Genomic DNA, 114,390 nt, shown 5'->3' with positions numbered 1-114,390 from the left:
CGTCCGGTAGAGCACCGCGATGTCCGCAAATGACAGGCCCGCCTCCACCGAGCCGTCCACCCCGGAGTCGAGCGCGTGGAAGGAGGTCCCGCCGAGTGCGGCGTCGATGGTGTCGACGACCGCGATGGCCTCCTCGGCCTCGCTGCGGTAGCGCCGCAGCAGCACCGGGCCGTCCCCCTNGGCGCCCCGTACCGCGGTCAGCGTCCGGCCCGGCACCAGGCTCGCCGGAGCGATCACGTCGAGGGCCGCCCGCACGATCGTGCGCGTCGACCGGTAGCCGCGGGTGAGCGCGACCGTGCCCGCGCCCGGGTAGTCCTGCTCGAACCGCAGGAAGAAGCCGACGTCGGCGCCGCGGAAGCTGTAGATCGCCTGGTCCGGGTCGCCGATGACGCACAGGTTCGCCGCCGGCGGGCACAGCAGCCCCAGCAGTCGGTACTGGAGCTCGTCGGTGTCCTGGTACTCGTCGACCCAGACATGGCGCCAGCGGGCGCGGTAGTGCTCGACCAGCTCCGGCNCCGAACGCAGCAGGGTCAGCGGCAGCGCGATCAGGTCGTCGAGGTCGACCATGTCCCGTTCCCGCAGCTCGGCGTCGTAGCGGGCGAGGACGCCGACCAGGTCGTGGTCGCGCTGGACCTGGCCGAGCGCCCGCAGCCGCTTGAGCTCGGCTATCCCGGCCGACACCCGCCGCCGGGCGCGGGAGTCGCCCTCGCCGTGCAGCGCGGCGTCGAGCAGCTCCACCCGCACGGCGTCGTCGGCGACCTGGACCTGCGCCCCGCGCGCCAGCCGCTCGTGCTGCTCGCGGACGATGGTCAGCCCCAGGCCGTGGAACGTCGTCGCGAGCACCCGGCGGGCCCGTGCGCCCAGCATGGCGTCGAGCCGCTCGGCGAGCTCCCCCGCTGCCCGGCGGGTGAACGTCACCGCCAGGCACTGCTCGGCGGGCACGTCGCGCTCGGCGACCCGGTGGGCGATCGCGTGTACCAGCGTGCGGGTCTTGCCGGTCCCGGGGCCGGCGAGGACGAGCAAGGGGCCGGCCGGATGCGCCGCCGCCCGCCGCTGGTCCGGATCCAGCCCGTCGAGCACGGACGGTTCCGCAGCCGCGACCCGACCCGCCGGCTCGGCCACACCCACCGGCTCGACCGAACCCGCCGGCTCGGCCACACCCACCGGCTCGACCGGACTCGACGGCCCGACCGAACCCGCCAGTTCGACCGGACTCGACGGTTCCGCGGAACCGATCGACTCGACCCCAGGCGCCCCCACGGTGTCGGCCCGATCATCAGCCCGTGGCCCCTCCCCCACCGCGGCGAGCGCCTCGTCGAGCGTCGGGCCGCCGTCGGCGACGTCCGTGCCACCCGCCGAGGCCGCCGCAGCGGCGAGTGCGCTGTGACGGGACCGCTGACCACGTCCCGCCTGCCGCGGGATCCGGCCGCCGCGCCCGGCCGCGTCCGGCTCGGCCGGCTCGGCGGGGGTGGCGGGGGCGGGGGCGAGGTCGAACAGGGTGGCACCGTCCCCGGCGAGCTCGCGCGGCTCGAACAGCCGGATGACGCCGTACTCGCCGTCGAAGCCGGCCTGACGGATCACCTCGCCGCGTCGCAGCCGGGAGATCGCCTCGACCAGTTCGGCCGAGCCCACCTCGGCGATCGCCGACACCGGGACGTCGCCGAGGATGCCGAGCTCCGGGCCGAGCCGGGACACCAGCGAGGTGACCTGGCTCGCGACCGCCTTGCTCTTCGACCCGACCCCGAGGATCTCCCCGACGACCTCCGGCAGCGGCACCAGCGAGGTGACCTCACCGGCCGTCGCGGGACGCACGCCGTCCCCGCGGTCGGACAGCGCCTCCACCCGGTTGAGCACGCCCACGGTCAGCAGGCCGCCGCAGGGTCGGGCAGCGTCCGCCGACCTCGCGGGTCTGCTCCGGGGTCAGGCACACCCCGCACTTGCGGTGACCGTCGAGGTGGTACTTGCCCTCCTCGGGGAAGAACTCGACCGTCCCGGCGAATCCGTCCCCACCGCGCAGCGCCGCCTCGATGGCGAAGTAGTCCAGCTCGCAGGTGAACGCCGTCGCCTCGCGGCCGAGCATGGGCGGCGAGTGGGCGTCGGAGTTGCTCACCAGGCGGTAGCGGTCGAGGCCGGAGATCCGCCAGAACATCTCCGGGTCGGCGGACAGCCCCGTCTCCAGGGCGAAGATCTCGTCGGCGAGGTCGACGTAGCAGTCCTCGACGGCGTCGAAGCCGGACTTGGAACCCAGGACGGCGAACCACGGCGTCCACACGTGCGCCGGCACGAGGTAGCAGCCCGGGCCGCCGGCCAGGGTGATCTCCAGCAGGTCGCGGGAGTCCAGGCCGAGGATGGGCCGCCCGTCCGCGGCCAGGTTGCCGATGCGGGCGAGGGCCGCGGTGATGGCTCCGGCGGCCTCCCGGGTCGGCGCGTAGAGCAGGTGATGGACCTTGCGGGTCCGATCGCCCCGCTTGTAGATCGTGGAGATCTCGCTGGAGATCATGAAACGGGTCACCGTCCGGCAGGAGGCCGGCAGCGTGCGCAGCACCTCCCGTTCCAGATCCGGCCGCAGTCGGAACAGGCCGGGCTCGGCCGGAACGAGCTTCTCGGCGAGCTCCTGCGACCACGCGGGATGGGTGAAGTCTCCGGTCCCGACGACGGCGATNCCCTTGCGCGCCGCCCACCAGGCCAGGTGCTCCAGGTCGCAGTCGCGGCTGCAGGCCCGGGAGTACCGGGAGTGAATGTGCAAATCAGCATAGAACCGTGACCTCACGGATGCGTATGTTGTCGCATCCGCGCACGGCGACCGGCGGCGGCACGCCGAAGAGGCGGCCCCGGGCGCCCGCCGGCCAACGGCAGGCATACACCGAGGCCACGGCCGATCCATGCCCGCCAGCCCCCGGCCGGCCACGGCGTGGCCCGCGCCGACGCACCACCCGGCCCGCCGCCCGTCGGGGACAACCGTCATTATTTCGTCGTGGCGGAGCCTCGATCATGGCGGCGCGGAGGGGTAAGGGAACGGGAGGGACGGCGGATGGCACCCTACGGCCGACGCCTGCGGCCCGCCGCGGGCGCGAGGCGGGCGCGGCAGGTGATCCGGTGACGGCGCGCCACGACGACGCCGTGCAGCGGGCGGCGCTGGCCGACCGCTGCCACCGGCTGGTGCGCTTCCTGCACGAGGTCGCGGTGGCCCGCTCCGCGCGGGTGCGGACCGTCGAGGAGCACCCGCTCGCCGTCTGGCTCGCCGACATCCCGGCCGGCGTCGCCCTGGCGGAGCACGCCGGCGCCGGCGAGGTCCTGCTGACCGCCCCCGCCGCCGCCACGCTGCCCCCGCCCCCGCCGCTCCCGCCGCTGCTTGCCGGCCGGATCCGCCTGCCCGACGCGGCCGCCGCCGACCCCGACCGCCCGCCGGCATGGCCGAACGCCGACGTTGGCGCCGACGTTGGCGCCGACGCGGACGCGGACGCCGACCCGGGCGCCGACGCCGCGACCGGTCCCGACCCGGCGAGCCCGGAGTACGGCCGGATCGAGGCCGCCTACCGCGAGTGGCTGCCCGGATGGCGGATCTGGGCGACGCGCGCCCGGGCCGACGCCGAACGCCGCGCCCTGCACAACACGCTGCACGCCGTCGCCGCCCGGGTGGCCCAGGAGGGCGACGCGCTGGAGCTGGTGCTGGCCACGGGCCTGCTCACCTGGGCGCCGCCCGGCGGCCCGCTCATCCGCGAGCACCTGCTGTCCACCCGCGTGAGCTGCGAGATCGACCCGGTCAGCTCGGACATCCGGGTGCGGGTCCCGGCGGGCGGGGCGACCCGACTGGGCGACGGCCCGCTGCTCGACGGCCTTCCCGGGTTCCGCCGGGAACGGACCAACCACCTGCACGAACGCCTGCAGAACCGGCCACCGGTCCCGCTCGGCGCCGACGACCCGCGGCTGCTGCGGGACTGGCTGGCCCTGGCGTTGGACGTGCCGGTGGACGGCTTCGACCCGCAGGACGCGCCGCCGCCGCCGTCACCGCCGGACGGCCCGGCCCACCCCCGGGTGACCTTCGCCCCCGCGCTCGTGCTGCGCGTGCGTGACCAGGCCTCGCTGCTGACCTACTACGAGCGGATGCTGGCGGCGTTGCGCGGCGACGGACCGCCGCCGCTGGGACTCGTCCAGCTCGTCGCCACCCTGGATGCCGACGAGCGGCTCGCCTGGCTCGACGCCGAGGGCGCGACGAGCGGCGCCGAGCTCGGCGCCGACCCGCTGCTGCCGCTGCCGGCCAGCCCCGAACAGGCCCGGGTGCTCGAACGGCTGCGCCACGACAACGGCGTCGTCGTCGAGGGTCCGCCCGGCACCGGCAAGACCCACACGATCGCGAACCTGATCTCCGCGCTGCTCGCCGAGGGTCAACGGGTCCTCGTCACCAGCCAGAAGGCGCAGGCCCTGCGGGTGCTGCGGGAGAAGCTGCCGCCCGAACTGCAGCGGCTGTGCGTGTCGCTCACCGACGTCGAGGAGGCCTCCGGCCCCGCCGGCGGTGCAGCCACGACGGTGGACGCCGGCGGGGTCGGTTCGCCCGAGCTCGCCGCGAGCGTCAGCGCACTGGCCGCGGAGAAGGCGGTCTACCACCCCGAGGCGCTCGACCGCCGGATCGAGCAGGCCGCGCGACGGCGGGCCGAGGCGCTGCGCGCCCGGGCCGAGCTCGCCGAGCGGGCCCGCGGCGCGCGGGCCGCCGAGCGCGCCGTGCATCCGGACGGCGAGGTCGGCGCCGCGGGCTGGGGTGGGACCCGGGCGGGCATCGCCGCCCGGGTCCGCGACGGTGGCGAGGCCCACGGCTGGTTGCCGCTGCCCGTGCCGCCCGCGGTCAGCGGCGACGAACGGCCGGCGCCGCTGACCGACACCGAGGCGGTCGAGCTGTACTCCCTGTTGCGTGCCTGCGCCGACGACCCGGTCTCGCCGGCGGCGACGGACGCCGGGCGCCCGGCGGATCCGGCGGACCCGACGGATGTCCCGACCGGCGCGGTACCACCGGTCCTGCCTGCGGCACGCTTCGCCGCGCTGGTGACCGCGGACCGTGCGGCCCGGCGGGCGGCCGAGGCGGCCCGGGCCGAGGTCACCGCCGCCGCCCGCGGCCTGCTGGACGCGATCGCTACGGCCGGCCCCGGATCGTCGCCGACCGGCCCGCTGCGGGCGGCGGTGACCGCGCTCGTCCGCGCCCTCGACGACCTGTCCGCGCACGGCGCCCGCGGGCCGGATCGGGAGTGGATCCCCGCCGCCCTCGACGACGCCCTCGCCGGCCGGGACCGGCTGCTGTGGGCCAAGGTGAGCGCCGCCGCGCCGCTCATCGCCGAGGCGGCCCGCCACGTCGACGACCTCGGCCTGCGCGCCGTCGTGCTGCCCTCCGCCGGCTCCGCCCCGATCGACCCGGCCCGGGTGGCGGACGGCGGCGCGGGCGTCCCCGGCGGCGCGGGCGAACCCGACCGCGCCGTCCCCGACCGTGCTGAACCCGACCGCGCTGAACCCGACGGCGCCGAACCCGACGGCGTCGGGCGGGGCACCGAGCTCGATCCCGCCGTCCTGCTCCCCCGCGCCGAGGCGCTGCGGGCACATCTGGACGAGGGCGCCGAGCTCCGGCGTCGCTTCCGGCCGAAGGTCCAGCGGGACGCCGACGCGCTGCTGCGCCACGTGACCGTCGACGGGGTCGCGCCGACCACCCCGGAACTGCTCGACGTCGTCCTGACCCGCCTGCGGGCGGAGCTCGCCGTCGAGGCCGCCGGTCGCGGCTGGACCCTGGTGGGCCGCCCGCCGCGGCCCGGTGATCCGCTGGAGGTCCGGCTGTCCCGGCTGGTCGAGGGGCAGCAGGCCGTCGAGGGGATCGACGCCGTCGTGGCGGCGCGAGACCGGGTCGTCGCCCTCGCCGCCGAGGCGGCGCCCGGGCAGCCGGTCACGATCGACTCCGCCGCGGACGGGCGGGATCTCGCCGCCGCGATGGCCGCGCTCGAGCCGATGGCCGCCGCGGTCGAGGCCGACCGGGCGCTCGCCGACCTCGCCGACGCCTACGACCGCCTCGCCGCCGACCCCGACGCCCCCACCGCACTGGCCGCCGAGCTCGGTGCCGTGGCCGCCGCCGCCCGGACCCGCGACGCCGACGCCTACGCCACCGCCCGCGCCGCGCTCGACGCCGCGGCGGCCCGCAGGCAGGCCGCCGCCCGGCAGGCCGTGCTGCTCCACCGGCTGCGTGCGGCGCATCCCGCGTTGGCGGATCTCCTGACCGCTGCCACCATCCACCGATCCGACCGCGGCCCCGGCGGCGAACGGGGGCGCGACGACGGCGGCGATGATCCCTGGCCGGCCCGGCTGGCGTCGTTCTCGGCCGCCTGGGCCTGGGCCGTCGCGGCCGACTGGCTGACCCGAGCCGCCCGCGACGCGGGCGTCCCCGGCGGTGCGGCCACGGCGTCGCCCGACCTGGACGCCCAGCTCGACGCGGCCGAGGACGTCCTCGCCGCGGCCACCGCGGAGCTGGCCGGGGCGAAGGCGTGGAAGCACTGCCTGGAACGGATGGGCGCCGAGCAGTCGGCCGCGCTGCGCGCCTACGCCGACACCGTCGCCGCCGGCGGCACGCTCGCCGGTCGGCATGCCGAGCGCTACCGCCAGGCCGCCCGGGAGGCGATGGAGATCGCCCAGACGGCGGTGCCGGCCTGGGTGATGCCGATCCGGGAGGTGCTGTCGACCATCCCCGCGGTCCGCGACAGCTTCGACGTCGTCATCGTCGACGAGGGCAGCCAGGCCGGGCTCGACAGCCTGTTCCTGCTGTGGCTGGCGCCCCGCGTGATCGTCGTCGGCGACGACCGCCAGTGCACCCCGCCGGTCGACCCGGCGCAGGAGCTCGACCCGGTCCTCGACCGGCTCGACGCCCTGCTGCCGGACGTGCCGGCGTGGCTGCGCGTCGGTTTCACCCCGCGGTCCAGCCTGTTCAGCCTGCTGCGGACCCGCTTCGGCGAGGTGATCCGGCTGCGCGAACACTTCCGCTGCATGCCCGAGATCATCGAGTGGTCGTCGGCGATGTTCTACCGGGACGCGCCGCTGCTGCCGCTGCGCCAGTTCGGCGCGGACCGGCTGACGCCGCTGGTCGCGCGGTTCGTCCCGCACGGGTTCACCACGGCCACTGCGGCGGGGCCGCGTAACCCGGCCGAGGCCGAGGCGCTCGTCGCGCAGGTCCTGGCCTGCGCCGAGGACCCGCGCTACGCCGGGCTCAGCTTCGGCGTCGTGGTCACCCAGGGCACCGCGCAGGCCACGCTGATCCGCGACCAGCTCGCCGAGCGGATGTCGGCCGCCGAGCACCTGCGCCGCCGGCTGCGGGTGGGCACGCCGGCCGACTTCCAGGGCGACGAGCGCGACGTCGTGTTCCTGTCGCTGGTCGTCGCGCCGGGCGACCGGCCGGTCCCGCTGACCCGGCTGGAGTACCAGCGGAGGTTCAACGTCGCGGCCTCCCGGGCGCGCGACCAGGTCTGGCTGTTCCACTCGGTGTCGCCGGCCGACCTCGACCACCAGGATCTCCGCCACAGCTACCTCAGCTACGTGCTGTCGGCGGCGCGCCCGGCCGCGCCGCTGCCCGGGGTGACGCCACCGCTCGCCGAGGTCGCCACGGACCGCCCCCATCCCGCCTTCGGTTCGCTGTTCGAGCAGCGGGTGTTCCGCCACCTCGCCGGGCGCGGCTACCTCGTCACGCCCCAGGTGGAGGTCAACGGCCGGCGGGTCGACCTGGTCGTCGCCGGCGGGCGGGCCCGGCTCGCCGTCGAGTGCGACGGGGACGTCGGCCCCGGGCCGGCGGAGATCGCCCGCGAGTTCGACCGGGAACGGGAGCTGCGCCGGGCGGGATGGCGGTTCTGGCGGGTCCGTCAGTCCGACTTCGAGCTCGACCCCGAGGCGGCGCTGGCCTCGCTGTGGCCGCGGCTGGCCGCCGCCGGAATCGCCCCGATGGCGGCCGAGCGGACGGACCCCGACGGGCGGGGGGCGCCGGGCCGCCCGCCCGCCCCGAGCGGGCCGGTCCGCGCCGGCGCGGACGAGCTGCTGCACCGCTGGCGTCCGATCACGCTCTCGGAGCTGGAGGGCCTCGACGACGCGCCGGCACCGGCCGGGCGCGGCGATCCGGCCGGTGCACGGCGCTCGCCGGGTACCGGCGCCTCGGCCGACTGACTCACCGGCCCGCCGGACGGCCCCGCCGGTCGGCCGGTCCCGAACGCGTCGTCCCGGCCCGGGGGGACCGGGGCGCACCTGCCGGGGGCGACCCGCCCCTGCCGGGCTCGGCGGCGGGCCGCTCACCGCCCGCCGGTCCCACGGGCTCGTCCGCCGCGCCCACAGGCTCGCGCTCGTGCCCGTCGCCGCCCGCGTCCGCGACACCGCCCGCGTCCGCCACGCCCGCCACGCCGCCCGCGTCCGCGACACCGCCCACGTGCGCCACGTCCGCCACGTCCGCCACGCCATCCAGGTCGTGCACGGTGTGCGTGCCATCCACGTCCGGCGCTCCGTCGGCGTCCGGCGCTCCGTCGGCGTCCTGCGCGCCGGCGGCACTGACGATGCGGGTGAACGGCGGCCGGTGCAGCCGGGGTTTCGCCGCCGTCGGCTCCGTGAAGTCCGCCCGGTGGATGCGGCAGAATGCGGTCTGCGTCCCGGGCCCGATCCGACACACCCCGACGTCCGCCGCCGCCGACAGGTAGGCCAGCGCCTCGGCGCGTTCGAGCCCGACACGGCTCTGCAGGAACACCACCGCCGAACGGGTCGCCCGGCGGATCGCCTCGGTCAGATCTGCGTCGACTCCCACGGTGACCCAGACGTTGTCGGTCTCGACGAACGGCTCGCGCAACGCCCCCAGGGCGGCGCGGGCGGCCGCCTCCCGCAGCGCCGTCAGGCGCAGCGTCGCGCGCAGCGGGCCCTCCAGGGCCGTCGCACCGATCTTGCCGTCGCCGACGGCGTAGTGCGGATCACCGACGGCGAACAGNGCGCCGGCGACCTGGACGGGCAGGTAGAGCCGGGCGCCGGTGCCCAGATCGCGGCAGTCCAGGGCGCCGCCGTGCGGGCCGACCGAGGTGGCGGAGATGACCTCGGTGGTACTGTCCACCGCGACCGCCATGACGCCCAGGAACGGGGCCAGCGGGAAGCGGGCTCGTCCGCCGCTCGTGCTGGTCAGCGCGCCGAAGAGACGTCCGCGGCGNCGTTCGACGGCGCAGAAGGTGGTGACGGTGCGAAAGCGCTGCCAGTGCCGCGCGTCGGCATCAGGCTCGGGCGGGTCGCCCTCTGGAAACTCCCCGGCGAGCAGGCCCGCGCCGTGACGGGAGGAGACGATCCCGTACCGGGCCCGCGGGTGCAGCGACAGGACGTCGACGCGCAGCACGTCACCGGGCTGGGCCCCGCGGACGAGCACCGGCCCGGTCACGATGTGCGGGGCGTCCACGCCGAAGCGGTGCGGCAGGCCGGAGGCGGCGATGGCCCGGGCGTCGGCGAGGACCTCGGACGGNGGCACGCCGAGGTCGGCGAGGAACGCGTCGGGATCACGGCCCTGGTCGCCGAGGATCCCCTCCGGGCTGACCGTGTCGAAGGTGACCGCGGCGCCGGAGTCGATGCTGAGCACGGGCCTGGTCAGTGCGTTGGGCAGCTCGCCCCATGTGACGGTCTCGGGGGTGGAGGGCAGGTAGTGCTTTCCCTCGATCTTGCCCCGGCCTGGCTGCAGCGCCACAGGCGGGCCTACCAGGCCCGGTGCCGGCCGGGCGGGTTCCCGCCGTGACGAGCCGCCCGGGCGCGCGGGCGACCGGCCCCCGGGGTCCCGGCGGGCCGGACTCGACATGCGAAACGACAGGACTGGTCATGCACGCGCGTCAGATTTTCAGTGGCATATGACGAAAAGGTGACGCGGATGTTGCGATCACGGTCATTCGCCCGAACGGGGGGTGCTGGGCCGGTGAGCGGGGGGTCGGTGGGCGTAGGGAGACGGTTCGGCGGACGGCACCGGCGCTTCGGTGCCAGCACCGGCACCGGCACCGGCACACCCTTCCGCGCCGGCATCGGCACCGGCGCGCCGTGACCGCGACGCTGCGGGATCTCGGCGAGTTCGAGCTGATCCGTGCGATCACCGCTCGTTTCGCCCTCGGCCAGGACGTGCTCGTCGGCCCGGGCGACGACGCCGCGGTGCTGTCCGCACCGGACGCCCGGGTGGTCGTCACCACCGACCTGCTGCTGGAGGGCCGCCACTTCCGGCGGGACTGGTCGTCGGGCGTGGACGTCGGGCACAAGGCCGCGGCGCAGAACCTCGCGGACGTGGCGGCGATGGGGGCCCGACCGACCGGATTGTTCGTCGGCTTCGCCGCACCCGGCGACCTCACCGTCGACTGGGCGCTGGCGCTGGCCGACGGGCTCGCCGCCGAGTGCGCCCGGGCCGGGGCCACCGTCGCCGGCGGTGACATCAGCTCCGCCGACTCCATCATGCTGGGGGTGACCGCTCTCGGCGATCTCGAGGGCCGGGCGCCGGTGCTGCGCTCGGGGGCCCGACCGGGTGACGTGGTCGTGCTCGCCGGTTCCCTCGGTCGGGCCGAGGCGGGCCTGGCCCTGCTCACCGCGGGCCTGGGCCACGACGCCGATGCCGACGCCGACGCCGATGCCGACGCCGGCTGGACGGGGCTGGTCACAGCGCACCGGCGCCCGCGGCCGCCCTACCCGCTCGGCCCGGCGCTCGCCGCGGCGGGCGCCCACGCGATGTGCGACGTCTCGGACGGTCTGGTCCAGGACCTCGGCCACATCGCCACCGCGTCGGGGGTGAGGATCGACCTCGACCTGGGCGGCCTGACCGCCCTGGCCGCCGCGGAGCCACTGCCCTCGGCCGCCGCAGAGCTGGGGGCGGACCCGCTGGACTGGGTGCTCACCGGCGGTGAGGACCACGCGCTCGTCGCCTGCCTGCCCCCGGCGGCGGCCATCCCCGGTGGCTGCGAACGGATCGGGCTGGTGCTGCCGGGAACGGGCGTCACCCTGGCCGGGCGGCCGACCGCCGGCCGCGGGGGCTGGAATCACTTCAGGTGACCGTGGGCCCAGCGGCGTAACCACCCGGCCGGCCGCGGCCGCGGCAGCACATCGCACCGCGGCGGGCGATCCCGCCGGGCGGGCGGCGGGCTCGGTGCGGCGGAACTCGGTGCGGGTGGACGGGCCCGAACAGCAGAAATCGCCCCGGCGATCCGCCGGGGCGAGCTGCGTTATTCGAACCAAGTAGACGCCGGCCCGCCAGGTCGCCTCACGGGCGTAGGTCGCTCGAAGCGACTTTTATTGGGTCCGGGGGCCATGATGCGGGCCGGCGACACCCAGTTTAACGGATGGACCGCCCCAGGTGTTCCCCACGCGGGAAGCCGGACGAACGACCCGCNTCGGGTGCTGGCCGCCAGGCCGGGGCGAGTCACCCTCCGCTTCCGACCCGGCACGCGAAGACCGACCAGGTGGACGGCAGGGCGGCNTCGACCCGGCACGCACCGTGCCTGTGACCCGACCGGGCGGGCCCGCCCCTGCCCTGGGTGTCCAGAGCGGGTAGCCTGAGCAGACGGTGGCAGAAGGGCCTTTCGGAGGCCGTGAAGTGAGACCGTGGATAGAGGCGAATGGCCCCGTGACAGCACCGACGGTTCCTGCGTCAGGACCTGACTTCGGACCTAATGAATGGCTGGTCTTCGAGATCTACCAGCAGTTTCTCGAAGATCCGCAAAGCGTGTCGCCGGAGTGGCGGGAGTTTCTCTCCGACTACCGGCCCACCGCGCCGCCGGCCGGCCCCGGTGCGGACGCGCCCGCCGCGGAGGTGGCACCAAGCGGGATCTCGCCCGACGGTGAGGTCGCGCACACGGCGCCGCCCGCGGCGAAGCCTACTCCGCCTGCGGCCCCGGCGTCCGTGCCCACTCCGGCCCCGCCCGCGAAGCCCGCCGCGGCGGCGCCCGCGAAGCCCGCCACGCCCGCACCCTCCGCGCCCGCGAAGCCGGCAGCCACCGCGCCCGCCGCGGCCGCCAGGCAGCCGGCACCCGCCCCCGCCGGCGCGCAGGGCTCGGCCACCACGCCGCTACGCGGCGCGGCCGCCCGCGTGGTCAGCAACATGGAGACGTCGCTGCACGTCCCGACCGCCACGTCGGTGCGGGCGTTCCCGGCGAAGCTGCTCGCGGACAACCGCATCGTCATCAACCGGCACCTGGCCCGCTCCAGCGGCGGCAAGGTGTCGTTCACCCACATCATCGGCTACGCGATGGTCAAGGCCCTGGCCGACCACCCCGCCATGAACGCCTCCTACGCCGAGGTCGGCGGCAAGCCGGCGCTCGTCCAGCCGGAGCACGTCAACCTCGGGCTGGCCATCGACCTGGTGACCCCGAAGGGCCGCCAGCTCGTCGTCGCCGCGGTGAAGAAGGCNGACACGCTGGACTTCAACCAGTTCTGGGCGGCCTACGAGGACCTGGTCCGCCGCGCCCGGTCGAACAAGCTGACCACCGACGACTTCACCGGCGTCACCATCAGCCTGACCAACCCGGGCGGCATCGGCNCGGTGCACTCGGTGCCCCGGCTGATGGAGGGCCAGGGCACGATCATCGGCGTCGGCGCGATGGAGTACCCGGCCGAGTTCTCCGGCGCCGCGGCCAACACGCTGGCCCGGCTCGCGATCTCCAAGACGATCACGCTGACCAGCACGTACGACCACCGCATCATCCAGGGCGCCCAGTCCGGCGAGTACCTGCGCCGGATGCACCAGCTCCTGCTGGGCGAGGACGGCTTCTACGACGAGATCTTCCAGTCGCTGCGGGTGCCGTACGAGCCCATCCGCTGGGTCTCGGACATGCCCGTGGTGCACGAGGGCGACCTCGACCACAACGCCCGGGTGCTGGAACTGATCCACGCCTACCGGGTGCGCGGCCACCTGATGGCCGACACCAACCCGCTCGAGTTCGCCATCCGCAGCCACCCCGACCTGGACATCATCAGTCACGGGCTGACGCTGTGGGACCTCGACCGCGAGTACGCCGTCGGCGGGTTCGCGGGCCAGCGGACGATGTCGCTGCGCGACGTGCTCGGCGTCCTGCGCGACTCGTACTGCCGCCGGGTCGGCATCGAGTACATGCACATCCAGGAGCCCGACGAGCGGGCCTGGATCCAGGCTCGGGTCGAGCGCTCCGCGGAGCGCCCGGACCCGGCCGAGCAGCTGCACGTGCTGGAGCGCCTCGGCGCCGCGGAGGCGTTCGAGTCCTTCCTGCAGACGAAGTACGTCGGCCAGCGCCGGTTCTCCCTCGAGGGCGCCGAGTCGACCATCCCGACGCTCGACGAGGTGCTGGAGCGCTCCGCCGACGCCGGCATCGACGAGGTCGTCATCGGCATGGCCCACCGCGGCCGGCTGAACGTGCTCGCCAACATCGTCGGCAAGTCCTACCGGCAGATCTTCGCCGAGTTCGAGGGCCACCTCGACCCGCAGACGGCGCACGGCTCCGGCGACGTGAAGTACCACCTGGGCGCGGAGGGCGTGTACACCGGCCGCGAGGGGCGCAAGGTGCCCGTCTCGGTCGTGGCGAACCCGTCGCACCTGGAGGCCGTCGATCCGGTCACCGAGGGCGTCGTCCGCGCCAAGCAGGACATCCTGGACAAGGGCACGGCCGGCTTCACCGTCCTGCCGATCCTCGTCCACGGCGACGCCGCGTTCGCCGGGCAGGGGGTCGTCGCCGAGACGCTGAACCTCTCCCAGCTGCGCGGCTACCNCACCGGCGGCACCATCCACCTGGTCATCAACAACCAGGTCGGGTTCACCACCTCGCCGGAGTCGAGCCGGTCGTCGGTGTACGCCACCGACGTCGCCCGGATGGTCCAGGCCCCGATCTTCCACGTCAACGGGGACGACCCGGAGGCGTGCGTGCGGGTGGCGGCGCTGGCCTTCCAGTACCGCCAGGCGTTCAACAAGGACGTCGTCATCGACCTGCTCTGCTACCGCCGCCGCGGCCACAACGAGATGGACGAGCCGTCGTTCACCCAGCCGCTGATGTACGACACCATCGCCAGCAAGCGCTCGGTGCGCAAGCTCTACACCGAGGCGCTGATCGGCCGCGGGGACATCACCCGCGACGAGGCCGAGCAGGCGATGAAGTCCTACCGCGCGGAGCTGGAGAAGGCGTTCGCGCAGACCCGGGACACCACCCCGTCGGGCACCGCGCCGCAGCCGCGGATCGTCACCACCCCGGAGGAGGCGGCCGCCGCCGCCGCGGTCAGCACCGCGGTCTCCGCCGAGGCCGTGAAGAAGGTCGTCGAGACGCAGGTCAACCTGCCCGACGGCTTCACCGTCCACCCGCGGCTGCGCCCCCAGATCGAGCGGCGCGCCCAGATGGTCGAGACCGACGCGATCGACTGGGCGCTCGCCGAGACGCTGGCGTTCGGCACGCTCATGCTCGACGGCCGCTCGGTCCGCCTGACCGGGCAGGACAGCCGCCGCGGCACCTTCGGTCAGCGGCACGCCGTGCTGGTCGACCGGCACAGCGCCGAGGACCACACCCCGCTGCGGACGCTGCGCTACGGCGTCGACGGGACCGAGCACAACGACGGCGTCGGCACCTTCTACGTCTACGACTCGCTGCTCAGCGAGTTCGCGGCGATGGGGTTCGAGTACGGCTACGCCGTCGCCCGGCCGGACATGCTGGTCCTCTGGGAGGCGCAGTTCGGCGACTTCGCCAACGGCGCCCAGTCGATCATCGACGAGTTCATCAGCGCGGGCGAGGCGAAGTGGGGCCAGCGCTCGGCGCTGGCGCTGCTGCTCCCGCACGGCTACGAGGGCCAGGGGCCGGACCACTCCTCCGCCCGCATCGAGCGGTTCCTGTCGCTGTGCGCGGACAACAACATGACGGTCTCGGCGCCGTCGTCGCCCGCCAGCTACTTCCACCTGCTGCGCCGGCAGACCCTCTCGCCGGTGCGGCGCCCGCTGGTCGTCTTCACACCCAAGTCGATGCTGCGGCTGAAGGCCGCCACCTCGACGGTGGCGGAGCTGACCGAAGGTGGCTGGCAGCCGGTGATTCCCGACGACTTCGTCACCGACCCGTCGACGGTCCGCCGGGTGCTGCTCTCGGCCGGCAAGGTCTACTACGACCTGGCCGCCGCCCGGGGCCGGCACGACGACGCCGAGCGGTTCGCGCTGCTGCGGGTCGAACAGCTCTACCCGACTCCCGGGCCGGAGCTGGCGAAGGCGCTCGAGCGCTACCCGAACCTCACCGACGTCGTCTGGGTGCAGGAGGAGCCGGCGAACCAGGGCGCCTACCCGCACATGGCGCTCAACCTCGGCGAGTTCCTGCCCGGCGGGATCCGCCTGCGCCGGATCTCCCGGCGGGCGGCGGCGGCACCGGCGTCGGGTTCGTCGCGGGTGCACGAGCGCGAGCAGCAGGCCCTCGTCGAGGCCGCGTTCGAGGACTGAGCAGTCACCGCCTGAGCGACACCTGGCGGCTACGTTACGGACGGCCGCCAGGTACGGCATCGACGAGGAGGACGGACGGTACCGGCACCACCGGTACCGTCCGTCCTCAATGCCGTCGGGCAGCAGGATGCCGTCGGGCAGCAGGGTGCGGCTGAACAGCGGGACGCGCGCGAGACGCCGCCGGGGACGACGGGAGCGGGATGTACTTCACCGACCGAGGCATCGAGGAGCTCGCCGACCNCCGCGGCGCGGAGACGGTGACCTACGAGGGGCTCGCCGACTCGCTGCGGGCGTTCGTCGACGTCCATCCGGAGTTCGAGGAGGCCGTCGAGCGCCTCGCCACCTGGCTCGCCCGCCCCGACGACGACGCCGACCTCTGAGCCCCGGCCGGGGCCGTCAGGGCGTCAGGGCGTCAGCACCAGCTTGCCGAAGACGTCCCCGCCGGCGAGCTGCTCGAACGCCGCGCGCGCCGCGGACAGCGGGCGCACCTGGTGCACGGGCGGGCGGACGCCGGTGCGCTCCAGGAAGGCGAGCAGATCGACGAGCTCGTCGCGGCTGCCCATCGTGGAGCCCACGACGGACAGCTGCAGGAAGAAGATCCGGGTGAGCTCGGCCGGCGGGTTCGGCCCGCTGGTCGCGCCGGAGACGACGATGCGCCCGCCCGGCCGCAGGGACTTCACCGAATGGCTCCAGGTGGCGGCGCCGACGGTTTCGATGACGGCGTCGACCCGCTTCGGCAGCCGGGCGCCGGACTCGAACGCGCCGTCGGCGCCAAGAGCCGTGGCCCGCGCCCGCTTGCCCTCGTCCCGCGAGGTGACGAACACGGTGTGCCCCGCGGCCTTGCCGATCAGCAGGGCGGCGGTCGCCACCCCGCCGCCGGCGCCCTGGACGAGCAGGGTCCCGCCGCCGTCCGCCGGCAGGCCCGCTCGGGACACCACCATCCGGTAGGCCGTGAGCCAGGCGGTCGGCAGGCACGCAGCCTCCTCCCACGTCAGCCCGGCGGGCTTCGGCACGAGGTTGCGCCGGGGCACCGCGACCCGCTCGGCGAGGGTGCCCGGATGCAGTTCGGACAGTAGGGTTCGCCGCGGGTCCAGCGTCTCGTCGCCGGCCCCCGCAGCCGGATCACCGATCACCGCGTGCACGACGACCTCCTCCCCCTCGGCGGTCACCCCGGCGGCGTCACAGCCGAGGATCATCGGGAGGCGGTCGGCCGGCAGGCCCACTCCGCGCAGACTGAAGAGGTCGTGATGGTTCAGCGAGGCGGCCCGCACCGTGACGGTGGCCCACCCGTCCGGNGGCGCGGGCTCAGGCTGCTCGCCGAGGGACAGACCGTCGAGAGGGGCATCGGGATGCAGGGAAACCGCGGCGGCTGCGAGCACCCCACGAACCTACGACCGCCCGGTCGCGGGCGCGAGCGACGCGAGGCGGCCGCAAGGGGGATGCCGGGGTCAATTCCGACGAACAGGGATCATCCGCCCCGGTCCGCGCGTCCCCGGGTCCGTTGTGCTGAACTCATCGCCGTGGGTACGACAAGCGTGGACGGTGCGGTGAACAAACCGTGGTGACCCGGGATGACCCGTCGGAGACGCCCCCGCGGCGCGGCGCGCACCGGCGGCTGAGCTTCCGCCGCCGGCACGTCGTCCCGATCCCGGAGGCACCCNCCACGGTCATGGTCGACGGCACACCGGTCATCACCGTCATGTCGGCGGACTTCGTCTGCTGCTCCTACAAGGGCTGCGGGACGCTCCGCCCGCTCGACGACGCCGTCGAGCACCGGCCCTGTCAGGGGTGCGGCCGCGTCTGAGGACGCGCCCGCTCGGGCCCTGCTCCGCTGTGGACGACGGGGACCCCGCAGGCGGCTGCCCGCGGGGTCCCCGACCGTCCGGGATCTTCCGTCAGCGCCGGGCGACCCCGTCGGCCCGGGCGGCCGCGGCGACCGCCGCGGAGACGGCCGGAGCCACCCGGGGGTCGAACACGCTCGGGATGATGAGGTCGTCGGCCAGCTCGTCGGCGATCACATCGGCGAGCGCCGTGGCGGCGGCGAGCTTCATGCCCTCCGTCACCCGGCTGGCCCGCACGTCGAGCGCACCGCGGAACACCCCGGGGAACGCCAGCACGTTGTTGATCTGGTTGGGGTAGTCGCTGCGCCCGGTGGCGACGATGCGGGCGTACTTGTGGGCGATCGCGGGCTCCACCTCGGGGTCCGGGTTCGCCATCGCGAAGATGATCGCCTCGGGCGCCATGGTGGCGACCGCCTCCTCCGGCACCTGCCCGGAGGACAGACCGAGGAACACGTCCGCGCCGCGCAGCGCGTCGGTGATCGAACCGGTCAGGCCGGCGGAGTTGGTCTCGGCGGCGAGCGCGGCCTTCACCGAGGTGAGGGCCTCGCGGCCGGGGTAGATGATGCCGCGGCTGTCCCCCACCGCGATGTCGCCGATGCCGGCGGCCAGCAGGATGCGGGTCACCGCCACTCCGGCCGCCCCCGCGCCGGACACCACGGCACGCAGGTCGCCGAGGGTGCGACCGGTCAGCTTGGCGGCGTTCTCCAACGCGGCCAGGGCGACGATCGCGGTGCCGTGCTGGTCGTCGTGGAAGACCGGGATGTCGACGCGCTCCTGCAGGAGGCGCTCGATCGCGAAGCACCGCGGCGCCGAGATGTCCTCGAGGTTGATTCCACCGAAGCTCGGCGCGAGCCGGACGACGGTCTCGACGATCTCCTCGACGTCGGTGCAGGCGAGCGCGAGCGGGACGGCGTCGACGCCGCCGAAGTGCTTGAACAGGGCCGCCTTGCCCTCCATGACCGGCAGGGAACCCAGAGGGCCGATGTCACCGAGGCCGAGCACGGCGGTCCCGTCGGTGACGACTGCGACGGTGTTGGACCGCCAGGTGTAGTCGTCGGCAAGCGCCGGCGTCTCGGCGATCGCCGTGCACACCCGCGCGACCCCGGGAGTGTAGGCCAGCGAGAGGTCCTCGCGGTTCTCCAGGGGGACGGTGAGCGCGATGCCGATCTTACCGCCGCGGTGCAGGGCGAAGGCGGGATCGTCGTCGGACGGGCGCGGGCTGACCCCGGCCAGTTCCGACGCGGCGGTGGAGTCGAGGGTCGAGTGGTCAGTGGTTGCGGTCACGGAGATTGCTCCTCGGACATGCCGCCGGTGGCCCCGTGGGCGATCGTGGTACCACCTGGGCGGCGCTACAAGACGCCCGCCCTCCGTGCGTGCCGTGTCCGCAGGAGGGCGGGCCTGAGCGGCCCCACTCCACGATGTTTGGTGATCGTGCAGCGGGACGAGCGCCCGGGGGTTGCCCGGGGTTACATCCAATATCGCACGCCGACCCGCTCCAGCTCTCGCCGAAGGTTCGCCCACGGTGAACCTCGGACGAACCTCACCGCAACGCAAACGAAACATGTCGACACGGAGCGGGTGTGCGAGCGTAGCGAAGACGTCACATGATCAGGGTTTGGTGCACTCGGACACCGCCCACATCACGTAACGCTCCGCCCGAATCCTGGAGGTCATCAGTGCACAGCGGCGTTTTTCGTCATGGTGCGAGGATATCTGCCCTGGTCATGAGCCTCGCGTTGCTGACGATCGCGGCGGGCTGTGGCGATGATGACTCCGACTCCACGGTCNCCCCGGCGACGGCCACCGCCGCTGACAGCGTCATCGCAGGTCAACTACCCCAAAGCAGTCGCGACAAGGGGACGCTCACGGTGGCCACCGACCCGTCCTACGCGCCGAACGAGTTCTTCGACACGGACGGAAAAACCATCATCGGAATGGATATCGACCTGGCCCGCNCACTCGGCGGTGTCCTGGGTCTCAAGGTCCAGCCCACGCAGGTGGTCTTCGACTCGATCCTGCCCGGTCTCGCCTCCGGCCGATATGACGTCGGCATGTCGTCGTTCACCGACACCAAAGAGCGGGAGAAGCAGGTCGACTTCGTGACCTACTACTCCGCGGGCACCTCCTTCATGACCCGCGGCGAGGACGGCGCGGAGATCGCCACGCTGGCCGACCTGTGCGGACACACGGTGGCGGTGGAGACCGGCACCACCCAGCAGGCCGACGCCGGCGACCAGAGCGGCNGGTGCACGGCCGCGGGCAAGCCCAAGGTCACCGTCCAGAACTACGACGACCAGAACGGCGCCAACCTGGCCCTCACCTCGGGCCGCGCCGAGGTGTCGATGGCGGACTCCCCGGTCGCCGACTACCAGGCGAAGNTGTCCGGCGGAAAGATCCGGATCGTGGGGAAGCCCTACGGGACCGCGCCCTACGGCATCGCCGTGCCGAAGAACTCCGGCCTGGCCGCCCCGCTGCGCGCCGCCATGGCGAAGCTGATCGACGACGGCTCCTACGCGAAGATCCTCGACCGATGGGGGGTCCGTGACGGGGCCATCAGCGACCCGCGGCTCAACGGCGCGGCCGGATGACGGCCGCGGACGCCCCGCCGCCCGGCGCCCCGCCGCCCCCGCCCGGCGCCGCGCCGACCACCGAGCCCGCCCTCGCCGCCGAACCCGCCCTCGCCGCCGAAGCCGCGCCCGCCGCCGAAGCCGCGCCCCCCGTGGCCGGGGGGGACGTCGACGCCGTGCCGCTGCGCCATCCCGGCCGGTGGGCCGCGGGTGTGGTCATCCTGGTCCTCGCCGCGATGGGGGTGCACTCCCTCGTCACCAACCCGCATTTCCAGTGGGGCACCGTCGGCGACTACCTGTTCGCCGAGCCGGTGCTGCGCGGCCTGTGGGCCACCGTCTACCTGACGGTGATCGCGATGGCGATCGGGATCGTCGGCGGAATCGTGCTGGCCATCCTGCGGATGTCGCCGAACCCGGTCGTGGCCGGCGCCGCCTGGCTGTACATCTGGTTCTTCCGGGGCACCCCGCTGCTGGTACAGATCCTGTTCTGGAGCTTCGTCGGCGCGCTGTACCCCCGGCTTTCGCTCGGAATACCGTTCGGGCCGAGCTTCGTCTCCGGCGACGCCAACCACATCGTGCCGCTGTTCGCCGCGGCGGTGCTCGGGCTCGGCCTCAACGAGGCCGCCTACATGGCCGAGATCGTGCGCGCCGGCATCAACGGCGTCGACGCGGGCCAGACCGAGGCGGCGTCCGCGCTCGGCATGTCCCGGGCGCTGGCCCTGCGGCGCATCGTGNTGCCGCAGGCCATGCGGACGATCATCCCACCCACCGGCAACGAGACCATCTCGATGNTCAAGACGACCTCCCTGGTGAGCGTGATCTCCTACAACGAACTGCTCAACGCCACGCGCATCGTCTACGCCCGCACCTTCCAGACGATCCCGCTGTTGATCGTGGCGGCGCTGTGGTATCTCGCCCTGACCTCGGTGCTCACGCTCGGCCAGCACCAGCTCGAGCGCCGTTTCGCCCGCGGCACCCTGCCCGGCGCCGGGGATCGCCGGTGAGCGGCAGCGCGGTGCCGATGGTCCGCGCCGAGCGGGTGCGCAAGTCCTTCGGCCAGCACGCCGCCCTTCGGGAGGTCTCCCTGACCGTGGTCCCCGGCGAGGTGACCTGCCTGATCGGGCCATCCGGATCCGGGAAGACCACGTTCCTGCGCTGCATCAACCACCTGGAGCGGATCAGTGGCGGCCGGCTGGAGGTCGACGGGGAGCTCGTCGGTTANCGCGAGCACCGTGGGCGGATCCGGGAGCTGCGGCCCCGGGACATCGCCCGCAAGCGCCAGGAGATCGGGATGGTGTTCCAGCGGTTCAACCTCTTCCCGCACCTGACCGCCCTGGAGAACATCATCGAGGCCCCGGTCCGGGTGCGCGCCGAGCGGNGATCCGAGGCGGTCGACCGGGGCCGGGCGTTGCTGGCCCGGGTGGGCCTCGCCGATCGGGCCGGCGCCTATCCCGCGGAGCTCTCCGGTGGGCAGCAGCAGCGGGTCGCGATCGCCCGGGCNCTGGCGATGCGTCCCAAGCTGATGCTGTTCGACGAGCCGACCTCCGCGCTCGACCCCGAGCTGGTCGGCGAGGTGCTGGAGATCATGCGCCAGCTCGCCACCGAGGGGATGACGATGATCGTGGTGACGCACGAGCTCGGGTTCGCCCGCCAGGCGGCCGACACCGTCGTCTTCATGGACGCCGGCACGGTCGTCGAGTCCGGGCCGCCGGCCACCCTGCTCACCGCGCCGGCGCACGAGCGCACCCGCGCCTTCCTGTCCAAGGTGCTCTAGCTTCACGACGGACTCCGGCCGCACCACCACCGGAGCCGGCGCTCCGCACGAGCCACACCTGAGCACCAACGCGCGNCGACCCGACGGTCCGGCCTGCTGGGAGGCAACCGGTCGAACCGGTACCTTCGCTGTCGTGGAGATCAGCGAACTATCGGTTCCGGACGCCTGGGTGTTCACCCCTCGTCAGCACTCCGACAGCCGCGGGACCTTCCTGGAGTGGTTCCGCTCCGACGCTCTTGCCGAGGTCGTGGGCCATCCGCTGACCCTGTCGCAGGCCAATCACAGCGTCAGCCGGGCCGGGACGCTTCGNGGCGTGCACTACGCTCAGGTGCCACCCAGTCAGGCGAAGTACGTGACCTGCGTACGCGGGCGGGTGCTCGACTGCGTCGTCGACATCCGCACCGGATCGCCAACGTTCGGCACCTTCGCCGCGGTCCTGCTCGACGACGTCGACCGGCGCGGCCTGTACGTCTCGGAAGGTCTGGGGCACGCCTTCATGGCGCTGACCGACGACGCGGCGATCTCCTACCTGTGCTCGACGCCCTACACCCCCGGCCGCGAACACGGCGTCGACCCGCTCGACCCCGATCTGGCCCTGCCCTGGCCCGACGACCTCACGCCGCTGCTGTCGGAGAAGGACGCCGCCGCCCCCTCCCTGAAGGAGGCCGAGTCGGCGGGCCTGCTGCCCACCTACCGCGACTGCCGGGCCTTCTACGACGAGCTACGCGCCGCCGGCGCCATGGCGGGCGGATCGCGATGATCCGGGTGGCCGGCCCCGGCGACGTCGAGGCCATCCTGGAACTCGTCCGGGCGCTGGCCGCCTACGAGCGCGAGGCGGACCAGGTCACCATGACCCCGGCCGAGCTGCAGGCCGCCCTGTTCGGCCCGATCCCGGCCGCCTACTGCCTCGTGGCCACGGCCGACCAGCCACCCGCGGGTGCTACCCCGACCGGGGGACCACCCCCGTCCGGGGGACCACCCGCAACCGATGGTGCGCCTCCGACCGGCGNCACGACGGCGACCGGCGGTGCGCCTGCGACGGGCGCGGACCGTCCGCCCCCGGTCGTGGGCTTCGCGATCTGGCATCCGACCTTCTCCACCTGGACTGGCCAGTCCGGCATGTACCTGATCGACCTGTTCGTGCAACCGGGGCACCGCCGCAGCGGCCACGGCCGGGCGCTGCTCGCCGCGCTCGCCACGGTCTGCGCCACCCGCGGCTACCGGCGGCTCGAATGGGCCGTGCTCGACTGGAACACCCCGGCGCAGGCGTTCTACCACTCGTTGGCGGCGCGGCCGCTGACCGGGTGGTCGACCTGGCGGGTGGACGGCGACGCCCTCACCGATCTCGCCGCTCTGGCCCGCCCGCGCCCGTGCACCGGGACCGGGACCGGCACCGGCGATCCGTCCTGATCTCGCCGGGTTGGCCCGGATCGGGCCCGGCTCGGCGGTTCGTCTCCGTTCTCGGCCCCGCGCACCCGGCCGGGACCGGCACCGGCCAGGCACGGAAAGAGGCCGCCGGTGCGGGCTTACGATCACCCGACCTGCGGGACCCACCGGCGGCTGGGTACGGTGGAGGCGGTGGCCGTCGCCGGCCGCCGACGGAGCGGATCGCGAGCGGCCATGAGGGACGTCACGGCCGCCGCGCAGATGCATGATGCCGTCGGTGGACGGGAAGGCAGTCATTCACAACATCATCGTTCGGCCGGCTCCGGCCGGCGGACCACCCGCGAGGGTTCCTCCTCGCACTACGCAGGCTCTTTGGGGGTAGGAACGTGGATCCGACGCCTTCGACCGGCGGCGCGGAGAACTCCGACACCATCGACAGCCAAACCGCCCATTCCGGCGGACTGCGCGACGTCGTCGCGCTCACCCTGCCCGCGGCCAGTGCCTACCTGACCGTGCTGCGCACGGCCACGGCCTCCCTCGCGGCTCGGCTCGACTTCACCCTCGACGACATCGAGGACCTGCGGATCGCCGTGGACGAGGCGTGCGCGCTGCTGCTCGTCTCCGCGGTGCCCGGGTCGTCGCTCGACTGCACGTTCACGCTCTCGCCCGGAGTGATGCACGTGCTGGTGACGGTCGAGAGCCTCGACGGCGAGNCGCCGTCCGAGGACACCTTCGCCTGGACGGTCCTCAAGGCCCTCGCGGGCGACGTCGACACCTCCACCGGCCCGGGCAACAAGGTGAGCATCACGCTGCAGAAGCGCCGGGGCGTGCGGGCGGATCTCGGCGAGCCGCCGGCGGGGCACGTCCGCGGATCGGGTGCCGCCGACCAGACACCACTGGGTGACGCGGTAGGTACACCGTGACGTCAACCGGCAGAACCCCGACTCCGCCCCGCACGGCAGCCGGCCAGGACGCCCCCGCGGTGGACCCGGTGGCCGCCCTGAGCCAGCGGGGGGCGGCCCTGGACGAACATCCCGCCGAGCGAGGCCAGGAGGCGGACCTCGGTGCCGAGGTCGCGGCCCAGCCGGTGCCGACCGCCGAGCCCGAGCGCGAGAGCACCGAGCGCACCCACTCTCCCGACCGGGCGATGGCCCGGGCGCTGTTCGTGCGCCTGGCCGAGNTGCCCGAGGGTGACGCGGAGCGCGCCGCCATCCGTGACCAGCTGGTCCGGATGCATCTGCCGCTGGTGGAGTACCTCGCCCGTCGCTTTCGCAACCGTGGCGAGCCGCTCGACGACCTCGTCCAGGTCGCCACGATCGGCCTGATCAAGTCGGTGGACCGGTTCGACCCGGAGCGCGGGGTGGAGTTCTCCACCTACGCCACCCCGACGATCGTCGGCGAGATCAAGCGGCACTTCCGCGACAAGGGCTGGGCGATCCGGGTTCCCCGCCGTCTGCAGGAGCTCAAGCTCTCCCTGACGAAGGCGACGTCCGAGCTGTCCCAGACACTCGGCCGCTCCCCCACCGTCAGCGAGATCGCCCGGCACCTGCAGATGAGCGAGGAGGACGTCCTCGAGGGCCTCGAATCGGCCAACGCCTACTCGGCGGTCTCCCTCGACGCGCCGGACTCCGGTGACGACGAGGCTCCCGCCGTGGCGGACACCCTCGGCGTCCAGGACGAGTCCCTGGAGGGCGTCGAGTACCGCGAGTCGCTCAAGCCGCTGCTGGAGAAGCTCCCGCCGCGGGAAAAGCGCATCCTGCTCCTGCGCTTCTTCGGCAACATGACCCAGTCGCAGATCGCCACCGAGCTCGGAATATCCCAGATGCACGTGTCCCGGCTGCTGGCCCGAACCCTGGCCCAGCTACGCCGCGGCCTGCTCGAGGACGGCTGACCCTCCCGCCTCCGGNCACCTGGCCACCACCGGCCGTCCGGCCGCCCCGCCGGGCCGTCCGGCCTTGCTCGGCGAACGTCCTGACCCGGCCACGCGCCGCCCCAGGACCGCCCTCATCACCCGAAGAACCCGCCACCCGCNCAAACCCGAACACCCGAACCCGAACACCCACCGGGCGCGGTCTCAGGGATGCCGCGGCCCGCGGGTGACCTGCCGGCCATCGCCGCGTCCGGCGTCCCCGCCCTCGTCCTGCCCCGCGTGGGTGGCGGGGCCGCGGGCGTNGGAGGCCGACGGACCGAACCCGACCGAGGCCAGCAGGGCCACGATGATCACGAGCGGGACGACGAACAGCGGAATGCCGTAGCCGTAGTCGCCGGCCTGCACCAGGCCCCAGGCGACCGGCAGGCAGAGGATCTGCACGACGAGCGTCGGCGACCGGTAGGACGCCCCTCGCCGCAGCACTCCGGCCNCGAGCACGGCCACGCCCACGGCGCCGAGGATCGCGAGCACCCCACCGGTCTCGGCGCGCCCCACGTCGTCGATGTCGGACCCGAACCCACGCAGCACCTGCAGGACGCCCAACGCCAGCAGGACGAGCGCCTCGGCGACGAGCAGGACGCTGGCCACCCAGGTCGTGACAGACGCGGTGCGCGCGGCCGCACGCAGTTCGTCGAACCGGCCGCCCGCCGGCTGCCCGGGACGGCTCGTGGATCCCATGCCTGCGACACTACGTCTCCAAGGCCTCAGACCGGTCCCCCAAGGGCCTCAGACCGTTCTCCCGGGGCCCCAGACCGTCCTCCCAGGGACCCTGCAGACCGATCCTCCGAGGGCCCCCGNCCCCCAGACCGGTCTCCCACGACCCCAGGCTGTTCTCCCCAGGGGCCCCGCCGGACCAGACTCTCCCGGGGAAGCCGGTCCAGTCCCGCGATCTCGAAGTGGCGCGCCCTCCGCCCAGCTGGGCGCGTATGGGGGTCGCCGTCACCGTCACACGACTCCCCCGGGCGCCCGTTGCGGGCGATTCCTACCGATTCGAGGCGGGCACGAGATCCGCGGAGCGCGACGGCGCCGACACCCGGGCCCCCCGGTTTCACCGATGTGAGAGTTTTCCCAGCCGCCGCCCGGGATGGGCGGGCGGACTACGGTAGAGGCATGCGAGGGCTGCTGGTCGTCAACCCCGTCGCCACCACCACAACGGAGCGTGTTCGTGACGTCCTCGCCAGCGCGCTCGCGGCGGACGTCGCGATGGAGACCGTNCTGACCAAAGGCCGCGGTCACGGGGTCGAGCTGGGGGCGCGAGCGGTCGAGCTCGGGGTCGATGTGGTGATCGCCCTGGGCGGGGACGNCACCGTCAACGAGATCACCAACGGGCTTCTGCAGAACGGCCCGGGCGACGACGGGCCGGCGCTCGCGGTGGTGCCGGGTGGTAGCACCAACGTGTTCGCTCGAGCGCTGGGTTATTCGGCGTCGCCGGTGGAGGCGACCGGTGAGCTGCTGAACGCGTTGCGCGAGGGGCGCAGCCGCCGGATCAGCATCGGTCGGGCCGAGTACGGCGACGTGAGTCGCTGGTTCACGTTCTGCTTCGGCATCGGGCTGGACGCGCGGGTGGTCGCGCGGGCCGAGGAGAAGCGGCACAAGGGGCGCCGCAACAGCGCCGGCCTGTTCCTGCGGACGGCGGCGGGTCAGGTGACCCGCGGCGCGGACCGGGGCGCCCCACCCATCGCCCTGGAGACGACCGCCGCCCACAGCCTTCCTACCGGCGACGGGCCCCTCACCGACGCCGCTCTCCCCACCGGCGCCGCTCCGCCTGCCGACGCCGGCCCCTTGACCGACGCCGGCCCGCCGAGCGACGCCGGCCCGCCGACCGACGCCGGCCTGCCGACCGACGCCGGGCAGGCCGCGGATGCGGCGGCGGCCGGGAGCACCGAGGAGCGCATCGCCCTCGGCATCGTCTGCAACACCCGCCCGTGGACCTACCTGAACTCCCGTCCCGTGCTGGCCTGCCCCGAGGCGTCGTTCGACACCGGGCTGGATCTGCTGGCGCTGCGCCGGGTGCGGCTGTCCAGCGTGCTGCGCACTGCCTCGCAGATCCTGGGAGACGGGCGCGGTCCGCGCGGGCGCAACGTCGTGCGCCGCCACGACGCGGCTGTGATCCGGTTCCTCGCGGATCACCCGCTGCCGCTACAGATGGACGGCGAGTACCTCGGCGAGTACCTCGACGTCACGCTCACCCACCACCCGCGGGCCCTGCGCGTCATCGCCTGATCCGGCAGGTGCCGCGAGACCGGATGGTCGAGGCCAACCGGACGGGTACGGCCGAGGCCCGCACCTACGTCCGAGGCCCGCACCGCCGGACGGTCCGCTGCCCACGGCTCGGATTCCGGGCAGCCCGCGGCCGCCCGCCCGCCGCTGTGATCGATCGTGCACGGAATCGTGCCGAGGCTTCGGTACGGTCCGCGCCCGGAATGCCGTCCTTATCCCTCGGCGTGATGTGGCCGCATTCTGGCCTTGACTCCCGCCACGACGATCCAGGGTAGGGACGCGCGTCGTCGCCGTCTCGGCTCAGTGGTCCGGGGAGGCGCCCGAGGCCGGAGAGGCGCCCGAGGCCGGGGAGGCGCCCGAGGCCGGGGAGGCGCCCGAGGCCGGGGAGGCGCCGGGGGTGGGCGAGGTGTCCGGGGCAGGCGGGGCGGCCAGGGCTCGGCGGATCTCGACCGGGTCGTCGCAGATCGCCCCGTCGACCCCGGCGTCCCGCAACCGGCGCGCGGCGTCGACGGCGGTGACCGTCCACGTCACCAGGCGCACGCCGGCCTGCCGGGCGCGGGCGCCCGCGTCCGGCGAGCCGAGCACGGCGCTGATGTGGGCGTGCAGCTCGGCGTGGCCCGCGGACCGCGCGTAGGCGAGGCCGCCGCTGACGGACATCCGCGGCATCGTCAGGAACGNCGTCGTGACCGCCAGTTCCGCATCGCNCAGGGCCTCGATGGCGAACCAGTCGAACGACGACACCGTGATGCCGCCGGCTCCTGCGTCGAGGTCGGCCACGGTGGGCCGTGGCCCCGTCCAGCCCCGGGCGCGCAGCCGCTCGGCGAGGGCCCGCGCCGTGCGCTCCCGGGGGGCGTCGAAGTCCGGCTGGCCGGGCTGGTTCTTGATCTCACAGATCAGCCGGCCGCGGCCGGCCCAGACGTCGAGGATCTCGTCGAGCAGCGGGATCCCCCGGGCGCGCAGCGCCTCGGTGGGCTGCCGGACGATCGCCCGCCCGGCCGGCCTGGACAGCCGGGCGTCGTGCACGCACACCAGGTCCCCGTCGGCGCTGCGGCGGACGTCGATCTCGACGCCGTCCGCGCCTGCTCGCAGCGCCGCATCCACCGCCTCGACCGTGTTCTCCGGGCCGGGGACCCTGCTACCGCGATGACCGAGAACCTCCATGGGCCAACCCTGCCATCTCCGGCGGGCCGCGCGTGTCACGGCAGGCGGGGAGGACGCCGCCCAGCCGCGGCCGGAGTAACCCGGATGCGCGCAGACGAACATCGATGCCCAGATGGCATGACGCCGGCCACTTGATCGGGAAGAACCCGCCCTGCGCCGCGCGCACCGGCCCGTCGGCAGCCGGGTCGTGCCACCGCATCCCCTGTCAACCAGGACTTCTGTGGCGCTTCAGCAACCGTCGGAGACGGTCGCACCCCGTGGCCCATCTGTGTCCCTGCCGGACAAGTGCAGGCCAGGCAGGGTGTGAAGACGGTTGCAGGTTCTTGCGCCCCTGCCCGTTCCGGTGGGAGGGTGGCGAATGTCCGAGGTGGATGCACGTGCACCCGGGCTCACCGACAGCCAGGAACCCGCTCCACGGCCCGCCGACGGGGCCGAGCAGACAACCTGCTCATTTAATTTTCATCCGCGGCACAACCGTAGCGGCTCGCAAAGCGTCTCATGTGCAGTGTGGCCCGAGACGAGAGAGGGAGTTGGACGCATGGACTGGCGCCACAGAGCGCTCTGCCGTGACGAGGATCCCGAGCTCTTCTTCCCGATCGGTACTACCGGTCCGGCGGAACGCCAGGTCGAAGAGGCAAAGGCCGTTTGCGCGCGGTGCGCAGTCACCAGTGACTGCCTCAACTGGGCACTGGACACCGGGCAGGACTCCGGTGTCTGGGGCGGGTTGAGCGAGGACGAACGCCGGGCGCTCAAGCGCCAGGTCCGTCTGCGGGTGCGAACCGCCTGAGTGCACGACCCCCGGTGGCCCAGCGCCGAGGACCGGGGTGCTCCAAGGACGTGCCACGTCCGCATCACCACAACCACCCGCGGTAGATCCTGCCCGCCGTACCTCGCACCATCGGCGGACCACAGCGGTCCCCGCACGACGCCACGCCATGACCCGTGCTCAGGCACGGGGGTGGCTGGCAGCAGCATCGGCCGTTCTGTCCGCGCGTCCGCCGCAGCGATGCGGCGCGACGCGGACGGGGCGGCCGTAATGTTTTCGACCCCCGCCGCGGCCCCCGCGCGCCCCGCCTGCGGGCGCGGAACATCGCCGCACCGGCCGCGAGCGAGGGACACATGATGGGGGATACCCCCGCGCGCGCACCCTAAACACTCAACTTTCAGAAAGTGGGATGGACAGGAGCGCCTCGGTGCCCCGCTCCGGGCCGGCCTGCAGCCGGATGGTGCCGTGCATCTCGCCGAGCACGAGCTGACGGACGATCTGCAGCCCCAGCCGGGGCGAGTGCTCGAGCTGGAAGTCCTCCGGCAGGCCGGCCCCGTCGTCGGCGACCACGACGTCCAGCCGGTCCACCGCACGCTGCACGCGGATCTCGATCGAGCCCGCCGAACCATCGAACGCATGTTCTACAGCATTCTGCAGAAGCTCCGAAAGCACAAGGGCCAGCGGGGTGGCGAGTTCGCCGGGCAGCCGCCCGAAGGAACCCGACCTGCGGGTGTTCGCCCGCGCGCCGGTGGACGCCAGGTCGACGGTCACCGACGTGATCTGGTCGGCGATCTCGTCGAACGGCACGCTCTCGCCCAGGCTCTGCGAGAGCGTCTCGTGCACAACCGCGATCGAGGTCACCCGCCGCACCGACTCCCGCAGGGCCGATCGCGCCTCGTCGACCTTGGTCCGACGCATCTGCAGCCGCAGCAGGGCGGCCACCGTCTGAAGATTGTTCTTGACCCTGTGATGGATCTCACGGATGGTGGCGTCCTTGCTCAGCAGCAGNGCCTCGCGCCGGCGCAGATCCGAGACGTCCCGGACGAGGACGAGCACCTCCCGGGTGGCCCCGGGAAACAGCGGGATCGCCCGCAGCATCACCACCGTGCTGCCGACCCCGGCCTCGACCTCCACCGGCCGGCGCCGACCGATCGCGTGCCAGACGGCGGGCGTGGTCGCGGGCAGGTTCAGCGCCCGGTGCACCGTGCGCAGGTCCTCGCCGGTGACGTTGCCGGTGTAGCCGAGGCGGCGGTACGCCGACAGCGCGTTCGGGCTGGCGAAGATGACCTTGCCGGCGCCGTCGAGCCGCATCATCCCGTCGCCGACCCGAGGTGACTCCGGCAGCTCGGCCGAGCTCCCGCGGAACGGGAAGGCGCCCTCGGCGATCATCAGGGCCAGGTTGTTGGCGCCCTGCAGGTAGGAGGACTCCAGATCGCTGGGGGTGCGGGGGTTGACGAGGTTGGTGTCGCGGGCGAGCACGGCGATCACCTCGTCCCCGTGGCGGACGGGGATCGCCTCCGTCCGCACCGGCACCCCGCCGTCCCACTCCGGCTCGCCCTCCCGGGCGATGCGGTGCTCCCGCCAGGCGTTCTGGACCACCCACCGGTTGATGACGACGCTGCCGACCTCGTCGTTGTGGTACGCGGTCGGGCCCGTCGTGGGTCGGACCTGGGCCACGACGAGGAACTCGGTCCCGCTGGTATGGCCGCGGCCCGACCCCGAACCNGAACGGACGGGTACGAGGAGCAGCAGATCAGCGAAGGACAGGTCGGCGAGCAGAGCCCAGTCCGCGACGAGCGCGTGCAGGTGGTCGATGTCGTCGTCGCTGAGATCCGTGCTCGCGCGCAGCATGTCGGCGAGGGTTCCCACGGGTCGCAGACTGCCAGACGGACCGGGGCTGCGAGCTGGCGGGCACCCCCGCGGGACCGTCCGGGCCCGTACGCTCGCCGTCGTGACCGTCGACAACGCCACCGCGGCCGTGGTCCCCGCCACGCGCACGAAGCCGCAAACCGCCACGAGCGTAGCGAATACTGCCACGGAGCCCACCGGCGGCCCGCCCACGGCCGATCCGCTGGCCTGGCTCGCAGATCATGCCCGCGGCCGGGAGGCGGCCGGCCTGCGCCGCCGGCTGCACCCGCGCCCGCGGACGCCCGCCGCGGACGGTTCCCGGGTGCGCGTCGACCTCGCCGGCAACGACTACCTCGGCCTCGGCCGCCATCCCGCGGTCGTCGAGGGGGCGGCGCGCGCCCTGCGGGAGTGGGGCACCGGATCCACCGGCAGCCGGCTGGTGACCGGGACGACCGCCCTGCACGGCGAGCTGGAGGCGGCACTCGCCGACCACGTCGGCTTCGCCGGAGCGCTCGTGTTCTCCTCCGGCTACACGGCGAACCTGGGCTGCCTGACCGGGCTCGCCGGCCCCGGGGATCTGATCGTCTCCGACGCGCTCAACCACGCCTCGATCGTCGACGCCTGTCGGTTGTCCCGGGCTCGGGTGGCCATCACCCCGCACGGCGACGTCGCCGCCGTGACCGCCGCCCTCGCCGCCGGCGGCTGGCGCCGCGCGCTCGTGGTGACCGAGTCGGTGTTCTCCGCCGACGGCGACGCCGCCCCCCTCGCCGAGCTGCACGCCACGGCCCGCGCGCACGGGGCGGTCCTCGTCGTCGACGAGGCGCACGGGCTCGGCGTGGTCGGCCCGGCCGGACGCGGCGCGCTGGCCGCCGCCGGGCTCGCCGGCGAGCCGGACGTGGTGGCCACGGTCACCCTGTCGAAGGCGCTCGGCGGCCAGGGCGGCGCGGTCCTGGGCACGGCGGCCGTGCGCGACCACCTCATCGACACGGCCCGCGCCTTCATCTTCGACACCGGCCTCGCCCCGGCAAGCGCCGGTGGGGCGCTGGCGGCGCTGACGCACCTGCGGGCCCATCCGGAGCTGCCCGCGGCGGTCCGGCGCCGCGCCGACGAGCTCGCCGCGCTCACCGGGGCGCCGCGCCCGGCCGGCGCGGTCGTCTCGGTCCTCCTCGGCGAGCCGGAACCGGCGGTGGCCGCGGCGGCGACCTGCCTGGCACACGGGGTGGCGGTCGGCTGCTTCCGGCCGCCGACGGTGCCCGCGGGCACGAGCCGGCTGCGCCTTGCCGCCCGCGCCGACCTCACCGACGCCGACCTGGCGCTCGCGACCGAGGCGTTCGCCGCCGCCGGCGTCCTCGCTTCCGAGCTTCTCACTTCCGAGGTGCTCGCCGCCGGGGTGCCCGTCACCGAGGCGGTCACCCGGTGACGCTGCTGGTGGTCACCGGGACCGGCACCGAGGTCGGCAAGACGGTGGTGACCGCGGCCCTGGCCGCGCTCGCCCACGACCGCGGCCACGCCGTCGCGGTGGTCAAGCCGGCACAGACCGGGGTCCGGCCCGACGAGTTGGGCGACGTCGACCTGGTCGCCGGCCTCGCGGGCATCCGCGACGTCCACGAGCTGGCCCGTTATCCCGACCCGCTCGCACCGGCGGCCGCCGCCCGCCGAGCCGGACGACCCGCCGTCGACCTCGGCGACGTGGCGACCCGGATCGGCAAGTTCGCCACCGACCACGACCTCGTCCTCGTCGAGGGGGCCGGCGGGCTGCTGGTGCGCTACGACGACAACGGCGCCACCCTGGCCGATCTCGCCCGGCTGCTCGCAGCGCCGGTGCTCGTCGTGACGACGGCGGGTCTCGGTGCGTTGAACGCCACCGCGCTGACCCTGGAGGCGCTCGCCCACCGCGGCCTCGACCTCGCCGGCGTCGTGATCGGATCCTGGCCGCGCGAGCCGGATCTGGCCTGCCGCAGCAACCTGGCCGACCTGGCCGACCTGGCCGGCCGGCCGCTGGCCGGCGCTCTGCCTGCGGGCGCCGCCCTGTTGAGCCGGCCCGAGTTCCTGGCGGCCGCCCGGCAGTCNCTCGAACCCGCCCTCGGCGGTACCTTCCGTGCACAGCAGTTCCGTGCACGCCACCCCCTATAGGGCGATTCCCTTGTCTTTCCGCGGCTCCGCCCGTCCGCGTTGTCCCGGTAGAAAGGCAAGGGAGCGCGGGAGGGCGGTGGCCGGCGACGGAGGCGGAGGCGGAACGCCGGCGGAGGCAGTGGGCCGGCGGCGGAGACAGTGGGCCGGCGGCGGAGGCAGTGGGCCGGCGGCCAAGGCGGGTGGCCGGCGGGCGCGGTGACAGCGAAGGCGGGTGGCCGGCGGGCGCGGTGCGGTACACGCGGGTGGCCGACCGTCGGCCTGTGCTCCTGCGCCGGAGGCGGGCGGGTGACGAACGTGCCCGATGTCGCGTGGGAAAACCGGGCGGCCGGGCGGGCCCGGGTTCGACAATGGAGGGCGCACTCCGACCGATCTGACGACAAGTCAACCCGAGAAACCCGACAAAGTCTGCTTAACCGCATGAAACCGGACAAGCCGGATCGGGAAACCGATTCGATCAGACCATCCGACGACGACCCCAGACCATCCGACGACGACCCGACCCGACCACCGAGCGCATCTCCTCTGCCGACGTCCCGCCTGGAGGCCCCCGTGACCGCACCCGTGACCGCGCACATCGCCCCGGCGACGGTGCCACCGTCGGCNCCGGCCGCCGCCGGGCAGGACCCGGCCGCCCTGCTCGCCCACGCCCGGCGCGAGGTGCTCGAGGCCGGGCGGGGGCTCGACGAGGCCGGCGTGCTCGCCGTCCTGNGGCTGCCCGACGAGTACCTGGGCGACGCCCTCGCGCTCGCCCACGAGGTCCGAATGCGCTGGTGCGGGCCGGAGGTCGAGGTCGAGGGCATCATCAGCCTGAAGACGGGCGGCTGCCCGGAGGACTGCCACTTCTGCTCGCAGTCGGGCAAGTTCGACTCGCCGGTGCGCTCGGCGTGGCTCGACGTGCCCTCGCTGGTCGAGGCGGCCCGCCAGACCGCGGCCACCGGCGCCACCGAGTTCTGCATCGTCGCGGCCGTTCGCGGACCCGACGCCCGGCTCATGTCCCAGGTCCGCGAGGGGGTCGCGGCCATCCGCGCGGCCGTCGACATCAACGTCGCCTGCTCGCTGGGCATGCTGACCCAGGACCAGGTCGACGAGCTCACCGCGATCGGCGTGCACCGTTACAACCACAACCTCGAGACGTCCCGCTCGCACTTCCCCAAGGTCGTCACCACCCACAGCTGGGAGGAGCGCTGGGAGACCTGCGAGATGGTGCGCGCGGCCGGAATGGAACTGTGCTGCGGCGCGATCCTGGGAGTCGGGGAGTCGCTGGAGCAGCGGGCCGAACTCGCCGCCCAGCTCGCCGTGCTGGAGCCCGACGAGGTGCCGCTGAACTTCCTCAACCCGCGGCCGGGTACGCCCTTCGGCGACTACCCCCCGGTGCAGCCGCGCGACGCGCTGCGCGCCATCGCCGCGTTCCGGCTGGCACTGCCCCGGACGATCCTGCGCTACTCGGGCGGCCGGGAGATCACCCTGGGCGACCTGGAGGCGCAGGGGATGCTCGGCGGTATCAACGCCGTGATCGTGGGCAATTACCTGACGACGCTGGGCCGGCCGGCCGAGTCCGATCTGAAGATGCTCGCCGACCTGAGCATGCCGATCAAGTCGCTGCAGGCCACGCTGTAGCACCGCGCCCGTCTCCGGCCGGCCGGCTCGCGCGCGGCGCGGGCCCCGGCCGGAGGTGCGGCGGGCGGAATCAGGCGTTGGTGGCCGTCTTGAGGCCGTGCTCGGTGCAGCGCGCCGACCAGCCCGCGGGGGTCACCTGCACCACCAGCCGCCGCCGGCAGACCCGGCAGTAACGCGGGGGTTCGAGCTCACGGGCCCGCGCGCACGCCTCATGACTGCCCACACTGGCCAACTGACCGCAACGGTCGCAGAACGAAGCGTCCACGAACGTCAGCTTAGGGCATGACGCGACCCAGCCCACGGCCGACGGCGGGGACGGCCTGCAGGCGGCCCGCCGCGGATCCGAGCGGGCCCGACAGTCACGCCGGGCGCCGAGCGGAACGCCACCCGCGGAACGCCACCGGCGGAACGGACCGGAACGAGCCGCGCCCGGTGGACCGGCCCGGCTGTTGCCATCCCGGGTGGACCGGGCGGAGGCCCGGGTGGGGCCGGGTGGGGCTCAGCCCGCGGCGACCGGCTCGACCACGGCGATCAGGTCGCCGTCCTGGACGACGTCGCCCTCCTGGACCGCGATCCGGGCGACAGTGCCGCCGTCCTCGCTGATCACCGGGATCTCCATCTTCATGGAGTCGAGGATGACGAGGGCGTCGCCGGCGGCCACCGGATCACCCACACCGNCGACGACCTTCCAGACGTTGGCCACCATCTCCGCNCGGACTTCCTCGGCCATCGGGCTCCCTTTCAGCGGCGGATCGAACCTGGCAAGAGCCTAGTGCCACCGGTCACCCGGACCAACTGCCCTCCGCCCACAGGTGTGTTCGCACCNCAGCACAGAGGCGACTCGACCGCCCGGTGTTGGGACTGTCCGCCATAACCACGCAGACTACGGATGTGCTCGTACTTCTCGTGCTGACCCTGGTGTGCGGGCTGGGCGTCGGCCTGGCCCGTGGCGGAACCCTCGGCGCCCTTGCCCGCGTCCACGTCCTGCGTCCGTGGTTGTTCGCCGCGGTGGTCCTGGTACTGGCGGTGGGCGGGCTCGTCCCGGCGCTGCACAGCCCCGCCTGGATCGTGGCGGCGGTGCTTGCCGCGTTGTTCGCCGGCATGAACAACCGGCTGCCCGGGCTCGGCCTGCTGGTGACCGGCATCATCGCCAACGCCGCCGTCATCACGGCGAACGGCGGGCAGATGCCGGTGTCGTTGTGGGGCGCGGACCGGGCCGGCGTCCCGATCGACGACATCCTCACCTCGGCCTTTCACACTCCCGCCGGGGACGGCACGAGCCTGCGCCTGCTCAGCGACATCATTCCGCTGCCCTTCCCGGGGGCGCCGGCGGTGGTGAGCATCGGCGACGTGGCGATGGCCGCGGCGCTCGGGCTGTTCGGCGCCGTGACTCCGGTGCGGGCCTGGCGCACACTGCGAGCCCGGCGTCAGGCGGCGCTGGCCGGCGCGACGCTGGCGGGGTACGGCGACGCGGCCGAGCTGATCGGCTCCGACGACCGCTTCGGTCCGGACGGCCGCTTCGGCCGCGACGAGCGCCTCGCCGACGACGACCAGCCAGGTCCCGATCGTCACAGCGACGAGCCCAGTCACCAGGGCGAGCCCAGTCACCAGGGCGAGCCAGGTCGCCGTGGCCGACCCGGTGACGACGACCGCGCCGACTGGGAGGAGCCCGACGCTCGTCCCTACGCGGACGACGTGCTCGCCGACGACTCACCCAGCGGCGCCGCGGTGGTCTCCGGGGACGGTGCCGTCGGGAACGTCCGCCTGGTCGGGCAGGCCGGCGGCGGGCGTGGTACGGAGGGCGACGCGGGCGGCGAGAGTGAGGGCCCCGCGGGCAGGTCGGTCACCACCCGCCGGCCCGGGCTGGCACGATGACTCCACATCCGATTGACGGAGGGGAGGACGCCATGGCGAAGAAGAAGCGCAAGCGGCGCGCGCGGGCCAAGAGCAAGGCCAACCACGGCAAGCGCCCGAACACCTGAGCCGCCCAGAACTGCTGGGAAGCCCAGAACAGCTGAGCAGCCCGGCGGGCCGTGCGCGCACGGCCCGCCGCCAGGCTCCGCTCAGGCCGCGGCGACGGTCTGCCGGCGCAGCCAGGCGACGGTCCGCGCCAGACCCTCGTCGAGGTCGACCCTGGGTCGCCAGCCCACCAGCCGCTCGGCCAGGTGCACGGCCAGGGCGATGCGGGCCAGCTCGCCGGGACGCGCCGGAGCCCGCAGGGGGGTGTCGGGCACGCCGACGATCGCGGCGATCCGGCTGTGCAGGTCCCGGACGCTGGTCTCGACGCCGGTGCCGATGTTGAGCCGGGCGCCGGCGGCGGCGTCCACCGGCAGCACCCGGACGAACGCCTCGGCCACGTCGCCGACGAACACGTAGTCCCGGCTCGCGGTGCCGTCGCCGAAGATCTTCGCCTGCCGCCCGGCCAGCATGGCCGTCCCGAAGATGGCGACGACGCCCGCCTCTCCGTGCGGGTCCTGCCGCGGCCCGTAGACGTTGGCCAGCGCCAGGGCCGTCGAGGCCAGGCCGTGGGTGGCCCGGTAGACGTTCAGGTACAGCTCGCCGGCGGCCTTGCCGGCCGCGTACGGGGACTCGGGCGCCACCGGCGCGGTCTCGTCCACCGGCAGCCGCGCGGGCGAACCGTAGATCGACCCGCCGGACGAGGTGTGGATGACCTTGGACGCGCCGGCGAGCCGGCCGGCCTCGAGAACGTTGATCGTGCCGAGCACGTTCTGCCTGGCGTCGCGCAGCGGGTCGGCGACGCTGACCCGGACGTCGATCTGGGCCGCCAGGTGGGCGACCACGTCGGGCCGCACCCGGTCGGCGAGGGCGTGCAGCTCGGGCGAGGTGACGTCGAGCTGCTCGAAGGAAAAGCGCGGGTCGGCCGCCGCCGCGGTGAGGTTGGCCAGGCGGCCGGCGGACAGGTCGTCGACGCCGACGACGCTGTGACCGTCGGCCAGCAGCCGGTCGGTGACGGTGGAACCGATGAAGCCGGCCGCGCCGGTGACGAGGATGCGCACAACGCAGGACGGTAGCCCGCGATCCTGTGCAAGCCCTGTACGCCGCGTGGCCGTCAACGCCGTGACGGACAGGCGTTCGTCACGGTCGGTCTCGCAGGCGGCGGACGAGGTCAGGCGCAGGGCAGCCCGCGGTCGGGGCTGCCGGCGCCCTACTCGGCCCGGAACTCGGTGGCGTCCGCCTCCACCCGGGCCGACCGCAGCCGGGCCAGGACGCTGGTCCGCAGCGAGTCCGGCGCCCGTTCCCCGCCGCACTTGCGGGCGACGAGCATCTTCACCTCGTGTTCCACGCCGAACTCGCGCAGGCACGGGGAGCACTCGTCGAGATGGGACCGGATCAGGTTCTGCTGCCCGCCGTCGCACTCGCCGTCGAGATACAGGAAGACCGCGTCCAGCACCTTCCGGCAGTCGATCTCGTGCTCACCACCGCAGCTCACGACGCACCACCCTCGCCGTCCGCGGACCCCGCGCCCACCAGCCCACGACCCGCCGCGTACTGCTCCAGGGACTTGCGCAGACCGCGTCGGCCACGGTGCAGCCGGGACATCACGGTCCCGATCGGCGTTCCCATGATCTCCGCGATCTCCTTGTAGGCGAAGCCCTCGACGTCGGCGAGGTACACCGCCATCCGGAAGTCCTCCGGCAACGCCTGCAACGCGTCCTTGATGTCGCTGTCGGGCAGGTGCTCCAGCGCCTCGGTCTCGGNGCTCTTCAGGCCNCTGGACGTGTGCGACTCGGCCTCGGCGAGCTGCCAGTCCTCGACCTGCTCGGTCGGGCTCTGCAACGGCTGCCGCTGCCGCTTGCGGTAGGTGTTGATGAAGGTGTTGGTGAGGATCCGGTAGAGCCACGCCTTGAGGTTCGTGCCCTCCTGGAACTGGTGGAAGGCCGCAAACGCCTTGACGAAGGTCTCCTGGACGAGGTCCTCCGCGTCGGCCGGGTTGCGGGTCATCCGCAGGGCGGCGGCATACAGCTGGTCGAGGTACGGGAGGGCGTCGCGCTCGAACCGCGCGCCCCGCTCCTCGGTGGTCTCGTCGACCAGGATCACTCCCTCACCGCTACGCTGTGCAACGGCCCGCTCCATGTTTCGGGTTTCGGACCGGACGGAACCGGACCGTCTCTCCGGAGCGGACGATACCCCGACCACGGCTCCGGCGCGCATCGGCACGATGGCCACAGGGGGCCATTGTGGGACATGTCGCGGCTGCGCCGGCGGCTGCCGGTGGGTGGCGTTCGCAGGAGTCATGGGACCTCCGTGACCTCGTGAGACAACGACGTCAACGCCGATCACCCCACAGCTGATTCCCGCGCCGCAGCCAACGGGCCCAACCGGTCGAGCAGGAATGCGGCGCCGACCCGGGCGGCCTCCGCGACGGCGTCGCCGGCCGGCCGGCCGTCCCGCACCCGCGTCCGGAAGGAGTGGTCGCCGCCCGCGACGAGGTGCACCCGCCGGTCAAGCGCCGGATCCGGCTCCGGTCGGCCGAAGGCGTCCCGGTCACCCTGGACGACGAGGACGGGCACGCCGGCGCCGTCGAGCTCCCCCTGCCGCGACGGCTTCGGACCGCCCGCCGCGGTGGTGCCCGGCGGCCGCAGCGGGAAGCCGAGGGCGAGCACCCCGCGCGCGCCGGATCCGACGGCGACCCGCATGGCCACCCGCGAGCCCATCGACACCCCCGCCAGGACCAGCGGGCGCGGCGTCCCGAGCGCCTCGATCGCGGCGGTGGCCACCGCGTCGAGGCGGGCCGGCCGGTCCGGCGCACGGCGCCCGGCCACCCGGTAGGGCATCTCCAGCCGGGCGACCCGCACCCCGGCGGCGCCCAAACGGACGGCCAGCGCCTCGAACAGCGGCGTGTCGACGCCGCTGCCGGCCCCGTGCAGGAACACGACGGTCGACGCGCCGATCCCGGGAACCACCGACAGTCGCCCACCGTCCACAGCTAGGAAGGCACCGTCGGCCACGCCGACACCGTCGACCTTGTCGACGCCGTCGGCCTTGTCGACGCCGTCGGGGGGTGGCGGAACCGGCGTGCATCGATCCGACACAGCAGGGAAGGACTCAGCGTGGTCGAGCGTGGAATCTGTCAGACTTCCACCTTGAGTGTGTGACTTGCCTCGCATCATCGCCTCCCGAAGGGTAGGAAAGCTTCATGCTGCCTGGCCCCGACGCCGATCCGGGNCCGCCTCGTGGACGAGCAAACACCCTGGTCTGCGAGGCTCCGGCCGACAGTGACGATCCGTACTGGGCCTTCTATGAGGAGGTCGCGTCGGCGCAGCTGCGGGAGTGGCTGCCGGCGCAGCCGGCGCGGGTACTTGACGTCTCCGGCCCACGGGCCCGCTTCGCCCGCCAGATGGTGACCGCGGGTCACCAGGTCGTGCGGGTCGTGGCCCAGGCCGAGTCGGCCGACCCGGCCGTCGGCCCGGGCGCGCTGCTGCCGGTGGTGGGCGACGCCCGCTCGCTGGACTGGTTCTCCCCCGCCTCGTTCGACGCGGTGCTCGCCGAGGCACGGGCACTGTCGTTCTGCCTGGCCACGGAGACGACCCTCGACGAGATCCACAGCATGCTGCGCCCGGGCGGGAGGCTGCTGCTCTGCGTCGACTCACTGCTGCTCGGCCTCGCCCGCCTCGCCGAGCAGCATCGCTGGGCGGAGCTGTCCGACGTCCCCCGCGCCGACGTCGTGCTCGTTCCCGCCGAGGACGGCACCATCACCCGCTGCTTCTGGCCGGAGGAGCTGCGGGCACTGCTGACCAGCGCCGGCTTCGTCGTCGACTGGATCCGGCCGCGCACGGTGCTGTCCGCCGAGGCGGTCAAGCGGGCCGTGGCCGAGGATGTCTCCTGCTTCCCCACCCTCGTGCGCACGGAGGTGGAGCTCTCCGCCGAGCGCGAGGGCGAGTCCATCGGCATCCACCTGATCGCCTCCGCTCGCCGACCCGCCTAACCCGCCTCACCGGTCCACCGGTCCGGCTCCGGCGACGGCCAGGGGGCGAGGCGTTCGAGGGCGGCGACGAGGCGTAGCAGTCGGTCCTCCTCGCCGTGACGGCCGACGATCTGCAACCCGACCGGGAAGCCGTCGGCGGTGAAACCCGCGGGCACACTCACCGCCGGCTGCCCACTGAGGTTGAAGGTCCAGGTCAGGCTCACGCTGCGGACCTCGCCCGGGCCCGCGTGCGGATGCGGCCGGTTGGGCGTGGTCGGCGTGAGCAGCACGTCCGCCTGAGCGAACACGCCGGCGAGGCAACGGTCGTTGTGCGCGCGCACCGCCGCGACGTTCGATGCGGCAGCGGTTCCAGCGGATGTCCACCCAGCGGACGCCGGCCCAGCGGACGCCGGCCCAGCGGACGTCGGCGCCGGGGCCGCCGGCGCCGCTCTCAGCGCGGTCCAGGCCGCCTCCGGGTCAAGCAGCTCGACGGGCATGTCCGTCCAGGTCAGCACACCCGCGGCGGCAAGCCGGTCGGCGGCGGCCCGGCTCACGGCGACCACCTCGGGCTCCGGGTCGGCAAAGCCGAGCGTCGCCGACCAGACTCCGGTCCCCAGCGAGCGGTCCGCGGGCGGGTCTGGCGGACTGCGGTGCGGTTCGTACGGATTCGGAGCGCCGACCGCACCCGATGCACCGCAATCCTCACCCGGCAGGCCGAGCGGCGCGTACAGGCCGGGAGTCGGCTCCCCGCCGACCGAGTGCCCGCGGGCCGGCGCATCGCGTTCGGGCGACAGCGTCGGCGGCTCGCGGGCTCCGGCGACGACCGCCCACCAGGCGGCCGCGTCGGCGGCGTGGCGGACGATCGGGCCGGGCACGGTCAGGCCGGCGGGGTCGGAGCCGGGGAATCGGCCGTTGGTCGGCTTGAGCCCGACCACGCCGCACCAGGCCGCCGGGATGCGGGTGGAGCCGGCGCCGTCGGCGGCGGTCGCGAGGGGGACGACCCCGCTGGCCACGGCGACCGCCGAACCCGCCGACGAGCCGCCGGGCACCCGATCGGGCCGCCACGGGTTCACCGTCGGGCCGCGGCTGGTGTGCCCCCAGGTCTGCCAGGGATGCGCGGCCCGGATCGGCACCGCCGTCGCCCCGATCACGATGGCCCCCGCGGCGATCAGCCGGCGAGTCGTGGGCGCCGTCACGCCGCCGCCCGCCTTGACCGCGATCGGCACACCGGCCAGCGGCAGCTCGGCGCCGCGGGCGAGCGCCCGGCCGACCAGGCCGGCCCGATGCGTGGCCAGGTCCGGCCAGCAGGCGGTGAAGGCCCGCAGCGCGCCGTCGGTCTCCCGCAGCCGGGCCAGGGCCGCCTCGACCGGGGCCTGTGGGGAGATCAGCCCGGTGCGGACCAGCGCGGCCAGCTCGATGGCGCCGAGCGCCGGGTAGTCACGGCGCACACGATTCACCGACTCGTACGGTACGGACGCGTCGGGGGCGGCCGACCATCCGGCATGCTGTCATGGTGAGCATCCTGACCGGCATCGAGGCCACGGGCACGCAGTCCGACCCGTGGCCGGCCCCGACCGCGCAGCGTCCCGTGACGGCCGTCGTCCCGGTGCCGGGGGCGAAGTCCGGCACGAACCGGGCGCTTGTTCTGGCCACCCTGGCGAACGGGACGTCCCGGCTGCGTGGGGCCCTGCGCTCGCGCGACACCCTGCTGATGGCGGGAGTGCTGCGCGCGCTGGGTGCCGAGATCAGCACCGACGGGCCGGACTGGATCGTGCGACCCGCGCCGACCACCCGCCTCGCCGCCGGGGCACGGGCCGAGTGCGGCAACGCGGGCACCGTCGCCCGGTTCACCCCGGCCCTGGCCACCCTGCGCGAGGGCGACGTCGCGTTCGACGGCGACGCCCGCATGCGTGACCGGCCGCTCACCCCGCTGCTCGGCGCGCTGCGCCGGCTCGGCGCCGACATCGACGGCGACCGGATGCCCTTCACCGTGCGCGGCCGCGGCCGGCTGCCCGGCGGCGAGGTCACCGTGGACGCCTCCGACTCCAGCCAGCTCGTCTCCGGCCTGCTGCTCGCCGCCCCCCGCTACGACGCCGGGGTCACGGTCGTGCACCGCGGGACGCGCCTGCCGTCGGGCCCCTACCTCGACATGACGGTCGCCGATCTGCGGGCGGCGGGCGCNGTGGTCGACGTCGCGCCGCCCGGCGCCGACGGCAGCCGGCGCTGGCGGGTCGAGCCGGGCGAGCTCACCGCCGCCGACCGGGCCATCGAGCCGGACATGAACAGCGCCGCGGCCTTCCTCGCGGCCGCGCTCGCCACCGGGGGGCGGGTGGTGGTGCCGGACTGGCCCGAGGCGACCGAGCAGCCCGGCCGGATGCTCCCCACACTGCTGGCGGCGATGGGCGCCACGACCGAGCGCACCGCGGCGGGCCTGGCGGTCAGCGGCGGCGGCGGGATCCACGGGATCGACGTCGACCTCGGCGACTTCGGGGAGGCCGCGCCCGTCCTGACCGCGCTCGCCGTCCTCGCCGACTCGCCGTCCCGGCTGCGCGGCATCGGGCACCTGCGCCTGCAGGAGACCGACCGGCTCGTCGCCCTCGCCCAGGAGCTCGGCAGTCTCGGCGCGCGGATCACGGTGACCGACGACGGGCTGGCCATCGAGCCGGCGCCCCTGCGCGGCGCGCGCCTCGACCCGCGGGCCGACCACCGGCTGGCGATGGCGTACGCGGTGGTCGGCCTGGTCGTGCCGGGGATCGTCATCGACGACATCGCGACGACCGGCAAGACGGTGCCCGACTTCCCCCGCATGTGGACGGCGATGCTGGCCGGATGAGCGCTGGCCGGATGAGCACCGAGCTGATCACCACCGAGCGGATGAGCGGCGCGGCGAACCGGGCCGTGGGCTAGCCGATGGCGCGCGAGCTGGACGAGGACGATGTCCGGGTGCGACCGGGGCGCAGCTCGCGTCCCCGAACCCGGGAGCGGCCCGACCACGCCGAGGCGGTGCCGGCGGTGGTGGTCGGGGTCGACCGCGGCCGCTACACCTGCCGGCCGGGCCCGACGCCGCAGCGGCTGGTCGCCGCGGTGCGCGGCGGCTCGATGCGCCGCACGTCGGTGGTCGTCGGGGACCGGGTCGCGCTCGTCGGCGACGTCTCGGGGACGTCCGGGGCGCTGGCCCGGCTGGTGCGCCGCGAGGAGCGCACGAGTGTCCTGCGGCGCACGCCCGACGACACCGACCCGGCGGAGCGGCCGATCGTCGCGAACGCCGACATCCTGGTCATCGTCTGCTCGGTGACGGATCCCGCGCCGCGGCCGGGCCTGATCGACCGCTGCCTGGTCGCCGCCTACGACGGCGGGCTGTCCCCGGTGCTGTGCCTGACCAAGACCGACCTGGCCGAACCCGCGCCGCTGATCGAGCTGTACCGGCCGCTGGGATTCCCGGTGCTGACGACCCGGCCGGACTGCGACCTCGACCCGCTGCTGGCGCTGCTGACCGACCGGGTCAGCGTGTTCTTCGGCCACAGCGGGGTCGGGAAGTCCAGCCTGGTCAACCGGCTGGTGCCGGCCGCGGACCGGGCGATCGGCGAGGTCAACGCCGTGACGGGCCGCGGGCGGCACACGTCGTCGGCGGCCGTGGCGCTGCTGCTCCCGGCGGGTGGCACAGTGATCGACACGCCCGGGGTGCGGTCGTTCGGCCTCGGTGCGGTGGCGCCGAACCGGGTGCTGCGGGCCTTCTCCGACCTCGCCGCCGCGGCCGAGCACTGCCAGCCCGGCTGCGAGCATCTCGCCCCGTCGCCCGACTGCGCGCTGGACTCGGCGGTCCGGGACGGGGCGGCCGACGCCGCGCGGCTCGCGAGCCTTCGCCGCCTGCTGGCGGCCCGCGGAACGCCCCTGTGAGAGTGCGGTCGCGAGATTCGTCACACTCTTCCCGCCACGCGGGGCCCGCCGTCCGCGTGACCGACGCGTGAGTGGGCTCGACTCGTAGTCTCGCAGGCGTGACCCCGCCTAACCCCACCTCCGTGGGCACCGCATCGACCGAGGACAGCGACGCCGTCGCCGTCGCCGACGATCTCGCGCTCGCGCTGAGTCTCGCGGACGCCGCCGATCGGATAACTCTCTCCCGCTTCCAAGCCGTTGATCTGCACGTCGAATCCAAGCCGGACAACACGCCGGTCTCCGATGCCGACACCGCCGTCGAATCCATGATCCGCGAGCGGCTCGCCGTCGCCCGGCCGGGGGACGCCGTCCTCGGTGAGGAGGAGGGGCTCGTCGGCGCGGGCGCCCGGCGACGCTGGATCCTCGACCCGGTCGACGGCACGAAGAACTTCGTGCGCGGCGTGCCGGTCTGGGGCACTCTGCTCGGCCTGGAGGTGGACGGCCAGATGGTCGTCGGCGTGGCGAGCGCACCCGCGATGAGCCGGCGCTGGTGGGGGGCCCGGGGCACCGGCGCGTTCACCCGGGACGCCACCGGCGACACCCGGGCGCTCAAGGTCTCCTCGGTCAGCCGNCTGGGGGATGCGTTCCTGTCCTTCGCCTCGGTGGAGGGCTGGCGGACCGCGGACCGCCTCGACCAGTTCCTGCACCTGGCCGACCAGGTCTGGCGGACCCGCGGCTACGGCGACTTCTGGTCGCACATGATGGTCNCCGAGGGCGCGGTGGACCTCGCCTGCGAGCCCGAGGTGTCCCTGTGGGACATGGCGGCGCTGCAGGTCATCGTCGAGGAGGCCGGCGGCCGGTTCACCGACCTGGCCGGTCGTCGCGGCCCGGGCCACGGCACCGTGCTGACGACCAACGGCTACCTGCACGACGTCGCGCTGCGTTCCTTCAACGACTGAGCCCCCAGCAGAACCACGGGCCCACACGCAACCCCCAGGAGATGAGTGGCGGCCGGTGATCGGCTTCGCGCACCGCGGGGCACCGGCCCCGCACCAACGGGAGAACACCCTGCCCGCGTTCCGGCGGGCGCTGGCCGGCGGGGCCAGCGGGCTGGAGTCGGACGCCTGGCTGACCGCCGACGGGGTGCCGGTGCTCCACCACGACGGGGTGCTCGGGCCGCCCGGCCGGCGGCGGCGGATCAGTGATCTGACCGCCGACCGGCTGCCCGCCTGGGTGCCGTCGCTGACCGCGTTCTACGCCGAACTCGGCACGTCGTTCGAGTTCAGCCTCGATCTGAAGGGTCCGCCCGATGGCTGGGCGCCCGCGGCGGACGCCGTGGTCGCCGTGGCCCGAAGCGCGGGCGGAAGCTCGGCGGTCCGGCGGCTGTGGCTGTGCGGGACCCTCCCGGAACTCGCCGCCTTCCGGGATCGTGACCCGGACGTGCGTCTGGTGAACTCCACCTCGATGCGCACCGTGATGGATGGTGGGGGGGTCGGCGCCTACGGCGGGCGACTGCGCGCCGCCGGTGTGGCCGCGCTGAACCTACGGACACGGGAATGGACACCACCACGGGCCGGGATCGTCGGCGTTCTGCTCGACCTCGGTATCGCCGCGTTCGGCTGGGATGCGCAGAGCACAGGCACCCTGACACGCCTGGCCGGATACGGGCTGGAGGCGGTCTACAGCGACCATCTCGCGCGGCTGGTGCGCGTCACCGGTTCCGCGCGGCATAGCGCCGGACCAGCGGCATAGGGCCGGGTCAGCGGCATAGCACCGGGCCAGCGGCATAGCACCGGGCCAGCGGATGAGTCGGAAGCGCGGGCGGCACACTGGACGAATTGGTTGACGAAGCCGACGAAGCCGCCCATTGCGTTGTGCGCAGCGTGACCCGGCTCCGGCGCACTGTCATATCGTCGACTGTTAGGTTAGCTTGAGGTAGCTATAGGGACCACCGACGGAGAGTGGCCACGAAAGATCCGCCGACCGGCCCGATGGATTGGCCCGCAGAAGCGATTACCGCGCGGCCGACGACGGTGGGCGACCATGGCTCACCGTGGCACTTTCCTGACACCGGGATGACGGGCGACTCCGCTCAGTCCTCCTCGGCGACTTTCAGCATCTGCTCCGGAAACCCGGTGCGTTCCGCCACATGCTCGACGGAGTAACCCTGTCGCACCAGGTCACGGGCCTGCTCCAGCGTCCAGCCCCGCCCGGGGTCAACCCGGCTGACAACCACTTCACTCGCCTGGTGCCGTTCCTGCGGCCAGCTGAGTCGTGCACGGCGTGCCAAGGGTGGACCTCCGAGATTTGAGGACTTTGGTGTTACGCCACCAAGGATAGGCCATATTGACGCCGGCCTGCCCGTTGAACTCCACGATAGCGGGTGGCGACCTGTTAATGCAGACCCGCGCCGAAGACTGTGCATCATCCGAACGCCGGGTGGCCCGAACAGGTGGGCCATGCACAAGGTACGAGTGGGCAGGATCTCCGTCGACCCCGGGAACTTCCCGGTCGCGAAGAGCGTCGAGGAGAGCGGTTCAAGCCGAGAAGGCATGACCGCATCTGTCCGGGGCCTTCCGGCCCACCCATCGCTTAGCCGTCCATCCGCGGCCGCGAGGGCATAGACCCGACCGCGGCGGGGGAGGCCGGCCAGGCCGAACCCGTTTCGGCCCGATACCGGCCCGCGGGCCTCAGCCGACGGCTGCGCCCGGATCGCGCGGCCCGCCCCGGCCGTTCCCCCCCGCCTGCCGCCTCCCCGATCCCGACCGCCCCACCCGCGCCTTCCCCGCCCCCGACATCCCCGAACGGGGGGACTCGGCGGTGGTGGCGTTCTCGACGCCGGTGCTCGTCTCGACGCCGGTGCTCCGCTCGCCGGCGGCTCCCGACCCGCCGGCGCCCGACCCGCCGGCGCCCGACCCGGCGGCGCCCGACCCGGCGGCGGCTCCCACCCCGGCGGCGGTGTGCTCGGCGACAGCCCTGGCAGCCGCCGCAGGTGGGGGCGCGGCGCCGGGGTCGCCCGCCGGCCGGGTGGTGCGCGGCTCCCGCCCGTGTTCGCGCAGCATCGTCCGCCACTGGCGCGGCGAGTGGCTCGCCGGCCTGGTCGTGGCCAGGAAATCCTCAAGAACCCGCCGGAAGCGCGCGGGATCGCTGTGATGCGGGAAATGCCCGGCACCGGGGAAGATCTCCAGTCGGCTTCCGGGCATGGCCGCATGCGCGATCCGGGCGTGCTCGACCGGGATCACCGCGTCCCGGTCCCCCCAGACGATCAGCGACGGCATCCCGGCGGCGAGATAGCAGCGGTCGAGCATCGTGATGGCCTGCCCGTGGGCGTCGACGACGCTTCGCAGTGTCCGCAGGAAGGCCGCCCGCGCCGTCGGCACCCCGAGCGAGTCGCAGACGTGCAGGATGTCCTCGGCATCGCGGCCCAGGGCGGTGTGCAGCAGCCGCAGCGCCCGCAGCCCGGCCCAGCCGACGAGCCGCACCGGCGGGACGCCCATCAGCGATATCACCGCGCCGGCGCCCGGCAGCGCCGCGGCCCGAAGAGCCGGGTGCAGATCGGGCCCGACCCCGCCGGTGGCCACCAGGACGAGCCGCTCGCAGCGCTCCGGGAACTGGTAGGCGAACTGCATCGCGACCCCGCCGCCCAGCGAATGCCCGACGACCGTCGCCCNCTCGATGCCGAGCACGGTGAGCAGGTCACGCATACCGCAGGCATAGCCGGCCACCGAGTAGTCGCCGCGCGGCTTGTCCGACTCCCCGTGCCCGAGCAGGTCGGGGGCTATCACCGTGTGGCGCCGCGCGAGCTCGCCGATGATCGGCGCCCAGGTGCGGGCGTTGTCCCCGATGCCGTGGATCAGCAGCAGCACCGGCCCGCGGCCGGCGCGCAGGTAGCAGCGCCGATACCCGTGGACCGTGACGAATCGCGAGGTCAGCTCCCCAGGCCCCACACTCGGCGCACCGACGGTCATGGCCACCCCAGATCAGAACTCGATGTTGCTCATCACGTGCTTGATCCTGGTGTAGTCCTCCAGGCCGTACACGGACAGATCCTTGCCGTAGCCGCTCTTCTTGAATCCGCCGTGCGGCATCTCCGCGACGATCGNGATGTGAGTGTTGATCCATACGCAGCCGAAGTCCAGGCGGCGCGCGACCCGCATGGCCCGGCCGTGATCGCGCGTCCAGACGCTGGAGGCCAGGCCGTACTCCACGCCGTTGGCCCACTCCACCGCCGTGTCCTCCGAGTCGAACCGCTGCACGGTGATGACCGGGCCGAAGACCTCCGACTGGATGAGTTCGTCGTCCTGGCGCAGGCCGGCGACGACCGTCGCGGGATAGAAGTAGCCGGGCCGGTCGAGGGCCGCACCGCCGGCGAGCACCGCGGCGTGTCCCGGCGCCCGCCGGACGAACCCGCCGACCCGGTCGAGTTGACCGGCGCTGTTCAGCGGGCCGTAGTCGACGTCGGTCTCGTCCGGTGAGCCCGTCGCGGTGCCCCGGGCCGCCTCGGCCAGCGCCGCGGCGAGATCGTCGTGGATCCCCGGCGCGGCCAGCACCCGGGTCGCCGCGGTGCAGTCCTGGCCGGCGTTGAAGTAGGCGGCGCCGGCGATCTCCGCGGCGACGGCGGCCGGGTCCACGTCGTCGAAGACGATGACCGGCGCCTTGCCGCCGAGCTCGAGATGAACCCGCTTGAGCGAGTCCGCCGCCGCCCGTGCCACCTCCATGCCGGCGCGCACGCTGCCGGTCACCGACACCATCGCCGGCCCCGGGTGCGCGACCAGCGCCCGCCCGGTGTCCCGGTCTCCGCAGACGACGTTGAGCACGCCCGGCGGAAGGAACTCGGCGGCGATCTCGGCGAGCAGCAGNCTGGACGCCGGGGTCGTGTCCGACGGCTTGAGGATGACCGTGTTGCCGGCCGCGATCGCCGGGGCGATCTTCCACACCGCCATCATCAACGGGTAGTTCCACGGCGTGACCTGCGCGCAGACCCCGACGGGCTCCCGGCGGACGTAGCTGGTGTGCCCGGCGAGGTACTCCCCGGCGGCCCGGCCCTCCAGCAGGCGCGCGGCCCCGGCGAAGAAGCGAATCTGGTCGGCGGACGGCCCGACCTCCTCGTCGACGGTGAGCTGCAGCGGCTTGCCGGTGTTGGCGCTCTCCACGGCGGCGACCTCGTCGGCACGCTCCTCCAGCGCGTCCGCGAGGCGCAGCAGCGCCCGGGCACGTTCGGACGGGGTGGTGTCGCGCCAGGTCTCGAACGCCGTGGACGCGGCGCGGACGGCGGCGTCGACGTCGGGGGGACCGGACCGCGGGGCCTCGGCGAACAGCTCGCCGGTCGACGGGTTCAGAATCGACATCGTCTCGCCGTCGGCGCTCTGACGGGAGACGCCGCCGACGAAGTTGGCGAGGATCGCGTCCATACGTTGCTCCTAACGCTGATGGTCCCCCGACCGTCCGGCCGCCCGACATGTCGACACAACGATTACGATGGTTACACGAACCTCGTGCCACGGATAGCGTGAACAAAGGACCGTGACGCCACGGAAACACGCTACCCGGGCCCGGTCCAGCGCAGGGCGCACGGCCCCGAGAAAGGCAGGTCGAAACGATGCCGGGCCGCCGACGTCCCGCCGCAACCCCAGCCGCCACAACCCCAGCCGCCACAACCTCAGCCGCCGCAGCCGCCGTCCCGTCCCTGTGGCACGACACCGCCGGCCCCGCCCCGGCACCCCGGCCGCGCCTGGTGGGCCGGCTCACCGCCGACGTCGCCATCGTGGGCGCCGGCTTCACCGGCCTGTGGACCGCCTACCACCTGCGCCGCGACGACCCGACGCTGCGGGTGGCCGTCGTCGAGCGGGAGACCGCCGGCTTCGGCGCGTCCGGGCGCAACGGCGGCTGGTGCTCGGCGCTGTTCCCCGTCCAGTCGATGGCGCCGGCGATGCGCGGCCCGCTCGCGGCCACCATCGACGACATCGACGCCGTCTGTCGCGCCGAGGGCATCGACTGCGACCTCGTCAAGGACGGCTTCCTCGAACTCGCCACCACCCCCGCCCAGCTCACCTGCCTGCGCGCGAGCCTGCTCGCAGCCTTGCCCGCCGTCGCGTCCTCCCCGCCCTCCCCGTCATTGCCGTCATCCCCGCCATCGCCGACCTCCCCGTCATTGCCGACCTCCCCGTCATTGCCGTCATCGCCGACCTGGCTGGACGCCGACCAGGCCGCGCGCCTCGTCCGGGTACCCGGCGCGCTCGGCGGGATCCTCGACCCACAGTGCGCCGCGCTGCATCCGCTCAAGCTGGTCCGGGGCCTCGCGGCGGCGGCGCAGCGCCACGGCGTCGAGCTGTTCGAACACTCCCCCGCCGAGAGCATCGACCCTGGCCGGGTCGTACTGGCCGACGGCGAGATCCAGGCGGGCGTCGTCGTGCGGGCCACCGAGGGCTACACCCCCGCCCTGCCCGGCCTACGCCGCGAGCTCGCCCCCGTCTACTCGCTCGTCATCGCCACCGAGCCACTACCGGAGTCGGTCTGGGCGGAGATCGGCTGGGACCGCCGGGTCACCCTGTCCGACGGGCGCCGGCTGCTCATCTACGCCCAGCGCAGCGCGGACGGCCGGATCGTCCTCGGCGGCCGCGGCGCGCCGTACCACTTCGGCTCGCGCACCAGCCCGGCCTTCNACTCCTCCCCCGCCGTCTTCGAGCATCTCCGCCGCGCCCTGGCCACCCTGTTCCCCGCCGCCGCGAACGCCCGGATCACCCACCGCTGGGGCGGCCCCCTCGGCGTCCCGCGCGACTGGACCCCCGGCGTCTGCTTCGATCCCGACACCGGCCTGGCGTGGGCCGGTGGCTACGTCGGCGACGGCGTCGCGGCGGCGGCCCTGGCCGGCCGCACCCTCGCCGACCTCATCCGCGGCCGGCACTCCCCCCGCACGAAGCTCCCCTGGGTCGTCGACCACCGCCGCCCCTGGGAACCCGAACCGGCCCGCTGGCTCGGCATCAACGCCGGCCGCCTGCTCGCCGCCGCCGCCGACACCCGCGAGAACCGCACCGGCCGCCCCTCCCGCCTCGGCCCCGCCCTCGACCACCTCACCGGTCACTGACCCCCCGCTCCGGCCCGCCGGTTCTCCTCCGCCCCGCTGGCTCTCCTCCGCCCCGCTGGCGCGGCCGGCTGTCCCGGGCCAGCCAAGCGATCAGGCAGCGGCGGAGCGCTCGCCTTACAAGCGAGTGGTCGCACGATCGCAATCTCGCGGACGATCATCGACTGCGCAGGAAAGCCCTGCTCACCTGGAGAGCAGACTCACCCTTCTTGCCAGGCGCGCCGGTGCGCGGCGTCCGGAGCAGGCGAAGGCTNGATCGGCGGAACGGCTGCGGGACTGACCTGGCAGGCCGGAAGTCCGGGNGGGCTCTCGTCAGGCGGTGAGGTCTCGGGCGAGGTAGTCGAGGCTGTCGAGGTAGCGGTCGACGTCGGCGTCGGTGTGCTGGACCGAGAGGGTCCACTCCTCCTCGCGGCCGGGGGCCATCAGGACGCCGCGATTGGCGTTGTAGAGCCAGGCCAGCTCGGGCAGGGCGGCGTTCTGGTGGGCCATGAAGGACGTGTAGTCGCGGATGGGGGCGTCGGTGAAGTGGACGCAGCCCTTGGAGCTGATCCCGACCGTGTAGCCGGGGATGCCGTGGCGGGCCAGGATCTCGTCGCAGCCGGCGATCAGGCGGTCGTTGAGGNGGTCGAGGNGGGCGTAGGCCTCGGGGGNGAGCACCTCCAGCAGGCTCGCGCGGGCGGCGGCCATGGTCAGCGGGTTGCCGTTGAACGTGCCGACCTGCTTGACCCGGTCCGAGGCGACGACCTCCATGATCTCCGCGGTCGCGCCGATGGCGCCCGACGGCAGGCCGCCGCCGAGGGCCTTGGCCAGGGTGATCATGTCGGGTCGCACGCCGAAGCGCTCGGTGGCGCCGCCGGCAGCCACGCACAGGCCGGTCTTGACCTCGTCGAAGATCAGGATGATGCCGTGCCGGGCGGTGATCTCCCGGACCGCCTCGAGGTAGCCGGGCTCGGGCAGGACGACGCCCAGGTTCATCATCGCCGCCTCCATGATGACGCAGGCGGGCAGGCGGCCCTCGGCGGCGAGGGCCTCGATACGGTGTTCCATCGCGGGGGCGTCGTTGAACGGGACGGGCACGGTGAGGTCGATGACGGCCTGCGGGATGCCCGCGCCGTAGCCGAGGGAGTTCATGTTGTCGGCCGGGCCNATGTCGTCGTAGGGCGCGCCGATCGACACCATCACGTAGTCGTGGTGGCCATGGTACGAGCCGAAGATCTTGATGATCGTGTCGCGGCCNGTGACGCCGCGGGCGATGCGGATGGCGTCCATGGTCGCCTCGGAGCCCGAGTTGACGTNGCGCCACTGCGGCAGGCCGAACCGGCGGGNGAGCTCCTCGCTGACGACGACCGAGTCCTCGGTCGGCATGGCAAAGTGGGTGCCGAGGGCGACCCGCTCGGTCACCGCCCGCACGATCGCGGGGTGGGCGTGGCCCTGGATCATCGAGCCGAAGCCGTTGTGGAAGTCGGCGTACTCGTTGCCGTCGACGTCCCAGACGAGCGAACCGCGCCCGTGGGTCAGGTAGATCGGCCACGGGTCACGGATCTGGTAGGACGAGGGCACCCCCGACGTCATCGACCGCGCCGCCCGCGCGTGCAGCTGTTCGGAACCACGGGTCCGGCTCTGCAGGNGGGCCTCCTCCCGATCGGTGAGTTCCGCCGCCCGGGCGTGAAGTGCGGCCTGGGTCACACTTGCCTCGGTAACGATCAGATTCGACACCGTCCACGCATCCCTTCAGCCGAGCGCCTACCGAAAGCGTAGCTCGACTGGCCACTCGGCGAGTGAATCCGCAGACAAAAGTGGATTCGGGTATCGCTTCCCCGTTCGTTCGCTCGTAGCCATACGATGACAGCGGGACGCCCTCCGAGCGGCCGGGCCGGTGCGGCCCGACGCCTCGGCCGGCGATCGGACCGGCGCAGCGCCGGGNGAGACGAGGAGGATGCCGGGTGCAGTCTCGACGGACGCCCGGCCAGCGCTCCGCCTCAGACGGGCTGCTGGACGACATCAACAAGGCCATCATCGAGCACTCCAGCAGGACGGCCGGCGCTCGTACGCGGCGATGGCGGCCGCGGTGGGGCTGTCCGAGGCCGCGGTGCGCCAGCGGGTCCAACGGCTGNTCGACGCCGGCGTCATGCAGATCGTCGCCGTCACCGATCCGCTGCGCGTCGGCTTCCATCGGGAGGCGATGATCGGCGTCCGAGTCACCGGCGACACCCGGGTGGTCGCCGCCACCATCGCCGATCTTCCCGAGGTCGACTACGTCGTGCTTACCGCCGGCTCGTTCGACCTCATCGTCGAGATCGTGGCGGAGGATGACGAGCACCTGCTGGAACTGATCAACGACCGGATCCGCGCCCTTCCCCAGGTTCTCGCGACGGAGACCTTCGTCTACCTGCGTCTGGTGAAGCAGACCTACGCCTGGGGAGCGCGCTGACGCACCACCGCGACGGGGACGGGCGGGNAGGGATGACGCGGGCTTCAGGGGCACGAACGGGACGGCGGNCGGTGGCGGCAAAGCGCGACGACGACGGCAAAAAGCCGTGGTCACGGGCGCANCCGAGCCGGAGTCGGCGGATGGGCGCCCGTCGCCGNGGGTGAGGCGCCTCGCGTGGGGAACGGACGCGGAGTCACGCCGCCGACACCGTTCCCCGAACAACCAAGCAGCACCAACAAGAGTCCAACACATGCAATGACACAACAACTCGGCCCAGACACGATGGGGGTGAGCATGGCGCTTGTCCACCATGACCCGCAGGACGGCATACTCGTTACTCGCATTGGCCAGGCCGAGATCACCGTACGGCCCGAGCCGCCGGCGAGCGCCGGCAAGGCTCCGGTGATCCTTCTCCGCCTGGACGCGCCCATGCTGGATACGCTCGCCGCCGCCTATCTCGACCCCGACGAGGCGCGCAGCCTCGCCCAGTCCCTGCTCCGCGCCGCCGAGGCAGCGCGCCCCAGCAGCCCCTGGCGCACGCCCCGCCCCCGCTGACCCGCCCCAGGCAGGATCGAGGCCGGCAGGCGGTCCCGGCGTCCGGGCGGGCCGGGCCGGGGCGTCAGGGCGCCCATCTGCTCGCTCCGTGTCACCGGTCGGCTGCGGAGCCGAGCCGAGGTCCGGGTACGATTTTCCGGTCTGAAACCGTACCCAGACCTCGGCATGATGTGGTGGCGATCTGGCTGGGACGACGAGTGCTTGCCCGCCGGCGGAGGTGCTGAGCCGCAGCGCCCGGCGGTCTCGGTCTCGGTCTCGGTCGGCGAGGAAGGCTGCGGCCGGCGACGGCGCGACAGAATGCGAAAAGGCTCCCGGAGAATCTCCGGGAGCCTTTTCGTTTGGTAGCGGGGACAGGATTTGAACCTGTGACCTCTGGGTTATGAGCCCAGCGAGCTACCGAGCTGCTCCACCCCGCGTCGGTGTGCCTTTACTATACAGGGCCGCCACCGGCAGATGTCAAACCGATGGCGGCCCCAATTTTGGGCGCTTCCCGGCGAAGATCGCAAAGGGTGCGGATCGTCGCGATTCGCCCGGTGTCAGCCGGGCGGGGGTGCCGCCCGTGGCTGCTGCGGCGGACCGGCGGTGGCGCCCGCCGGGCTCGGGGGACCCGAGGGGCCCGCGGGAGCAGCGACGGCGGGCGTGGTTCCCGGCGGCGCCGAGCCGGCGGCGGTGCCGCGGGTCGTGGGCGCGGCCGAGCGGCTCGGCGTGGGACTCGCCGCAGGTGGGGTCGTCGGTGGGCTGGCGAGAGTCCGCAGCCGGCTCAGCGCGTCGGCCAGGTCGGTCTGCGCCTGACCGTAGGCGTTGAAGTCCGGCGGATTCTTACGCAGGGCGTCCTGGCCGGCCTTGTAGGCGCTGTCGGCGTCGTTGACGGCGTCCTGCAGCCCGGAGGTCCCGCCCGGTGGCGCGGCCCCGGTGCCACCGCCCTGTGTCGTGGCCTGACCGCCACCGCCGGTGGTCGTGGTTGCGCCGGTGCNGGCTCCGGCCGCCGCGGCCCCGGCTCCGGAACCGAAGACCTTGTCGAGCGCCTCCCCCAGGGAGGTGCCGAAGCCGATGCGCTCCCCGAAGGCGGTGGCGATGCCCTGCAGCGTGGGATAGCCCGAGCCGCCGCGGGCCTGGACGTAGTAGGGCTCGACGTAGAGCAGCCCACCCGCGACCGGCAGCGTCAGCAGGTTGCCCTCGATGGTCTGGGAGCCGGCGCCGCGCCACAGCGTCAGCTTGTTCGCGACGTCACCGTTGGACTCGATCGCGTTCTGCACCTGCACGGGGCCGTTGATCGTGCCCCCTGGCGGGAGTTTGAGCAGGGTGAACTGCCCGTAGTTCGACGGGTCGCTCGAGACCGCCATGTAGGCCGCGAGCTTCGACGACCGGGCCGAGATCAGCGGAGACGTCAGGTTGTACGACGGACCGGACCGGTCGGGCAGCTTGCTGTACACGTAGAACGGCGGCTGTGGCTGCCCGCTGCCGTCGGGCGACTCCGACACCTGCCAGAAGTCCTCCTGCGAGTAGAAGTCCCGCGGGTCGGACACGTGGTACTGGCCGATCAGGTCGCGCTGGACCTTGAACAGGTCCTCGGGGTAGCGCAGGTGCGCCATGAGCGACGGGGAGATGTCCTTCTTCGGCTTCACCGTGTCCGGGAAGGCCTTCATCCAGGTCCGNAGCACCGGGTCGGACTCGTCCCAGGCGTAGAGGGTCACCGTTCCGTCGTAGGCGTCGACGGTCGCCTTCACCGAGTTTCGGATGTAGTTGACCTGGTTCGCGGCCTGNCGGGCCCGGTTGCCNCTCTGCGCGGTGACCGAGTCGGCGGTGACGTCGCCCAGGGTCCGCCGGGCGGAGTANGGGTAGCCGTCGGACGTGGTGTAGCCGTCGAGGATCCAGGTGATGCGGCCGTTCACGACCGCGGGGTACGGGTCGCCGTCGAGGGTGAGCCAGGGCGCGGCCTTGCTGACCCGGTCCCGCGGGTTGCGTTCGTAGAGGATCCGCGAGTTCTTGGTGATGTCGCCGGACAGCAGCAGGTTCTTCTCGCCGAAGCGCAGCGCGAACAGGGCCTGNCGGAAGGTGGAGCCGATCGAGACGCCGCCGTCGCCGGTGTAGGTGGTCGTGACCTGCGTGTCGGCACCGGGGCCGGGGCCGTCGATCTCCACCTGGCGGGTGCCNACGACGGAGTAGTTCGGCGACATCTCACCGAAGTAGACCCGGTTCTCCCTGACGTCGAAGTCACCCTTCTGCGGCAGGTTCTGCTCGCCCTCGTCGAACGCGGGCTGGCCCTCGTCGACGGTGTTCGACGGGGCGGCGACGAAACCCTTGCCGTGGGTGTAGGTGAGGTGCTCGTTGATCCAGTTGCGCTGGTCGGCGCCGAGCCCAGCCTGGTTGAGCTCCCGCACGGACACGACGTAGTCGCGGGTGGTCTGCTTCTTGTCGGCGCCCGTGACGGTGTACCGGTCGACGTCGAGGGTCTTCGGGAACGTGTAGTAGCCGCGGATCTGCTGGAGCTGCTGGAACGTGCGCGACAGCTTGCTCGGGTCGAGCAGGCGGGTGTTGGGCACCGTGCCGGTGTCCGCGGCGACCTGCGCGGCGGTGACGTCGGTGCGCGCGGCGTACGACTGCGGCTTGACGTTCTGGATGCCGTAGGCCGCACGGGTCGCCGCGATGTTGCGTTCGATGTACGGCTGCTCGCGGGTCGCCTCGTTCGGCCGCACCTGGAACTGCTGGATGAACGCCGGGTAGATGCCGCCGATGACCACCGACGACAACACCAGGATCCCGGCGCCGAGCAGCGGCAGCGTCCAGCCACGCTGGAAGATGTTGTAGATGAACAACACCGCACAGGCCAGCGAGATGAACAGCAGGATCAGCTTCGCGGGCAGCACGGCGTGAACGTCGGTGTAGGACGCGCCGNTGGCGACGCCGCGCGAGGAGAACACCGAGCCGAACCGGTCGAGGTAGTAGGCCCAGGCCTTCAGCAGCGCGAGCAGTCCGAGCAGCACGGAGATGTGCGCCTTCGCGGCGGGTGTCACCCGCTCCCCCGGCGTCTGCAGCCGGATGCCGCCGAACAGGTAGTGGGTCAGCACGGTGACCAGCAGGGACAGCAGCACGGCGGTCAGCAGGAAGCCGAGCAGGAAGCGCTGGAACGGGTACGTGAAGGCGTAGTAGCTGATGTCCCGGTGGAACTGGGGGTCCTTGGTCCCGAACGACTCGCCGTTCACCCACAGCAGCCAGGTCCNCCACCGGCCGGACGCCGACAGCCCCGCCGCCAGGCCGAACACCGCCGCGACGGCGACGAGGACCAGCTTCATGTACGGCTCGATGGCCGACCGGTAGCGTTCGAGGTTCTGCTGCTCGGTGGACAGCGGCCGCAACTGCGGGCGAAACCGGTAACCAAGTACGATGTTGGTCCCGATGACGACGGNCATCACCGCGCCGAAGATGAGGAACAACAGGATCCGGGTGTAGATGACGGTCGTGAAGACCTTGCTGAAATCGACCGAGCGGTAGAACAGCAGGTCCGTGTAGAGCCGCGTGAAGATGGCGACGAACGCGATCACGAGGGCGACGGCCAGCAGCACCGGGACGATCACCTTGGCGCGGGTCAGCACCGGGCGGCGACTGGTCGTTGCCACAGTTCCTCCGTGCGGTCAGGACGGTCGGGTGTTCATCGGAAGGGCGGATCCGGGGTTTCCGGATCCATCAGCCGGGTGGTGCCGACGCGAGGGGCGCGTACCGCCCCAGTACGGCAACCTACGCCAGGCACTCAGGGGAGATCGGAGAGGATGGGTCGGTGAGCAGCCCGAACATCACGGAGTTGACCTCCGTCGTACTCGAGGTCGAGCGGCACGTCGCGGACTCCGGCTGGGATCAGCCCAGCCAGGTCTACGCCCTCGCCGACACCGCCGACCTGCTGGCGCGGGAACCCGCGTTGGCCCCCCACATCGGGGATTCGCCGCCCGGTTCGCTGACCCCGGTCGAGCAGGAGCCNCTGCCGGTGGGCCGGCTCGACGAAGTGCTCGCCGGGATCGGGTGGCCCCCTGAGGTGCTGGGCTGCGTGCTGGTGACCGAGCTCGTCGTCCTCCCGCCGAGCGCGGAGGAGGAGGCGCCGTACTCCGACCACGAGATCGAGTACTGGGCCGCGAACCACCCGGAGCGCCAGGACGTCCGGCTCGCCGTCGGGGTCACCCGCAGCGGCCTGCACGCGTCCTGCCTGCGGGTCCGCGGGGACGACGAGCTCGTCGTCGATCCCGACCTGGCCGACAACCTCGTCGACGGGCTGCTCGCGACGTTCCAGTGACCTGGGCCGCCGGGTGGGGCGGCCGGCAACCCGCGTGGCCCGGGGGCCGTCCGCACGCCCCACCCGGCCGGCCCGGACCACCCGGCCGGCCCAGGCGACTCGGCCGGCCCGGATCACTCGGCCGGCCCGGGCCAGCCGGCCGGCCCGGACGGCCGGAGCGCTCAGCAGGACGGCACGCTCGCCGCCGGATTCGTCCGCAGCGCGTCGACCGCCTTCAGGGCGTCGGTAAGGGTGTCGACCTTCACCAGGCGGGGGGCGCGGCCGGAGTCCACCGACGTGGCGTCGGCGCAGTTCGCCGCCGGCACGAGGAAGATCGACGCCCCGGACGCCTTCGCGCCGAGGATCTTCTGCTGGATGCCGCCGATCGGCCCGACCTCGCCGGCCGCCGTGATCGTCCCGGTACCGGCGATGGTCTTCCCCCCGGTGAGTGCCCCGGGCGTCAGCAGATCCACGATGCCCATCGCGAACATCAGGCCGGCGCTCGGCCCGCCGACGTCCGACAGCCGGATGCGGACGGTGAACGGGTAGGTCCGCTTCTCGGTCGTGGTGACGCCGATCATGGCCCGGGTCGGGTCGTCGGTTGCCGGGCGGGTGGNGATGGTGACGGTGGCCGGCTTGCCACCCCGCTTGTAGGCGATGGTGACGGCCGCGCCGGGGCGGACCTTGCCGACCTGGGCGCGTAGCTGGTCCTGGGTCGCCACGGCGACCCCGCCGACCTGGGTGATGACGTCGCCGGCCGCGAGTCTGCCCGCGGCGGGCGAGCCGTCCGGAATGGTGTAGACAGCGACCGATCGGCCCGTCGCCTTGATGCCGAGCTGGGCGAGCGCGGCCGCCGTGGCCTGGTCCTGCGAGTCCAGCATGGCCTGGGCGTTCTCCTNCTGAACCTGCTCCTGACTGGAGCCGCGGGGCCGGATGAGCTCGGTGGGGACGACCGCCCGGTCATCGTCGATCCAGTCCTGCAGGGCGCTGACCAGGTTGAGCTTCGGGGTCTCCTCGACCGTGGTCAGCTCGAGNCGACCGGAGGTCGGGTAGGTGCGGTGCCCCTCGATCGTGATCAGCCGGGTGCCGTCGACGGCGCCGAGCGTGTCGGTGACCGGCCCGGGGGCCAGAGTGACGAACGGTACCGGCATCCACAGGCCCACGACCAGGAGCACCAACGCCAGTACCGACGCCACCACGAGAGACTGGGTGCGCCGGGCCATGAACGCAGTCTATGTACCGGCCCTCACCCGGTCGGGCCGGCGTCCGGGGCAGTCGACCTCAGCCCCGGACGCCGGATGTCCGACGCACGGTCAGGGTGTCTCGGGCGGACGACCCCTGGCCTGGCGCCGCAGCGACGACACGTCGATGGGCACCGTGTCGGCGTAGGGCGACACCTGGGCACCGGTGGCGACGCCGAGGTCGTCCAACTCGCCCAGACCGACCATGTTGGCTAGGTCGTCCAGGTCGTTCGTGGAGAGCGGGCCGTTCGGGGAGAGCGGGTCATCGTCCGGTGGCGGTTCGGGGTAGCCGGATTCGTCGAGGTCGGCGCCGGTCCGCGTGGCGGACTGGGCGGGGATCGGGCGGGCCAGCGCGGCCATGCTGCGCCGGTAGCCCGCGATGGTGATCATGGCTTCGGAGGTGCGGTCCGGCCGGCCGCGCAGGGCGACCCACACGGCCGTCAGGAGCAGGGCGACAGGGGGGATCAACAGGAACCACATGGGAGCCTCGACGTCGAGACGAGTAAGAAGATGACTTATTTCTATCGTAGGTGCCCCGCTCAGCAGGCGCCTACCCATTCAGCCGCGCCGTCCTCAAAAACCTGGTGTTTCCAAATCGGAACCTGTGCCTTGATGTCATCGATCAGACGACGACAGGCGGCAAATGCCTCCGCACGGTGGGCCGCTCCCACGGCCACCACGACCGCGGTCTCACCCACCCGTAGGTGCCCCGTGCGGTGGGCCACCGCGATCGCCCGCACCGGCGCACCGGCCGCCACCTCGGCGGCGACGCGCTCGATCTCGGCGGCGGCCCGCGGATGCGCCTCGTAAGCGAGGTCCGTCACCGCCCGACCGCCGTCATGGTCGCGAACGGTGCCCACGAACAGCGCAATCCCGCCCACGTCCGGGAGCAGGACGGCGGCCATGCACTCGTCCACCGACAACGGGGTGTCACGAATGTCCGCGAGAACGACGCGGGCCGGAGCCGCGGTCCCGAGCTCGGCGCCGGCGCCGGAGCCGGGACCGGGACCGGAGCCGGCGGCCGCGGCCGGCTCCCCCGACGCCGGGGACGGCCCACCCGCCCCGACGGTCGCGCGCGCCGGGGCATCGGCCGGTGGGACGGGTGCGGGAGAACGCGTCGAGTCCACGTCCACGACCGTAACCGGCCGTGGCGGCCTCCGTTTCGCCCGGCGGGCAGAAAACGCATTACCGTGGGTTCATGCCCCAACCGCGCGTGCGACGTCCCGCTCCCCGATCAGGCCACGTCCGATGAGTGGCGACTTCCCGTTCGGCTTCGCGTCCTCCGGAGGCGGCGGCGAGGAGCCCAGGTCCCCCTTCGGCGGCGGGGGTCCCTTCGGCGGCGGCGCCCCGTTCTTCGCCGAGCTGGAGCGGCTGCTGTCCTGGCAGGGCGGTCCGGTCAACTGGGAGCTGGCCCGGCAGGTGGCGGTGCGCTCCCTGGGCGACGGCGAGTCGAGCGTCCCCATGGGGCAGCAGCACATGGTCGCCGAGGCACTGCGGATCGCCGACGTCTGGCTCGACCCGCTGACGACCCTGCCCGCCGGCGCGACGACCGCCGGCGCCTGGTCGCGGGTCGAGTGGATCGAGAGGACGCTGCCGGTCTGGAAGACGCTGTGCGACCCGATCGCGGCCAAGGTCGTCGAGGCGATGCGCACGGGGATCTCCAGCGGGCTGAGNCAGCTCGGCGGGGGTGGCATCGAGCTGCCCAGCGAGCTGCGCGACGCCCTGCCGGCCGGAGTCGATCTCGGTGCCCTGATGGGCGCCGGTGGACCGATCATGCAGATGATGAACCAGGTCGGCGGCATGCTCTTCGGCGCCCAGGTGGGCCAGGCGATCGGCACCCTGGCCGCGGAGGTCGTCTCGTCGACCGAGGTCGGCCTGCCCCTGGGTCCGGCCGGGACGGCCGCGCTGGTCCCGGCAGGGGTCGCCGCGTTCGGGTCCGGTCTGGAGATCCCCGAGGACGAGGTGCGCATCTACCTCGCGCTGCGGGAGGCCGCCTCCACCCGGCTGTTCGCGCACGTGCCCTGGCTGCGCGCCCACGTGCTCGGCGCGGTCGAGGAGTACGCCCGGGGCATCGCGGTGGACACCGAGGCCGTCGGCCGGGTGATGCGGATGGTCGACCCGACCGCCCTGATGAACCCGGAGCGGCTGGCCGAGGCGCTCGGCGAGGACGTGTTCAACGACGCGACCACCCCCGAGCAGAAGGCGGCACTGGCCCGCCTCGAGCTGATCCTCGCCCTCATCGAGGGCTGGGTGGACCACGTGACCGACGCCGCGGCCACCGGTCATCTGCCCGCCGCCGGCCGGCTGCGCGAGATGGTCCGGCGCCGCCGTGCCGAGGGCGGGCCCGGTGAGCAGACCTTCGCCACGCTGGTCGGGCTCTCCCTGCGCCCGCGCAAGCTGCGCGAGGCCGCCGCGCTGTGGGCCGCGCTCGCCGAGGCCCGCGGGCGGGAGGGGCGCGACGCGGTCTGGGCTCATCCCGACCTGCTGCCCACGGCGGCCGACCTGGCCGCCCCGGACGGCTTCGTCACCGGTGCGTCGGCCAGCGTCCTGGACGACCCGATCGGCGAGATCGAGAAGCTGCGCGACACGCCGCCCGCCGAGGGCGGCGGGAAGTCCCCCGGCGGCCCCACGGACAAGCCGGACACCCCCGGCGACTCGGACACCGGCACCACGAGCTGACCGATCAGTACGCTCCGTCGCGGTACTGATCAGTACGCTCCGTCGCGATACTGACGCACGCCGGTCCCGGCCGGGCCCCGCCGGCCTTGGCCAGGCACGCCCGGACCCGGCAGATCGGACCCGGCAGATCGGACCCGGCAGATCGGACCCGGCACGATCCACAGGGTGGTCCACAGCCTCTCCACAGCGGCCGGCGCGGTCTCGCGTTCTGTCGGACCCGCGTGACACGGTGGGGATCAACCGGCCGGCCGGCCGGTCGTCCTGATCCGCGTCCGGTGGCTTCGGCCGTCGGCGGACCTGCGGGGGATCCATGCGCCCGATCCTCAAGCCCGGCCTTCGTCGGCTCTGGCACAACAGCTCCACCCTGCAACTCGGCATCGACCCGGCTCGTGCCGTCCTCGTCACCGACCTCGGCCCGCCGCACGCGGCCCTGCTGGAGGCCCTCGACGGCCGGCGCACGCTGCAACAGCTCCGTCACGACGGCGGCGCGGCCGCCCGCGATCTGCTCGACCTGCTCGGTCGCGCCGGTCTACTCGACGACGCGGCACCGCCCCCGGGTGCGGCGCCGCTGCCTCCGGCCGAGCGCGACCGCCTGCTGCCCGACCTCGCGGCACTGTCGGTCCGCTCCGCCGATCCGGCCCGCCCCCGCCGGGTGCTCGCCGCGCGCCGCGCCGCCCGGGTGCTCGTGCGGGGCGCCGGGCGGGTCGGCGCACAGATCTCGACCCTGCTCGCCGCGGCCGGGATCGGCCGGGTCGTGGTCGACGACGCCGCGGTGACGACCGCCGCCGACGTCTCTCCCGGCGGGCTGCGCCTGGAGGACATCGGCCGGCCCCGGGCCCTCGCCGCGGGGACGGCGATGACCCGGGTGCGCCGGCAGGCCGATCGCCGCCCCGGTCTCGGCACGGCCGGCTCGACGCCTCTGCCGCCCTCGGGGCACGCGGAGGGACCGGGGGTCGACGGCTTCGAGGCGGATCTGATCGTGCTGGCCCCGGTGGGCCCGCCGACCGTCGCGCCCGGCGCCTGCCTCGATCTCGAACGCCGCGGGACCGCTCATCTGCTGGCCGGGGTGCGCGAGACGACGGGGATCGTCGGTCCGCTCGTGGTGCCGGCCGCGACGGCCTGCCTGCACTGTCAGCACCTGCATCGGCACGCCCGCGACCCGGTGTGGCCGATGCTGGCGATGCAGCTTGTCCGTCCGCGCACGGCCGGCCACGACCCGTGCGAGATCACCCTCGCCAGTCTTGTCGCCGCCATCGCCGCGATGCAGGCGCTGGCCTTCCTGGACCTCGCCGTCCCACCGTCGCCCGACCCGGGCCCGAGGGTTCACCAGTCCGACAACCCGGACTTGCTCCACGCAATCGCAAGCACCAAAGATGAGATGTTCGACACGCCGGACTCCTCTCTGAAGATCTTTCCGGTAACCGCGGACGGGGCGCTGGAGCTCGCCCTGCCGGACTGGCGCATCCGCCGGCGAAGCTGGCCGGTGCACCCCAACTGTCCCTGCCGCACCGCCCGATCCATGGTGGGGCGGGCCGACGGGGATGCCTGAGATCCGAGGGTCGCAGGCTCGCGCGCCGGCCGTGGCGCCCGGGCTCGGCGGCGGCAACATCGCCGCGACCGTTACCCACAGTCCGCGCCCCCCACGCCTCGGAACAGGGCACGATGGAGCGGTGTCCGACATCCCACGGCGGGCCGTCGTCCGCACTGCCAAACTGGNCACCCTCCCGATCGGAATCGCCGGCCGAGCCACGCTCGGTGTCGGCAAGCGGATCGGCGGCCGTCCCGCGGAAGTCGTCGCCTCCGAACTCCAGCAGCGCACCGCCGCCCAGATCTTCCGCGTCCTCGGGGAGCTCAAGGGCGGCGCGATGAAACTCGGCCAGGCCCTGTCCGTGTTCGAGGCGGCCCTGCCCGACGAGGTCGCCGCGCCCTACCGGGCCGCGCTGACCAAGCTCCAGGAGGCGGCGCCCCCGCTGCCGGCCTCCGTGGTCCACCGCGTCCTGGCCGAGGAGCTCGGGGCGGACTGGCGGTCGTTGTTCGTCGAGTTCGACGACGCGCCGGCCGCGGCGGCGAGCATCGGCCAGGTCCACCGGGCGGTCTGGTCGGACGGCCGGCCCGTCGCGGTCAAGGTCCAGTACCCGGGGGCCGGGCCAGCCCTGGTCGCCGACCTCACCCAACTCGGGCGGGCGGCCCGGCTGTTCAGCGCGGTGACCCCGGGGCTGGATATCAAGCCGTTGGTCGAGGAGCTCAAGGCCAGGATCACCGAGGAGCTCGACTACCGGCTGGAGGCGGCGTGGCAGTCGGCCTTCGCGCAGGCCTACGCCGACGACCCGGACATCGTCGTCCCGCGCCCGCTCGCCGGTTCGGACCNGGTGCTCGTCAGCGAGTGGATCGACGGGGTTCCCCTGTCCGCCATCATCGCCGACGGCTCCACCGAGCAGCGCGACGCCGCCGGCCTGCTGCTCGTGCGGTTCCTCTACTCGTGTCCCGGACGGGCCGGCCTGCTGCATGCCGATCCGCATCCGNGGAACTTCCGCCTGCTGCCCGACGGCCGGCTCGGCGTGTTGGACTTCGGTGCCGTGAACCGGCTGCCCGGCGGGCTGCCCGCGCCGATCGGCCGGCTGGCCCGCCAGACCCTGGCCGGCGACGCGCAGGCCGTCGCCGCCGGCCTGCGCGACGAGGGGTTCATCCCGCCGTCCGCCGAGATCGACGCCGACGACCTGCTCGACTACCTCGCGCCGATGCTCGAGCCGATCGCCGAGGAGGAGTTCACCTTCTCCCGCGCCTGGCTGCGCAAGGAGGCGGCGCGCCTGAGCGACTGGCGCTCCGCCGCGGCGCAGCTCGGCCGCCAGCTCAACCTCCCGCCGTCGTACCTGCTCATCCATCGGGTCACCCTCGGCGCGATCGGGATCCTCTGCCAGCTCGGCAGCACCGGCCACTTCCGCGCCGAGATGGAGCGCTGGCAGCCGGGATTCGCCGAGCCCGGTTCCGCGGCCGCCCTGGCCGCCGAGGAGGCCAACCGCCCGGATCGTCCGCTGCCCGTCCTGGCGGTCAGGGACGAGGCCGGGGTCATCCGGCCGATGCCCGGCCCGGTCGTGCTGCCCGGAGCCCCGACCGCCGGCCGTACCCGCCGGACCACCAAGGCCACCAGGACCTCGAAGCCGGCGCGAGCCGCCAAGCCCGCGCGGACGACCACGCCGGAGCCGAGCGCACAGCCGGAGCCGAGCGCACAGCCGGAGCGAGCCACAGGGGCACCGGCCGATCAACGACCTGACCGGTCGACCGGCGAGACGGCGACGAACCGCAGCGCGCCGCGACGCGCTCCGGCGGCCACGCGCGCCAGGAAGCCTGCCGGTGATCCGGCGCCCCAGCCCGCTCCCGCCACAGACGCGGTACCCACGCAGGCCGAACCCGCCGAGACGAGCCGGCCCGCGCGGTCATCACGGCGCACCGCCAGGACCGCCGTCACCCCCACGACCGACCCCCCAGCCGCACCCGCGGCCCCCGGCCCCCGACGCGCCGCGGGCCGGGCACGGGCGGCTCCCCCGCGCCAGACTTCCCGGGAGGACACGCCCTCCGACCCGATCACCGCCGAGGACTGACCGCGACTGCGACTCCTCCGACGCAGCCCTCGGCTACTACCACGGTCACCAGATCCCAGCCCGGTACCCGCCCGGAGGGGCCCAGGCATCGCGGTCCTGCGCGCGGGTCCCGTCAGGAGGAGGCGACCCCGACGGCCGAGTCGTCCAGGCTGAGACCGTCGAGGACGGACTCGCCGAGGTAGAGAAAGCCGTAGCCCTCGTCGCGGAACCGAACCCCGGCGGCGCGCAGGGCGTCACCCCAGTCGCCGCGGCAGGCCGGGTCCGCCGCCTCCGAGCCGTGGTCGGCGGTCAACAGGATCGCGGTCTCGGCCAGCAGGCCGCGCTCGGCGAGCAGATCGAGGAAGCTGCCGAGGCGGGCGTCCGCGTCCCGCAGCGCGGCGCGGGACTGGTCCGAGTAGGGGCCGCCGCCGTGATGGCCCGTGTCGGTGACCGTGGTGTTCCACCACATGACGTCGGGTGGGGTCGTGCCCGGCGCCCAGAGCTGGACGACCTGGGCGAGGCCCAGTGCGTCCACCCGGGTGGACCAGGCGTAGTCGGCGCTCTGCTGGACCCAGCGCGCGCTGGNGTGCGGGTCGCCCTCGGCCGCCGGCAGGTNGTCGCCCATGTCACCGGCGCCACCGGCGTTGCCGGCCGCCCGGACCAGGCCGAACGTCGAGTAGTGCGCGCCCCGGTCGACGGGCTCGTTCACGCAGGCACTGACCGCGCCGGGGCGCTGGCGGGCGACGGCCTCGAAGAGCGTCTCGACGCCGTCGCGGAGCTGCTCGCAGGCGGCGTGCCAGGTCTTCACGTCGTTGACGATCACCTGGCGGCCGGTGGCCCGGTCGAAGTAGACGTTGTGCAGGATCCCGTGGCGACCGGGCCCGACCCCGGTCAGCGCGGAGGTGTGGTTGGTCAGCGTCACGCTGGGAAACTCGGCGATCGCTCCGCCGGTCAGCGCGGTCCCCTCGGCCAGCAGGCGGGCGACGTTCGGCAGGGCACCGGTCTGGGCGAGGTGCAGCAGGTCGTTGCAGTTCGCGCCGTCCCACAGCAGGNCGACGACGTGGCGCGCGCCCGGACCGGCGAGCTCGGTCAGCGCCGTCCCCTCGGCGCCCGGCAGGGTGACGCCGGCCAGCGCGGCGAGGGTGGGCGCGACGTCGATGATCCGCGCCGCACCGGGCCGCAGCCCCCGGCCGCGCACGCCGGGGCCGGACAGCACCAGCGGGGCACGGGACTGGCCGGCGTTGAGCGAACCGTGCTCGCCGAGGTGCCCGCCGCGTTCGGGCCAGTAGTGCCGCGGGGTGTGCACGACGATCAGGTCGGGCGAGNGGGTGGCGTCCCCGAACGCGGACAGCAGCCGGCGGCCGGCGAAGGGGTAGGCGTCGCGTTCGTTCGGCGGTGACGGATCCGCCAGCGCCGCGGCCAGGGGCACCCCGTGCATCGGGTCCTGGCTGGCCAGCGGATGCCGCCCGAAGCGGACCTCCCAGGGGCCGTCCGGATCGCTCACCGGCAGCCGGGCCGAGCCGCCGGCGTTGGCCACGTAGAGCCAGCCGGCGTCCACCCAGGCGGTGAGATCCACGATCTCGGCCAGTGCGGGGCTGGTGAGGGCGGCGACGGCGAGGGACAGGTCGTCGGACCCGACCGGTTGCGGCGCCACGCCCGGCGCCGTTCCCGTTCCGGTCGACATCGGATAGACACGCTCGCTGCTGGGCACGCCGGAACAGTACCGGTGCCGACCGGAGCACCGAAAGAAATCCACGGCCAACGGCGGCGGGCGGGACGCCGACGAACCGGTGTCCCGCCCGCCGCGGCCGTCAGGCCGCGACCTCCTCCGGGCGGACCTTGCGCGGCCGACCGCGGGGCCGCTTGCGGGGCACGACGGTGCCGGTCACGACCAGCTCGCCACCCCACACCCCCCACGGCTCGGCCCGGTCGAGGGCCGCGGCCAGGCACGCCACCCGGACCGGGCAGGTACGGCAGACCGCCTTGGCGGTCTCCACATCCGCCGGGGACTCAGCGAAGAACATCTCAGGATCGACGTCCCAGCAGGGCAGGACGAGCCGATCCCGCTCGATCCGGGAGACGATCGAGTGATCGAACACCGGTGTCACCTCCGACACGGGTAGGTCTTCGAGCGGATAGAAGGAGCGAAACGACAAAGGCCGCGATCCCCATGGGGATCGCGGCCTCGGCGTCGGCTCCGCGGAGCTAGTCCGGGAGCGGATCGCGAGCGGATCCCGAGATGAGGTGACGGTCTGCGTGCTGGGCCGCCTGGGCCACGGCGGAGCGCGGGTTCCCGGACACGGCGAACCGACGCGTCGGCTCGCCGGCCGGACCCTCGACGATCGCGGTGGACGTGACCAGGCCGAGCACCGTGCCCGAGACTCCGGNGGCGGGCGCACCCGTCCCCTGGGCCTCGGTGCGACGGCAAGCCGCCAGCACACGGACATCCGCCATCAAGGAAGCGCCAAGGGCAGGGCTGCCGAGGGCGGCTTTGCCGAGAACGACGGACGCCTCGACGGCGGCCGCCACGAGGACGACCGCACCCATGGCCGACGGGCCGGGCCGATATCCCCGGGGACGGGCGATCTCGGTGCCAGCTTGGTCCATCACAATGTTCAGCACGGCGAGATCACCTCCTTCTCGGGAAGCCCTGGGGCGCAGCCGATTCCGGGCCTGCGTCGGGCGTCGTGGGTAACGGTAGAAGGTCGGCCCGCGATCCTCAACGTATTTTCTGTGTCGCGTGTCGGACACCCGCAGTCACGAAGGCTCGCGGGCGGACGGCGCCGGCGGGGTGCGCCCGGCGACGAGGCCGAGCACCGCCTGGCCGTAGCGGTCGAGCTTGGCCTGGCCGATCCCGGGGATCCGGACAAGCTCCGCGACCGAGCTCGGCCGGCATTCGGCGATCGCCTGCAGAGTCGCGTCGGTAAGGACCACGAAGACGGGCATGTGCAGCTCGCGCGCGGTGGCCGCCCGCCAAGCCCGCAGCCGCTCGTACAGCCCGGCGTCGACGTCGCCGGGGCAGCCGTCGCAGCGCCCGATCCTGGCCTGGGCGCCGGTCAGGGCCCGCCCGCAGACCCGGCAGCGCACCGCCGATCGCCCCCGGCCCGACCCCCCGCCGTCGGCGCCGATCTCCTCCCCCGCCCGCCGACGCCCCGCCGCACCGCCAGACCCCCCGGTGCTGCCAGACCCCCCGGTGCCGCCAGACCCCGCTCCACCGCCGGGGCCGCCCCGCCCGCCCGCGGCCGGGCCGAGGCCGCGGCGCACCGGGCGCAGATCGTCGAGGAAGCGGGACGGCCGCCGCGAGCGCCGTCCGTCCGCGCGGGCCAACGCCCAGGACAGGACGAGGTGGGTCCGGGCCCGCGTCACGCCCACGTAGAGCAGGCGGCGTTCCTCGGCGATCTGCTCGGCGGTCTTCGCGTGAACGAGCGGCAGCGTGCCGTCGGTCAGCCCCACGAGGAACACCGCGTCCCATTCCAGGCCCTTCGCGGCGTGCAGCGTGGACAGCGTCACCCCCTCCACGGTGGGCTGGTGTTCGTGGGTGACGCGATCGCCGAGCTCGGCGACGAACTCGGCGAGGCCGGCCTGCGGGGCTCGGGCGGCGAGGTCGGCGGCGAGGCGGTGCAGGGCGGCGAGGTTCTCCCACTGCTCCCGCTCCGCGCCGGAGCCGGCCGACGGCCGGTCCGCCCGCCAGTGCAGTGCGCCGAGCACGTCCGCGACGGTGTCGGCGAGCCCGGCGGGCCGGTCGGTGTCGGCCGAGCGCAGGGCGGCCCGCAGCAGCCGCAGCGCCGCGACCACCTCGGTCCGGGCGAAGAACTTCTCGCCGCCGCGGACGAGGTAGGCGATGCCCGCCGCGCCGATCGCGGCCTCGTAGGCCTCGGACTGGGCGTTGATCCGGTACAGCACGGCGATGCGGCTGGCCGGCGTCCCGCGGGCGATCAGCGTGCGGATGCGACTGGCGACGGCGGCGGCCTCGTCCGCCTCGCTGTCGCACTCCAGCCAGACCGGCGGCGGGCCGTCGGGCGCCGCGGCGACGAGCCTCGTGCCGGGCGCGGCCTGGACGAGCCGGTTCGCCAGCCCGACGACCTGCGGGGTCGACCGGTAGTCGCGCACGAGTCGGACGACCGCCGCGTCCGGATGGCGGCGCGGGAAGTCGAGCAGGTAGCGGGGCGAGGCGCCGGCGAACGAGTAGATGGTCTGGTGCGGGTCACCGACGACGCAGAGGCTGTCGCGATCGCCGAGCCAGGCCTCGAGCACGCGCTGCTGCAACGCGTTGACGTCCTGGTACTCGTCGACGACGAGGTGGCGGTAGCGGGACCGGACCTCGGTGGCGACCCAGTCGTGTTCCTCGATCATGGCCGCGGTGAGCAGCAGCAGATCCTCCATGTCGACGACGCCGGCCTCCCGCTTGACCTCCTCGTACGCGGCGTAGAGCCGGGCGACGGTCGGCGCCGGGGTGGCGGTCTCCCGGCCGCCGGCCGCCGCCATCCGGGCGTAGTCGGCGGGCGCGACGAGGCTGGCCTTGGCCCACTCGACCTCGGCGGTCAGGTCCCGCAGCTCGGCGCGGTCCGGGCTCAGCCGCAGGCGCCCCGCGGCGCGCGCCATGTTGGGGATCTTGCTGGACTCGGGCCGGGGCAGCGGTCCGCCGGCCACGGCCGGCCAGAAGTGCTGCAACTGCCGCAGCGCCGCCGAATGGAACGTACGCGCCTGCACGCCGGGGACACCCATGGCCCGCAGCCGGCCGCGCAACTCCCCCGCCGCCCTGGTCGTGAAGCTCACGGCGAGGATCTGACCGGAGCCAACCCCCCGGTCCACGACCATGTGGGCGATTCTGTGCGTGATGGTGCGTGTCTTGCCCGTACCGGCACCGGCGAGGATGCAGACCGGTCCCAGGGGGGCGTCGGCCGCGGCCCGCTGCTCGGGATCGAGCCCGGCGAGCAGGTCCGCGGCGGCCGGTGACGCCGGGGAGGCCCCGGTGGAGGCGGCCCGCGCGGCGGGGGCAGGCGATCCGGACATCCCCCGACACGGTAGTCCCCACCCGTGCCGGGAAGCGTCGCAGGCACGACGCTGTTGAACCAACCGTTGCGTCCCAGTGGCTTGGAGGCCCTTTCGTGCTCACGATCTACACGACTTCCTGGTGCGGCTACTGCGTTCGGCTGAAGAGCCAACTCGACCGCGCCGGGCTGGANTACAAGACCGTTGATATCGAGAACGACCCGACAGCAGAGCAACTTGTCCGCGATGCGAACAACGGGAACGCGACCGTACCGACCGTGCTCTTTCCCGATGGCACTGTGATGACGAACCCGAGCGTCCGCCAGGTCACCGAGAAGGTCACTTCTGCCGCATAACGGATACGTAGAGCAACGACATCCCGGGAGTTCTTACCTTCCCACCGCACACGCGGCCGNCTCGTGGGACGGTGTCCGTCACTGCCCGTGAAGTTTGTGGGAGAGTTCGGCCTGTGTCGTCAGCACCTTCAGAACAGGCGTGGAGCACCGTCGATGCCGCGCTGCGGGCCGTTCGCGCCCTGGACCGGATGGAGACAGCCTGTTTCGTCGTGGTATCTGCGACGACTGCGAGCTATCTCCGTGTGACCGGAACCTTCGCCGATCTCGGCGAGGGAACCCACTATCCCCGGGCGGACAGCGTCATCGCCCGCATGATCGACGGTGCGCCCGCGGCGGCGGCCGGAGTCGGTCCGGGGCATCCCGCGGCCGACACGGCCGAGCATCGCCAACTGGGGGTGCACAGCTATCTCGCGATGCCGGTGATCCCCACGGACGGCCGACTACTCGGCTTCCTCGTCGGCCTGGACCACGGTGAGGTGAGCGTGTCCGCCGACACGCTGGCCCTGGTCCGGGCCATCGCGGACGCCCTCGCGGCCACGGGCGACATCCCCGCGCCGCCCCCGCCGGCCGTCTCGCCCAACGGCCCGCGGCCCGGCGATCGTTCACGGGAGGCCGGCGGCTCGGCCGGTCAGGCCTCGGTGGGCGGGGGTGGCGCGGTCGGCGAGGGTGGCGCGGTCGGCGAGGGTGGCGCGGTCGGCGAGGGTGGCGCGGTCGGCGCAACGGACGAGGAGCGCCCGGCCCCGGCGGCACGTGCGGCACGGGAGCAGACCGCGACTCGGGAGGAGACGCCGGCCCAGCCCGGCCCGACGCCGGGCGGCGAGCAGCGATCGACTCCCGCGGCCCTGTCGCCGGGCGCCGCCCCCATCCCGGGCGGGGGTGACTCACGGCACGGTGACGCGTCACCCGACTCTGACACCTCCCCGAGCACGGACACGCCACGCAGCAGCGACGAAGGGTCGCGAGGCGGCGAGGCGTCACCAGGCAACGGGGGACCGACCCGCGATGAGCGGCCGGCGGGCGGCGAGAGGCCGGCGAGCGGGCCGGTGGCACACGGTGCTGCCGCGGAGTCCCCGCCGCCGGCCGGCCCGTCCCGGCCGCCCAGGAGCGCCACGCCGGGCATCGGGGAAAGGGCGGAGCCGGCTGCGGCCCCCCCGACTCCCCCGCGGCCACCGGGCCGGGTGCCGACGCCCCAGGCCCTCGCGCGGGCGGTTCGCCCCGGACCACCCGGCCGGGCCGGGCCGCCGCGACCGACACCGCCGCCCGCGACCGGCACCGGCCCGGCGGGGACCGGCGCCCAGGTGACCGGCGCAGCCAGGCCGGCTCCGGCCGTCTCGCGACGTTCCACCGCGGACATGCGGCTGCGGCGGACGCCCGCCGGCTGGGTCGTGGAAGGTCCGGGAGCGGAGATCCGCCCGGTCGGTGACCTTCTCTCCGCGATGGTTCTCGCCGACCTGCTGGCCGAGGACCTCGCACCGCCCGGCCGCCCGCGCCGGGCAGAACGTGACCTTGGCGAGATCGAGCAGCTGCGGCTGTCCGTCGTCCAGCTCGAGCACGCCCTGGCGTCCCGGGTGATCGTCGAACAGGCCATCGGTGTGNTGGCGGAACGCCATCAGATCCGGCCGCGGGAGGCGTTCGAGCGGTTGCGCCGCACGGCGCGAGGGATGGGCCGTCGCGTCCATGACCTGGCCCGACAGGTCGTGGATTCGGTCGGGGACCCCCGAGCGGTTCTCCCGGGGGAGCTCGGTGGCCGGGGCGGCCCGGCCGGCGGCGGTCCCTCCGGCGCGACGCCGGGGCCCGGCCCGGGACCGGGTGGCGCGCCCCGCCCGGCACCACCGCGGTCCACCTCCGGCCGGCACTGACCCGCTGGCCTTAACCCGCTGGCCCCGACCCGCCGGTCCTGACCGGCCTGCACTGACCAGGCGGCACCGCTCGGCCGGGGCTGGAGCGCATGCAGGAGGTTGTCGGCGGTTTCCGACACCGAAGGCGCGGACGACCTCCTGCGCTCGGCCCGCCGAGCCCGAACGGTGCCAGCGGGGCGAGGCGACNTGGTCCTGGCGGGCGAAGGGGGTCGTTCCGGGCCGCGGGTTCCTCCGTGGATCTCGGCCGGAGCCCGGGTCACACCCCGGCGGGTGGCGTCAGGACTCGATCAGTCCGAGGGCCCCCACCGCCCGGACGATCTTGGATTTGTCGCCGACGAGGACCGTGATCAGCCCGGTGGGCGCCAGCAGGTCGGCCGCGACGGCCTGGACGTCGGCGGTCGTCACCTCGGCCAGCGCGCGCGGGTGGTCGCGCAGGTACTCCACGCCGACGCCGACGCCGGCCAGCGCGGACAGCGTCGAGGCGAGCCCCGCGGCGGTGGCGCTGCCGATGGCGAGCGTGCCGACGGCGTACTGGCGGGCCGCGTCGAGCTCGTCCTGGGTCGGCGGGAGTACCGCCAGTCGCCCGAGCTCGTAGAGGATCTCCAGCAGGGCCGGGCCGGTCACGTCGGTGGCGACGTCCGCGGCCACGGTGAAGCGCGAGCCGACCTGGTAGTGGTCGATCGAGCTGCGCGGCGAGTACGTGTAGCCCTTGTCCTCGCGGATGTTGTTGACCAGGCGGGAGCTGAAGTACCCGCCGAAGATCGTACTGGCCAGCCGCTGCGCCGGGTAGCCGGGAGCGGACCGGTCCAGGGCCGCCCCGCCGAGGCGGATGTTCGTCTGCACGGCGCCGGGGCGGTCCACGATGACGATCGGGCCCGTACGCAGCGCGGGCAGGGGCGGCGCGCTCGCCGCGGGCTGCCCCGACCAGTCCCCGAGCGCCGTGGAGACCGCCGCCAGCGCCCGTTCGGGCGACACGTCGCCGACGAGGGTGAGGATGGCCCCGGCCGGCGAGACGCGCTCAGCGTGCAGGCCGCGCACCTCCGCCGGGCCGACCTGCCCGACCACGTCCGGGTCGGGGATGGCGGTGGCGTAGGGGTGGTCGCCGAACAGCCGCTCGAGCAGGGCCTCGCGGGCGATCACGGCGGGCTGGCTACGGGCGACCGCGGTGTCCTCGACGATCCGCTCGCGCTCGCCGGCGACCTCGTCGTCGGGATAGGTGGCGCCGAGCAGCACGTCGGCCAGGATCTCCAGCAATGGTTCGAGGTTCGCCGCGAGCGCGGAGCCGCCGATGGAGAGCCGGTCGCTGTCGACTCCCGTCGACAGCGAGCCACCGAGGCGCTGCACCTCCGTGGCGAGCCCCACCCGGTCGAGCCGCCGGGATCCGGTGAACAGGGTCTCCGCCAGCACCTCGGCGCGGGCCTGGTACACGGGCCCGAGCCCGGCGAAGGGGATGCGCAGCCGCACCTCGACGATCGGCACGCTGCCCCGCTGCACCACCAGCACCCGCAGGCCGTTGGGGAGGGTGCGGTCGGTGACGGCTGGCAGCGCCGCCGGCTCGGTCGGCCGGACGGCGGGGATCACGCCCGCCGGGGCAGCCGCGGTGGCGGTGGCCGGGGTGGCGGTGGCCGCCGGCGGAGTCGAGCGCGCGGAGTTCGTCGAGGTCGAGGTCACAGCACTCTCGATCATGAGGCGGCGCCGGCATGCAGCTCCAGCACCGAACGGCCCTGGTCGAGCAGGGAACCGGCGGCGGCGGCGACCGCCTCGCCGGTGACGGCCGACAGCTCCGCCGGCAGTTCGTTCACCAGCTCGGGTCGGCCGTGGTGCAGCTCGTGCACGGCCATGGCCAGCCCGCGGCCGAGGGCGTCGTCGGCCTCCCGCAGCAGCGAGGAGGCCACCCGGGCCTGCACCCGCTCCAGCTCACCGGCGTCCAGGCCGTCCCCCGCGAGCCGGGCGAGCTCCTCGTCGACGGCCGCGAGGACCGCGTCGGCGCTGGACTCCTCGGACTGGCGGGCCTCCAGGGTGAGCAGCAGCGGGTCGCGCTGGTCGAACGGGTTGCCGAACGCGCCCAGGTAGGTGCTGACCCCGATGACCGAGCGGTCCTTCTGGACCAGGCGGCGCTCCAGGCGGCTGGCGTCGCCGTCGCTGAGCACCTCGGTCAGCAGGTAGTAGGCGAGGTAGGCGGGCAGGTCGGCGATCGGGTCGGGGACGCGGTAGCCGACCGCGAGCGCCGCGCGGGGGGCGAGCGGATCGGTGAGGACCGCCCGGCGCTCCGCCGCGGGCACCGGCTCCGCGAAACTCGCCCGCGGCGGCACCGCGCGGGCGGGGATGTCGCCGAAGTACCGGTGGACGAAGGTCAGCGCCTCGTCGGAGTCGAAGTCGCCGACGATGGTGAGCACGGCGTTACCGGGCGCGTAGTACTTGTCGAAGAAGTCCTCCGCGTCGTCGAGGCCGGCCGCCGCCAACTCCGAGAAATCCCCGTAGCCGTTGTGCGCGTTGGGAAAGGTGTCGAACGCCACCGGCGGCAGTTTNATCCAGGGAAATCCGCCGTACGGCCGGTTGAGGACGTTGACCCGGATCTCCTCCTGCACCACGGCGATCTGGTTGTCGAGGTTCTGCCGGGTGATCTTGGGCGCCCGCATCCGGTCCGCCTCGAGGAACAGGGCCAGTTCGAGNGCGCCGGCCGGCAGCAGCTCGAAATAGTCCGTGTAGTCGGGGTGCGTGGAGCCGTTGAAGATTCCACCGGCGGCCTGGACGTGCTTGGGATGTTCCGCCTTCCCCACGTTCGCGCTGCCCTGGAACATCAGGTGCTCGAACAGGTGGGCGAAACCGGTGCGGCCTTCGGGCTCGGACCGGAAGCCCACGTCGTAGTGCACGGAGACGGCCACCACCGGAGCCGTGCGGTCGGGAGCGAGCAGGACCCGCAGGCCGTTGTCGAGCCGGGTCCGCTCGATCGGATAGGAGGATGCCGGCAGGGCCGACCTCACCGCGGCGGTGCCGACCGGACCGGGTTCTCTAGGCGAGGACACAGTCGCCAACGCTACTGCCCGTCGGCCCGGCCCGGTGGCGAAGAAGGCCGCCGGCCGGTCCTGCGCCGTCCGACGCGGCGTTGCGGGGCGCCTGCTGCGGTGTGACGCAGTCGTCCGAGCCCTCGCCGGCCCGGGGTACGCCGCGGGTGCCGGGCGGTCCCACCCATGGACGCCCGCATCCGGGCACCCGGCCCGCGGCCCGGAATCACCACACAGCCGCGCCGGGCGCCGACCGGTACGCCCGCGACCCTGCGCTCACCATCCTCGCGCCGCACCCCGACGATCGCGCGCGCGGCGCCGACCGCCCGAGCGCGCGGCCCCCCGCTCGCGGCCCGGGGCGCCGCGGCGCCNCACTGCGGAGCCCGTCGCCCGGCCGGGCGCGCCAGCCGCGGAGACCAGAAAGACCAGCGTGGCGGCGATCGCGACCTGCAGAAGTAGGGTCACGGGGGCGCCTGCGTCGATCNCCGCGGCGACCACCAGCCCGAGGGCCGCGCCGAGCAGACCCAGCAGGATGGTCATCACGCAGCCGATGGGGGCTCGCCGGGACCGGGGAACGAGGGCCCGTCCCAGCAACCCTATGATCACGCCAGTAATCAGAGCGCTGATGATGCCGGTCAGAGCGTTCACGGGCCGATTCTGCCGGCTGGGGACGATCGACGACCACGAGCGACCCGGCTCGGGTGACGAGGTGCGGGAAATGGCGACCACCAATCGGCAAACTGTCCCCATGGGACAGTTTCCGGCCGGTCTACCCGAGAGCCTCGCCGTGGAAGTTGACTCGCTGGGCGAGGAGATCATCGCGGCGATCGCCCGCGAGGTGCCCGCCTACGCCCGCCCGTTGGAGGGCCGGTTCGGCCGCGGGGTGCGCCGCGGGGTCGCCGAGGCCCTGCACCGCTTCCTCACCGTGGTCGAGGCCGGCCCCCACTGCGCACCGGATCTTGCCGCCAGCCGTGAGGTGTACGTCCGGCTCGGCCGCGGCGAGGTCCACTCCGGCCGGTCGCTGGACAACCTTCTCAGCGCCTACCGGGTCGGCGCCCGCGTGTCCTGGCGGCGCTTCGGGGAGGCCGCGGTGCGCCACGGCGGCGTCGACGCCGCGGGCCTGGTCTCCCTGGCCGAGATGATGTTCGCCTACATCGACGGGATCTCCGCGGCCTCCGCCGAGGGCTACGCCGCCGAGCAGTTCGCGGCGGGCGGCGAGCGGGAGCGCCTGCTCGACCGCATCGGCGAGATGCTGCTCACCGGCGCCCCCGCGGACGCCGTCGCCCAGGTCGCCGACGCGGCCAGCGTGCGGCTGCCCCGCCGGCTCGCCGCGGTCCTCATCCCGGCCCGGCCCGATCCGCAGCCGGCGGCCGGACGCGAATCGGCCGCGTCCGTCCCCGCGGGGCTCCTCCTGACGGGTCCCGTCCCGGCGGAGTTCGTCCCGGCCGGATCCGCCCCGAGCGGACTCGTCGCGGGCGGATCCGTTCCGGGCGCGCCCGTCCCTGGCGGATCCGTGCCGGGCGGGCTCGTCCCCGGCGGATCCGTGCCGGGCGGGCTCGTCATCGGCGGATCCGTTCCTGGTGGATCTGGCCCGGGTGGCGTCGGCCCGGGTGGGTTCGGCCTCGCCGAGTCCGCGCCGGCAGCGCCCGGCCGCTTCGAGCCGTTCATGCTGCCAGCGGACTGCCCGCGGGCCGTGCAGGGCCAGGACACCTGGCTGTTCGTGGGCTCGGCGGAACGCGGCCCGGCGCGGGCGGCGCTGGCGAAGCGGCTGGCGGGCCTCGCCGCGGTGGTGGGACCGGCGGTGCCCTGGGGCCAGGCCAAGGCGAGCGCCGCCCGGGCCCGGTTCGCCCGCGACGCGCGCAGCGCCGGCCGGCTCGCCGCCGCGGGCGCCGCCGACCCGCTGTTCACCGACGAGCACCTCAGCGCGCTGGTGCTCGCCCGCGACCCGGGTCTCGTGACGGATCTGGCGACCCGGCTGCTCGCTCCCCTCGACGGCCTGCCGAGTCGCACCCGCGAACGGCTGGCCGAGACCCTGCTGCACTGGCTGTCGCTGCGGGGGCAGCGCGGCCTGATCGCCGAACGGCTGCACATCCACCCGCAGACCGTCCGGTACCGGGTCAACCAGCTCCGCGAGCTGTTCGGGCCGTGCCTGGAGGATCCCGACGTCCGCTTCGACCTCGAGCTGGTGCTGCGCGCCGGCGCCACCGCTCCCCGCGCCGAACCGGCGCTCGGCCCGAGTGGCGCGCTCGGTGCGGGCGGTGTGGCCAGTTCGGGCGGTGTGGCCGCGGCCAGCGGGTCTGACCCGACGGCGGGCGCCGCGACCAGGCGCTGACACCCGGGCAACGCGCAGCCGGCAGCGAGGCCCGGCGCCCCTGCGTCGCCGAGGAGTCCGGGACCGTCCGATCCGGTACGGTCCAGGCGTGCGGCTGGGCTCCTTCAACGTGATGCACGGCCTGTCCCTCGCCGACGGGCGGGTCGAGCCGCATCGTTTCGCCGCCGCCGTCGCCGGGCTGGGCGCGGATGTGCTCGGCCTGCAGGAGGTCGATCTCGACCAGCCACGATCCGGCGGAGTCGATCTGGCTGCCGAGGCCGCGGCGGCGCTCGGGGCCGCCGACGGGAACTGGCGGTTCGTCCCGACCGTGTTCGGCACGCCGGGGGCCGGCTGGCGGCCTGCCGAGGGCGCCCGCAGGCCCGGTGAGCCGGCGTACGGCATCGCGCTGATCAGCCTGCTGCCGGTCCGCGAGTGGCGGGTGATCGACCTCGGCCGGGCCCCGGTCCGCTCCCCCATCGCGATTCCGGGTGGCCCGAACGGACCGGGACGCCTGATCCTGCTGGACGACGAGCCGCGGGTCGCGGTCGCCGCCCGGATCGACACGCCCGGCGGGCCGCTCACCGTCGTCACGACGCACCTGTCGTTCGTCCCCGGGTGGAACGCNCTGCAGTTGCTGCGGCTGTCCCGTCGCCTCGCCGACGTCGACGGTCCGCTGATCGTGCTCGGGGACCTCAACCTGCCGGGCCGCCTGCCGGCGGCACTGACCCGCTGGCGACGGCTGGCGGTCACCCCGACCTATCCCGCGCACGCTCCCCGCGTCCAGCTCGATCACGTGCTGGCCCGCGGGCCGGTGGGCGACGTCACCGCCGTCCTGTGNCAGCGGTCCGAGATCTCCGACCACCGGGCCCTGCTCGTCGATCTGGCCAACCAGCCGATCTGACCGGGCCGACCCGCCCGAGCGCGCCGGCGGTTGACCTTGCCCCATGGGCAGGCCGAAGCATGGCCGCAGCCGGGCGCCGTGNCTGGCACGAGGAAGGCCCTGGGCCGAAGAAGGCCCCGGGCCGAGGAGGCGGTGGCGATGGCGATGGCGCTGCTGACGATCGGGGAGTTCGCCCGGTTGAGCCGGCTGTCCCCGAAGGCGCTTCGGCTCTACGACGAGCTCGGGTTGCTCCGTCCGCGGCAGGTCGACCCGCTGACGGGCTACCGCCGCTACGCGCCGGAGCAGCTCGAAGAGGCCCGGCTGGTGGCCTGGCTGCGCCGGCTGGGGATGCCGCTCGCGCGCATCCGGCGGATCCGCGAACTCGACGGGCCCGCCACGGCCCGCGAGGTAGCCGCGTTCCTCGCCGACGCGGTCGCGCGGGCGAACCGGGCCGTCCGGGACCTTGTCGACCTCGATCCCGATCCCGGCGCCGGCGCCGAGGTCGACCCTGCCGGCGCATCGCGGGCGGTCGGCACGACGCTGACCGCCCTGCTGTGGACCGGCTCCGCCCTGGCGCTCGTCCACATCGGCGATTCGCGGGCCTACCTGCTGCGCGGCGGCGAGCTGCGGCAGATCACCCACGACCACACGTTCGTCCGATCGATGGTCGAGGACGGGCGCCTTCGCCCGGAGGAGGCGGCGACCCACCCGCAGCGGCTGCTCCTGCTGCGCGCGCTGGACGGCGGCGCGGCGACCTTTCCCGACATCGGGCTGCGCGAGGTGCGCCGGGGCGACCGCTACCTGCTGTGCTCCGACGGGCTGTCCGGCGCGGTGCCGGCGGCGGAGCTGCACCGGGTACTGGTGACGACGACCGAACCGGAACAGGCGGTCCGCGCGCTCGTCGCCCTCGCGAACGGCTCCGGTGGCGCGGACAACGTCACGTGCGTGGTGGCCGACGTCGTCCCGGCCGTGACCTGACGGCGGGCGGCGGCGGGCGACTGCGGTGCGTTCTGCCCGGTCTGCCTGTCAGAACCGTGCAGAACGCGCACCGCAACAGGCCGAGCTTCGGGGCGCGGCGGTGTCAGTCTGCGGCGCGGGCAGCTGGCGGGGGCTGTGCGCGTGTTTCCGGGGCTGGCGGGTGGTCGGGGGCGGCGAGCAGCGCGGCGAGTTCGTCCTCGGTCACCAGGGGCGGGCGGACGACGGCCCCGGTGCGGACGTAGAGGAAGGCGGCGTCGACGGCGCTCGGGTCGACGCCGCGCAACCGGGCCCAGGCCAGCCGGTACACGGCGAGCTGGAGCTCGTCCGCGGACGACTGGCCGGTCTTCCAGTCGATCACCTCCCACCGGCCGCCACCGAGGTCGTAGACGGCGTCGATGCGGCCGCGCACGATCCGCCCGGCGAGGGGGAGCTCGAAGGCCTCCTCGATCGCGGCGGGCCGGCGCGATCCGTACGGGGTCCGCAGGAACGCCTCCTGCAACGAGCGCAGGTCGTCGTCGGTGAGCTCGGCGTCCTGGGCGCCGGGCAGGTCCTCGGCGTCGATCAGCGCCCGATGGTCGAACAGTTCCTCCACCCAGGCGTGGAAGCGGCTGCCGCGGCGGGCCGCCGCGACCGGCTGACGCGGCAGCGGGCGGACGAGCTCGCGGGCGAACGCCGCCGGATCGGCCTGCAGCCGGACGATCTCGGACGCGGTCAGGTTCGCCGGCATCGGCACGTCGAGCTGCGGGACGCGGGCGGCCCGCTCCTCGACGACAAGCAGCTCCGCCTCGCGGTCGAGCTCGGCCAGCAGCGCCCGCTCGGCCACGGTCAGCCCCGACGGGTCACCGCCGCCCAGAACCGCCGACGCACCCTCGCGAGAGGGCGTCGGCGTGGCGTGTGGCGTCGGCGATGTCGACGTTGTCGGTGGCGTCGGCGTGCCCGGTGGCGTCGGCGTGCCCGGTGGCGTCGGCGTGCCCGGTGGCGATGTCGATGTCGAGGTCGGTGGCGTCGGCGTGCCCGATGTCGATGGCGATGGCGATGGCGTCGGGGGCGGTGGAGCGGTGGGGGACGGCGGGACGTCGGCGCCGAGCGGGGGCGGGGTGAGCGCCGCTTCGAGTCGGGCGAGGACGTCGCGGGCCGCCTCGACCCGGCGGGCGTACGGCTCGGGTTCGTAGGGGATCGGCCAGGCGAAACGGCGGGGGGTGGCCAGCGCCGGATTCGACTTCTCCGCGGGCCGCGGGGCCCAGAGGTCGACCCGTCCGCCGCCGCCGCGGGCGTGCTCGGCGAGTTCCGTCAGGAAGACCGACGCGCCTCGCGGGCGCTTCTGCGCCGGCCCCCACCAGTGCCCGCTGGCGAACAGCAGCGACTTCGCCCGGGTCACCGCGACGTAGGCGAGCCGGCGCTCCTCCCGCTCGGCGTAGGCGCGGACCTCGGCCGCGAACGCGTCGAGGTCCGCCTTCTGGTCGGAGACCTCGAAGGCGGGCAGGTCCGCGGCGTCGCCGCGCAGCGGCACCGGCAGCACGCCGGGCGAGGTCGTCCACTGGTCCCGGACGGTGACGTCGGGGAAGACCCGCTCGCTGAGGTTCGGCACGGCCACGACCTCCCATTCCAGCCCCTTGGAGCGGTGCATCGTCATCAGGGCGATCGCGTCCGCCCCGGAGGGGCCGCTGACGTCGAGGCCCCGCTCGTGCTCCCGGGCGGCGCGCAGGAAGCCGAGGAAAGCGTGCAGGGAGGTCGTCCCGTCCGGGTCGGTGAAGTCGGCGGCGACGTCGAGGAAGGCCGCGACGTTCTCCTGGCGGCGGGCGCGCACGGCCGCCTCGGTGGCGGTGAGCTCGACGTCCAGCCCGATCGTGGCGACGACGCGGTGCAGCAGGTCGAGCAGGCCCTCGCCGATATGGGCGCGCAGCTCGGCGATCTCGGCGGCGAGCCGTCGCACCCGCAGTCGGCCCTCGGCGGACATCTCGGGGCCGGGGTCGTCGAGGACGTCGGAGAGGGCGACGACGTCCGCCGGGTCGACGTCGGCCACCGCCGCGGCAAGCGGATCCGCACGCCCCGGCAGGTCGGGCTCCGCGTCGGCGACGGGCGGGGGGCTGCGGACGACCTCGCGGGCGTGGCGGCCCAGCGCGGCGAGGTCGCGGGCGCCCAGGCGCACCCGCGGGCCGGTGAGCAGGCGGACGAGCGCGGCGTTCGCCGTCGGCGCGTCGAGGACCTCCAACACCGCGACGATCTCGGCGACCTCCGGCACGGTGAGCAGGCCGGTCAGCCCGACGACCTCGACCGGCAGCCCGACCGCCTGCAACGCGGTCAGCAGCGGCGGGATGTCCCCGCGGGCCCGGACGAGGACGGCGATGTCGCCGGGGTCGGTGCCCGCGTCGACCACCGCGCGCAGCCGGTCGGCGATCCAGGCCACCTCGTCGGCCCAGCTCGCGTGCAGGGCCACGACCGTCTCGCCGCGGTCGGCGACGTCGGCCCGTGGGCGCAGCTCGACGACCCGGTGGCGCGCGCGCAGCTGGGCCGCCACGGCGTTGGCGAGATCGAGCAGCCGGCCACCGCTGCGCTGGTTCACCGACAGCTCGTAGACGTCGGCCGGGCGACCGTCGGCGCGCGCGAAGTGGGTCGGGAAGTGGTCGAGGTTCGCCACCGACGCCCCACGCCAGCCGTAGATCGCCTGACACGGGTCGCCGACGGCGGTGACCGGGTGGCCGCCGCCGAACAGGCCGGTGAGCATGCGGCGCTGGGCGACCGAGGTGTCCTGGTACTCGTCGAGCAGGACGACGGCGGCCCGGGCCCGCTCGGCGCGGCCGACCTCCGGCATCGTCTCGGCGAGACGGGCCGCGTAGGTGACCTGGTCGCCGAAGTCGAGCACGTCCCGCTCGCGGCGGGCGGCGCGGTAGTCGGCGACGAGCGCGGCGAGCTCCGAGCGCCCTCGGGCGGCGGCCGCGAACCGGCGCAGCCGCTCCTGCACACCCTTCGTGCCCCGCCGATCTCCGGCGGCGGCCAGGGCAGCCAGTACCTCCTCGCCGAAGGCGGTGTCGAAGGCGACGAGCGTCGCCGGGTCGACGAGGTGCTCGCTCATCTCCGCGTCGAGCGCGACCAGCTCGCCGACGACGGCCCCCAGCGAGCGGGTCAGCGCCTGCACCGGGCCGTCGTAGGCGCGGGCGACCCGCGCGGCGAGCTGGTAGCGCGCCGCCCCGGACAGCAGCTGGACGTCCGGTTCCAGGCCGAGGCGCAGCGCGTTGTCGACGACGAGCCGCCCGGCGAAGGCGTGGTAGGTGGCGACGGTGGGTTCGCCGTCCACCTCGGCATCCGCGGCCGATCCGGGCGCGCCCGGCCAGCCGCCGGCATCGGCGGCCCCCGCCTTGCGCAGCGCGAGGCGCACCCGGCCGGCCAGCTCCCCGGCCGCCTTCGTGGTGAAGGTCAGCCCGAGCACCTGCTCCGCGCGCACCTGACGGGTCGCGACGAGCCAGACCACCCGGGCCGCCATCACCGAGGTCTTCCCGGAGCCGGCGCCGGCGACGATCACCCCCGGTTCCAACGGGGCGGTCGCGGCGGCGATCTGCTCGTCGGTGTAGGGGACCTCGAGCAGGTCGCGCAGGTCCTCCGGGTCGAGCCGCGGACCGGCGGACGCGCCGTCGGCGTCGCCGCTCGGATCGCCGCCGAACCCGGGCAGGAACGGCTGGCGGGACGCCGACCCGCCGGCGCCCAGGTGGCCCCGGCCAGCCGGCGGACGAGGATGACCGGATCCGGCCGCGTTCACTCGATCACCTGCCGTCCCTCGGGGCGGGCGGGGCAGCTCATCTGGAACGTGCACATCGTGCAGTGCTCGCCCGGCGTCGGCCGGAACGCCTCCGCGTCGATGGTGCGCACCGCCTCGCCGAGGACATCGTCCATCCAGGTGGGTCCCTCGGCGGGCAGGGCCTCCTGCGCCTGGACCTCGGGCGGGCCGGGTGCCTCGCCGGGCAGGCGGGGCCCGGCGCCGGCGCCACCGGCATCGCGGCGAAGCTGGACGAGCTCGGCGCCGCCGGGCACCGCGGAAGTCGCCACGGCGGGACCGCCAGCAGCCGGGTCGCCAGCAGCCGGATCCACAGCGGCCGGGTCGACAGCGGCGGGGCGACCGGCGGCGGGAGTGGCCGCGGCGATCGCCGCGTCGAGGGCGCCGGTCCGCACGGCGAGCTGGTAGCTGCCGAGCTGGGGGTGGGTGGCGAGCTCGGCGCGGCCGGGCGCGCTGCGGCCGGTCTTGAAGTCGATGACATGCACCCGGCCGGCGTCGTCGAGCTCCAGCCGGTCGATGAACCCGCGCAGCATCACCTCCCGGCCCGCGACGTGGAGCCGGCAGGTGAACCGGACCTCCGCGTCGACGACCCGGCGCCCGCGCTCGCCGGCGTGCCAGGCCAGGAAGCGGGCCAGCGCCTCCCGGGCGGCGGCCCGCTCCTGGTCGCTGCGCCAGCGGGCCTCGTAGTCGAGATGCCGCCAGACGGTGTCGAGCCGGGCGTCGAGAGCGGCCAGATCCGCCGGGGTGCGCCCGGTGGTCACCTCGTCGGCGAGGGCGTGCACCACCTTGCCGAAACCCTGCGCGGTCGAGGCGACGGTGACCGCGTGCGCCTCGTGCTCCAGGAACCACCGCAGTGAGCAGGTGCCGATGCTCGACAACGACGAGCCGGACAGCCGCAGCGGCGCGCCCGGCGCGACGACCGGCACGTCGGAGTCGGTCACGTCGAGCAGCCCCCACCAGGTGGTCGGGTGCGCGGCGGGGACGAGCGGGCGGTGGGCGTCGTCGCGGGCGGCGGCGAGGGCGGCGAGGCGGCGGCGGGCGGCGGCGCGCAGGGCCGGACTCGACGTCGGCTCGGTCGCCAGCCGGCGCAGCGTCGCGACGAGGCCGACGAGGGTCAGCGGCCGGGCCGGGCGACCGGAGATGTTCTCGACGGCGACGCCGAGCTCGTCGAGCAGCCGGCTGGGCAGGCTGCCGTCGTCGTCCGGGCTGTTGACGGCGGTGACCAGCAGACGCCGCCGGGCCCGGGTGAGCGCGACGTAGAACAGCCGGCGCTCGTCGGCGAGCAGGTCCTGGCGGGTCAGCGGCGGGCGCAGGCCGCCGCGGGCGGGTGCGTCGAGCTGCTCGGCGCCGAGCAGCGAATGCCGCTCCCGCAGGTCCGGCCAGATCCCGTCCTGCACCCCGCAGACGGCGACGACGTCCCATTCCAGGCCCTTGGCGCGGTGCGCGGTCAGCAGCCGCACGCCGCGGCGGCGGGCGTCCTCCCCCACCGGCGCGATGGCGTCGGCGGCGATCTGCTGACGGCCCAGCTCGTCGACCAGCGACGCGGCGCCGGTGCCGGGCCCGCGCCGCTGGGCGAGGCGGGCGACGGCGTCGAACAGCGCCACCACCGCGTCGAGGTCGCGGTCGGCTGCGCGCCCCGCCGCCCCGCCGGCCGCCGACGCCGCCACCAGCGCCTGCTGCCATCCGCTGGCCGACCACAGCGCCCACAGCGCCTGCTCGGGCGAGCCGGCCGGCTCCCGCAGCGCCCGGCGGGCCACGACGAGCAGGTCGCCGACCCGGCGGGCGGGCCGGGCGACCGGATCGGCGACGCGCACCAGCCAGCGGTCCGGATCGGCGACAGCCTGGCGGACCAGCTCGGCCGACGCGGCGGGCTGCCGGGCACCGGCGTCACGATCGCCGCCACCCGCGTCACGATCGCCGGCACCCGCGTCGCGATCGAAGGCACGCAGCGCGCGGCCCAACTCGCGCAGGCCCGCCGGGTCCGCCCCGCCGAGCGGGGAGGTGAGCAGGGTGCGGGCGGCATCGGCGGTGAGCGCGCCGGCGGGGTTGTCCGCGCAACGCAACGCCAGCAGCAGCAGCGCCGCGGCGGGTTCCTGCGCGACGGGCAGGTCGTCGCCGTCGACGCTGACCGGCACGCCCGCGGCGGTCAGCACCCGGCGCAGCCGGGCGATGCGGTCCGCGGTGCGGACGAGGACCGCCATCGCGGGCCAGGGGGTGGCGTTCTCCAGGTGCTCGCGGCGCAGCAGGTCGGCGACGGCCTCCGCCTCCGCCCCGGCACTCGGGTAGGTCCGGACCTGGACCCGGCCCGCGCCGAGGTCGGTGCGCCCGATCAGGTCGCGGTGCGCCCGGATCTCGGCCACCGGGAGCCCGGCCGCCGGGATTCGCCTGGCCACGTGCCGGCTCGCCAGCAGCGGGGCGGGCGCCATCCGTCGGCCGGTGCGCAGCGCGACGATCGGCGCCCCGCCACCGCGCCCCGGCGTGCCGAAACGCTGCGGGAAGTCGAGCAGGCCGGCGACCTCCGCCCCGCGGAAGGCGTAGATGGACTGGTCGGGATCGCCGAAGACGACCAGGTCGCGCCCGCCGCCGGCGACCGCGCGCAGCAGCCGCTCCTGAGCGGGGTCGGTGTCCTGGTACTCGTCGACGAAGACGTGGCGATAGCGGGCGCGCAGCGCCTCGCCCGCCTCGGCGCCCTCGGCGACGACGACGGCCCGGTGCACCAGGTCGGCGTAGTCGAGCGCGCCCTCGAAGCCGAACACGTCGAGGTACATCTCGTAGAACTCGGCGAGGGCGGCCCAGTCCGGCCGGTCGGTGCGCCGGGCCAGCTGGGCCAGGCCCACGGGCTCCAGGCCGACCTCGCGGGCCCGCGCCAGCAGCGCCCGCACCTCCTCGGTGAAGCCGCGGGTACCCAGGGCGCGGGCGAGCTGCGGGGGCCAGACGGGACGGCCGTCCTCGCGCGAGCCCTCGATGAGCTCCCGCAGCCGGCTGTCCCGCTCCGGGCCCGACAGCAGCCGGAACCCGCCGTGGGGCGCCGGCCGATCGTGCGCCCGCAGCAGCGCCAGGCACCAGGCGTGAAAGGTCCACGCCCCCGGCCCGCCCCCGCTACCGGGGCCGCCCCTGGAGGCGGAGCCGCCGGGACCCAACCGGGCGGTGATCCGCTCCCGCAGTTCGCCCGCGGCCCGGCGGCTGAAGGTGAGGACCAGGATCGACCGTGGGTCCGCTCCGGCCTCGATCCGGGCGGCGACCGCCTCGACCAGGGTCGCCGTCTTACCCGTGCCCGGGCCGGCGAGCACCAGCAGCGGGCCCCCCGGGTGCTCGATGACCCGGCGCTGCGCCGGGTCGGCGACGAACCGGCGCAGCGGCGTGAGCGGCGTCGGGACGAGCCGGTGGCCGGCGGGCGCGGCGGGGGCAGGTGCGGCAACCACCCCGACAGCACACCACGCGGGTCCGACAGCCTCGCGACGGCTCCCGACCATGCCGCGCCACGCGGGGATGCGCCGGGGTCGGGGTCGCGTGCACGCGCCGGCCGCGACATGGCACTGTCATGGCCCATGACCGAATGCAGCGGCAAAGTTGCGCTGGTGACCGGGGCGGGATCGGGCATAGGCGCCGCCTGCGCCCACCGCCTGGCGAGCGCTGGCGCCCAGGTTGTCGTCACGGATCGCCATCCGGACGGCGTCAAGGAGGTGGCGGCGCAGATCGAGCGGGACGGCGGGGCCGCGATCGCGCTGGAGGCCGACGTCACCGATCNCGACGCGCTCGAACGGGCGGTGCAGGCCGCGGTCGGCACCTTCGGGCGGCTCGATCTGGCGGTGAACAACGCCGGCGTCACGGCCGGGCGTGAGCCGGTCGGGACCACTCCCGCCGAGGACTGGCAGCGGGTGCTCGACGTGAACCTGTCCGGGGTCTTCTACAGCATGCGGGCCGAGATCACGGCGATGCTGCACGGCGGCGGCGGCGGCTCGATCGTCAACATGGCCTCGGTGTTCGGCACGGTCGGCTTCGCCGGGTCCGCGCCGTACGTCGCCGCCAAGCACGGCGTGATCGGGCTGACCAGGACCGCGGCACTGGAGTACGCGACGCGGCGGATCCGGGTCAACGCGGTCGCGCCCGGCTTCGTCGACACCCCGCTGCTGCACGTCGACGGCCGCCGCCAGCGCGGCGCAGCGCTGCTGGCACCGATCCAGCGGCTCGGCACCGCCGAGGAGGTCGCCGAGGTGGCCGTGTTCCTGCTCTCCGACCGGGCGTCGCTGGTCACCGGCAGCGTCTACCTCGCCGACGGCGGCCTGTCCGCCCGTTGATCAGCAGCCGGGCGGCCGTCCCAGCGGGCGGCGGCGAGGTCTACTCGTTCGCCGTTCGCCGACAGCGGGGTGCGGTCGACGGCGAGCCGGCGCAGTGCCTCGGCCGGCGCGGCCGGATTCGGCTCGCCGCTCGCCCGGATGACCCGGTGCCACGGCAGGTCGTCGTCCGCGTAGCGGGACAGCGCCGCACCGACGGTCCGGCCGGTGCCCGCGCCGACGTACTCGGCGACGTCGCCGTAGGTCATCACCTTGCCCGCCGGGATCCGGGCCACCGCGTCGAGCACCTCGGCCGCGTGCGGGCTCGGCTCGGCCCCGCCGAGGCGGATCCGGGTGCCGAGCCCGGCGGACACGCTCGCCGGCGGCGCGTCGCGCCGGCCGCGTGGCCGGCTCACCGCGACCCCGCGGACCGGCGCACGCCGGTGACGGACCCGCCCACGCTCAGTAGACCGGCAGGGACTTGTCGACCTGGGTGGCCCAGGCCGTCACGCCGCCCTGGACGTGCACGGCCGAGGAGAACCCCGCGCCCTTGAGCGTCGCGAGCGCCTCGGCGGAGCGCACCCCGGACTTGCAGTAGACGACCACCCGCCGGTCCTGGGGCAGCTCGGCCAGGTGGGCCGGCAGGTCGCCCTTCGGGATCAGCCGGGCGCCGGGGATCCGGACGATCTCCCACTCCGCCGGCTCGCGCACGTCGACCAGCTCGATCGGCTCGCCGGCGTCCAGCCAGCCCTTGAGCTCGCTCGCGGTGATCGTCGAACCGGCGGCCGCGAGCTGGGCCTCCTCGGAGACGACGCCNCAGAACGCCTCGTAGTCGATCAGCTCGGTGATCGTCGGGTTCTTCCCGCAGAGCGGGCACTCCGGGTCCTTGCGGACCTTGATCGCCCGGTAGGTCATCTCGAGGGCGTCGTAGACCATCAGCCGGCCGACCAGCGGGTCGCCGATCCCGGTCAGCAGCTTGATCGCCTCGGTGGTCTGGATGGACGCGATCGACGCGCACAGCACGCCGAGCACGCCGCCCTCGGCGCAGGACGGGACCATCCCGGGGGGCGGGGGCTCCGGGTAGAGGCAGCGGTAGCACGGACCGTGGTCCGCCCAGAAGACGCTGGCCTGGCCGTCGAACCGGTAGATCGAGCCCCAGACGTACGGCTTGCCGAGCAGGACGGCCGCGTCGTTGACCAGGTACCGGGTGGCGAAGTTGTCGGTCCCGTCGACGATGAGGTCGTACTGGCTGAAGATCTCCATCACGTTGGAGGTATCCAGCCGGGTCTCGTGCAGGACCACGTTGACGTACGGGTTGATGTTGAGGACCGAGTCCCGCGCCGATTCGGCCTTCGACCGGCCGACGTCGGACTGGCCATGGATGATCTGGCGCTGCAGGTTCGACTCGTCGACGGTGTCGAACTCGACGATGCCGAGCGTTCCGACGCCCGCGGCCGCCAGGTACATCAGGGTCGGTGAGCCGAGCCCGCCGGCGCCGACCNCCAGCACCCTGGCGTTCTTCAGCCGCTTCTGGCCGTCCATGGCGACATCCGGGATGATCAGATGCCTGGAGTACCGGCGAACCTCGTCGACGGTCAGGCCCTCGGCGGGGTCGACCAGGGGCGGAAGGGACACGCTTGCTCCTCGCGTTCGGTGTCGTTCTTCGACGATGCCACACCCGCGCGCGGCCTCGTCGGGAATGAGCCATCCCGCGCCCGATCCGCGTGCGTCCGCTGCCGCTTCGGCTCGCGGACCTCGCCCGGAACGACTCCCGTCGGTGCAGCGCCTGGCACCCCCGGCGTGTTCCCCGGACCCCGCTGGGTACACCGACGATGACCTGATGACCACACCCCGTGGGGAGTTGAGTGCGGTGTCCTTCGTTGACAAGGTCAGGAACAAGGTGGACGAGCTGCGAGGACGGGGCAAGGAGACGGCCGGGAAGGCCACCGGCAACCGGGACCTGCGGGCCGAGGGCCGGGGCGAACGCGGCGTCGCCGACCTGCGCGACGCCGGCGAGAAGGCCAAGGACGCCTTCCGCCGCTAGCTCCCTCCCGCGGCGGCCGGCCCCGGCCGGCCCCGCGGTCGCCCCCCGGCAGCCCCGGTTCTGGCCTGCGGGAAGCCGGTTGCGGTGCGGTGCGCACGGCCTGCGAACCAGGACCAGGCAAAACGTACCNCAACCGGCGTCGGGGGCAGGGCCGGCAACCTCGGCTGACAGCGCTACCGCTCCGGTGAGATCAGGCTGAGCGTCGGGTGGGCGCAGCGGTGTGTGCAGGCGCGGCCTTCGATTTCGCGGCTCCCCGGGCAGTCTCGCCTTTGGCGGCCGCGTCCTTGGCTGCAGTGCCCCTGGCGCCGGTGCCCTTGGCCGCCGTGGTTCTGGCAGGCGCGGACTTGGCCGCCGTCGTTCTGGCGGCCTTGGCCGCCGTCGTTCTGGCAGGCGCGGCCTTGGCAGGCGCGGCCTTGGCTGGGGCGGTCTTCGACGCCGTGCCTCTCACTTCTGGTGGGCTGGCCTTCTCGTCGGCGGGCTCGGCGGCAGCGACGGGTTCGGCGGGCTCGGCGGCGCCGGCACCGTCGGGGTGGTCCCGCCGGGCGGCGGCGATGCTCGCGCGCAGCGCGGCCATCAGGTCCCCGACCGGCTCCTGCTCCGGGCTGGCCGGCGGGCTGACCACCTCACGGCCGGCGATCTTGGCGTCGATGACCGACTGCAGAGCCTCCCGGTACTCGTCGGTGAACCGGGTGGGGTCGAAGTCGGCGGCGAGGGTGTCGATCAGCGAGGCGGCCATCGCCAGCTCCTGCGGACGCACCTCGACGTCCTCGTCCAGGAACGGGAAGTCCGGCTCGCGCACCTCGTCCGGCCAGATCATCGTCTCCAGGACGAAGACGCCGTCGCGCACCCGGAGCGTCGCGAGCTGCTCGCGCTGNCGCAGAGCTATCTTCACCAGCGCGACGCGGCCCGATTCGGCGAGCGCGTCGCGCAACAGGACGTAGGGCTTCGCGCCGGTGCGGTCCGGTTCGATGTAGTAGCTCTTGGCGAAGTAGATCGGGTCGACCTGCTCCAGCGGGACGAACTCGAGCACATCGATCGCCCGGGAGGTGGACAACGGCAGGTTCNCGAAGTCCTCGTCGGTGAGCACGACGGTCTGGCCGTCCGGCAGCTCGTAACCCTTGGCGATGTCGGCGTAGTTGACCTCGTCCCCGTCGGCCTCCGCCACTCGGCGATACCGCACGCGGGACCCATCCGAGCGCCTGACCTGGTGAAATGCGACATCCCGTTCCTGCGTCGCGGAGTAGAGCCGGACCGGGATCGACACCAGGCCGAAGGAGATCACACCCTTCCAGATCGAACGCATGTTCGCCCCTCACGTCGATTACCCACCATGGTGACCCACCGGACGCCCACGAGTAANCCAGATGAGGGAAACGCCCAAAGTTATCAGCAGACGCGACCCTGGGCAGGGCGGTTCGCGAGCGGGACACCGCTCGGATGACGCCGGGTTGCCACCGTCGGCACCGGCCGGAAGGGGTGAGGACGTGCCCGGCACATCGGCGGGAGCGGCGGGCACGGCGGGAACGGGGCCGGGATGAGCGACGCGGCGCACCAGACGACGGTCGAGGTCGATGGCCGCCAGCTCCGGCTGTCCAACCTGGACAAGGTCCTCTATCCGGCCACCGGCTTCACGAAGGCCCAGGTCATCGACTACTACCACCGGATCAGCGAGGTCGCCGTGCCGCACCTGGCGGACCGGCCGCTGACCGTCGTCCGCTTCCCGAACGGCGTCGCGGAGTCGAGCTTCTTCACCAAGAACGCGCCCTCGCACCGGCCCGACTGGACCACCACCGCACGGCTGCCCTCGCCCGGGTCCACGAAGGACCGCTCGACGATCGACTACCTCGTCGCCACCGACCGCGCCACCCTGGTGTGGCTGGCCAACCTCGCGGCGCTCGAACTGCACACCCCGATGTGGCGGATCTCGACCGGGCTGCCCGACCTCGTCGTCGCCGATCTGGACCCGGGCGCGCCGGCCACGGTGGTCGACTGCGCCCGGGTGGCCCTGCTGCTGCGCGAGGTGCTGCCCGAGCCCCTGTGCGTGAAGACCAGCGGGTCCAAGGGCCTGCAGGTCTACGGACGGGTGTCCGACGGGCGAACCGCCATGCAGGTCCGGGCGGACATGCGCGCGGTGGCCACCCGGCTGGAACGTGACCATCCCGACCTCGTCGTCGCGAACATGCGCAAGGATCNGCGTGGCGGTCGGGTGCTGCTCGACTGGTCGCAGAACAACCCGGCCAAGACGACGGTGAGCGTCTACTCGCTGCGCGGGCGGGAACGCCCCACCGTCTCCACGCCGGTGACCTGGGCGGAGGTGCGCGGCTGCCGGCGCCCCGAGGATCTGGTCTTCACCGCGGACGAGGTGCTGCGGCGGGTCGACGACCACGGGGACCTGTTCGCCCCCCTGCGCACGGACCCGTCCACCGGCGGGCGATCGGCCCGACCGGGTGGGTCGGATGGTTCCGCGTGAGACGGCCCGATTCCGGGCACACCGCGATCCGGACCCGGCCCGGGCCCCGGACCGCATCCGGCACCCGCCGCGGCGGGCCGCCACCCCGACGAGCGCAGGAGGACGTCCCCATGGGAGTTCCCACCGATCTGCCAGCCTCCGGCCTTCCTCTGGAGACGCCGGACGCCGACGCGGCCGAGCAGGCCCGGGAGGTGCGCCCACCGGCGGGCGCCCCGCCGGTGCCCCCCGCGCGGCCGAGTGAGGCCGACGAGTTCGACGTCGTCGAGCAGAGCATCGTCGTCGAGACCGACGAGGACGACTACGACCGCTGACCCACCACCGCCGACGCCGCCCCACCTTCGCCCTACCGCGGACGCCGCCCCGACCTTCGGCCCACCGCTGACGCCGCCCCGACCTTCGGCCTACGGATGATGCCGCCGCCCGACGTTCGCCACCCCCGGACGTCCGGCCGGCCCGCTGTGCGACAGTGAGCCGGCCGGCGGGGTCCGGTGATCGCGATCCGGTGCCCGCGCCCTGTCGGAGTCCGCGGGTAGTGTTGACCACATCGACCAGGAGGTGCGCCGGTGACCGCCGAGCCAGCCTCGCCCGGCACGCGCCCGGGGCGGACTCCCCGGCTCCCTCGCACCGCCCGCCGCTTTCAGCTCCTCGGAGCCGCGCGCGAGGTGTTCGTCGCCCAGGGCTACCACGCCGCCGCGATGGACGAGATCGCCGAGCGGGCGGGCGTCAGCAAGCCGGTCCTCTACCAGCACTTCCCGGGCAAGCTGGAGCTGTACCTCGCGCTGCTCGACGAGCACGCCACCCAGCTCGTCACGAGCGTGCAGGAGGCGCTCGCGTCGACCACCGACAACCACGCGCGCATCGCGCGCTCGGTGCGCGCCTACTTCGACTTCGTCAACGACCCGTCGGGCGCCCACCAGCTCGTGCTGGAGTCGGACCTGCGCAGCGTGCCCGCGGTGCGCCAGCGCATCGAGACCGCGTTCGCCCAGTGCGTGCGTTCCATCGCGGCGACCATCGTCGCCGACACCGGGCTGACCCAGGACGAGGCCGACCTGCTCGCCGTCGGGCTGGTGGGGCTCGCCGAGACGGCCTCCCGGTGGTGGCTGGTCCGCGGTGGCACCGTGGCGAAGGAGCGGGCCATCGAGTCGATGGTGGAGCTGGCCTGGCGCGGCATCGGCGGGTACCCCCGCACCGAAGCACCCGATCCCAGGCCCGCGCACGAGGAGCGCCGGTCCGACCGGTGAGCGCCGGGTGTGCCGGGAGCGAACACGCCGTTCCCGTCCCGGTGGAGAAGTCCCGGAAGCCATAGTGTGGGCGGTGATCCAACCTCGGCGGCGGGTGTCCGCCGGCGGTAGGTGCGACGAAGGCGGAGGTCATCGGTGGAGGTCAAGATCGGCGTGCGGCAGGTCAGCCGGGAGCTGGTGCTGGAGAGCGACCAGTCGGCGGAGGCCCTCGCCGCGTTGGTGGGAGAGGCGGTCAAGACCGACAACGGCGTGCTGAGCCTCACCGACGACAAGGGTCGGCAGGTGGTGGTTCCGGTCGCGTCCCTGGCCTACGTGGAGATCGCCGCCGGCGGGCCGCGGCGCGTCGGTTTCGGCGGCTGATCGAGGACTGATCGCGAGCTCGGCGTGCCGTGCGGCCTGTCCGCCCGGCACGCCCGGCGGGCGATCAGGCAGACAGGCGGACAGGCAGACAGGCCCGATGCGGCGGCGGCGCGGCGATCAGGCGGACAGACCCAGCGCCGCCATCCGGCGGCCGTGCGCGGCCATGATGCGGTTGAAGATCGCCGCCAGCGCGTCCAGGTCGCCGACCCCGACCAGCAGGCCGGTCAGCGCGTCCCGGTCGACGCCCACCCGCTGCGCCTGGGTGAGCGCCTCGCCGACCAGTCGGCGGGCCCACAGCGCGAGGCGCCCGGCGACCGTCGGGTTGGCCTCGATCGCCGCCCGCACCCGGTCGACCGCGAATGCGGCGTGGCCGGTGTCGTCGAGGACCTTCAACACGAGTTCTCGCGACGGCGAGGGCAGGCGCGCGGCGATCTCGCGGTAGAAGTCGGCCGCGATGTTGTCGCCCACGTACGCCTTGACAAGGCTCTCCAACCAGTCGGCCGGGGCGGTCGAGTTGTGGAACGCGGTCAGCGGCCCGATGAACGGCGCCATCGCGTGCTCCCGGTCGACGCCGAGCCGATCCAGTTCCCCGCAGATGGCCTGAAAGTGGGAGAACTCGGCGGCGGCCATGGCCGCAAGGGCAATCTTGTCACCGAGGGTGGGGGACATCCGCGCGTCGGTGGCCATCCGCTCGAAGGCGGTCAGCTCGCCGTAGGCCAGCAGGCCCAGCAGGTCGACGGTCGCCTGGTCCGGCTGGCCGGCCAGGTCCGGTCCGGGCGCGTCGGTCGGCGGGAAGGATGTCTGTGTCACAGCCGCGATTCTGGCACCTGCCGCCGTCGCTGTCGGCAAACCTCGGCCGAGGAGCCCCCACTCGGCGCGCACACCAGCTATGCTAGGTCTTAGCCAGAGGTCATTATGTCACCTCGGCTGTCGCGTAGCAGGCGTCGCCTCGTCACCTGTGCACCCAGAGTAGCCATCTATGGCGCCGGGGCACACGGACTTCGGGTCGCGGGCGCCGCGCGGCTCACCGCGAGCGGGTTCAGCGTAGACACCGCTCAGAGAAGACCAGGAGCGTCCCGCTGTCCGTCACAGCCGCAGCACCCTCGGATGATCTACCCACTCCCCAACCCCTGACCGACACGCCCGCAACGCCGGCCGCGCCCACGTTCGCCGACCTCGGGGTTCGCTCCGAGACGGTCGAGGCGCTGACCGAAGCGGGCATTGTGCACGCTTTCCCCATCCAGGAGCTGACGCTTCCGCTCGCCCTGGCCCGCAACGACATCATCGGCCAGGCCCGCACCGGCACCGGCAAGACCCTCGCCTTCGGCATCCCCATCGTCCAGACGGTGCTGGCGGCGAGCGAGGGCGCCGACGGCCGGCCGCAGGCCCTCGTCGTCGTGCCGACCCGCGAACTGTGCGTTCAGGTGACGTCCGACGTCACCCGCGCCGGCGCGGGCCGCGGCCTGCGGGTGCTGTCCGTCTACGGCGGACGCGCCTACGAACCGCAGCTCACCGCGCTGCGCGCCGGGGTCGACATCGTCGTCGGCACGCCGGGGCGGCTGCTCGACCTCGCCCGGCAGCGGGTGCTCGACCTCGCCGCCGTGCGCACGCTGGTGCTCGACGAGGCCGACGAGATGCTCGACCTGGGCTTCCTGCCCGACGTCGAGCGCATCATGGCGCAGCTGCCGACCAGCAGGCAGACCATGCTGTTCTCCGCGACCATGCCCGGCCCGGTCATCTCGCTGGCCCGCCGCTTCATGCAGCGGCCGGTGCACGTCCGCGCCGAGCAGCCGGACGAGACGCGCACGGTGCCGACCACGCACCAGCACGTCTTCCGCGCCCACGCGCTGGACAAGATGGAGGTGCTCGCCCGCGTCCTGCAGGCGGGTGGCCGCGGGCTCGCGATGGTGTTCGTGCGCACCCGCCGCACCGCCGACAAGGTCGCCGAGGACCTGGACAAGCGCGGCTTCGCCGCCGCCGCCGTGCACGGCGACCTCGGGCAGGGCCAGCGCGAGCAGGCGCTGCGCGCGTTCCGGGCCGGCAAGGTCGACGTCCTCGTCGCGACCGACGTGGCCGCCCGCGGCATCGACATCAGCGGCGTGACCCATGTCGTGAACTACCAGTGCCCCGAGGACGAGAACGTCTACCTGCACCGGATCGGCCGCACCGGCCGCGCCGGCGAGAGCGGCGTCGCCGTCACGTTCGTCGACTGGGACGACCTGCCCCGGTGGACGCTGGTGAACAAGGCGCTCGCGCTGCCGTTCGACGGCCCGCTCGAGACCTACTCCACCTCGCCGCACCTGTACGAGGCGCTCGGCATCCCGCCGGAGGCCAAGGGCACCCTCCCGCACGCCGCGCGCACCCGCGCCGGGCTCGATGCGGAGGACCTCGAGGACCTCGGCGAGTCCCGTCGTGGTGGGCGCCGCGGGGCGCGTTCCGGGCGCGAGGCGCCCCAGGCGGACAACCCGCCGGTGCCGGCCCGCACCCGCACCCGTCGCCGCACCCGCGGTGGTGGCGCCGCGGCCGCCGCGACCGGCCTGACCATCGCCGCCGACGGCAGCGAGCAGGACGACCCGGCGCCGGATCTGGATCTGGACCTGGACCTGGACGTCGTCGCCTCCGACGGCACCGCCGACACCGCGCACGTCGTCTCGACGCTGTCCCCGGCCGGGGGCGGCGAGCCGGTCCGTCGCCGCCGTCGCCGCCGCGGCAACCGTGGGCGCGGCTCCGGTACGGCCGGCGACCTGACGGAGGCCGACGGCGACGCGATCAGCTCGATCGGCGCGCTCGACGACGAGTCTCCGCGGGCCGAGTCCGCCTGACCAGGCGGACCGCCCCCGCTCATCCCGTCCAACGCCGGCCCGCGTGGCCCCCTGGCCCGGCGTTGGTACCCAGCGCGGCAGCCGTTCAGCCCGCCGGGCGCAGGTGCAGTCCGAGCCGCACCCAGCTCATCCGGCGGCAGGTCGGGCAACGCAGCAGCGAGGGGTGCCGCGGGCGCACCAGCGGTAGGTGGACGCTGGGGGTGAGAACCCGCAGCGCCTGCCACGCGCTGAGCAGGCTGGTCTGCCCGCAGCGGGAGCACTCGACGCGCAGGCTCGTGTTCGGCGGGGTCGTCGGCCTCAGCCCGCTGTACAGCGCACGCTTGCCGTGCGCGTCCCGTCCCACCGATGGACCCGACGGGGTCGGCGTCGCCACNGGTGGTCGGGAACCGCGCGGGCGCAGCCGGTCGAACCCGGCGGACGCGCGCTGTTGGGCGCGCGGCGACCGTGACGGGTCACTCGGCCCCCCACTCACCCCCGGGCTCCATTGACCCCGACCGGCACCTGTCCGCCCCGAACCGCTTCGAGGGGCGCTGCTTCGAGGGGCACCGGCTCCAGGGGCTCGGCGCCGACCGGCTCGGCGTTGCGGGGCTCTGTGCTGCGCGGGTCGACGTTGTGGGGGTCGACGTCGTGGGGCTCGACGTCGTGCGGCCCTGCTCCGACCGCCTCGGCGATGGCCCGGGCATGCGCCCGATAGGCCTCGGCGCCCTTCGATCGCCGCGCCGTCGACAGAATCGACCGGCCCGTGCCCGGCGCCTCGGCGAACCGCACGGAGCGGGCGATCGGCGGCGTGAGCACGGCGATGTCGTACCGCGCGGACACATCGGCGAGCACGGCCCGGCAGTGCGCCGTCCGCCCGTCGAACAGGGTCGGCAGGACGCCGCGGACCCCGAGGCCCGGATTCGTCAGTCGCTGCACGTCGTGCACCGTGTCGAGGAGCTGGCCGACACCGCGGTGCGACAGCGTCTCGCACTGCAGCGGCACGATCACCTCGGCGGCGGCGGTGAGCCCGTTGATGGTCAGCACGCCCAGCGACGGTGGGCAGTCGACGAGCACGAAGTCGTAGGCGTCGATCACCTCGGCGAGGGCGAGCCGCAGCGCGTGCTCGCGACCGGTGCGCGACAGCAGCACCGCCTCNCATCCGGCCAGCTCGATCGTCGCGGGCAGCAGGTCCATGCCGTCNGAGGTCCTGGTGATCACGATGCCCGCGGAGAGCCGTCCAAGGAGCACGTCGTGCACGGACAGCTCGAGGGTGTCGGGATCCAGGCCGAGGGAGAAGGTCAGGCACGCCTGGGGATCGAGATCCACCAGCAGGACGCGGCGCCCCAGCTCGCTCAGCGCGGCGCCGAGGCTGGCCACGGAGGTCGTCTTGGCGACGCCGCCCTTCTGGTTCGCAACCGCAAGTACGTGTGCCACACCGATCAGTGTGGATGCGTAATCGTGTGGTCACAACACTTGGCGTCCCGAAACCTCGTCGCGCCTCGCCGCTCGCGTGCCAACCGCCACAGACCGGACACCCGCCCGCCGGGCGCCGCCCGGGCGAGACGCGGACGTACCGTGGCCCTGCCCCGGTGTGCGGGCCCGGGCCGCCGGGTAGCGCAGCACCAGCGGCCCCTGCCCGCGATTCCCTCTCTGGATGACGGACGTGATGCGACGGTGACCATGCCCGCCGGGATCGGCGGCGCCGGGTGATGCAGGCGATCGTCTACCTCGCGATCGTCGTGGTGCTGATCGCCGCCAACGCGGTGTTCGTGGCGGCGGAGTTCGCCCTCGTCGCGGTCGAGCCGCACCAGGCGGAGCAGGCCGCCCGCGCCGGCGATCGGCGATCCCAGGCCCTGTCGGCCGCCGTGCGCTCGCTGTCGTTCCAGCTCTCCGGCGCGCAGCTCGGCATCACGGTGACCTCGCTGGCCGTCGGCTACCTCGCCGAACCGGCGCTGGCCGCGCTGCTGCATCCGGCGTTGCACGCCGTCGGCCTGCCGGACACGCCGAGCTCGGTGCTCGCGCTGGTCCTCGCCCTGTTCGCCGCGACGGTGAGCCAGATGGTGTTCGGCGAGCTGGTGCCGAAGAACTGGGCGATCAGCGAGCCGCTGCGGGTGGGCCGGGCCGTCTCCTGGCCTCAGGTCGGGTTCTCCCGGGTGTGCGGTCCGCTCATCAGGCTGCTCAACGGGGTCGCGGGCGCGATCCTGCGCGCTCTGGGGGTGCAGCCGCAGGACGAGCTGCACGCCGGACGCTCCCCCGCCGAGCTCGGCTCGATCGTGCGGGCCTCCGCCCGCCAGGGCACCCTGCCGACCACGACGGCGACGCTGCTGCGGCGATCGCTGCGCTTCGGTGACCGCCACGCCGCCGACGTGATGACCCCGCGGGTCCGGACCACCTGGGCCGACGCCGACATGCACGTCGCCGACCTGCTCCAGGTGGCGCAGCAGTCCGGTCATTCCCGGTTCCCGGTCCGGGGACGGGCCGAGTCGGAGCGCGCCGGCGGGGATGGGGCCGCCGACGTCGACGGCGTGGTCGGGGTCGTGCACGTCAAGGACGTCTTCCGGATCCCGGCCGCGCGGCGCGCCGCGGTGAGCGTGCGCGAGATCATGGTCCCGCCGCTGCTGGTGCCCGCCTCGCTGGGCTGCGACGCGCTGCTGTCCCGGCTGCGCCGGCACGGGCTGCAGCTCGCCGCCGTCATCGACGAGTACGGCGGGACCGCCGGGATCGTCACCCTGGAGGACCTCGTCGAGGAGCTGGTCGGCGAGGTGTCGGACGAGCACGACCTGCCGAGCATCCCCGGCGTGGTACCCGACGGGCCGCGATCCTGGCTGCTGTCCGGGCTGCTGCGACCCGACGAGGCGGTCGAGGCCACCGGCGTCCGGCTGCCCGAGGGGCCGTATGAGACGGTCGCCGGGCTGGTCCTCGCCCGCCTGGGTCATCTCGGCGCGGTCGGGGAGCACGTGGAGGTCGACGGCGTCACCCTGACGGTCGTGGCGGTCGATCGGCACCGCATCGACCGGGTGCGGCTGACCGACCCGCCGGCGCGGCCACCCGAGGCCCGTCAGACCGGGCACGGGCCGGCGCGGCAGACCGGGCACGGACAGACCGGGCACGGGCGGGCGCCGAAGGCCCGGACGGAGAGCGGACCGTGACCCTGCTCGCGATGCTCGCCGGGCTCGCGCTGACAGCCGGCAACGCGTTCTTCGTCGGCGCCGAGTTCGCCTTCGTCTCCGCGCGCCGCGACCGGCTGGAACCCATGGTCGAGGCGGGCGACAAGCGGGCCCGCTCGGTCATCGGCGCCCTGGAGCACCTCTCCCCGCTGCTCGCCGCGACCCAACTTGGCATCACGCTGTGCTCGCTGGCCCTCGGCGCCGTCGCCGAGCCGGCCGTCGCGCGGCTGCTGACGGATCTGCTCCACGCGCTCGCCGTCCCCGGGGCGGCACGGCACGCGATCGCCTTCGCCGTCGCGCTGATCGTCGTGTCCGCGCTGCACATGGTGCTCGGCGAGATCGTGCCGAAGAACCTGTCGATCGCCGGCCCCGAACGGGCCCTGGTCTGGTTCGGGCCGCCCCTGATCGCCTTCGCCCGGGCCACCTCGCCGTTCGTGCTCCTGTTGAACGCCTTCGCCAACCGGGTGCTGCGGTTGCTGCGGGTCGAACCCCGCGACGAGCTCTCCTCCGCCTACACCCCGCAGGAACTCGCCGCCATCATCGCCGAGTCGAAGCAGGAGGGGCTGCTCGAACAGGCCGAGCACGAGCGACTCACCAGCGCCCTGGAGCTGTCCGACCGGGACGCGGGCGCCGTGATGATCCCGCTGTCGCAGGCCGTGACGATCGCCTGGACGACCACCGCCCGCGAGCTGGAGGACGTCGTCGCCCGCACCGGCTACTCCCGTTTCCCGGTGCGGGTACCCGACGCCGCGACCGAGATCGCGGGGTTCCTGCACGCCAAGGACGTCCTGGGAATCGCGCCCGAGGACCTCGACACCCCNCTGGCCCCAGCAAGGCTGCACCAGATGGTGGAGCTGGCCACGGACACGCCCCTGGACCAGGTGCTGCGCCGGATGCAGCGCGCCGGCAGCCACCTGGGCCGGGTCGTCGACGCCGCGGCAACGACCGTCGGCGTCATCGCGATGGAGGACGTGGTCGAGCAGTTCGTCGGCGAGGTCACCGACGCCAGCCACCACGACTGAGCAGCGCCGGCCTCAGACCGAGCCGGCCTCAGGCAGCGCCAGCCTCAGGCGGAGCCGGGCGACGCCGACTGCACCACCTCGAACGACCACAGCGTGGCCCCGGTCGCCGCGGGGGCGCCGGCACCGCCGTGACCGCCCGGCCCGCCATGACCGGCGGCACCGCCATGACCGGCGGCACCGCCATGACCGGCGGCACTGCCGTGACCCGCGGGCGCGCCCTGCCCGGCCGGCGCGCCCGAGGCGGCCGCGGCCTCGGCGGCCGCCCGACGGTGGCCCTCCTCGAACGCCTGGGAGGACTGCCACTTCTGGAAGTCCTCCTCGCTACGCCAGCGGGTGTAGACGAGGTAGGTGTCGGTTCCCTCGATCGGGCGCAGCAGTTCGAACCACTCGAACCCGTCGGCCTGCTCGACCATCCCGGCCCGGCCGGCGAACCGCGATTCNAGGGCGGNCCGCATCTCGGCGGGCACGGTCAGCNCATTGATCTTGACGACACTCATGTCTTCACCGTAGTGCGAAGGCCCCGGCGCGGCGCCACTAGAGTGCCCGAGCGTGACAGGTCTTCCCCGGGTCGCCGTCCTCGGCGTGGACGCGGCCACCNCCGCCGCGACGATCTCCCTTGTCGACGGGGGGCTCGCGGTCGCCGCCTTCTCCGCCGGCCCCGTGCCGCCGGCCGCCCACGACCGCCTCGCCGCCTACGGCTGCGCGGACCAGGTCGTCGCGGTGTCGCCCGACACCCTGCGCCTGCTGACGGCCGGCCCGGCGGCACCACCCTTCGAGGTCCATGGCGTGCGGGCCGATCCCCGGCTCCCGGCGTCGCCCCCGTCCCCGAGCGCCAAGGAAGCCGGCGCGGGAAGCGGCGCGGGAGGCGGCTACGGAGCCGAGGCGGGAGGCGACCTGCTCGGCGTCTTCGACGCGGTCGTGCTGGGCGTCGACACGGCCAGGCTGGGGCCGGGCGGGCCGCACTCGCCCCGCTTCGGCGGCGTGTTCGACCTGGCCGCCGCCTGGGTCTTCCACGTCGACGGAGCCCCGGAGCTGGCCGGCGCGCGGGGCCGGTGGATCGGGGAGTACCTGCGCGGCCGCTACGCCCCGCCCGAGCCCGCGGCGATGAGCGCCCGACCGGCCCTGCTCGGCCGGTCGACGCGCGGCGGCGTGCGCGCCGAACTCGCCGAGCTGGACCGCGAGCTGCGCGCCGGCCACGCCCGCGCCGCCCGCCTCGGCTACCGGCTACCCACCCCGCCGCCCCCGCTCGCCCCCGCCGATCCCGCCCCGACAGCCTGACCCACGCCGGACAAGGCCGGTTGCGGTGCGTTCTGCACGGTCTGAGCCTGCGGACCGTGCACATCGCACCGCAACGCGTCTCCCGCACACAGCGACGGATCAGCCGTCGGCGGCCGGGCGGCCCAGCCGGGCCAGGCGGTCCGCCGCGGCCTGCAGCGTGGAGAGCTTCTTGGGGAAGCCGAACCGGATGATGTGGCGGCCGTCGGCGGGATCGGCGAAGAACGACGAGCCGGGCACGGTCGCCACCCCGATCTCGGTGACCAGCCGCCGGGCCAGCGCCACATCGTCGCCGCCCGGGTCGATCGCGCGGGTGTCGCACATCACGTAGTAGGCGCCGTCCGGCTGGCGGAACGTGAACCCGGTATCGGTCAGCGCGGCGCACAGCAGGTCGCGGCGGGCACGGTACTGCTCGGCGAGCCCGTCGTAGTAGGCGGGCGGCAGGCCCATCGCCGCCACACCGCCGGCCTGCAACGGTGCCGCCGCGCCGACAGTCAGGAAGTCGTGGACCTTGCGGATCGCCGAGGTGTAGGCGGGTGGCGCGATCGTCCACCCGACCCGCCAGCCCGTGACCGCGTAGGTCTTCGACAGGGCGTTGATGGTGACGGTCCGATCCTCGAGGCCGGGGACCGTCGCCGGCGGGATGTGACCGCCGGGTCCGAGATAGTGGATGTGCTCGTAGATCTCGTCGGTGAACACCAGCGCGTCGTGGCGCTGGCAGAGCTCGGCGACCAGCTCCAGCTCGTCGCGGCGCAGCACCTTGCCCGTGGGGTTGTGCGGGGTGTTCAGGACGATGGCGCGGGTCCGGTCGCTGAAGGCCGCGCGCAGCTCGGCCGGGTCGATCGACCAGTCGGGGGCATGCAGGCGGACCAGCCGCGGGCNGGCGCCGGACAGGATCGTGTCGGGCCCGTAGTTCTCGTAGAACGGCTCGAACATAATCACTTCGTCGCCGGGGTCGACCAGCGCCAGCATGGTGGCGATCATCGCCTCGGTCGAACCGCAGGTCACGCAGATCTCGGTGTCCGGATCGACCGACCAGCCCGGGTAGGTCNGCCCCACCTTCGCGGCGACCGCGGCGCGGAACTCCGCCGCCCCCCAGGTGATCGCGTACTGGTTCACGTCCGCGTCGATGGCGGCCTTGGCCGCCTCCTTGAGCTCGGGCGGGCAGGCGAAGTCGGGGAACCCCTGGGCCAGGTTCACCGCGCCGTGCGCGAGCGCAAGCCGGGTCATGTCCCGGATGACGGACTCGGTGAAGGTCATCGCCTTCGCGGAGACCCGCGGCTGGGCGGGGGCGGTGGTCTGTTCGGACACAGTCCTATGGTGACATCCGGCGGGTCCCGCGGTGGCATCCGGCGGGCCCTGCCGGCAGCTCGCAGGGCCACGGCGTCGTCCAGGGTGCGGGCTCAGTCCTCGCCGAGAGCGGCCCAGGGCTGGCGCTCGGGACCGGCGGCCTGGCCCTCCGCGCACAGCCGCCGGAAGTCGCACCACGAGCACAGCGAGCCGGGGCGCGGCGGGAAGGCCCGGTCGGGTTCGCCGCCGCCGCGCAGCGCCTCGGTCGCCTCGACGGCATCGGCGGCGACCGACTCGGCCCGGCGGACGTGGCGGGCGATGCTGTCCTCGGTGTGCTCGGCGACGGCGACCCGGCCGGTGGGCACGTGGTGCAGCTCGACCCGCCGGCAGGGCTGGCGCAGCATCCGGCCCGCGGCCAGTGCGTAGAGCGCCAGGGCCCGCGAGGTGCGGGCGTCGTCGTCGGTGACGGGTCGCCGGCCGGTCTTGTAGTCGACGACGACGAGCTCCCCGTCCCGGTCGTCGAGGCGGTCGATCCGGCCGGAGAAGGCCAGCGCCTCGGTGCGGGCGGCGACCGAGCGCTCGACCCCGCGCGGCTCGGCCGCCGGGTCCAGGCCCTCGACATAGCCACGGACCATCCCGACGGCCCGTTCCCGCCAGTGCTGCGACTGCTCGGGATCGCGGAACCCCTCGTCGATCCAGCCCAGGCGCAGCAGCTCGGCGGCGCGCAGCGGGGTGCGCCGCTGATGCGGCTCCTCCCACCACCGGCGCAGCGCGTTGTGCACGCTGACGCCGAAGGAGGTGTGCGCCCACGGCGGGCCCTTCGGCGGGCGCGGCCGGTCCAGATAGATCATCCGGTAACGACGGGGGCAGTCCTCGAACGCGGCCAGTCGCGACGGCGTGCAGGCGAACAGCCTGCGGGGCATGCCGCCGAGCTCCATCTGTGCCATCGACCGATCATCGCACCCCGCACCAACCCCGTCGGTCAGGCACCGATCGCCCGCCGGCGGCGGGCCAGCGATCGGGCAGACCATCCGGGACGAGGAGGGCGGTTTCGGCGCGGCGTCGGTTCCTGGACGGATTCGCGCCGGGCTGGCATGCTTGCTGTATGGAGAGCAGCCGAACCTCGCGCCCCGGCGCGCTGCTGCCTCCGTTTTATGGGGACCGGGCACGGTCCCCGCTCCACCGCTGACCTCACGCGGTACGAGCGTCAGACCCAGGCCCGGTCCGCCCCGGGTCGTCTCGGCCTGGGCTGCGCCGGGCCTCCGATCGAAAGGCCCATTCGTGGACAACCTCGTCGACCGTCCCGACGCCGCGATCCCCGCGCCCACGGCGCCGGGCGCCACCCTTACCGGCGCGGGGCGCGCGCCGCTCGCGGGCGAGCCGCTGACGATCAGCAACATCCCCGCGGGACGCCAGCAGATCGACGACATCGACGCGCAGCTCCGCGAGCTGCTCGCCACCCGCCGCGACCTGTCCCGGCAGATCCAGGCGCTGCGCTCGGCCGAGGGCGGCCCACGGATCGAGCACGCCCGCGAGAACGAGATCATCGCCGTCTGGGCGGACGAGCTGGGTCCCCGCGGCGTCGAGATCGCGATGGCGGTGCTCACCCTCTGCCGCGGCGCGGCCGGCCAGCCCTAGAGCCCCTGCCGTGGCCGCCCGACCAGCCGACCGGCCGGCCTGCCACACCCGACCCGACGCCGCCGACGTCCAGCACCTCCTGACCACCCACCTGGCCAGCAGGTGGCGCGGGCGATCGTGCTGCCCGGCTGGCGGCCCGCGCCCCGGCGGCAGCGGCGGTCAGCGCTCTTCCGGCCCGCCAGGCGGCCCACCAGCGGGCCGGGCGCCGTCCTGGTCCGAGTCGCGCCCCCGCTCTCCGGCCGCGGCCCGCTCAGCGGCAGGGCCGCGTGTTTCGGCAGGCGCGCGCTCCCCCACAGGGGCCCGCTCGGCGGCCGGGGCGCGCTTCTCGGCGGGGAGACGCCCGGTCGCAACAGCCCGGTCGGGGCGGTCGCGGCGGTCGCCCTCGCGGCGCCGGCGCCGGTCGCGGCGGTCCCGGTCGCGGTCGCGGTCGGCCGCGTCCAGCTCGGCGAGCAGGGCGCGCAGCTCCGAGCGCAGAAAGTCGCGGGTGGCCAGCTCGCCGATGGTGATGCGCACGGCGGCCAGCTCCCGGGCCAGGTACTCGGTGTCGTCGCGGGTGCGGACCGACTGCTCCCGGTCCTGGGCGAGGTTCGCCCGGTCCCGGTCGTCCTGGCGGTTCTGCGCCAGCAGGATGAGCGGCGCTGCATACGCGGCCTGCAGCGACAGCACCAGCGTCAGGAAGATGAACGGGAACTCGTCGAACCGCGCGGAGCCGGGGACGAAGACGTTGTACGCGACCCACACCACGATGACGATGCTCTGGGCGACGAGGTAGCGCGCCGTCCCGATGAACCGGGCCACGCGTTCGGCGATCCGGCCGAACGCGTCCGGCTCGTAGGCGGGCCGCAGCGACGCGCGCCGCGACGGCCGCGGCTGGTCCAGGCGCGCGCCGCGCTGCCGCCCTCTCACGAAACCGCCGGCGGGCTGGCGCCCACCCCACCCAGGGAGCCGGGTTCCCCACCGCCCGGGGGCGGGGCGAACAGACCCGGCGTCGTGTGGGTGTCGACGTCGGATTCGAGCTGGCGCTCGCGCCAGTCGGCCGGCAGCAGGTGGTCGAGGACGTCGTCGACGGTGACCACGCCGACGAGCCGTCCGCCGCGGTCGAGCACCGGCGCGGCGACCAGGTTGTACGACGCCAGCAGCCGGGTGACCTCGGCGAGCGGCGTCTCNGGCCGCAGCGACGCCATGTCCACGTCGATCACGCCGCCGACCAGGGTGGACGGCGGCTCCCGCAGCAGCCGCTGGAAGTGCGCGAGGCCCAGGTAGCGGCCGGTGGGGGTCTCATACGGCGGGCGGACCACGTAGACCTGCGCGGCCAGTGCCGGGGACAGCTCCGGCTCGCGGATGCGGGCGAGCGCCTCGGCCACCGTCGCGTTCGGGGCGAGCACGACCGGCTCACTGGTCATGATCCCGCCGGCGGTGTCGTCGGCGTAGCGCAGCAGGCGGCGCACGTCGGCGGCCTCGTCCGGCTCCATCAGCCGCAGCAGCCGCTCGGCGTCCTCGGCGGGCAGCTCACCGAGCAGGTCCGCCGCGTCGTCGGGGCCCATCGCCTCCAGCACGTCCGCGGCGCGTTCCTCGGCGAGCCCGCCGAGGAGCTCCACCTGCTCGTCCTCGGGCAGTTCCTCCAGGACGTCGGCGAGCCGTTCGTCGTCGAGGGCCGCGGCGACCTCGGCACGCCGCTTGTCGGACAGGTCGTGCAGCAGCGTCGCGAGGTCGGCGGGGCGCAGCTTCTCGAAGGCGGCCAGCAGGTTCGCCGCGCCCTGGCCCCCCTCGGCCAGCGACAGGCCGGTCACCTCGTCCCAGGCCACGGTGCGCACCTCGCCGCGCCGCCCCCGCCCGGTGCGGACCGCCACCTGGTCGAGCACCCAGTCCCCGCCGCGGATCGGCTCGATCGCGGCGTCGACGACGGTGACCTCGGTGCCCGACGACAGCAGCGTGGCGCGGCGGTCGAGCAGCTCGCCGAGGACCCGGGTCTCGTTCGGCCGTTGTTGGAAGCGCCGCCAGCTCAGCCGGGCCGAGGAGAGCACGACCGCGCCGGACTCGACGCCGGTGACCCGCCCGATCGGCACGAAGATCGGGCGGCGCTGGACCTCGACGGCGAGGCCCAGCACGCGCGGCGGCTCGTGGCCGAGGCGCAGCGTGACGATGATGTCGTGGACCCGGCCGACCTGGTCGCCGTTGGGGTCGAGGACCAGCAGGCCGGCCAGGCGGCGGCAGTACACCCGGGACTGGGTGGGGCGCGTGGGCATCGTGGTCACTGACCGTTCCCGGCATGGGCGGACATACCGCCGCGGGCCGGCGCCGCAGTCCTGTTCACGGCCGGAGGCTACCCGCGCGGGCACGTCCCGCAACCCCGACCCCGGCATACCCGCCCGCCTGGGCATTCTCGGGGCCGGTGCGGCCGTCCGGGCGCGGCCGCGGGCACCGGCCGCGTCGCGGACGTCGCCGTTGGTCGTCGATGATCGAAGGAGACGCAGGCGGCCACAGGTCGGCACAGGTCGGCCGGGAGTTGCTCACCGAACGGATCGATCCGGGGATCCGGGACCGAGAGCGAGCACGATGGGTAACGAGTCGATAGCATAGAGATCATGCCGCAGCGTTCCCGCCGATCGTGTCTGGCCGTCCCCGGATCCTCGACGAAGATGCTCGGCAAGGCTCAGGGCCTGCCCGCCGACCAGGTGTTCTGCGATCTGGAGGACTCGGTCGCGCCCGGCGCGAAGGAGGCCGCCCGGGCGAACGTGGTCGCCGCGCTCAACGAGGGCGACTGGGCGGGCCGGACCCGGGTCGTCCGGGTCAACGATCTGACGACCCGCTGGACGTACCGCGACGTCATCGAGGTCGTCGAGGGCGCCGGGGCGAACCTGGACTGCGTCATGCTGCCGAAGGTGCAGTCGGCCGCCCAGGTGGCCTGGCTGGACCTGCTGCTCACCCAGATCGAGAAGGTGCTGGGGTTCGAGGTCGGCCGGATCGGGATCGAGGCGCAGATCGAGACGGCGCTCGGCCTGTCGAACGTGCGCGAGATCGCCTTTGCCAGCCCCCGGATCGAGACCGTCATCTTCGGCCCGGCCGACTTCATGGCCTCGATCAACATGCCGTCGCTCACCGTCGGCGCGCTCAGCCCGAACTATCCGGGCGACCCCTTCCATTATGTGCTGTTCAAGATTCTCGAGACGGCCCGCGCCCGCGGGGTGCAGGCGATCGACGGCCCCTTCCTCCAGATCCGCGACACCGCGGGATTCCGGGCGACCNCCGCCCGCTCGGCCGCGCTCGGCTTCGACGGGAAATGGGTGCTGCATCCCGGNCAGATCGAGGCGGCCAACGAGATCTACGCGCCGCGCCAGGACGACTACGACCACGCCGAGCTGATCCTCGACNCCTATGCCTGGCACACCTCCGCCGAGGGCGGACTGACCGGCGCGGTGATGCTCGGCGACGAGATGATCGACGAGGCCAGCCGCAAGATGGCCGAGGTCGTCGCCGGCAAGGGCCGCGCTGCGGGGCTCGCCCGCACGCGGAAGTTCGAGCCGCCGGTCGGCGTCGGGCGCTAGCCGGCCGCGCCGGCCGCAGGAGGGGGACGACCGATGAGCAGGATCGCGCAGACCGACGACCTGACCGACGTGCAGCGCGACATCCTCGCGGCGGTGCGCACGTTCGTCGACAAGGAGATCCTTCCGTTCGCCACGGAGCTCGAACACGCCGATGAATACCCGGAATCCATCGTCGAGTCGATGAAGGAGATGGGGCTGTTCGGGATCACCATTCCCGAGCAGTACGGCGGGCTGGGCGAGTCGCTGCTCACCTACGCGCTGGTCGTGGAGGAGATCGCCCGGGGCTGGATGAGCGTCGCCGGGGTCGTCAACACCCATTTCATCGTCGCCTACCTGATCGGCCGGCATGGCAGCGCCGAGCAGCGCAGCCGGCTGCTGCCGCGGATGGCCACCGGCGAACTGCGCGGCGCGTTCTCGATGAGCGAACCCGGCTGNGGTTCGGACGTCGCGGCGATCACCAGCCGGGCCGACCGGAAGGCCGGTGGCGGCCGGAACGGCGAGGGCGAGGGCGATGGCGACGTCTACGTGCTCAACGGGCAGAAGATGTGGCTGACCAACGGCGCGCGAGCCGGAATCGTCGCCACCCTGGTGAAGACCGACGAGGGCGCCGAATCGGTCTACCGGAACATGACGACCTTCCTGCTGGAGAAGGAACCGGGCTTCGGCACCCACGGCGGGATCACCATTCCCGGCAGCATCGACAAGCTCGGCTACAAGGGCATCGAGACGACCGAGATGATCCTCACCGACCACCGGGTGCCGNCCGCGTCGATCCTCGGCGGCGACGACGGCCGCGGCCAGGGCTTTTACCAGATGATGGACGGTGTCGAGGTGGGCCGGGTCAACGTCGCCGCCCGGGCCTGCGGCATCATGATCCGCGCCTTCGAGCTCGCCATCGCCTACGCGCAGACCCGGNGGGCCTTCGGCCGGCNGATCGCCGAACACCAGGCCATCGCCTTCAAGCTCGCCGAGATGGCGACCAAGGTCGAGGCCGGTCACCTGATGATGGTCAGCGCCGCCCGCAAGAAGGACTCGGGGCAGCGCAACGACGTCGAGGCCGGAATGGCCAAGTACCTCGCCAGCGAGTACTGCCACGAGGTGACGACGGAGGCGTTCCGCATCCACGGCGGCTACGGCTACTCGAAGGAGTACGAGATCGAGCGCCTCTACCGTGAGGCGCCGTTCATGCTCATCGGCGAGGGCACCTCCGAGATCCAGAAAAGGATCATCAGCCGGGCCCTGCTGCGGGAGTACGAAACGGCCCGCTGACCCGCCAGGGCCGGGCGCGAACGCGGGCGCCGACCGCGCCGGCCGCGCGGTCCGACATGCGTAGTCTGCTCCTGACCGACCATCCGGGACATCCGGCCAGCCGGGACGACCGGCCAGCCGGGACAGGAGCACGCTGATGCAGGTTGGGTTCGTCGGCCTCGGCACCATGGGCTTCCCCATGGCCGGCCATCTCGCCCGCGCCGGTTTCGACACCGTCGTGTACAACCGCACGGAGACGACCGCGGCGCGCTGGTCGGCCGTGCAACGGGGCCGGGTCGCGGCGACGCCGGCGCAGGCCGCCGCCGGATCCGATGTGGTCTGCGTCTGCGTCGGGGCCGACGACGACGTCCGCTCGGTGCTGCTGGGGCCGGACGGCGCGCTCGGCGCGCTGGCGCCGGGGGCGACGATCGTCGACCACACGACGACGTCGGCGGAGCTGGCCGTCGAGATCGCCGCGCGGGCGGCGGAGGTGGGAGTCGGCTTCGTCGACGCGCCGGTGTCCGGCGGGCAGGCCGGTGCCGAGGCGGGGCGCCTGAGCGTCATGTGCGGCGGCGAGGTGGACACGGTGGAACGGGTCCGGCCGGTGCTGGCCGCCTACGGCGCGACGATCACCCGCATCGGCCCGGTCGGCACCGGCCAGCTCACGAAGATGGTCAACCAGATCCTGGTGGCCGGGGCGATCGAGGGCGCGGCCGAGGCACTCAACTTCGCGGCCGCCGCCGGTCTGGACCTGGACCAGGTGCTTCCCGCCGTGTCGGGCGGCGCCGCGAGCTCCTGGTACCTGACCAACCGCGCCGCCACCATGATCCGCGACGAGTTCGACTTCGGCTTCGCCGTCGACTGGATGCGCAAGAATCTGCGGATCTGCCTGGCGGAGGCGGCCCGCCGGGGCGTGCCGGTGCCGCTGACCGAGCTCGCCGAGGGCGATCTCGCCGCCTCCCAGGCGCGCGGCGACGGTCAGCTCGACGCCACCGCCGTCATCCGCCTGCGCCGCCTCGCCACCGCCCAGCCCGCCACCACCGCCCAGCCCTCCGCCACCGCCCAGCCCGCCGACGACACCCGGCCCGCCGATGCCTGACCCGCCAGCCGCCTGACCCGCCGACACCCGGACCGCGGGCGCCGGTCGGTGCCGACAGCCGTCAGAGGTACTGCTTCGACGGGTTGACCATCGCGCGGACGGTCTTGCCGTCGTGGAACTCGCCGATCGCGGTCATCGCCCAGCTCTGGCCGCCGGCCTCACGCTGTACCCGGCACATCACCAGTCCGGTGGACGGCTTGGACTCGGACAGGTCGAAGCGGACGAGCTCCTGGCCGGTGACGTCGTCGTAGAGCCGGCAGTAGGCATTGCGCACGTCGGTGAACGGCTGCCCCTGGAAGCTGTTCACCGTGAAGATCAGCGTGGTGACGTTCGGGGGCAGGGCGGCAAGATCCACCTGGATCGTCTCGTCGTCGCCGTCGCCACGGCCGGTGAGGTTGTCGCCCGAGTGGNGCACCGCGCCGCGCGCGCCCTTCTTGGACATGAACCACACCTTGTCGACGTCCTTGCCGCGCTCGTCGAACAGGATGCAGGACGCGTCGAGGTCGATCGACCGGCCGCGCTGCGCCNGATCCCAGCCCAGGCCCATCCGCACCCGGGTGAGCGGGGGCGCGCCGGTCTTCACCAGCGACACGCTCTGGCCCTTGGTCAGCGACACCCGGCCCTTGTCCAGGTTGACCCGGCCGCCGGGCTGACCGGGAGCCGGTGGCGGCGGCCCCCACTGCTGGCCGGCGGGCGGCGGGGGCGGACCCCACGGCTGACCGGTGGGCGCGGGCGGCGCGCCGGGCGGACCCCACTGCTGGCCGGGCGGCGGCGGGGTGCCCCACTGCGGCGCCGCGGGCGGCGGACCCCACTGCTGACCGGGCGGCGGCTGCTGACCGGGCGGCGGCTGTGGGGCGCCCCACTGCGGCGCCCCACCGGCCGGAGCCGGCGCGGGCGGGACGGGCGCAGGGCCCCACTGCTGGCCGCCGGGCGGCGGTGCGGGCGGGCCCCACTGCTGCCCGCCGGGCGTGGCCGGCTGCGGGCGGGGTGGGGCGGCCGGCGGCCGGGCCGCGGCCGGCGCCGCAGCGGCGGCCGGCGCGGGACCGGAGGTGCCGGGATCGTCGACGGCGATGCCGAAGTCGGTGGCGATGCCGGCGAGCCCGGAGGCGTAGCCCTGCCCGACCGCGCGGGCCTTCCACGCGCCGGCCCGGCGGTAGAGCTCGACCAGGATCAGCGCGGTCTCGGCACCGAGCCCGGCGGGATCGAACCGGACCAGCTCGGCGCCGCCGCGGGAGTCGCGCACCGAGATACCCAGCCCCCGCACGCCCGCGAAGGTCACCGGGCCGGAGCCGTCCAGGCTGNCCGTGACGACCACCTTGTCGATGTCCGGCGGCACCGCTGCCAGGGTGAACTCCAGCGCCGCCGGTGGCAGCAGCCGCACCCCCGGGCCGGTCGGCTGGTTGAAGAACACGAAGTCGCCGTCGGTGCGCACCTTGNCGGCGGCCGTGACCAGAATCGCGGCGATGTCCAGCGAGATCGACGAGGCGATCTCCACCCGGACGTCGGTGGTGGGCAGCGGCGCGTTGCCGCCCTTCGTCAGCACCTGTCCCATAGCCGCAGCTCCTCCAAGGTCGCACCACGTTGAACGCCCCTGCCCGGTGCGGAGGTTCCCGCAGGCCGACCGGCGGCACGGGCGCTCCCGCCGACCCTACGATCGAACGCATGCGAACTGCGGCACGGGTCCCGTGAGCGACAGCGCCCTGAGTCGATCGGTCGAGGGGCACGTCACGGCGCTGTTCGGCCGGGACACCGGCCGCGCGTCGGTGACCTTCCTCGGTACGGAGCAGCTGGACGTGCTGCGGTTCGGTCCCGACCGCGGCGGCGTCGTCCGGTACCTCACCCTCGGCATGTCCCGGGAGCCGATGACGGCGTCCGACTCCGCCGTGCGCGACCCCGCCGGACCGCGGGCCGAGCTCGTGCTGTCGCTGCGCGGCCACCGCGACAGCGTGCTGCGCCGGCTCGCCGTGCTGGCGGCCGTCCCCGCCGTCGAGGGCCGGCCCGTCGCCCCCGGCGCCGGCCTGGACCTCGGCGAGCCGCTGTGGGACGGCGCGCCGTTCACCGCGGTGCTCGTCGGCGAGCCCGGTGGCCTGATCCCCGACCTGCCGATCGCCGACGCTCTGGACGACCCCGCGTTCGCCGCCGCCGCGCCCGTGCGGTTCCTGCCCGTCCTGCCGATGACCACGAACGAGGCGGCCTTCAAGCGGGTACACGGCCCCGAGGCGCTGCACCAGCGCTGGCTGGCCGCGGGCACCGACCTGCGCGACCCGAACCGCCGCGAGGTCGGCCTCGGCTGAGGCGGACACCCGAGGCNGCGACGCAGCGTTGCAGTTGGCTACCCTCTGCATTCAAGGGTGCGTGTGGCGCGCGCTGCGTCCGGAGGGGGTCTGTCATGCGGTTCGGCCGCTGGTTCGAGGAGTTCGAGGTCGGGGACGTCTACCGGCACTGGCCGGGCAAGACGGTCACCGAGTCCGACG

At 74.1% G+C, this 114,390-nt stretch carries 67 protein-coding genes, 1 tRNA gene and 105 pseudogenes (1 of these 173 running past the window's edge); 85 read left to right on the top strand and 88 right to left on the bottom strand.

The genetic code is table 11. The features are described 5' to 3' along the window. The 4 genes and pseudogenes from UK94_RS48560 to UK94_RS48545 all read right to left on the bottom strand — a co-directional run. Positions 1-179, bottom strand: a pseudogene (locus UK94_RS48560) (3'-5' exonuclease); its annotated part reaches 882 nt to the left of the window's first position; the annotation flags it as partial. A gap of 1 nt (position 180) precedes the next feature. After that, positions 181-514 (bottom strand): annotated as a pseudogene (locus tag UK94_RS48555) (ATP-dependent helicase); the annotation flags it as partial. A 1-nt stretch (position 515) separates the two neighbouring features. After that, positions 516-2,662 (bottom strand): annotated as a pseudogene (locus tag UK94_RS48550) (AAA family ATPase); the annotation flags it as partial. A gap of 1 nt (position 2,663) precedes the next feature. Continuing rightward, on the bottom strand, positions 2,664-2,965 hold a 302-nt coding region (locus UK94_RS48545), incomplete at its 3' end, for an endonuclease Q family protein (RefSeq protein ID WP_235487616.1). Between the two features lie 131 nt (positions 2,966-3,096). Between UK94_RS48545 and UK94_RS73520 the strand changes: the two genes are divergently transcribed. Continuing rightward, on the top strand, positions 3,097-8,172 hold the full coding sequence (locus UK94_RS73520; protein WP_055749833.1) for an AAA domain-containing protein: 5,076 nt from the start codon (positions 3,097-3,099) through the stop codon (positions 8,170-8,172). A gap of 1 nt (position 8,173) precedes the next feature. Here the strand turns inward: UK94_RS73520 and UK94_RS48520 are convergent. The 4 pseudogenes from UK94_RS48520 to UK94_RS48505 all read right to left on the bottom strand — a co-directional run. Further along, positions 8,174-8,974 (bottom strand): annotated as a pseudogene (locus UK94_RS48520) (acetamidase); the annotation flags it as partial. A 1-nt stretch (position 8,975) separates the two neighbouring features. Then, a pseudogene (locus tag UK94_RS48515) lies at positions 8,976-9,187 on the bottom strand (acetamidase); the annotation flags it as partial. Between the two features lies 1 nt (position 9,188). Beyond that, a pseudogene (locus UK94_RS48510) lies at positions 9,189-9,490 on the bottom strand (acetamidase/formamidase family protein); the annotation flags it as partial. Position 9,491: 1 nt separating this feature from the next. Then, a pseudogene (locus UK94_RS48505) lies at positions 9,492-9,709 on the bottom strand (acetamidase); the annotation flags it as partial. 341 nt (positions 9,710-10,050) lie between these two features. On the opposite strand from UK94_RS48505, the gene UK94_RS11710 reads away from it, so the two are divergent. From UK94_RS11710 to UK94_RS11700, 6 genes and pseudogenes are all read left to right on the top strand, one after another. After that, positions 10,051-11,043 carry a thiamine-phosphate kinase gene (locus tag UK94_RS11710; protein WP_011607035.1) on the top strand — a complete coding sequence of 331 codons (993 nt, stop codon included), beginning with the start codon at positions 10,051-10,053 and terminating at the stop codon, positions 11,041-11,043. Between the two features lie 571 nt (positions 11,044-11,614). Continuing rightward, positions 11,615-12,396 (top strand): annotated as a pseudogene (locus tag UK94_RS48500) (2-oxo acid dehydrogenase subunit E2); the annotation flags it as partial. A 1-nt stretch (position 12,397) separates the two neighbouring features. Then, a pseudogene (locus UK94_RS48495) lies at positions 12,398-12,526 on the top strand (2-oxo acid dehydrogenase subunit E2); the annotation flags it as partial. Position 12,527: 1 nt separating this feature from the next. Continuing rightward, positions 12,528-13,727: pseudogene (locus UK94_RS48490) on the top strand (thiamine pyrophosphate-dependent enzyme); the annotation flags it as partial. Between the two features lies 1 nt (position 13,728). After that, positions 13,729-15,421: multifunctional oxoglutarate decarboxylase/oxoglutarate dehydrogenase thiamine pyrophosphate-binding subunit/dihydrolipoyllysine-residue succinyltransferase subunit (locus UK94_RS48485; RefSeq protein WP_235487544.1), on the top strand; the 1,693-nt coding region annotated here is incomplete at its 5' end. 241 nt (positions 15,422-15,662) lie between these two features. Next, positions 15,663-15,801 (top strand): DUF6104 family protein (locus tag UK94_RS11700; protein ID WP_235487612.1); only part of this gene is annotated, 139 nt, incomplete at its 5' end. 24 nt (positions 15,802-15,825) lie between these two features. On the opposite strand, the pseudogene UK94_RS11695 reads toward UK94_RS11700, so the two are convergent. Together UK94_RS11695 and UK94_RS11685 are read right to left on the bottom strand one after the other, a co-directional pair. Beyond that, a pseudogene (locus UK94_RS11695) lies at positions 15,826-16,716 on the bottom strand (zinc-binding dehydrogenase); the annotation flags it as partial. Positions 16,717-17,316: 600 nt separating this feature from the next. Further along, positions 17,317-18,546 carry an NADP-dependent malic enzyme gene (locus UK94_RS11685; protein ID WP_011607040.1) on the bottom strand — a complete coding sequence of 410 codons (1,230 nt, stop codon included), beginning with the start codon at positions 18,544-18,546 and terminating at the stop codon, positions 17,317-17,319. 584 nt (positions 18,547-19,130) lie between these two features. On the opposite strand from UK94_RS11685, the pseudogene UK94_RS48480 reads away from it, so the two are divergent. The 20 genes and pseudogenes from UK94_RS48480 to UK94_RS11640 form a co-directional block, all read left to right on the top strand. Then, positions 19,131-19,217, top strand: a pseudogene (locus UK94_RS48480) (ABC transporter substrate-binding protein); the annotation flags it as partial. Position 19,218: 1 nt separating this feature from the next. Then, positions 19,219-19,505 (top strand): annotated as a pseudogene (locus UK94_RS48475) (transporter substrate-binding domain-containing protein); the annotation flags it as partial. A 1-nt stretch (position 19,506) separates the two neighbouring features. Continuing rightward, positions 19,507-19,640, top strand: a pseudogene (locus UK94_RS48470) (ABC transporter substrate-binding protein); the annotation flags it as partial. 1 nt (position 19,641) lies between these two features. Beyond that, positions 19,642-19,850: transporter substrate-binding domain-containing protein (locus UK94_RS48465; protein WP_235487542.1), on the top strand; the 209-nt coding region annotated here is incomplete at its 5' end. Continuing rightward, positions 19,847-20,563: pseudogene (locus UK94_RS48460) on the top strand (amino acid ABC transporter permease); the annotation flags it as partial. The gene UK94_RS48465 and the pseudogene UK94_RS48460, both read left to right, overlap by 4 nt. A gap of 1 nt (position 20,564) precedes the next feature. Then, positions 20,565-20,620: pseudogene (locus UK94_RS48455) on the top strand (hypothetical protein); the annotation flags it as partial. A gap of 1 nt (position 20,621) precedes the next feature. Continuing rightward, a pseudogene (locus tag UK94_RS48450) lies at positions 20,622-20,833 on the top strand (amino acid ABC transporter permease); the annotation flags it as partial. 17 nt (positions 20,834-20,850) lie between these two features. After that, positions 20,851-21,050, top strand: a pseudogene (locus tag UK94_RS48445) (ATP-binding cassette domain-containing protein); the annotation flags it as partial. 1 nt (position 21,051) lies between these two features. After that, a pseudogene (locus tag UK94_RS48440) lies at positions 21,052-21,207 on the top strand (ectoine/hydroxyectoine ABC transporter ATP-binding protein EhuA); the annotation flags it as partial. A 1-nt stretch (position 21,208) separates the two neighbouring features. Next, positions 21,209-21,329, top strand: a pseudogene (locus UK94_RS48435) (ectoine/hydroxyectoine ABC transporter ATP-binding protein EhuA); the annotation flags it as partial. Position 21,330: 1 nt separating this feature from the next. Next, positions 21,331-21,603 (top strand): annotated as a pseudogene (locus tag UK94_RS48430) (ectoine/hydroxyectoine ABC transporter ATP-binding protein EhuA); the annotation flags it as partial. A gap of 133 nt (positions 21,604-21,736) precedes the next feature. Further along, positions 21,737-21,912, top strand: a pseudogene (locus tag UK94_RS48425) (dTDP-4-dehydrorhamnose 3,5-epimerase family protein); the annotation flags it as partial. Position 21,913: 1 nt separating this feature from the next. After that, positions 21,914-22,363, top strand: a 450-nt coding sequence (rfbC, locus tag UK94_RS11665; protein WP_235487540.1) for a dTDP-4-dehydrorhamnose 3,5-epimerase, incomplete at its 5' end; no start/stop codon positions are given. A 250-nt stretch (positions 22,364-22,613) separates the two neighbouring features. Then, positions 22,614-23,013: GNAT family N-acetyltransferase (locus tag UK94_RS48415; protein WP_235487538.1), on the top strand; the 400-nt coding region annotated here is incomplete at its 5' end. A gap of 362 nt (positions 23,014-23,375) precedes the next feature. After that, positions 23,376-23,702, top strand: a pseudogene (locus UK94_RS48410) (anti-sigma factor); the annotation flags it as partial. Position 23,703: 1 nt separating this feature from the next. Continuing rightward, positions 23,704-23,912: pseudogene (locus UK94_RS48405) on the top strand (anti-sigma factor); the annotation flags it as partial. Positions 23,913-24,170: 258 nt separating this feature from the next. Continuing rightward, positions 24,171-24,880: RNA polymerase sigma factor SigF (locus tag UK94_RS11650; protein ID WP_235487536.1), on the top strand; the 710-nt coding region annotated here is incomplete at its 5' end. A gap of 1,095 nt (positions 24,881-25,975) precedes the next feature. Further along, positions 25,976-26,133: pseudogene (locus UK94_RS48395) on the top strand (diacylglycerol kinase); the annotation flags it as partial. A gap of 1 nt (position 26,134) precedes the next feature. Next, positions 26,135-26,222, top strand: a pseudogene (locus UK94_RS48390) (hypothetical protein); the annotation flags it as partial. 1 nt (position 26,223) lies between these two features. Beyond that, a partial coding sequence (locus UK94_RS11640; protein WP_235487534.1) for a diacylglycerol kinase family protein occupies positions 26,224-27,142 on the top strand: 919 nt, incomplete at its 5' end. A gap of 297 nt (positions 27,143-27,439) precedes the next feature. Here the strand turns inward: UK94_RS11640 and UK94_RS48385 are convergent. Further along, positions 27,440-27,816 (bottom strand): annotated as a pseudogene (locus UK94_RS48385) (glycerophosphodiester phosphodiesterase family protein); the annotation flags it as partial. Between the two features lie 28 nt (positions 27,817-27,844). Then, on the bottom strand, positions 27,845-28,300 hold a 456-nt coding region (locus UK94_RS48375), incomplete at its 3' end, for a glycerophosphodiester phosphodiesterase (RefSeq protein ID WP_235487532.1). Positions 28,301-28,838: 538 nt separating this feature from the next. On the opposite strand from UK94_RS48375, the gene UK94_RS11630 reads away from it, so the two are divergent. Beyond that, positions 28,839-29,087 carry a WhiB family transcriptional regulator gene (locus UK94_RS11630; protein WP_009742166.1) on the top strand — a complete coding sequence of 83 codons (249 nt, stop codon included), beginning with the start codon at positions 28,839-28,841 and terminating at the stop codon, positions 29,085-29,087. Positions 29,088-29,456: 369 nt separating this feature from the next. Here the strand turns inward: UK94_RS11630 and UK94_RS48370 are convergent. The 3 genes and pseudogenes from UK94_RS48370 to UK94_RS48360 all read right to left on the bottom strand — a co-directional run. Continuing rightward, positions 29,457-30,074, bottom strand: a pseudogene (locus UK94_RS48370) (sensor histidine kinase); the annotation flags it as partial. Between the two features lies 1 nt (position 30,075). Continuing rightward, a pseudogene (locus UK94_RS48365) lies at positions 30,076-30,791 on the bottom strand (histidine kinase N-terminal domain-containing protein); the annotation flags it as partial. Position 30,792: 1 nt separating this feature from the next. Next, the coding region (locus tag UK94_RS48360; protein WP_235487608.1) for a histidine kinase N-terminal domain-containing protein at positions 30,793-30,917 on the bottom strand (125 nt) is incomplete at its 3' end. A 100-nt stretch (positions 30,918-31,017) separates the two neighbouring features. Here UK94_RS48360 and UK94_RS11620 point away from each other — a divergent pair. From UK94_RS11620 to bioB, 4 genes and pseudogenes are all read left to right on the top strand, one after another. After that, positions 31,018-32,334, top strand: coding sequence for an 8-amino-7-oxononanoate synthase (locus UK94_RS11620; RefSeq protein ID WP_235487530.1), 1,317 nt, complete (start codon positions 31,018-31,020; stop codon positions 32,332-32,334). After that, positions 32,331-32,983: pseudogene (bioD, locus tag UK94_RS11615) on the top strand (dethiobiotin synthase); the annotation flags it as partial. The gene UK94_RS11620 and the pseudogene bioD, both read left to right, overlap by 4 nt. A gap of 667 nt (positions 32,984-33,650) precedes the next feature. Beyond that, a pseudogene (locus UK94_RS48355) lies at positions 33,651-33,755 on the top strand (biotin synthase BioB); the annotation flags it as partial. A 1-nt stretch (position 33,756) separates the two neighbouring features. Then, positions 33,757-34,664 (top strand): biotin synthase BioB (bioB, locus tag UK94_RS11610; protein ID WP_235487528.1); only part of this gene is annotated, 908 nt, incomplete at its 5' end. Positions 34,665-34,734: 70 nt separating this feature from the next. On the opposite strand, the gene UK94_RS11605 is transcribed toward bioB, so the two are convergent. Continuing rightward, a complete protein-coding gene (locus UK94_RS11605) occupies positions 34,735-34,929 on the bottom strand; it encodes a hypothetical protein (RefSeq protein ID WP_041939801.1) in 195 nt (64 codons plus the stop codon). A gap of 234 nt (positions 34,930-35,163) precedes the next feature. Further along, positions 35,164-35,341: pseudogene (locus UK94_RS11600) on the bottom strand (biotin/lipoyl-binding carrier protein); the annotation flags it as partial. 175 nt (positions 35,342-35,516) lie between these two features. Between UK94_RS11600 and UK94_RS11595 the strand changes: the two are divergent. Continuing rightward, positions 35,517-36,539 (top strand): DUF5317 domain-containing protein, encoded by a 1,023-nt coding sequence (locus UK94_RS11595; protein ID WP_055749819.1) that lies wholly within the window; start codon positions 35,517-35,519, stop codon positions 36,537-36,539. Between the two features lie 188 nt (positions 36,540-36,727). Here UK94_RS11595 and UK94_RS11590 read toward each other — a convergent pair whose 3' ends face one another. From UK94_RS11590 to UK94_RS11575, 5 genes and pseudogenes are all read right to left on the bottom strand, one after another. Continuing rightward, positions 36,728-37,681, bottom strand: coding sequence for a GDP-mannose 4,6-dehydratase (locus tag UK94_RS11590; RefSeq protein ID WP_011607061.1), 954 nt, complete (start codon positions 37,679-37,681; stop codon positions 36,728-36,730). Positions 37,682-37,830: 149 nt separating this feature from the next. Further along, positions 37,831-38,115, bottom strand: a complete 285-nt coding sequence (gene rsrA, locus UK94_RS11585) for a mycothiol system anti-sigma-R factor (protein ID WP_041939802.1) — start codon at positions 38,113-38,115, stop codon at positions 37,831-37,833. Then, positions 38,112-38,383 (bottom strand): annotated as a pseudogene (locus UK94_RS48350) (sigma factor-like helix-turn-helix DNA-binding protein); the annotation flags it as partial. The pseudogene UK94_RS48350 and the gene rsrA, both read right to left, overlap by 4 nt. A gap of 14 nt (positions 38,384-38,397) precedes the next feature. Continuing rightward, positions 38,398-38,921 (bottom strand): sigma-70 family RNA polymerase sigma factor (locus UK94_RS48345; protein ID WP_313949485.1); only part of this gene is annotated, 524 nt, incomplete at its 3' end. A 41-nt stretch (positions 38,922-38,962) separates the two neighbouring features. Beyond that, positions 38,963-39,718, bottom strand: a complete 756-nt coding sequence (locus UK94_RS11575; protein ID WP_095212676.1) for an alpha/beta fold hydrolase — start codon at positions 39,716-39,718, stop codon at positions 38,963-38,965. A gap of 134 nt (positions 39,719-39,852) precedes the next feature. Here UK94_RS11575 and UK94_RS11570 point away from each other — a divergent pair. After that, positions 39,853-40,611, top strand: a 759-nt coding sequence (locus tag UK94_RS11570) for a methyltransferase domain-containing protein (protein WP_235487524.1), incomplete at its 5' end; no start/stop codon positions are given. Here UK94_RS11570 and UK94_RS11565 read toward each other — a convergent pair. Continuing rightward, complete coding sequence (locus tag UK94_RS11565) at positions 40,608-42,038, bottom strand: amidase (RefSeq protein ID WP_308203103.1); 1,431 nt, start codon at positions 42,036-42,038, stop codon at positions 40,608-40,610. The genes UK94_RS11570 and UK94_RS11565 overlap by 4 nt on opposite strands. 62 nt (positions 42,039-42,100) lie before the next feature. Here UK94_RS11565 and UK94_RS48340 point away from each other — a divergent pair. From UK94_RS48340 to UK94_RS11545, 7 genes and pseudogenes are all read left to right on the top strand, one after another. Continuing rightward, positions 42,101-42,771, top strand: a pseudogene (locus UK94_RS48340) (3-phosphoshikimate 1-carboxyvinyltransferase); the annotation flags it as partial. Between the two features lies 1 nt (position 42,772). Beyond that, positions 42,773-43,423 (top strand): annotated as a pseudogene (locus UK94_RS48335) (3-phosphoshikimate 1-carboxyvinyltransferase); the annotation flags it as partial. Between the two features lie 77 nt (positions 43,424-43,500). Continuing rightward, positions 43,501-44,487: a ribosome small subunit-dependent GTPase A gene (rsgA, locus tag UK94_RS11555; RefSeq protein WP_055749817.1), complete on the top strand. Its 987-nt coding sequence runs from the start codon at positions 43,501-43,503 to the stop codon at positions 44,485-44,487. A gap of 122 nt (positions 44,488-44,609) precedes the next feature. After that, positions 44,610-45,097: pseudogene (locus tag UK94_RS48330) on the top strand (inositol monophosphatase family protein); the annotation flags it as partial. A gap of 1 nt (position 45,098) precedes the next feature. Then, positions 45,099-45,233: pseudogene (locus tag UK94_RS48325) on the top strand (histidinol-phosphatase); the annotation flags it as partial. 1 nt (position 45,234) lies between these two features. Further along, positions 45,235-45,425 (top strand): inositol monophosphatase family protein (locus UK94_RS48320; protein ID WP_313949484.1); only part of this gene is annotated, 191 nt, incomplete at its 5' end. Positions 45,426-45,480: 55 nt separating this feature from the next. Next, complete coding sequence (locus tag UK94_RS11545; protein ID WP_055749815.1) at positions 45,481-46,218, top strand: glycerophosphodiester phosphodiesterase; 738 nt, start codon at positions 45,481-45,483, stop codon at positions 46,216-46,218. A 340-nt stretch (positions 46,219-46,558) separates the two neighbouring features. Here the strand turns inward: UK94_RS11545 and UK94_RS11540 are convergent, their stop codons facing one another. The 6 genes and pseudogenes from UK94_RS11540 to UK94_RS48300 form a co-directional block, all read right to left on the bottom strand. After that, positions 46,559-46,702, bottom strand: a complete 144-nt coding sequence (locus tag UK94_RS11540) for a hypothetical protein (RefSeq protein WP_235487522.1) — start codon at positions 46,700-46,702, stop codon at positions 46,559-46,561. An 808-nt stretch (positions 46,703-47,510) separates the two neighbouring features. Beyond that, positions 47,511-48,136, bottom strand: a pseudogene (locus UK94_RS11535) (alpha/beta fold hydrolase); the annotation flags it as partial. Between the two features lies 1 nt (position 48,137). Next, positions 48,138-48,434: alpha/beta fold hydrolase (locus UK94_RS48315; RefSeq protein WP_235487521.1), on the bottom strand; the 297-nt coding region annotated here is incomplete at its 3' end. A 12-nt stretch (positions 48,435-48,446) separates the two neighbouring features. Further along, positions 48,447-48,568, bottom strand: a pseudogene (locus UK94_RS48310) (aldehyde dehydrogenase family protein); the annotation flags it as partial. Between the two features lies 1 nt (position 48,569). Further along, a pseudogene (locus UK94_RS48305) lies at positions 48,570-49,325 on the bottom strand (aldehyde dehydrogenase family protein); the annotation flags it as partial. A gap of 1 nt (position 49,326) precedes the next feature. Beyond that, the coding region (locus tag UK94_RS48300) for an aldehyde dehydrogenase family protein (protein WP_235487519.1) at positions 49,327-49,877 on the bottom strand (551 nt) is incomplete at its 3' end. Between the two features lie 188 nt (positions 49,878-50,065). Between UK94_RS48300 and UK94_RS11525 the strand changes: the two are divergent. Both UK94_RS11525 and UK94_RS48295 read left to right on the top strand, forming a co-directional pair. Then, a pseudogene (locus UK94_RS11525) lies at positions 50,066-51,127 on the top strand (FAD-dependent oxidoreductase); the annotation flags it as partial. A gap of 1 nt (position 51,128) precedes the next feature. Then, positions 51,129-51,550, top strand: a pseudogene (locus UK94_RS48295) (FAD-dependent oxidoreductase); the annotation flags it as partial. Between the two features lie 309 nt (positions 51,551-51,859). Here UK94_RS48295 and UK94_RS48290 read toward each other — a convergent pair. The 5 pseudogenes from UK94_RS48290 to UK94_RS48260 form a co-directional block, all read right to left on the bottom strand. Then, positions 51,860-52,169: pseudogene (locus UK94_RS48290) on the bottom strand (aspartate aminotransferase family protein); the annotation flags it as partial. Between the two features lie 29 nt (positions 52,170-52,198). Next, a pseudogene (locus UK94_RS48280) lies at positions 52,199-52,693 on the bottom strand (aminotransferase class III-fold pyridoxal phosphate-dependent enzyme); the annotation flags it as partial. Between the two features lies 1 nt (position 52,694). Then, a pseudogene (locus UK94_RS48275) lies at positions 52,695-52,783 on the bottom strand (hypothetical protein); the annotation flags it as partial. 1 nt (position 52,784) lies between these two features. Continuing rightward, a pseudogene (locus UK94_RS48270) lies at positions 52,785-52,842 on the bottom strand (hypothetical protein); the annotation flags it as partial. Positions 52,843-52,873: 31 nt separating this feature from the next. Beyond that, a pseudogene (locus UK94_RS48260) lies at positions 52,874-53,174 on the bottom strand (aminotransferase class III-fold pyridoxal phosphate-dependent enzyme); the annotation flags it as partial. A gap of 316 nt (positions 53,175-53,490) precedes the next feature. Here UK94_RS48260 and UK94_RS76015 point away from each other — a divergent pair. The 3 genes and pseudogenes from UK94_RS76015 to UK94_RS11510 all read left to right on the top strand — a co-directional run. Then, positions 53,491-53,660, top strand: a pseudogene (locus UK94_RS76015) (AsnC family transcriptional regulator); the annotation flags it as partial. A gap of 1 nt (position 53,661) precedes the next feature. After that, positions 53,662-53,978, top strand: a 317-nt coding sequence (locus UK94_RS48245; RefSeq protein ID WP_313949483.1) for an Lrp/AsnC ligand binding domain-containing protein, incomplete at its 5' end; no start/stop codon positions are given. A 294-nt stretch (positions 53,979-54,272) separates the two neighbouring features. Next, positions 54,273-54,533, top strand: coding sequence for a hypothetical protein (locus tag UK94_RS11510; RefSeq protein ID WP_041941031.1), 261 nt, complete (start codon positions 54,273-54,275; stop codon positions 54,531-54,533). A 339-nt stretch (positions 54,534-54,872) separates the two neighbouring features. Here the strand turns inward: UK94_RS11510 and UK94_RS11505 are convergent. From UK94_RS11505 to UK94_RS48190, 11 genes and pseudogenes are all read right to left on the bottom strand, one after another. Then, positions 54,873-54,949: transfer RNA gene (locus UK94_RS11505), tRNA-Met, on the bottom strand. A 120-nt stretch (positions 54,950-55,069) separates the two neighbouring features. Next, a pseudogene (locus UK94_RS48240) lies at positions 55,070-55,506 on the bottom strand (UPF0182 family protein); the annotation flags it as partial. 1 nt (position 55,507) lies between these two features. Then, positions 55,508-56,188: pseudogene (locus UK94_RS48235) on the bottom strand (UPF0182 family protein); the annotation flags it as partial. Between the two features lies 1 nt (position 56,189). Continuing rightward, a pseudogene (locus tag UK94_RS48230) lies at positions 56,190-56,296 on the bottom strand (UPF0182 family protein); the annotation flags it as partial. Positions 56,297-56,312: 16 nt separating this feature from the next. Further along, positions 56,313-56,368: pseudogene (locus tag UK94_RS48220) on the bottom strand (hypothetical protein); the annotation flags it as partial. Between the two features lies 1 nt (position 56,369). Continuing rightward, a pseudogene (locus UK94_RS48215) lies at positions 56,370-56,581 on the bottom strand (UPF0182 family protein); the annotation flags it as partial. A 1-nt stretch (position 56,582) separates the two neighbouring features. Further along, a pseudogene (locus UK94_RS48210) lies at positions 56,583-56,686 on the bottom strand (hypothetical protein); the annotation flags it as partial. A 1-nt stretch (position 56,687) separates the two neighbouring features. Next, positions 56,688-57,428, bottom strand: a pseudogene (locus UK94_RS48205) (UPF0182 family protein); the annotation flags it as partial. A gap of 1 nt (position 57,429) precedes the next feature. Continuing rightward, a pseudogene (locus UK94_RS48200) lies at positions 57,430-57,753 on the bottom strand (UPF0182 family protein); the annotation flags it as partial. Position 57,754: 1 nt separating this feature from the next. After that, a pseudogene (locus UK94_RS48195) lies at positions 57,755-57,939 on the bottom strand (hypothetical protein); the annotation flags it as partial. Position 57,940: 1 nt separating this feature from the next. Next, positions 57,941-58,150 (bottom strand): UPF0182 family protein (locus UK94_RS48190; protein WP_235487518.1); only part of this gene is annotated, 210 nt, incomplete at its 3' end. Positions 58,151-58,308: 158 nt separating this feature from the next. Between UK94_RS48190 and UK94_RS48185 the strand changes: the two are divergent. After that, positions 58,309-58,505, top strand: a pseudogene (locus UK94_RS48185) (hypothetical protein); the annotation flags it as partial. A 1-nt stretch (position 58,506) separates the two neighbouring features. Further along, on the top strand, positions 58,507-58,815 hold a 309-nt coding region (locus UK94_RS48180; RefSeq protein ID WP_235487517.1), incomplete at its 5' end, for a PPA1309 family protein. Positions 58,816-58,976: 161 nt separating this feature from the next. On the opposite strand, the pseudogene UK94_RS48175 reads toward UK94_RS48180, so the two are convergent. The 6 genes and pseudogenes from UK94_RS48175 to UK94_RS11480 all read right to left on the bottom strand — a co-directional run. Beyond that, a pseudogene (locus UK94_RS48175) lies at positions 58,977-59,410 on the bottom strand (S16 family serine protease); the annotation flags it as partial. A gap of 1 nt (position 59,411) precedes the next feature. After that, positions 59,412-59,692: pseudogene (locus UK94_RS48170) on the bottom strand (PDZ domain-containing protein); the annotation flags it as partial. 1 nt (position 59,693) lies between these two features. Continuing rightward, positions 59,694-59,828: pseudogene (locus tag UK94_RS48165) on the bottom strand (signal protein PDZ); the annotation flags it as partial. 1 nt (position 59,829) lies between these two features. Then, positions 59,830-60,017, bottom strand: a pseudogene (locus UK94_RS48160) (signal protein PDZ); the annotation flags it as partial. Positions 60,018-60,107: 90 nt separating this feature from the next. After that, complete coding sequence (locus tag UK94_RS11485; RefSeq protein ID WP_041939809.1) at positions 60,108-60,515, bottom strand: hypothetical protein; 408 nt, start codon at positions 60,513-60,515, stop codon at positions 60,108-60,110. A gap of 59 nt (positions 60,516-60,574) precedes the next feature. Further along, positions 60,575-60,973 carry a molybdenum cofactor biosynthesis protein MoaE gene (locus UK94_RS11480; RefSeq protein ID WP_231861751.1) on the bottom strand — a complete coding sequence of 133 codons (399 nt, stop codon included), beginning with the start codon at positions 60,971-60,973 and terminating at the stop codon, positions 60,575-60,577. A gap of 310 nt (positions 60,974-61,283) precedes the next feature. Between UK94_RS11480 and UK94_RS48155 the strand changes: the two are divergent. The 6 genes and pseudogenes from UK94_RS48155 to UK94_RS48140 form a co-directional block, all read left to right on the top strand. Continuing rightward, a pseudogene (locus tag UK94_RS48155) lies at positions 61,284-61,708 on the top strand (zinc-dependent metalloprotease); the annotation flags it as partial. A gap of 1 nt (position 61,709) precedes the next feature. Next, positions 61,710-62,714: zinc-dependent metalloprotease (locus UK94_RS11475; protein ID WP_235487515.1), on the top strand; the 1,005-nt coding region annotated here is incomplete at its 5' end. 310 nt (positions 62,715-63,024) lie between these two features. After that, positions 63,025-64,263, top strand: coding sequence for a ThiF family adenylyltransferase (locus UK94_RS11470; RefSeq protein WP_055749806.1), 1,239 nt, complete (start codon positions 63,025-63,027; stop codon positions 64,261-64,263). 168 nt (positions 64,264-64,431) lie between these two features. Continuing rightward, positions 64,432-65,081, top strand: a pseudogene (locus tag UK94_RS48150) (AarF/UbiB family protein); the annotation flags it as partial. A 1-nt stretch (position 65,082) separates the two neighbouring features. After that, positions 65,083-65,236, top strand: a pseudogene (locus UK94_RS48145) (AarF/ABC1/UbiB kinase family protein); the annotation flags it as partial. Between the two features lies 1 nt (position 65,237). Continuing rightward, a pseudogene (locus UK94_RS48140) lies at positions 65,238-66,313 on the top strand (AarF/ABC1/UbiB kinase family protein); the annotation flags it as partial. A 112-nt stretch (positions 66,314-66,425) separates the two neighbouring features. On the opposite strand, the pseudogene UK94_RS48135 reads toward UK94_RS48140, so the two are convergent. From UK94_RS48135 to UK94_RS11445, 6 genes and pseudogenes are all read right to left on the bottom strand, one after another. Next, positions 66,426-66,877 (bottom strand): annotated as a pseudogene (locus UK94_RS48135) (alkaline phosphatase family protein); the annotation flags it as partial. 31 nt (positions 66,878-66,908) lie between these two features. Beyond that, positions 66,909-67,344 (bottom strand): annotated as a pseudogene (locus UK94_RS48125) (alkaline phosphatase family protein); the annotation flags it as partial. 1 nt (position 67,345) lies between these two features. After that, positions 67,346-67,617, bottom strand: a pseudogene (locus tag UK94_RS48120) (nucleotide pyrophosphatase); the annotation flags it as partial. Positions 67,618-68,103: 486 nt separating this feature from the next. Next, positions 68,104-68,391, bottom strand: coding sequence for a WhiB family transcriptional regulator (locus tag UK94_RS11455; RefSeq protein ID WP_173402707.1), 288 nt, complete (start codon positions 68,389-68,391; stop codon positions 68,104-68,106). Between the two features lie 289 nt (positions 68,392-68,680). After that, positions 68,681-68,914: pseudogene (locus tag UK94_RS48110) on the bottom strand (glycerate kinase); the annotation flags it as partial. 135 nt (positions 68,915-69,049) lie between these two features. Beyond that, a complete protein-coding gene (locus tag UK94_RS11445) occupies positions 69,050-71,305 on the bottom strand; it encodes an ATP-dependent DNA helicase UvrD2 (RefSeq protein WP_055749803.1) in 2,256 nt (751 codons plus the stop codon). Between the two features lie 95 nt (positions 71,306-71,400). On the opposite strand from UK94_RS11445, the pseudogene UK94_RS48105 reads away from it, so the two are divergent. The 4 genes and pseudogenes from UK94_RS48105 to UK94_RS48100 form a co-directional block, all read left to right on the top strand. Then, a pseudogene (locus UK94_RS48105) lies at positions 71,401-71,477 on the top strand (glutaredoxin domain-containing protein); the annotation flags it as partial. 1 nt (position 71,478) lies between these two features. Next, a partial coding sequence (locus UK94_RS11440) for an NrdH-redoxin (RefSeq protein WP_235487603.1) occupies positions 71,479-71,640 on the top strand: 162 nt, incomplete at its 5' end. A gap of 188 nt (positions 71,641-71,828) precedes the next feature. Beyond that, positions 71,829-73,235: pseudogene (locus UK94_RS76010) on the top strand (GAF domain-containing protein); the annotation flags it as partial. 1 nt (position 73,236) lies between these two features. Continuing rightward, on the top strand, positions 73,237-73,499 hold a 263-nt coding region (locus UK94_RS48100; RefSeq protein WP_235487514.1), incomplete at its 5' end, for an ANTAR domain-containing protein. A 276-nt stretch (positions 73,500-73,775) separates the two neighbouring features. Here the strand turns inward: UK94_RS48100 and UK94_RS11430 are convergent. The 4 genes and pseudogenes from UK94_RS11430 to UK94_RS48085 all read right to left on the bottom strand — a co-directional run. Next, positions 73,776-75,185, bottom strand: coding sequence for a pitrilysin family protein (locus tag UK94_RS11430; RefSeq protein WP_095212672.1), 1,410 nt, complete (start codon positions 75,183-75,185; stop codon positions 73,776-73,778). Continuing rightward, a pseudogene (locus tag UK94_RS48095) lies at positions 75,182-76,027 on the bottom strand (insulinase family protein); the annotation flags it as partial. The pseudogene UK94_RS48095 and the gene UK94_RS11430, both read right to left, overlap by 4 nt. 1 nt (position 76,028) lies before the next feature. After that, positions 76,029-76,171 (bottom strand): annotated as a pseudogene (locus UK94_RS48090) (insulinase family protein); the annotation flags it as partial. A gap of 1 nt (position 76,172) precedes the next feature. Beyond that, positions 76,173-76,483, bottom strand: a 311-nt coding sequence (locus UK94_RS48085) for an insulinase family protein (RefSeq protein ID WP_235487512.1), incomplete at its 3' end; no start/stop codon positions are given. A 769-nt stretch (positions 76,484-77,252) separates the two neighbouring features. Here UK94_RS48085 and UK94_RS11415 point away from each other — a divergent pair. From UK94_RS11415 to UK94_RS11405, 4 genes and pseudogenes are all read left to right on the top strand, one after another. Continuing rightward, positions 77,253-78,836, top strand: a complete 1,584-nt coding sequence (locus tag UK94_RS11415) for a helix-turn-helix domain-containing protein (RefSeq protein WP_055749919.1) — start codon at positions 77,253-77,255, stop codon at positions 78,834-78,836. Between the two features lie 88 nt (positions 78,837-78,924). Further along, positions 78,925-79,439: pseudogene (locus UK94_RS11410) on the top strand (endonuclease); the annotation flags it as partial. Between the two features lies 1 nt (position 79,440). After that, positions 79,441-79,652 (top strand): annotated as a pseudogene (locus UK94_RS48080) (endonuclease/exonuclease/phosphatase family protein); the annotation flags it as partial. 202 nt (positions 79,653-79,854) lie between these two features. After that, positions 79,855-80,673 carry a MerR family transcriptional regulator gene (locus UK94_RS11405; protein WP_055749918.1) on the top strand — a complete coding sequence of 273 codons (819 nt, stop codon included), beginning with the start codon at positions 79,855-79,857 and terminating at the stop codon, positions 80,671-80,673. Between the two features lie 103 nt (positions 80,674-80,776). On the opposite strand, the gene UK94_RS11400 is transcribed toward UK94_RS11405, so the two are convergent. Both UK94_RS11400 and UK94_RS11395 read right to left on the bottom strand, forming a co-directional pair. Further along, positions 80,777-84,427, bottom strand: coding sequence for an ATP-dependent DNA helicase (locus tag UK94_RS11400; RefSeq protein ID WP_055749798.1), 3,651 nt, complete (start codon positions 84,425-84,427; stop codon positions 80,777-80,779). Further along, on the bottom strand, positions 84,424-87,864 hold the full coding sequence (locus tag UK94_RS11395) for an ATP-dependent DNA helicase (protein ID WP_055749797.1): 3,441 nt from the start codon (positions 87,862-87,864) through the stop codon (positions 84,424-84,426). Before UK94_RS11395 ends, UK94_RS11400 begins: the two co-directional genes overlap by 4 nt. A 108-nt stretch (positions 87,865-87,972) precedes the next feature. Here UK94_RS11395 and UK94_RS48075 point away from each other — a divergent pair. Then, positions 87,973-88,189, top strand: a pseudogene (locus tag UK94_RS48075) (SDR family NAD(P)-dependent oxidoreductase); the annotation flags it as partial. A gap of 1 nt (position 88,190) precedes the next feature. Next, positions 88,191-88,740, top strand: a 550-nt coding sequence (locus tag UK94_RS11390; RefSeq protein WP_235487510.1) for an SDR family oxidoreductase, incomplete at its 5' end; no start/stop codon positions are given. Here the strand turns inward: UK94_RS11390 and UK94_RS11385 are convergent. The 4 genes and pseudogenes from UK94_RS11385 to UK94_RS48060 all read right to left on the bottom strand — a co-directional run. Continuing rightward, complete coding sequence (locus UK94_RS11385) at positions 88,707-89,132, bottom strand: MGMT family protein (protein ID WP_041939816.1); 426 nt, start codon at positions 89,130-89,132, stop codon at positions 88,707-88,709. The two genes, UK94_RS11390 and UK94_RS11385, sit on opposite strands and share 34 nt — an antisense overlap. Before the next feature lie 46 nt (positions 89,133-89,178). Continuing rightward, a pseudogene (locus UK94_RS48070) lies at positions 89,179-89,532 on the bottom strand (rhodanese-like domain-containing protein); the annotation flags it as partial. Between the two features lies 1 nt (position 89,533). After that, positions 89,534-90,217, bottom strand: a pseudogene (locus tag UK94_RS48065) (ThiF family adenylyltransferase); the annotation flags it as partial. Between the two features lies 1 nt (position 90,218). Further along, positions 90,219-90,351, bottom strand: a pseudogene (locus UK94_RS48060) (adenylyltransferase/sulfurtransferase MoeZ); the annotation flags it as partial. 205 nt (positions 90,352-90,556) lie between these two features. On the opposite strand from UK94_RS48060, the gene UK94_RS11375 reads away from it, so the two are divergent. Further along, complete coding sequence (locus UK94_RS11375) at positions 90,557-90,760, top strand: CsbD family protein (protein ID WP_083866929.1); 204 nt, start codon at positions 90,557-90,559, stop codon at positions 90,758-90,760. A gap of 190 nt (positions 90,761-90,950) precedes the next feature. Here UK94_RS11375 and UK94_RS48055 read toward each other — a convergent pair. The 3 genes and pseudogenes from UK94_RS48055 to UK94_RS48045 all read right to left on the bottom strand — a co-directional run. Further along, positions 90,951-91,634: pseudogene (locus UK94_RS48055) on the bottom strand (Ku protein); the annotation flags it as partial. Position 91,635: 1 nt separating this feature from the next. Beyond that, positions 91,636-91,824 (bottom strand): annotated as a pseudogene (locus tag UK94_RS48050) (Ku protein); the annotation flags it as partial. 1 nt (position 91,825) lies between these two features. Continuing rightward, positions 91,826-92,063, bottom strand: a 238-nt coding sequence (locus UK94_RS48045; protein ID WP_304438191.1) for a Ku protein, incomplete at its 3' end; no start/stop codon positions are given. A gap of 231 nt (positions 92,064-92,294) precedes the next feature. Between UK94_RS48045 and UK94_RS11365 the strand changes: the two are divergent. The 5 genes and pseudogenes from UK94_RS11365 to UK94_RS11350 all read left to right on the top strand — a co-directional run. Continuing rightward, a pseudogene (locus UK94_RS11365) lies at positions 92,295-92,952 on the top strand (ATP-dependent DNA ligase); the annotation flags it as partial. Position 92,953: 1 nt separating this feature from the next. Then, positions 92,954-93,230 (top strand): annotated as a pseudogene (locus UK94_RS48040) (ATP-dependent DNA ligase); the annotation flags it as partial. Positions 93,231-93,340: 110 nt separating this feature from the next. Beyond that, positions 93,341-93,541, top strand: a complete 201-nt coding sequence (locus UK94_RS11360; protein WP_055749792.1) for a hypothetical protein — start codon at positions 93,341-93,343, stop codon at positions 93,539-93,541. Positions 93,542-93,793: 252 nt separating this feature from the next. Further along, positions 93,794-94,471 carry a TetR/AcrR family transcriptional regulator gene (locus tag UK94_RS11355; RefSeq protein ID WP_011607107.1) on the top strand — a complete coding sequence of 226 codons (678 nt, stop codon included), beginning with the start codon at positions 93,794-93,796 and terminating at the stop codon, positions 94,469-94,471. A 135-nt stretch (positions 94,472-94,606) separates the two neighbouring features. Further along, positions 94,607-94,831, top strand: coding sequence for a DUF3107 domain-containing protein (locus UK94_RS11350; RefSeq protein ID WP_041939818.1), 225 nt, complete (start codon positions 94,607-94,609; stop codon positions 94,829-94,831). Positions 94,832-94,948: 117 nt separating this feature from the next. Here the strand turns inward: UK94_RS11350 and UK94_RS11345 are convergent, their stop codons facing one another. Continuing rightward, the gene (locus UK94_RS11345; RefSeq protein ID WP_011607109.1) at positions 94,949-95,641 is read right to left on the bottom strand and encodes a ferritin-like fold-containing protein; all 693 of its coding nucleotides are present in this window, start codon (positions 95,639-95,641) and stop codon (positions 94,949-94,951) included. Between the two features lie 413 nt (positions 95,642-96,054). Between UK94_RS11345 and UK94_RS11340 the strand changes: the two genes are divergently transcribed. Continuing rightward, on the top strand, positions 96,055-97,653 hold the full coding sequence (locus UK94_RS11340) for a DEAD/DEAH box helicase (RefSeq protein ID WP_011607111.1): 1,599 nt from the start codon (positions 96,055-96,057) through the stop codon (positions 97,651-97,653). 468 nt (positions 97,654-98,121) lie between these two features. On the opposite strand, the pseudogene UK94_RS11330 reads toward UK94_RS11340, so the two are convergent. The 3 genes and pseudogenes from UK94_RS11330 to UK94_RS48030 all read right to left on the bottom strand — a co-directional run. Next, positions 98,122-98,787, bottom strand: a pseudogene (locus tag UK94_RS11330) (ParA family protein); the annotation flags it as partial. Between the two features lies 1 nt (position 98,788). After that, positions 98,789-98,832: pseudogene (locus tag UK94_RS48035) on the bottom strand (hypothetical protein); the annotation flags it as partial. Position 98,833: 1 nt separating this feature from the next. Continuing rightward, positions 98,834-99,066: AAA family ATPase (locus tag UK94_RS48030; RefSeq protein WP_235487508.1), on the bottom strand; the 233-nt coding region annotated here is incomplete at its 3' end. Between the two features lie 272 nt (positions 99,067-99,338). Between UK94_RS48030 and UK94_RS11325 the strand changes: the two genes are divergently transcribed. The 3 genes and pseudogenes from UK94_RS11325 to UK94_RS48025 form a co-directional block, all read left to right on the top strand. Beyond that, complete coding sequence (locus UK94_RS11325; RefSeq protein WP_055749790.1) at positions 99,339-100,781, top strand: hemolysin family protein; 1,443 nt, start codon at positions 99,339-99,341, stop codon at positions 100,779-100,781. Positions 100,782-100,792: 11 nt separating this feature from the next. Beyond that, positions 100,793-101,619 (top strand): annotated as a pseudogene (locus UK94_RS11320) (hemolysin family protein); the annotation flags it as partial. A gap of 1 nt (position 101,620) precedes the next feature. Continuing rightward, positions 101,621-101,821 (top strand): annotated as a pseudogene (locus UK94_RS48025) (hypothetical protein); the annotation flags it as partial. Between the two features lie 44 nt (positions 101,822-101,865). Here UK94_RS48025 and UK94_RS11315 read toward each other — a convergent pair. From UK94_RS11315 to UK94_RS11300, 6 genes and pseudogenes are all read right to left on the bottom strand, one after another. Beyond that, positions 101,866-102,261 (bottom strand): annotated as a pseudogene (locus UK94_RS11315) (antibiotic biosynthesis monooxygenase); the annotation flags it as partial. 35 nt (positions 102,262-102,296) lie between these two features. Beyond that, positions 102,297-102,417: pseudogene (locus UK94_RS76005) on the bottom strand (antibiotic biosynthesis monooxygenase); the annotation flags it as partial. Positions 102,418-103,198: 781 nt separating this feature from the next. Continuing rightward, positions 103,199-103,977: pseudogene (locus UK94_RS48020) on the bottom strand (aminotransferase class I/II-fold pyridoxal phosphate-dependent enzyme); the annotation flags it as partial. A gap of 1 nt (position 103,978) precedes the next feature. Then, positions 103,979-104,147 (bottom strand): annotated as a pseudogene (locus UK94_RS48015) (aminotransferase class I/II-fold pyridoxal phosphate-dependent enzyme); the annotation flags it as partial. 1 nt (position 104,148) lies between these two features. Next, a pseudogene (locus UK94_RS48010) lies at positions 104,149-104,407 on the bottom strand (aminotransferase); the annotation flags it as partial. Between the two features lie 92 nt (positions 104,408-104,499). Then, complete coding sequence (locus UK94_RS11300; RefSeq protein WP_055749785.1) at positions 104,500-105,333, bottom strand: PD-(D/E)XK nuclease family protein; 834 nt, start codon at positions 105,331-105,333, stop codon at positions 104,500-104,502. A gap of 436 nt (positions 105,334-105,769) precedes the next feature. Between UK94_RS11300 and UK94_RS11295 the strand changes: the two genes are divergently transcribed. Continuing rightward, complete coding sequence (locus tag UK94_RS11295) at positions 105,770-106,024, top strand: chorismate mutase (protein WP_231861755.1); 255 nt, start codon at positions 105,770-105,772, stop codon at positions 106,022-106,024. A gap of 159 nt (positions 106,025-106,183) precedes the next feature. On the opposite strand, the gene UK94_RS11290 is transcribed toward UK94_RS11295, so the two are convergent. The 3 genes and pseudogenes from UK94_RS11290 to UK94_RS11285 all read right to left on the bottom strand — a co-directional run. Further along, entirely contained in the window at positions 106,184-106,930 is a 747-nt protein-coding gene (locus UK94_RS11290; protein ID WP_235487505.1) for a DUF1003 domain-containing protein, read from the bottom strand. Next, positions 106,927-107,190 (bottom strand): annotated as a pseudogene (locus UK94_RS48005) (CBS domain-containing protein); the annotation flags it as partial. The gene UK94_RS11290 and the pseudogene UK94_RS48005, both read right to left, overlap by 4 nt. Before the next feature lies 1 nt (position 107,191). Continuing rightward, positions 107,192-108,270 (bottom strand): magnesium transporter (locus tag UK94_RS11285; protein WP_235487503.1); only part of this gene is annotated, 1,079 nt, incomplete at its 3' end. A gap of 339 nt (positions 108,271-108,609) precedes the next feature. On the opposite strand from UK94_RS11285, the pseudogene UK94_RS11280 reads away from it, so the two are divergent. The 8 genes and pseudogenes from UK94_RS11280 to UK94_RS11270 all read left to right on the top strand — a co-directional run. Then, positions 108,610-109,269, top strand: a pseudogene (locus UK94_RS11280) (CoA ester lyase); the annotation flags it as partial. Between the two features lies 1 nt (position 109,270). After that, positions 109,271-109,322, top strand: a pseudogene (locus UK94_RS73510) (hypothetical protein); the annotation flags it as partial. 74 nt (positions 109,323-109,396) lie between these two features. After that, positions 109,397-109,569: pseudogene (locus UK94_RS48000) on the top strand (CoA ester lyase); the annotation flags it as partial. Between the two features lie 33 nt (positions 109,570-109,602). Continuing rightward, a pseudogene (locus UK94_RS47995) lies at positions 109,603-110,003 on the top strand (acyl-CoA dehydrogenase family protein); the annotation flags it as partial. A gap of 1 nt (position 110,004) precedes the next feature. Then, a pseudogene (locus UK94_RS47990) lies at positions 110,005-110,331 on the top strand (acyl-CoA dehydrogenase family protein); the annotation flags it as partial. A 1-nt stretch (position 110,332) separates the two neighbouring features. Next, positions 110,333-110,484: pseudogene (locus UK94_RS47985) on the top strand (acyl-CoA dehydrogenase family protein); the annotation flags it as partial. Between the two features lie 17 nt (positions 110,485-110,501). Next, on the top strand, positions 110,502-110,838 hold a 337-nt coding region (locus tag UK94_RS47975; RefSeq protein WP_268761305.1), incomplete at its 5' end, for an acyl-CoA dehydrogenase family protein. Positions 110,839-110,974: 136 nt separating this feature from the next. Then, positions 110,975-111,916, top strand: a complete 942-nt coding sequence (locus UK94_RS11270; protein ID WP_055749782.1) for an NAD(P)-dependent oxidoreductase — start codon at positions 110,975-110,977, stop codon at positions 111,914-111,916. A gap of 61 nt (positions 111,917-111,977) precedes the next feature. On the opposite strand, the pseudogene UK94_RS47970 reads toward UK94_RS11270, so the two are convergent. From UK94_RS47970 to UK94_RS73505, 5 genes and pseudogenes are all read right to left on the bottom strand, one after another. Further along, a pseudogene (locus UK94_RS47970) lies at positions 111,978-112,326 on the bottom strand (TerD family protein); the annotation flags it as partial. A 1-nt stretch (position 112,327) separates the two neighbouring features. After that, positions 112,328-112,443: pseudogene (locus UK94_RS47965) on the bottom strand (hypothetical protein); the annotation flags it as partial. A gap of 1 nt (position 112,444) precedes the next feature. Next, positions 112,445-113,217: pseudogene (locus UK94_RS47960) on the bottom strand (TerD family protein); the annotation flags it as partial. 1 nt (position 113,218) lies between these two features. Further along, a pseudogene (locus tag UK94_RS47955) lies at positions 113,219-113,352 on the bottom strand (hypothetical protein); the annotation flags it as partial. A 1-nt stretch (position 113,353) separates the two neighbouring features. Beyond that, the coding region (locus tag UK94_RS73505; protein WP_268761308.1) for a hypothetical protein at positions 113,354-113,468 on the bottom strand (115 nt) is incomplete at its 3' end. A 133-nt stretch (positions 113,469-113,601) separates the two neighbouring features. Here UK94_RS73505 and UK94_RS11260 point away from each other — a divergent pair. Together UK94_RS11260 and UK94_RS47950 are read left to right on the top strand one after the other, a co-directional pair. After that, positions 113,602-114,210, top strand: a complete 609-nt coding sequence (locus UK94_RS11260) for a suppressor of fused domain protein (RefSeq protein WP_011607127.1) — start codon at positions 113,602-113,604, stop codon at positions 114,208-114,210. 95 nt (positions 114,211-114,305) lie between these two features. Beyond that, positions 114,306-114,390: pseudogene (locus UK94_RS47950) on the top strand (MaoC family dehydratase); the annotation flags it as partial.

Source organism: Frankia sp. AvcI1 (assembly GCF_001420875.1).
In the GTDB taxonomy this organism is placed as follows: domain Bacteria; phylum Actinomycetota; class Actinomycetes; order Frankiales; family Frankiaceae; genus Frankia; species Frankia alni.
The sequence above is the reverse complement of the archived record's forward strand: the minus strand, read 5'-3'. Positions and strand labels throughout refer to the sequence as shown.

Excerpts from the sequence above, each read along its gene's own strand:
- UK94_RS11375 (WP_083866929.1), top strand. The coding sequence starts at position 90,557 with ATGACCACACCCCGTGGGGAGTTGAGTGCGGTGTCCTTCGTTGACAAG.
- UK94_RS11510 (WP_041941031.1), top strand. The coding sequence starts at position 54,273 with ATGGCGCTTGTCCACCATGACCCGCAGGACGGCATACTCGTTACTCGC.
- UK94_RS11415 (WP_055749919.1), top strand. The coding sequence starts at position 77,253 with ATGGGACAGTTTCCGGCCGGTCTACCCGAGAGCCTCGCCGTGGAAGTT.
- UK94_RS11360 (WP_055749792.1), top strand. The coding sequence starts at position 93,341 with ATGGGAGTTCCCACCGATCTGCCAGCCTCCGGCCTTCCTCTGGAGACG.
- UK94_RS11485 (WP_041939809.1), bottom strand. The coding sequence starts at position 60,515 with ATGTGGTTCCTGTTGATCCCCCCTGTCGCCCTGCTCCTGACGGCCGTG.
- UK94_RS11405 (WP_055749918.1), top strand. The coding sequence starts at position 79,855 with ATGGCGATGGCGCTGCTGACGATCGGGGAGTTCGCCCGGTTGAGCCGG.
- rsgA (WP_055749817.1), top strand. The coding sequence starts at position 43,501 with ATGGCGCGCGAGCTGGACGAGGACGATGTCCGGGTGCGACCGGGGCGC.
- UK94_RS11445 (WP_055749803.1), bottom strand. The coding sequence starts at position 71,305 with ATGTCCGGATCGCCTGCCCCCGCCGCGCGGGCCGCCTCCACCGGGGCC.
- UK94_RS11300 (WP_055749785.1), bottom strand. The coding sequence starts at position 105,333 with ATGGCACAGATGGAGCTCGGCGGCATGCCCCGCAGGCTGTTCGCCTGC.
- UK94_RS11630 (WP_009742166.1), top strand. The coding sequence starts at position 28,839 with ATGGACTGGCGCCACAGAGCGCTCTGCCGTGACGAGGATCCCGAGCTC.
- UK94_RS11470 (WP_055749806.1), top strand. The coding sequence starts at position 63,025 with ATGCGCCCGATCCTCAAGCCCGGCCTTCGTCGGCTCTGGCACAACAGC.
- UK94_RS11430 (WP_095212672.1), bottom strand. The coding sequence starts at position 75,185 with ATGATCGAGAGTGCTGTGACCTCGACCTCGACGAACTCCGCGCGCTCG.
- UK94_RS11270 (WP_055749782.1), top strand. The coding sequence starts at position 110,975 with ATGCAGGTTGGGTTCGTCGGCCTCGGCACCATGGGCTTCCCCATGGCC.